The 114,045-nt window shown below is 73.4% G+C and carries 96 protein-coding genes, 2 pseudogenes and 1 riboswitch (1 of these 99 only partly in view); of the genes and pseudogenes, 48 read left to right on the forward strand and 50 right to left on the reverse strand.

From position 1 onward, the window contains the following. Positions 1–168: 168 nt before the first annotated feature. The 5 genes from ACFC1R_RS13435 to ACFC1R_RS13455 all read left to right on the forward strand — a co-directional run bounded on the left by ACFC1R_RS13435 (position 169) and on the right by ACFC1R_RS13455 (position 4,561). On the forward strand, positions 169–441 hold the full coding sequence (locus ACFC1R_RS13435) for a phosphoribosyl-ATP diphosphatase (protein ID WP_375937531.1): 273 nt from the start codon (positions 169–171) through the stop codon (positions 439–441). 71 nt (positions 442–512) lie between these two features. Further along, positions 513–1,361: an ATP phosphoribosyltransferase gene (gene hisG / locus ACFC1R_RS13440; RefSeq protein WP_375937533.1), complete on the forward strand. Its 849-nt coding sequence runs from the start codon at positions 513–515 to the stop codon at positions 1,359–1,361. A 55-nt stretch (positions 1,362–1,416) separates the two neighbouring features. Then, the gene (locus ACFC1R_RS13445; RefSeq protein WP_375937536.1) at positions 1,417–1,884 is read left to right on the forward strand and encodes a PH domain-containing protein; all 468 of its coding nucleotides are present in this window, start codon (positions 1,417–1,419) and stop codon (positions 1,882–1,884) included. Positions 1,885–2,189: 305 nt separating this feature from the next. Then, on the forward strand, positions 2,190–3,521 hold the full coding sequence (locus ACFC1R_RS13450; protein ID WP_375937539.1) for a hemolysin family protein: 1,332 nt from the start codon (positions 2,190–2,192) through the stop codon (positions 3,519–3,521). After that, positions 3,518–4,561: a hemolysin family protein gene (locus tag ACFC1R_RS13455; protein WP_375937542.1), complete on the forward strand. Its 1,044-nt coding sequence runs from the start codon at positions 3,518–3,520 to the stop codon at positions 4,559–4,561. Before ACFC1R_RS13450 ends, ACFC1R_RS13455 begins: the two co-directional genes overlap by 4 nt. Before the next feature lie 149 nt (positions 4,562–4,710). On the opposite strand, the gene ACFC1R_RS13460 is transcribed toward ACFC1R_RS13455, so the two are convergent. Next, positions 4,711–6,780, reverse strand: a complete 2,070-nt coding sequence (locus ACFC1R_RS13460) for an AAA family ATPase (protein ID WP_375937791.1) — start codon at positions 6,778–6,780, stop codon at positions 4,711–4,713. Positions 6,781–7,198: 418 nt separating this feature from the next. Beyond that, on the reverse strand, positions 7,199–7,804 hold the full coding sequence (locus ACFC1R_RS13465) for a uridine kinase (protein WP_375937794.1): 606 nt from the start codon (positions 7,802–7,804) through the stop codon (positions 7,199–7,201). Between the two features lie 339 nt (positions 7,805–8,143). Between ACFC1R_RS13465 and ACFC1R_RS13470 the strand changes: the two genes are divergently transcribed. Next, positions 8,144–9,307 (forward strand): acyl-CoA dehydrogenase family protein, encoded by a 1,164-nt coding sequence (locus tag ACFC1R_RS13470; RefSeq protein ID WP_375937545.1) that lies wholly within the window; start codon positions 8,144–8,146, stop codon positions 9,305–9,307. 249 nt (positions 9,308–9,556) lie between these two features. On the opposite strand, the gene ACFC1R_RS13475 is transcribed toward ACFC1R_RS13470, so the two are convergent. Then, positions 9,557–10,003 carry a hypothetical protein gene (locus ACFC1R_RS13475; RefSeq protein ID WP_375937548.1) on the reverse strand — a complete coding sequence of 149 codons (447 nt, stop codon included), beginning with the start codon at positions 10,001–10,003 and terminating at the stop codon, positions 9,557–9,559. A gap of 324 nt (positions 10,004–10,327) precedes the next feature. Here ACFC1R_RS13475 and ACFC1R_RS13480 point away from each other — a divergent pair, with 324 nt between their 5' ends. The 4 genes from ACFC1R_RS13480 to fxsA all read left to right on the forward strand — a co-directional run bounded on the left by ACFC1R_RS13480 (position 10,328) and on the right by fxsA (position 15,154). After that, positions 10,328–10,768: an Lrp/AsnC family transcriptional regulator gene (locus ACFC1R_RS13480; RefSeq protein WP_375937551.1), complete on the forward strand. Its 441-nt coding sequence runs from the start codon at positions 10,328–10,330 to the stop codon at positions 10,766–10,768. 30 nt (positions 10,769–10,798) lie between these two features. Continuing rightward, a complete protein-coding gene (locus ACFC1R_RS13485; RefSeq protein WP_375937554.1) occupies positions 10,799–12,436 on the forward strand; it encodes an amidohydrolase in 1,638 nt (545 codons plus the stop codon). Positions 12,437–12,695: 259 nt separating this feature from the next. Next, positions 12,696–14,546, forward strand: a complete 1,851-nt coding sequence (gene lnt / locus ACFC1R_RS13490) for an apolipoprotein N-acyltransferase (RefSeq protein ID WP_375937557.1) — start codon at positions 12,696–12,698, stop codon at positions 14,544–14,546. A gap of 38 nt (positions 14,547–14,584) precedes the next feature. Then, positions 14,585–15,154 carry an FxsA family membrane protein gene (gene fxsA / locus ACFC1R_RS13495; protein ID WP_375937560.1) on the forward strand — a complete coding sequence of 190 codons (570 nt, stop codon included), beginning with the start codon at positions 14,585–14,587 and terminating at the stop codon, positions 15,152–15,154. A gap of 366 nt (positions 15,155–15,520) precedes the next feature. Here the strand turns inward: fxsA and ACFC1R_RS13500 are convergent, their stop codons facing one another. The 3 genes from ACFC1R_RS13500 to ACFC1R_RS13510 all read right to left on the reverse strand — a co-directional run bounded on the left by ACFC1R_RS13500 (position 15,521) and on the right by ACFC1R_RS13510 (position 18,064). Beyond that, a complete protein-coding gene (locus ACFC1R_RS13500) occupies positions 15,521–15,895 on the reverse strand; it encodes an RNA polymerase-binding protein RbpA (protein WP_045300891.1) in 375 nt (124 codons plus the stop codon). A 248-nt stretch (positions 15,896–16,143) separates the two neighbouring features. Next, positions 16,144–17,775, reverse strand: a complete 1,632-nt coding sequence (locus ACFC1R_RS13505; RefSeq protein WP_375937563.1) for a hypothetical protein — start codon at positions 17,773–17,775, stop codon at positions 16,144–16,146. A gap of 94 nt (positions 17,776–17,869) precedes the next feature. Next, a complete protein-coding gene (locus ACFC1R_RS13510; RefSeq protein WP_045300894.1) occupies positions 17,870–18,064 on the reverse strand; it encodes a hypothetical protein in 195 nt (64 codons plus the stop codon). 309 nt (positions 18,065–18,373) lie between these two features. Between ACFC1R_RS13510 and ACFC1R_RS13515 the strand changes: the two genes are divergently transcribed. Then, a complete protein-coding gene (locus ACFC1R_RS13515) occupies positions 18,374–18,805 on the forward strand; it encodes an ankyrin repeat domain-containing protein (RefSeq protein WP_375937567.1) in 432 nt (143 codons plus the stop codon). 82 nt (positions 18,806–18,887) lie between these two features. Then, positions 18,888–19,373, forward strand: coding sequence for a GNAT family N-acetyltransferase (locus tag ACFC1R_RS13520; protein WP_375937570.1), 486 nt, complete (start codon positions 18,888–18,890; stop codon positions 19,371–19,373). An 83-nt stretch (positions 19,374–19,456) separates the two neighbouring features. On the opposite strand, the gene aspS is transcribed toward ACFC1R_RS13520, so the two are convergent. The 4 genes from aspS to ACFC1R_RS13540 form a co-directional block, all read right to left on the reverse strand. Next, a complete protein-coding gene (aspS, locus tag ACFC1R_RS13525) occupies positions 19,457–20,731 on the reverse strand; it encodes an aspartate--tRNA(Asn) ligase (RefSeq protein ID WP_375937573.1) in 1,275 nt (424 codons plus the stop codon). 399 nt (positions 20,732–21,130) lie between these two features. Further along, positions 21,131–21,700, reverse strand: coding sequence for a vitamin K epoxide reductase family protein (locus tag ACFC1R_RS13530; RefSeq protein WP_375937576.1), 570 nt, complete (start codon positions 21,698–21,700; stop codon positions 21,131–21,133). Positions 21,701–21,704: 4 nt separating this feature from the next. Beyond that, positions 21,705–22,514, reverse strand: a complete 810-nt coding sequence (locus ACFC1R_RS13535; protein ID WP_375937579.1) for a DsbA family protein — start codon at positions 22,512–22,514, stop codon at positions 21,705–21,707. 225 nt (positions 22,515–22,739) lie between these two features. Beyond that, entirely contained in the window at positions 22,740–23,375 is a 636-nt protein-coding gene (locus ACFC1R_RS13540) for a hypothetical protein (protein WP_375937581.1), read from the reverse strand. A 351-nt stretch (positions 23,376–23,726) separates the two neighbouring features. On the opposite strand from ACFC1R_RS13540, the gene ACFC1R_RS13545 reads away from it, so the two are divergent. From ACFC1R_RS13545 to ACFC1R_RS13555, 3 genes are all read left to right on the forward strand, one after another. Then, a complete protein-coding gene (locus tag ACFC1R_RS13545; RefSeq protein WP_375937584.1) occupies positions 23,727–24,239 on the forward strand; it encodes a hypothetical protein in 513 nt (170 codons plus the stop codon). Further along, entirely contained in the window at positions 24,236–24,622 is a 387-nt protein-coding gene (locus tag ACFC1R_RS13550; protein WP_375937587.1) for a hypothetical protein, read from the forward strand. The genes ACFC1R_RS13545 and ACFC1R_RS13550 overlap by 4 nt, the downstream gene beginning before the upstream one ends. Positions 24,623–24,816: 194 nt before the next feature. Then, positions 24,817–25,659, forward strand: a complete 843-nt coding sequence (locus tag ACFC1R_RS13555) for a CHAD domain-containing protein (RefSeq protein ID WP_375937590.1) — start codon at positions 24,817–24,819, stop codon at positions 25,657–25,659. A 67-nt stretch (positions 25,660–25,726) separates the two neighbouring features. On the opposite strand, the gene ACFC1R_RS13560 is transcribed toward ACFC1R_RS13555, so the two are convergent. Beyond that, positions 25,727–26,509, reverse strand: coding sequence for a uracil-DNA glycosylase (locus ACFC1R_RS13560; protein ID WP_375937593.1), 783 nt, complete (start codon positions 26,507–26,509; stop codon positions 25,727–25,729). A 97-nt stretch (positions 26,510–26,606) separates the two neighbouring features. On the opposite strand from ACFC1R_RS13560, the gene ACFC1R_RS13565 reads away from it, so the two are divergent. Both ACFC1R_RS13565 and ACFC1R_RS13570 read left to right on the forward strand, forming a co-directional pair. Then, positions 26,607–27,656 (forward strand): slipin family protein, encoded by a 1,050-nt coding sequence (locus ACFC1R_RS13565; RefSeq protein WP_375937596.1) that lies wholly within the window; start codon positions 26,607–26,609, stop codon positions 27,654–27,656. Continuing rightward, positions 27,653–28,081, forward strand: a complete 429-nt coding sequence (locus tag ACFC1R_RS13570) for a CBS domain-containing protein (protein WP_375937599.1) — start codon at positions 27,653–27,655, stop codon at positions 28,079–28,081. The genes ACFC1R_RS13565 and ACFC1R_RS13570 overlap by 4 nt, the downstream gene beginning before the upstream one ends. Before the next feature lie 120 nt (positions 28,082–28,201). Here the strand turns inward: ACFC1R_RS13570 and ACFC1R_RS13575 are convergent, their stop codons facing one another. Together ACFC1R_RS13575 and ACFC1R_RS13580 are read right to left on the reverse strand one after the other, a co-directional pair. Further along, positions 28,202–29,110: an SGNH/GDSL hydrolase family protein gene (locus tag ACFC1R_RS13575; protein ID WP_375937602.1), complete on the reverse strand. Its 909-nt coding sequence runs from the start codon at positions 29,108–29,110 to the stop codon at positions 28,202–28,204. 481 nt (positions 29,111–29,591) lie between these two features. Continuing rightward, positions 29,592–30,587 (reverse strand): DUF2278 family protein, encoded by a 996-nt coding sequence (locus ACFC1R_RS13580; protein WP_375937605.1) that lies wholly within the window; start codon positions 30,585–30,587, stop codon positions 29,592–29,594. A 611-nt stretch (positions 30,588–31,198) separates the two neighbouring features. Between ACFC1R_RS13580 and ACFC1R_RS13585 the strand changes: the two genes are divergently transcribed. Next, positions 31,199–32,512, forward strand: a complete 1,314-nt coding sequence (locus tag ACFC1R_RS13585) for a cytochrome P450 (RefSeq protein WP_375937608.1) — start codon at positions 31,199–31,201, stop codon at positions 32,510–32,512. A 53-nt stretch (positions 32,513–32,565) separates the two neighbouring features. Here the strand turns inward: ACFC1R_RS13585 and ACFC1R_RS13590 are convergent, their stop codons facing one another. The 15 genes and pseudogenes from ACFC1R_RS13590 to ribB form a co-directional block, all read right to left on the reverse strand. Further along, positions 32,566–33,723, reverse strand: coding sequence for an iron-containing alcohol dehydrogenase (locus ACFC1R_RS13590; RefSeq protein WP_375937611.1), 1,158 nt, complete (start codon positions 33,721–33,723; stop codon positions 32,566–32,568). Further along, positions 33,713–34,894 carry a phosphoglycerate kinase gene (gene pgk, locus ACFC1R_RS13595; protein ID WP_375937797.1) on the reverse strand — a complete coding sequence of 394 codons (1,182 nt, stop codon included), beginning with the start codon at positions 34,892–34,894 and terminating at the stop codon, positions 33,713–33,715. The genes ACFC1R_RS13590 and pgk overlap by 11 nt, the downstream gene beginning before the upstream one ends. A gap of 5 nt (positions 34,895–34,899) precedes the next feature. Then, a complete protein-coding gene (gene argC / locus ACFC1R_RS13600) occupies positions 34,900–35,979 on the reverse strand; it encodes an N-acetyl-gamma-glutamyl-phosphate reductase (protein WP_375937614.1) in 1,080 nt (359 codons plus the stop codon). Beyond that, a complete protein-coding gene (locus tag ACFC1R_RS13605; RefSeq protein ID WP_375937617.1) occupies positions 35,976–36,995 on the reverse strand; it encodes a zinc-binding dehydrogenase in 1,020 nt (339 codons plus the stop codon). Before ACFC1R_RS13605 ends, argC begins: the two co-directional genes overlap by 4 nt. Then, positions 36,989–39,457: an amino acid adenylation domain-containing protein gene (locus ACFC1R_RS13610; RefSeq protein ID WP_375937620.1), complete on the reverse strand. Its 2,469-nt coding sequence runs from the start codon at positions 39,455–39,457 to the stop codon at positions 36,989–36,991. Before ACFC1R_RS13610 ends, ACFC1R_RS13605 begins: the two co-directional genes overlap by 7 nt. Next, the gene (locus ACFC1R_RS13615) at positions 39,450–40,358 is read right to left on the reverse strand and encodes a phytanoyl-CoA dioxygenase family protein (protein ID WP_375937623.1); all 909 of its coding nucleotides are present in this window, start codon (positions 40,356–40,358) and stop codon (positions 39,450–39,452) included. Before ACFC1R_RS13615 ends, ACFC1R_RS13610 begins: the two co-directional genes overlap by 8 nt. A gap of 47 nt (positions 40,359–40,405) precedes the next feature. Further along, positions 40,406–41,710: a condensation domain-containing protein gene (locus ACFC1R_RS13620; protein ID WP_375937626.1), complete on the reverse strand. Its 1,305-nt coding sequence runs from the start codon at positions 41,708–41,710 to the stop codon at positions 40,406–40,408. Beyond that, a complete protein-coding gene (locus tag ACFC1R_RS13625) occupies positions 41,703–43,442 on the reverse strand; it encodes a thiamine pyrophosphate-binding protein (protein ID WP_375937629.1) in 1,740 nt (579 codons plus the stop codon). The genes ACFC1R_RS13620 and ACFC1R_RS13625 overlap by 8 nt, the downstream gene beginning before the upstream one ends. After that, positions 43,439–44,371 carry a transketolase family protein gene (locus tag ACFC1R_RS13630; RefSeq protein WP_375937631.1) on the reverse strand — a complete coding sequence of 311 codons (933 nt, stop codon included), beginning with the start codon at positions 44,369–44,371 and terminating at the stop codon, positions 43,439–43,441. The genes ACFC1R_RS13625 and ACFC1R_RS13630 overlap by 4 nt, the downstream gene beginning before the upstream one ends. Beyond that, complete coding sequence (locus ACFC1R_RS13635) at positions 44,355–45,176, reverse strand: transketolase (protein WP_375937634.1); 822 nt, start codon at positions 45,174–45,176, stop codon at positions 44,355–44,357. Before ACFC1R_RS13635 ends, ACFC1R_RS13630 begins: the two co-directional genes overlap by 17 nt. 41 nt (positions 45,177–45,217) lie before the next feature. Then, on the reverse strand, positions 45,218–46,087 hold the full coding sequence (locus ACFC1R_RS13640) for an isocitrate lyase/phosphoenolpyruvate mutase family protein (RefSeq protein ID WP_375937637.1): 870 nt from the start codon (positions 46,085–46,087) through the stop codon (positions 45,218–45,220). A 9-nt stretch (positions 46,088–46,096) separates the two neighbouring features. Further along, positions 46,097–47,362, reverse strand: a complete 1,266-nt coding sequence (locus tag ACFC1R_RS13645; protein WP_375937640.1) for an MFS transporter — start codon at positions 47,360–47,362, stop codon at positions 46,097–46,099. A gap of 67 nt (positions 47,363–47,429) precedes the next feature. Further along, entirely contained in the window at positions 47,430–48,686 is a 1,257-nt protein-coding gene (locus ACFC1R_RS13650; protein WP_375937643.1) for a hypothetical protein, read from the reverse strand. Positions 48,687–48,689: 3 nt separating this feature from the next. Further along, positions 48,690–48,932 (reverse strand): phosphopantetheine-binding protein, encoded by a 243-nt coding sequence (locus ACFC1R_RS13655; RefSeq protein WP_045300947.1) that lies wholly within the window; start codon positions 48,930–48,932, stop codon positions 48,690–48,692. A 232-nt stretch (positions 48,933–49,164) separates the two neighbouring features. Next, positions 49,165–49,818 (reverse strand): annotated as a pseudogene (gene ribB / locus ACFC1R_RS13660) (3,4-dihydroxy-2-butanone-4-phosphate synthase); the annotation flags it as partial. A gap of 285 nt (positions 49,819–50,103) precedes the next feature. Further along, positions 50,104–50,234, reverse strand: a riboswitch (FMN riboswitch). 313 nt (positions 50,235–50,547) lie between these two features. On the opposite strand from ribB, the gene ACFC1R_RS13665 reads away from it, so the two are divergent. The 6 genes from ACFC1R_RS13665 (at position 50,548) to ACFC1R_RS13690 (ending at position 56,907) form a co-directional block, all read left to right on the forward strand. Then, positions 50,548–51,231, forward strand: coding sequence for a DUF402 domain-containing protein (locus ACFC1R_RS13665; RefSeq protein WP_375937647.1), 684 nt, complete (start codon positions 50,548–50,550; stop codon positions 51,229–51,231). A 161-nt stretch (positions 51,232–51,392) separates the two neighbouring features. Next, positions 51,393–52,412, forward strand: a complete 1,020-nt coding sequence (locus ACFC1R_RS13670; protein WP_375937650.1) for a zinc-binding dehydrogenase — start codon at positions 51,393–51,395, stop codon at positions 52,410–52,412. Between the two features lie 107 nt (positions 52,413–52,519). Continuing rightward, on the forward strand, positions 52,520–53,329 hold the full coding sequence (locus ACFC1R_RS13675) for an LLM class F420-dependent oxidoreductase (RefSeq protein WP_375937653.1): 810 nt from the start codon (positions 52,520–52,522) through the stop codon (positions 53,327–53,329). Continuing rightward, on the forward strand, positions 53,326–54,627 hold the full coding sequence (locus tag ACFC1R_RS13680; protein ID WP_375937656.1) for an MFS transporter: 1,302 nt from the start codon (positions 53,326–53,328) through the stop codon (positions 54,625–54,627). The genes ACFC1R_RS13675 and ACFC1R_RS13680 overlap by 4 nt, the downstream gene beginning before the upstream one ends. 484 nt (positions 54,628–55,111) lie before the next feature. Continuing rightward, complete coding sequence (locus ACFC1R_RS13685) at positions 55,112–55,669, forward strand: ABC transporter permease (RefSeq protein ID WP_375937800.1); 558 nt, start codon at positions 55,112–55,114, stop codon at positions 55,667–55,669. 146 nt (positions 55,670–55,815) lie between these two features. Next, the gene (locus tag ACFC1R_RS13690; protein ID WP_375937659.1) at positions 55,816–56,907 is read left to right on the forward strand and encodes an ABC transporter substrate-binding protein; all 1,092 of its coding nucleotides are present in this window, start codon (positions 55,816–55,818) and stop codon (positions 56,905–56,907) included. A gap of 84 nt (positions 56,908–56,991) precedes the next feature. Here the strand turns inward: ACFC1R_RS13690 and ACFC1R_RS13695 are convergent, their stop codons facing one another. Both ACFC1R_RS13695 and ACFC1R_RS13700 read right to left on the reverse strand, forming a co-directional pair. Continuing rightward, positions 56,992–57,240: a ribosomal protein L7/L12 gene (locus ACFC1R_RS13695; protein WP_375937662.1), complete on the reverse strand. Its 249-nt coding sequence runs from the start codon at positions 57,238–57,240 to the stop codon at positions 56,992–56,994. 138 nt (positions 57,241–57,378) lie between these two features. Next, positions 57,379–57,930, reverse strand: a complete 552-nt coding sequence (locus tag ACFC1R_RS13700) for a GNAT family N-acetyltransferase (protein ID WP_375937665.1) — start codon at positions 57,928–57,930, stop codon at positions 57,379–57,381. A gap of 475 nt (positions 57,931–58,405) precedes the next feature. Here ACFC1R_RS13700 and ACFC1R_RS13705 point away from each other — a divergent pair, with 475 nt between their 5' ends. Further along, complete coding sequence (locus tag ACFC1R_RS13705; protein WP_375937803.1) at positions 58,406–59,863, forward strand: short-chain fatty acyl-CoA regulator family protein; 1,458 nt, start codon at positions 58,406–58,408, stop codon at positions 59,861–59,863. 126 nt (positions 59,864–59,989) lie between these two features. Here ACFC1R_RS13705 and ACFC1R_RS13710 read toward each other — a convergent pair whose 3' ends face one another. Further along, the gene (locus ACFC1R_RS13710; RefSeq protein ID WP_375937668.1) at positions 59,990–63,325 is read right to left on the reverse strand and encodes a bifunctional cytochrome P450/NADPH--P450 reductase; all 3,336 of its coding nucleotides are present in this window, start codon (positions 63,323–63,325) and stop codon (positions 59,990–59,992) included. Between the two features lie 269 nt (positions 63,326–63,594). Here ACFC1R_RS13710 and ACFC1R_RS13715 point away from each other — a divergent pair, with 269 nt between their 5' ends. Continuing rightward, complete coding sequence (locus ACFC1R_RS13715) at positions 63,595–64,395, forward strand: helix-turn-helix transcriptional regulator (protein WP_375937671.1); 801 nt, start codon at positions 63,595–63,597, stop codon at positions 64,393–64,395. 327 nt (positions 64,396–64,722) lie between these two features. On the opposite strand, the gene ACFC1R_RS13720 is transcribed toward ACFC1R_RS13715, so the two are convergent. Next, positions 64,723–65,910, reverse strand: a complete 1,188-nt coding sequence (locus ACFC1R_RS13720; RefSeq protein ID WP_375937673.1) for an FAD-dependent monooxygenase — start codon at positions 65,908–65,910, stop codon at positions 64,723–64,725. Positions 65,911–66,049: 139 nt separating this feature from the next. Between ACFC1R_RS13720 and ACFC1R_RS13725 the strand changes: the two genes are divergently transcribed. Continuing rightward, positions 66,050–66,655, forward strand: coding sequence for a TetR family transcriptional regulator (locus tag ACFC1R_RS13725; RefSeq protein WP_375937676.1), 606 nt, complete (start codon positions 66,050–66,052; stop codon positions 66,653–66,655). Positions 66,656–66,868: 213 nt separating this feature from the next. On the opposite strand, the gene ACFC1R_RS13730 is transcribed toward ACFC1R_RS13725, so the two are convergent. Next, positions 66,869–69,748: an FAD-binding and (Fe-S)-binding domain-containing protein gene (locus ACFC1R_RS13730; protein WP_375937679.1), complete on the reverse strand. Its 2,880-nt coding sequence runs from the start codon at positions 69,746–69,748 to the stop codon at positions 66,869–66,871. A gap of 86 nt (positions 69,749–69,834) precedes the next feature. Between ACFC1R_RS13730 and ACFC1R_RS13735 the strand changes: the two genes are divergently transcribed. After that, positions 69,835–70,449: an HIT family protein gene (locus tag ACFC1R_RS13735; RefSeq protein WP_375937682.1), complete on the forward strand. Its 615-nt coding sequence runs from the start codon at positions 69,835–69,837 to the stop codon at positions 70,447–70,449. Between the two features lie 243 nt (positions 70,450–70,692). On the opposite strand, the gene ACFC1R_RS13740 is transcribed toward ACFC1R_RS13735, so the two are convergent. Both ACFC1R_RS13740 and ACFC1R_RS13745 read right to left on the reverse strand, forming a co-directional pair. Continuing rightward, a complete protein-coding gene (locus ACFC1R_RS13740; RefSeq protein ID WP_375937685.1) occupies positions 70,693–71,682 on the reverse strand; it encodes a glycosyltransferase family 2 protein in 990 nt (329 codons plus the stop codon). A gap of 315 nt (positions 71,683–71,997) precedes the next feature. Next, positions 71,998–72,747 (reverse strand): transglycosylase SLT domain-containing protein, encoded by a 750-nt coding sequence (locus ACFC1R_RS13745; protein ID WP_375937688.1) that lies wholly within the window; start codon positions 72,745–72,747, stop codon positions 71,998–72,000. Positions 72,748–73,623: 876 nt separating this feature from the next. On the opposite strand from ACFC1R_RS13745, the gene ACFC1R_RS13750 reads away from it, so the two are divergent. The 4 genes from ACFC1R_RS13750 (at position 73,624) to ACFC1R_RS13765 (ending at position 78,664) form a co-directional block, all read left to right on the forward strand. Further along, positions 73,624–74,880 (forward strand): metallophosphoesterase, encoded by a 1,257-nt coding sequence (locus ACFC1R_RS13750; RefSeq protein WP_375937806.1) that lies wholly within the window; start codon positions 73,624–73,626, stop codon positions 74,878–74,880. A 153-nt stretch (positions 74,881–75,033) separates the two neighbouring features. Then, positions 75,034–76,554 carry a phosphoribosyltransferase family protein gene (locus ACFC1R_RS13755; RefSeq protein ID WP_375937809.1) on the forward strand — a complete coding sequence of 507 codons (1,521 nt, stop codon included), beginning with the start codon at positions 75,034–75,036 and terminating at the stop codon, positions 76,552–76,554. A 370-nt stretch (positions 76,555–76,924) separates the two neighbouring features. After that, a complete protein-coding gene (locus ACFC1R_RS13760) occupies positions 76,925–77,779 on the forward strand; it encodes an SAM-dependent methyltransferase (RefSeq protein WP_375937691.1) in 855 nt (284 codons plus the stop codon). Positions 77,780–77,917: 138 nt separating this feature from the next. After that, the gene (locus tag ACFC1R_RS13765) at positions 77,918–78,664 is read left to right on the forward strand and encodes a Mut7-C RNAse domain-containing protein (RefSeq protein WP_375937694.1); all 747 of its coding nucleotides are present in this window, start codon (positions 77,918–77,920) and stop codon (positions 78,662–78,664) included. A gap of 6 nt (positions 78,665–78,670) precedes the next feature. Here ACFC1R_RS13765 and ACFC1R_RS13770 read toward each other — a convergent pair whose 3' ends face one another. Both ACFC1R_RS13770 and ACFC1R_RS13775 read right to left on the reverse strand, forming a co-directional pair. Further along, positions 78,671–80,119: an amino acid permease gene (locus ACFC1R_RS13770; RefSeq protein ID WP_375937697.1), complete on the reverse strand. Its 1,449-nt coding sequence runs from the start codon at positions 80,117–80,119 to the stop codon at positions 78,671–78,673. A gap of 173 nt (positions 80,120–80,292) precedes the next feature. Next, entirely contained in the window at positions 80,293–80,793 is a 501-nt protein-coding gene (locus ACFC1R_RS13775) for a hypothetical protein (protein ID WP_375937701.1), read from the reverse strand. A 105-nt stretch (positions 80,794–80,898) separates the two neighbouring features. On the opposite strand from ACFC1R_RS13775, the gene ACFC1R_RS13780 reads away from it, so the two are divergent. Continuing rightward, complete coding sequence (locus ACFC1R_RS13780; protein ID WP_375937704.1) at positions 80,899–81,825, forward strand: pseudouridine-5'-phosphate glycosidase; 927 nt, start codon at positions 80,899–80,901, stop codon at positions 81,823–81,825. After that, positions 81,822–82,730 carry a carbohydrate kinase family protein gene (locus ACFC1R_RS13785; RefSeq protein WP_375937707.1) on the forward strand — a complete coding sequence of 303 codons (909 nt, stop codon included), beginning with the start codon at positions 81,822–81,824 and terminating at the stop codon, positions 82,728–82,730. Before ACFC1R_RS13780 ends, ACFC1R_RS13785 begins: the two co-directional genes overlap by 4 nt. A gap of 98 nt (positions 82,731–82,828) precedes the next feature. Here the strand turns inward: ACFC1R_RS13785 and ACFC1R_RS13790 are convergent, their stop codons facing one another. Both ACFC1R_RS13790 and ACFC1R_RS13795 read right to left on the reverse strand, forming a co-directional pair. Continuing rightward, the gene (locus tag ACFC1R_RS13790) at positions 82,829–83,494 is read right to left on the reverse strand and encodes a transcriptional regulator (RefSeq protein ID WP_375937710.1); all 666 of its coding nucleotides are present in this window, start codon (positions 83,492–83,494) and stop codon (positions 82,829–82,831) included. A gap of 112 nt (positions 83,495–83,606) precedes the next feature. Then, positions 83,607–84,374: an IclR family transcriptional regulator gene (locus ACFC1R_RS13795; RefSeq protein WP_375937713.1), complete on the reverse strand. Its 768-nt coding sequence runs from the start codon at positions 84,372–84,374 to the stop codon at positions 83,607–83,609. Positions 84,375–84,581: 207 nt separating this feature from the next. Here ACFC1R_RS13795 and ACFC1R_RS13800 point away from each other — a divergent pair, with 207 nt between their 5' ends. Continuing rightward, positions 84,582–86,171: an amidohydrolase family protein gene (locus ACFC1R_RS13800; RefSeq protein WP_375937716.1), complete on the forward strand. Its 1,590-nt coding sequence runs from the start codon at positions 84,582–84,584 to the stop codon at positions 86,169–86,171. Between the two features lie 115 nt (positions 86,172–86,286). Here ACFC1R_RS13800 and ACFC1R_RS13805 read toward each other — a convergent pair whose 3' ends face one another. Both ACFC1R_RS13805 and ACFC1R_RS13810 read right to left on the reverse strand, forming a co-directional pair. Then, on the reverse strand, positions 86,287–86,607 hold the full coding sequence (locus ACFC1R_RS13805; RefSeq protein WP_375937719.1) for a hypothetical protein: 321 nt from the start codon (positions 86,605–86,607) through the stop codon (positions 86,287–86,289). Positions 86,608–86,820: 213 nt separating this feature from the next. After that, a complete protein-coding gene (locus ACFC1R_RS13810) occupies positions 86,821–88,140 on the reverse strand; it encodes an IS21 family transposase (RefSeq protein ID WP_375937722.1) in 1,320 nt (439 codons plus the stop codon). 461 nt (positions 88,141–88,601) lie between these two features. Here ACFC1R_RS13810 and ACFC1R_RS13815 point away from each other — a divergent pair, with 461 nt between their 5' ends. Continuing rightward, positions 88,602–88,844 (forward strand): hypothetical protein, encoded by a 243-nt coding sequence (locus tag ACFC1R_RS13815; RefSeq protein ID WP_375937725.1) that lies wholly within the window; start codon positions 88,602–88,604, stop codon positions 88,842–88,844. A gap of 322 nt (positions 88,845–89,166) precedes the next feature. Beyond that, on the forward strand, positions 89,167–89,541 hold the full coding sequence (locus ACFC1R_RS13820; protein ID WP_375937812.1) for a DUF2637 domain-containing protein: 375 nt from the start codon (positions 89,167–89,169) through the stop codon (positions 89,539–89,541). 6 nt (positions 89,542–89,547) lie between these two features. Here the strand turns inward: ACFC1R_RS13820 and ACFC1R_RS13825 are convergent. Further along, positions 89,548–91,233, reverse strand: a pseudogene (locus ACFC1R_RS13825) (TIGR03767 family metallophosphoesterase); the annotation flags it as partial. 354 nt (positions 91,234–91,587) lie between these two features. Then, positions 91,588–92,220: a TetR/AcrR family transcriptional regulator gene (locus tag ACFC1R_RS13830; protein ID WP_375937728.1), complete on the reverse strand. Its 633-nt coding sequence runs from the start codon at positions 92,218–92,220 to the stop codon at positions 91,588–91,590. A 183-nt stretch (positions 92,221–92,403) separates the two neighbouring features. Here ACFC1R_RS13830 and ACFC1R_RS13835 point away from each other — a divergent pair, with 183 nt between their 5' ends. Further along, positions 92,404–94,062: an MFS transporter gene (locus ACFC1R_RS13835; protein WP_375937731.1), complete on the forward strand. Its 1,659-nt coding sequence runs from the start codon at positions 92,404–92,406 to the stop codon at positions 94,060–94,062. 76 nt (positions 94,063–94,138) lie between these two features. Here the strand turns inward: ACFC1R_RS13835 and ACFC1R_RS13840 are convergent, their stop codons facing one another. Together ACFC1R_RS13840 and ACFC1R_RS13845 are read right to left on the reverse strand one after the other, a co-directional pair. Next, positions 94,139–95,860, reverse strand: coding sequence for a M16 family metallopeptidase (locus ACFC1R_RS13840; RefSeq protein WP_375937734.1), 1,722 nt, complete (start codon positions 95,858–95,860; stop codon positions 94,139–94,141). A gap of 3 nt (positions 95,861–95,863) precedes the next feature. Further along, positions 95,864–96,814 (reverse strand): hypothetical protein, encoded by a 951-nt coding sequence (locus ACFC1R_RS13845; RefSeq protein WP_375937737.1) that lies wholly within the window; start codon positions 96,812–96,814, stop codon positions 95,864–95,866. Positions 96,815–97,023: 209 nt separating this feature from the next. On the opposite strand from ACFC1R_RS13845, the gene ACFC1R_RS13850 reads away from it, so the two are divergent. Both ACFC1R_RS13850 and ACFC1R_RS13855 read left to right on the forward strand, forming a co-directional pair. After that, the gene (locus ACFC1R_RS13850) at positions 97,024–97,464 is read left to right on the forward strand and encodes a hypothetical protein (protein ID WP_375937740.1); all 441 of its coding nucleotides are present in this window, start codon (positions 97,024–97,026) and stop codon (positions 97,462–97,464) included. A gap of 471 nt (positions 97,465–97,935) precedes the next feature. Beyond that, the gene (locus ACFC1R_RS13855) at positions 97,936–98,700 is read left to right on the forward strand and encodes a serine/threonine protein kinase (RefSeq protein ID WP_375937743.1); all 765 of its coding nucleotides are present in this window, start codon (positions 97,936–97,938) and stop codon (positions 98,698–98,700) included. 84 nt (positions 98,701–98,784) lie between these two features. Here the strand turns inward: ACFC1R_RS13855 and ACFC1R_RS13860 are convergent, their stop codons facing one another. The 5 genes from ACFC1R_RS13860 to ACFC1R_RS13880 all read right to left on the reverse strand — a co-directional run bounded on the left by ACFC1R_RS13860 (position 98,785) and on the right by ACFC1R_RS13880 (position 104,474). Then, complete coding sequence (locus ACFC1R_RS13860; protein WP_375937746.1) at positions 98,785–99,378, reverse strand: GNAT family N-acetyltransferase; 594 nt, start codon at positions 99,376–99,378, stop codon at positions 98,785–98,787. Further along, positions 99,375–101,474: a penicillin acylase family protein gene (locus ACFC1R_RS13865; RefSeq protein WP_375937749.1), complete on the reverse strand. Its 2,100-nt coding sequence runs from the start codon at positions 101,472–101,474 to the stop codon at positions 99,375–99,377. Before ACFC1R_RS13865 ends, ACFC1R_RS13860 begins: the two co-directional genes overlap by 4 nt. A gap of 89 nt (positions 101,475–101,563) precedes the next feature. After that, on the reverse strand, positions 101,564–102,391 hold the full coding sequence (locus tag ACFC1R_RS13870; RefSeq protein ID WP_375937752.1) for an ABC transporter ATP-binding protein: 828 nt from the start codon (positions 102,389–102,391) through the stop codon (positions 101,564–101,566). Positions 102,392–102,426: 35 nt separating this feature from the next. Further along, complete coding sequence (locus ACFC1R_RS13875; RefSeq protein ID WP_375937755.1) at positions 102,427–103,455, reverse strand: FecCD family ABC transporter permease; 1,029 nt, start codon at positions 103,453–103,455, stop codon at positions 102,427–102,429. Continuing rightward, entirely contained in the window at positions 103,452–104,474 is a 1,023-nt protein-coding gene (locus tag ACFC1R_RS13880; protein ID WP_375937815.1) for a FecCD family ABC transporter permease, read from the reverse strand. Before ACFC1R_RS13880 ends, ACFC1R_RS13875 begins: the two co-directional genes overlap by 4 nt. Positions 104,475–104,641: 167 nt before the next feature. Between ACFC1R_RS13880 and ACFC1R_RS13885 the strand changes: the two genes are divergently transcribed. The 8 genes from ACFC1R_RS13885 to ACFC1R_RS13920 form a co-directional block, all read left to right on the forward strand. Continuing rightward, positions 104,642–105,694, forward strand: coding sequence for an ABC transporter substrate-binding protein (locus tag ACFC1R_RS13885; RefSeq protein ID WP_375937758.1), 1,053 nt, complete (start codon positions 104,642–104,644; stop codon positions 105,692–105,694). Positions 105,695–105,698: 4 nt separating this feature from the next. Next, complete coding sequence (locus tag ACFC1R_RS13890) at positions 105,699–106,547, forward strand: siderophore-interacting protein (RefSeq protein ID WP_375937761.1); 849 nt, start codon at positions 105,699–105,701, stop codon at positions 106,545–106,547. 191 nt (positions 106,548–106,738) lie between these two features. Further along, a complete protein-coding gene (locus ACFC1R_RS13895) occupies positions 106,739–108,277 on the forward strand; it encodes a pyridoxal phosphate-dependent decarboxylase family protein (protein ID WP_375937764.1) in 1,539 nt (512 codons plus the stop codon). Positions 108,278–108,313: 36 nt separating this feature from the next. Then, the gene (locus tag ACFC1R_RS13900) at positions 108,314–109,612 is read left to right on the forward strand and encodes a lysine N(6)-hydroxylase/L-ornithine N(5)-oxygenase family protein (protein WP_375937767.1); all 1,299 of its coding nucleotides are present in this window, start codon (positions 108,314–108,316) and stop codon (positions 109,610–109,612) included. Next, on the forward strand, positions 109,609–110,181 hold the full coding sequence (locus ACFC1R_RS13905; RefSeq protein WP_375937770.1) for a GNAT family N-acetyltransferase: 573 nt from the start codon (positions 109,609–109,611) through the stop codon (positions 110,179–110,181). Before ACFC1R_RS13900 ends, ACFC1R_RS13905 begins: the two co-directional genes overlap by 4 nt. Then, positions 110,178–111,965, forward strand: a complete 1,788-nt coding sequence (locus tag ACFC1R_RS13910) for an IucA/IucC family protein (RefSeq protein WP_375937773.1) — start codon at positions 110,178–110,180, stop codon at positions 111,963–111,965. The genes ACFC1R_RS13905 and ACFC1R_RS13910 overlap by 4 nt, the downstream gene beginning before the upstream one ends. Before the next feature lie 161 nt (positions 111,966–112,126). Continuing rightward, positions 112,127–113,590, forward strand: coding sequence for an MFS transporter (locus ACFC1R_RS13915; protein WP_375937818.1), 1,464 nt, complete (start codon positions 112,127–112,129; stop codon positions 113,588–113,590). Positions 113,591–113,781: 191 nt separating this feature from the next. Further along, on the forward strand, positions 113,782–114,045 hold the 5' portion of the coding sequence (locus ACFC1R_RS13920) for a hypothetical protein (RefSeq protein ID WP_375937776.1). The gene runs 54 nt beyond the window's last position; only the first 264 of its 318 coding nucleotides appear in the window; it begins with the start codon at positions 113,782–113,784; its stop codon lies off the right edge, out of view.

The following is a 114,045-nucleotide window of genomic DNA, read 5'->3' on the forward strand; positions in this document are numbered from 1 at the left end:
GCGTGGACGACCGGGCACACAGCCGCACGGTCGTCCACGCGGATCCCCGCGTCCTTGCGTGCTGCGACCGCCCCCGCCTGGGATAGTTCGACCGTGCGTCCATCGGGGTGTCCACGGTCCGGGACCGTTTACCGTCCGTCAGCCCGCAAGCCGTAAGGTGAGCTCATCATGGCTTCCAAGACATTCGAGGAGCTCTTCACCGAGCTCCAAAAGAAGGCCGCCACCGGCGACCCCTCGTCCTCCCGTACCGCGCAGCTCGTCCAGCAGGGCGTCCATGCGATCGGCAAGAAGGTCGTCGAGGAGGCCGCCGAGGTCTGGATGGCCGCCGAGTACGAGACCGACGAGCGGACCGCCGAGGAGATCTCGCAGCTCCTCTACCACCTTCAGGTGATGATGGTCGCCCGCGGACTGACCCTCGACGACGTCTACGCCCACCTCTGATCCGACCGGCCCCATCGCACCGCAGTCCGCACCGCACCACAGCCCCCTCCACAGCGAAGGATTCCTCTCTCATGCTGCGCATCGCCCTCCCCAACAAGGGTTCGCTCTCGGGTCCCGCGGCGGAGATGCTCCATGAGGCCGGCTACCGGCAGCGCAAGGACCCCAAGGAGCTGGTGCTGGTCGACCCGGAGAACCAGGTCGAGTTCTTCTTCCTGCGCCCGCGCGACATCGCCGTCTACGTCGGCTCCGGCCGCCTCGACGTCGGCATCACCGGTCGCGACCTGCTGCTGGACTCGGGTGCGGACGCGGAGGAGGTGCTCGCGCTCGGCTTCGCCGGCTCGACCTTCCGCTTCGCCAAGCCGGTCGGTGTCGAGGTGGAGGACGTCCAGGGCCTGGAGGGCCTGCGGATCGCCACCTCCTACACCGGACTGGTCGAGCAGCACCTGGCCGAGCAGGGCGTCAAGGCGACCGTCACCAAGCTGGACGGCGCGGTCGAGACCGCCGTGCAGCTGGGTGTCGCCGATGTGATCGCCGACGTGGTGGAGACCGGCACCAGCCTGCGCAACGCCGGCCTGGAGGTCTTCGGCGAGCCGATCCTGATCTCGGACTCCGTGGTGATCCGTCCCAAGGGCGCCGGCGAGGACGCGCGGGTCGAGCAGTTCCTGCGCCGCCTCCAGGGCGTGCTGGTGGCCCGCCGCTACGTGCTGATGGACTACGACATCCGCGCCGAGAAGGTCGGGGCCGCCGTTGCGCTCACCCCCGGCCTGGAGTCGCCGACGGTCTCCCCGCTGCACACCGAGGGCTGGGTGGCGGTCCGTTCGATGGTGCTCCGCAAGGAGGCCCAGCGGATCATGGACGACCTCTGGGGGATCGGCGCCCGCGCCATCCTGGTCACCAACATCCACGCCTGCCGCCTCTGACGATCGATCGGGCGGGGGCCGGACCGGGCCCCCGCCCGTGCTTGGGAGAACCACCGTGACCACGTCCGCCCAGTCCACCAAGCCCGTCGAGTCCGTGGCGCTCCCGGTCAGCTGGGTGCCGCGCCGCAACCGGGCCGTGCTGCTGACGCTCTGCACCGTGCTGCTGGTGCTGTTCACCACGATCGCCTTCGCACTGCCCGACAACTGGCAGCTCAACGACCGGGTGGCGATGGTCTGCAGCGGCCTGCTCTTCGCCGGGGTCGGCCTGATGCTGGCCCGGCCCAGGGTGAGCGCCGACGAACAGGGCGTCACGGTGGTCAACTTCGTCCGCAGCCGCCGCCTCGCCTGGGCCGAGATCGTCCGGGTCAACCTGCGCCAGGGCGACCCGTGGGTCACCCTCGACCTCGCCGACGGCACCGCGCTGGCCGCGGTCGGCATCCAGCCCGCCGGCGGCCGCGATCAGGCCGTTGCCGCCGCCCGCGCACTGCGCGACCTGGTCGAGGAGCGCGGCACCTCCCACTGAGCGGATCCGCCCGCCCACCGGGCCGCGCATCCACCGGACCGCGCACCGAGCGGACCGCGCACCGAGCGGACCCGTGCACCGAGTGGACCGGCGCGGGGATCCGGAGGAACCCCACCCGGCCGGTGGCTGGCACCGCCCTACAAGATCCTTACCTCCGGGCGGCTATCGTCTACGCTGGTAAAGCCGGGGCAAAGGCCCCGCCAGTCGAGCCCACGACCTGAGGAGTGACACCTCCCCTCGATGGACGATCCGTCCGGTAGTACCCGCGCCGCCTCACTTCCGACGCCCGGAAGGCAGGCGGCACTGTGATCACCGCCTGGCTGCTGCTGTTCGCGGCCCTCGTGCTCATCCTCGCCAACGGCCTCTTCGTGGCCGCCGAGTTCGCCCTCGTCACCGTGGAGCGCGGCAGTGTCGAACGCGCCGCCGCCGCCGGTGACCGACGGGCCGCGAGTGTCGCCAAGGCCCTGCGCAAGCTCTCCTTCCAGCTCTCCGGCGCCCAACTCGGCATCACCGTCACCTCCCTGGTGGTCGGCATGCTCGCCGCGCCCGCACTCTCCACCCTGCTCACCCCCGTGCTCACCGGCCTCGGCCTGCCTGCGGCCGCCGCGGCCGGCGCCGCCGTGACCGTCGGCATGGTGCTGGCCACCGTGGTGCAGATGGTGATCGGGGAACTGGTCCCCAAGAACTGGGCGATCTCCAGGCCGCTCCAGGTCGCCTACGCCGTGGTCGGACCGCAGCGCGTCTTCTCGGCCGTCTGCCGCCCGCTGATCAGCCTGCTGAACGGCTCCGCCGACCGCATCGTGCGGGCCCTCGGCATCGAGCCGCAGGAGGAGCTCGGCCACGCCCGCACCCCGGCCGAACTGGTCTCGCTCGCCCGGCACTCCGCCAGGGCCGGCGTGATGGACGAGGAGTCGGCCCGGCTCTTCGTGCGCACCCTGGGCCTCGGCGAACTCACCGCGGAGAGCGTGATGACCCCGCGCGTGGACGTCGTCGCCCTGCAGCACGACGCCAGCGCCGCCGACGTCCTCAACCTCACCCGGGCCACCGGCCTCTCCCGCTTCCCGGTCTACGGGCACAGCGTGGACGAGGTCACCGGCACCGTCACGCTCAAGGACGCCCTCGGCGTCCCCGCCGAACTGCGCGCCGCGACCCGCGTCGCCGCACTGGCCTCGGCACCGCTTCTGGTCCCCGAGACGCTGCCCGCCGAGCGCCTGCTCGACCAGCTGCGCCGCCAGCAGCCGATGGCCATCGTGGTCGACGAGTACGGCGGCACGGCCGGCGTGGTCACCATCGAGGACATCGTCGAGGAGATCGTCGGCGAGGTGCAGGACGAACACGACCCCGAGGACATCCCCGAACTGCGCCAGCTGCCGCCCGTCGACGGGCAACCGGTCTGGGAGGCCGACGGCCGGGCCCGGCTCGACCAGCTGGAGACCATCGGCCTGCAGGCTCCGGACGGACCGTACGAGACGCTCGGCGGACTGCTCGCGGACCTGCTCGGCAAGCTCCCCGCCCCCGGTGAGACGGCCGGCCTGCCCGGCTGGCGGTTCACCGTGCTCGGCGTGGAGCGGCACCGCACCAGCCGGGTGCTGATCGAGTACCGCCCCGACGCCGGAGCCGAGGAGACGGACCGATGAGCGCCCTGTACCTGTTCGCCTCGCTGCTGCTCCTGCTCGGCAACGGCTTCTTCGTCGGTGCCGAGTTCGCCGTGATCTCGGTGCGCCGCAGCCAGATCGAACCGCTCGCCGAGGCGGGCAACAAGCGCGCCCGCACCGTCCTGCACGCGCTCTCCAACGTCTCCGCGATGCTGGCCGCCGCCCAACTGGGCATCACCGTCTGCTCGCTGCTGCTCGGCGCACTCGCCGAGCCGACCATCGCCGGACTGCTGGAAGGCCCCTTCCACGCCGTCGGCATGCCCGAGTCGCTGATCCACCCGGTCGGCTACGCCCTGGCACTGGCCCTGGTGGTCTTCCTGCACATGGTGATCGGCGAGATGGTCCCCAAGAACATCTCGATCGCCGGTCCGGAGAAGGCCGCGCTCTGGCTCGGCCCGCCGCTGGACCGGCTGGCCCGCTGGCTCGGCCCGGTCATCCGGCTGCTGAACGCTCTTGCCAACGGCGTGCTGCGGCTGGCCAAGGTCGAGCCCAAGGACGAGGTCGAGTCGGTCTACACCGACGAACAGCTGCTCCACCTGCTGGCCGACTCCCGCGCGGCCGGCCTGCTGGACGAACGCCGCCAGGAGCGGCTGGAGGACGCCCTGGAGCTCGGTCACCGGCCGGTCACCGACGTCCTGCTGCCGGCCGAGCAGCTGGTCACCGTGGGCCCTTCGGTCACCGCCCTGGAGATAGAGGAGCTGGCCGTCCGCACCGGGTTCTCCCGCTTCCCGGTGGTCGACGAGGCCGACGCGCTGCGCGGCTACCTGCACGTCAAGGACATCCTGGACGTCGAGGACCCGTCGGCGCCCCTCCCGGCCCGGCTCTGGCGCCCGGTCACCGTCCTGCGCGGCACCACGCCGATGGACGACGCGCTCGGCGCGATGCGCAGGGCAGCCGCCCACCTGGCCGCCGTGGTCGACCAGGACGGCCGCAAGCTCGGCCTGGTCGCCCTGGAGGACGTCCTGGAGGAGCTGGTCGGCGAGATGCACGACCCCGATCACCGTCAGGTGGCCCGGGCCTGAGCCCGGAGGTTCCTCCGGCAGGGGTGAACCACCAGGGGCGCGGGGAGCGCGCGGGAGGCCGTGTGCTTCCCGAGGCGGCCCGATCGCGCGGTTCCCCGCGCCCCTGTCGTGCCCGCCCGATCCTGCGGGGATCCGCAGGCCCCGGCGGTCTACCGCCGGCCGTCGATCAGTTCGCCGTACGCCTGGAGCAGGTCCGGCAGCCGGAGGGTGGCCAGGTCCTCGCGGGTGGGGACGGCCCGGAGGGCGGACAGGCGCAGGTCGCGGTAAGCGCAGGACTTCTCGTAGAGGGTCCGGATGAAGCGGCCGTTGCCGAGGTCGTCGATCCAGCCCTCGTGGACCACGTGGCCGCAGATGCTGGCGAGCTCCTCGGCGGCGTCCTCGTCCCAGCCGTCGCCGCCGGACGCGGCCAGGGTGCGGCCGATGGCGGTGAGCTCGGCGGGACGGTAGCTGGGGAAGTCCACCCGGGTGGTGAAGCGGGAGTTGAGGCCCGGGTTGGTGGCCAGCAGGCGGTTCATGCCCTCGGGGTAGCCGGCCAGGATGACCACCAGCCGGTCGCGGTTGTCCTCGGCCCGCTTCAGCAGCACCTGGAGCGCCTCGTCCCCGTAGGCGTCGCCCTTGCTGTAGCCGGAGTTGGAGAGGCTGTACGCCTCGTCGATGAAGAGCACGCCGTCCAGCGCGGAGTCGATCAGCTCGTTGGCCTTGACCGCCGTCTGGCCGAGGAACTCGCCCACCAGGTCCGCCCGTTGGGCCTCCACCAGGTGGTCCCCGGAGAGCAGGCCGAGCGCGTGGAAGACCTGCCCGAGGATCCGCGCGACGGTGGTCTTCCCGGTGCCCGAGGGGCCGGAGAAGACGAAGTGCCGCTTCGGCGGCTGCACCGGCAGGCCCTGCTCGGTGCGCAGCCGCGACATCCGCAACTGCGCCGACAGCGCCCGGACCTGACGTTTCACCGGATCGAGGCCGACCATCTGCTCCAGTGCGGCCATCGCCGCGTCGAGCCCCTGCTGGCCGCGGAGTCCGCCGTGCTGCGTCGATCCGGCCGGTGGTGCGGCGCGTTCACCGCCGTCGCCTCTGGGCGGCGGCCCCGGGACGGGGTCGGCGGAGCCGCCCGACCGCTCGGCGGCCGGCCGGGGTACGGGTACCCCGGTGCCGGCGGGACCGGCGTAGGACTCGCCCATCCGGTAGTCCGTCTCCGCCCCGAAGCCGCCGCCCCCGGCGCACTCGTCCTCGCTGCCGAACCCGCCGTCCGGGCCGTAGGACTCGTCACCGTAGGCCTCGTCGCCGTCGTACCCGCTCCCGGCGTCGTACCCGCCGCCCGTCGGGTAGCCGGCCCCGGCGTCGAAGCCGTCGCCGTCCGGGGTGTCGTAGCCGGGCTGGTACTCCACGTCCGGGCCGAACCCGCCCACGGGCTCGCCGCCCGCCAGTTCGGCTGGTTCGAAGTCCGCCTCCGCGAGGGCGAGTTCACCCGGCGCCTGGGCGTCACTCCGGCCGTCCCCGAGCAGGCCCTCGATCACCCCGTCCTCGGTGGTGATCGCGGCCAGCCGGGCCGCCGTGTCCATGAAGGCCGGGTCGGCCCGGTGCACCGCCCGGTACAGCGGCAGGGCCGCGGCGCTGCGCCCGGCCCCCTCGTACGCGCGGGCCAGCCAGTACCGCAGCTCCTTGCGCTGCGGCTGCTCCGAGCGGCAGCGGGCCAACGAGGCGGCCAGCGGGCGCTGCGCCTGGGCGCACATGTCGAGCCGGACCCTGGCCATGCCGCCGAACAGTCCGGCCTCGATGCCGAGCAGCGGATCGTCCAGCAACTGGTCGGTTTCGCGGATGAGTTGCTCCCAGTCCTTCAGCAGGTAGGAGCGGCAGGCGTGCAGGAACCGCACCGAAGGGTCCCCCTCCGGCGGCGGGCAGGCCGCGAGGGCCCGGTCGAGCTCGGCCAGGTGGCGGCCGTCCAGCCAGTGCGAGGCGTGTGCCAGGGTCAGGTCGCGGGCGTCCTCCAGGACCGGCTGGACCCACCACCCGAGCCAGTACCAGGAACTGAGCGGCCGTTGGTGCCGGAGGCGCTGCTCGCCGAACCGCTGCCGGTGGCGGTGCATGGCCAGCAGCGCGCCGGAGGTGTCGCAGCGCAGGGCGTGCAGGCCGAGCCAGGCGTCCGCCATGCCGGGGTCGAGCCGCACGGCCGTGCGGAACTCCTCCTCCGCCCTGGCGTACGCGCCCGCGGCATAGGCGTCCATCGCCCGCAGCCAGGCGCGGTCGGCGAGCCGGTCCGGCCCGGTCGTACTGGAACTCTCCACCGTCACTCACGCCCCCCGCTCGGTGCATCGAGGCTCGGCGGCCGAGGGGTGAGGCCAGGGTGGTGCCCGCCCACACCGACGCCCCCGGCACGCAACCGTGCCTGTCAGGAATCGTACCGGCGCGGGGCTGATCCGGAAGAGTGTCGCACCCTGTCAAATCGCCTTGCCCGCCGAGTTGTTGGAGTCCGTCCGGAACACGACGGTCGCGCCGGATCGCGGCAGGTGAGGAGAGCGGCGCGGCGGATGCGGAACGCGACAGCTCCGACCCACGGGGGAACGAATCGGAGTTGCCGCGCACGCTGTCACGAGATCAACTGGCTCGCGACGGGGAGAACCTACGGGCCGAGGGCACCCCAGGTCAAGGATTGGCCAAGGAATTGCCAAGGATTGGAAAAAGAATCCGGCCGGTGAGGCCGTCCACCCGCAGGTCCGCATACGGACGGCTGGGGTCCGCCGCGAAGTGCTCCTGCTCGGCCGCTGCCCAGCCGACCCAGAATTCGGCCAACTCCGGTCCGTCGCGCCGTTCCCCGCGAGCGCGGGCGGCCGCCGCGTCCAGCTCCATCCAGATCAACCCGGCCAGCCACGGCCGCAGCCCGCTCCGTCCGGCGCCGACCCCCTCGATCAACACCACCGGCGCGGGCGGCACCGCCCGGCGGTCCGCGAAGCGGCGCAACGTCCAGTCGTAGACGCGGTGTTCACCGGCCCGACCCGCTGCCAGCGGCTCCAGTACCTCGGTGCGCAGGCGCTCCACCCAGCCGAACGGCTCGGCGTGGGTGGCGAGATCGTCCAGGTGCACCACCGGTGCTCCCCCCAGGGCCGCGGCCAGCCGGGCGGCGAAGGTGGTCTTCCCCGCCCCGGCGTGCCCGTCCACGGCCACCAGCCGGACCGGGCCGCAGGACGGCGGCAGGGCGAGCAGCCGCCGGGCGAGCCGCGCCGGGACGTCCGTCGCCTCCGCCGGCTCCACGGTCTCCGCCGCCTCCGGTACTGCCACCGGTACTTCCACCGCACCCGCCGCTTCGGCCGACCGGCCCGGCCCGACCCGTCGCACGGCAGCACCGGTCCCGGCTCCGGCCCCTGCCGAGCCGTCGCCGAGCCTTGCGCAGTCGTCCCGATCAGCCACGGGCCCACTCTACGGGCGGTGCGTTCCAGCAGGTCGTGACGGACCGGCCGGTATCGGGCATACTCACTTCGCCACGCCCGTGAACGACCGTTCACCGCAACCCGGTGCCGGTCGGACACGCCTGTCGTGCCGCGTCTCGTCACCCCAAGACCCGGCACCCCGATCGAGGAGGCCCGTTCCGCCATGAGCCCCGCCCCTGCCAAGCCTGTCGACCGCCAGCTGCCCAGTGACGAGGCCCGCGAACTGCTGAGCCTCACCAGGGACCTGGTCCAGCGCGAGCTCCGGCCGCGTGCCGCCGAGGACGAGGCGGTCGCCCGGTTCCCCCGTGAGACCTTCCGCACGCTCGGCGACGCCGGGCTGCTCTCCCTCCCGTACGGCGAGCAGTACGGCGGCGGCGAGCAGCCGTACGAGGTCTACCTCCAGGTCCTGGAGGAGCTGGCCGCCGGGTGGCTCGCGGTCGGCCTCGGGGTCAGCGTGCACACCCTCTCGTGCCACGCGCTGGCCACCTTCGGCACCGAGGAGCAGCGCGACCGCTGGCTGCCCGCGATGCTGAGCGGCGAGCAGCTCGGCGCGTACTGCCTCTCCGAGCCGCAGTCCGGATCCGACGCCGCCGCCCTGCGCACCCGCGCCGACCTGGACGGCGACGAGTACGTGGTGAACGGCACGAAGGCGTGGATCACGCACGGCGGCCGCGCCGACTTCTACAGCACCATGGTGCGGACCGGCGAGGACGGTGCCCGGGGCATCAGCTGCCTGCTCGTCCCGGCCGACAGCCAGGGGCTCTCGGCCGCGCCGCCGGAGCACAAGATGGGCATGAGCAGCTCGCCCACCGCACAGCTGCACTTCGACGGTGTCCGGGTGGACCGCGAGCGGCGGATCGGCGACGAGGGCCAGGGCTTCCAGATCGCGCTCTCCGCCCTGGACTCCGGCCGGCTCGGCATCGCCGCCTGCGCGATCGGCGTGGCCCAGGCCGCCCTCGACCTCGCGGTGGAGTACGCGGGCACCCGCGAGCAGTTCGGCCGCCCGATCGCCGACTTCCAGGGGCTGTCCTTTATGCTGGCCGACATGGCCACCCAGGTCGAGGCCGGCCGTGCGCTCTACCTGTCCGCGGCCCGCCGCCGCGACAGCGGACTGGCCTTCTCCAAGGAGGCGGCGATGGCGAAGCTCTTCTGCACCGACGCCGCGATGCGGGTCACCACGGACGCGGTGCAGGTGCTCGGCGGGTACGGCTACACCCAGGACTACCCGGCCGAGCGCTACATGCGCGAGGCCAAGGTGCTGCAGATCGTGGAGGGCACCAACCAGATCCAGCGGCTGGTCATCGGCCGCCACCTCACCGGCAAGTAGCCGTCACCTCGCCGGCAGGCGACCGGGCCCCCGGGCGCGGGGCGGCGAGGCGGTAGGGGCGCGGGGAGCGCCGCGAGAGACCGGGCACCTCCGCAGAGGGCCGGTCGCTCGGCTCCCCGCGCCCCTACCGGTTCCGCCTTCGCGGGGTTCCGCTCTCGCCCGGCCCCGTTCTCGCCCGGTGCGGCTTTCGCCCGGCCCCGTTCTCGCCCGGCTCGCGCTTCCGCGAATCCGGAAGCGGAGCGGGCGGGATCAGCGCCGGACGAGGCGGCCGCGCTGCGCCGGAACCCGCACCCGGCTCACCGGGACCGCGTCGGGGCCGCCGACGTGCGAGAACGGCTGGGTGCGCCAGTCCAGTTCGGCGGGGAGGGCGAGCAGCGCCTCCGCACCCGGCCCGGCCTGGTCGCCGAGGTCGTCGTCGCACTCGGCCAGGTCGTCGGTGGCCGCACCGGAACCGGGGCAGAGCGCGGGGGAGAAGGGGTGCCAGGCGGTCGGCAGGACGGCGTGCTGCGGCAGCCGCTCCTCGTCGCCGACCAGGGCGATCGGGCGGTCGCACGCGGGGCAGTGGACCCGGACGATCTCCCAGGTGTCCATGTCGCCCGGGTCCACCCCCGGGAACCCGGTGAAGTCGAAGTCGGCGTCGCGGTCGAGGCGTTCGTCATCCTCCGCGGCGCGGGAACGCTGATCAGTAGCAGACATGTGATGATCCCCCTCGGATCGGACCGGGCTCGCTTCGGCCCTGGCCACAACCAGCACTTCCCGCCCACGGAGTGTCATAACCCTGCACTGCGGTGCACTGTGATGCACGAGGTGTGTCGTTCGCCACATTCCAGCGGCACATGCCCCGTTCATGCGCCGTTTCTGCTGGGGGCTCGCACTCCGGGCGCGCGGTGGTGGTGCGCACCGGCGGCGACCGGACGTTCGGCACAGCGCGCCCCGGGTGAGCGGGCGGTCACCGTCCGGAACCGGAGGAGTGCGCACCGGGTCGGCAAACGGGTCCCGGGGGCAGTAGGTTTGCGCCTTGTGGAGGATCTCGATCAGCACATCGTCCAGTTGCTTCTCCAGGACGGCCGGATGAGCTACACGGACCTGGGCAAGGCCACCGGCCTGTCCACCTCGGCGGTGCACCAGCGCGTGCGCCGGCTCGAGCAGCGCGGCGTCATCCGCGGTTACACGGCGATCATCGACCCGGACGCGGTCGACCTGGCGCTGACGGCCTTCATCTCGGTGAAACCGTTCGACCCGAGCTCGCCCGACGACACCCCGGAGCGGCTGGCCCCGCTGCCCGAGATCGAGGCCTGCCACAGCGTGGCGGGTGACGAGAACTACATCCTCAAGGTCCGGGTCGGCGCCCCCGGCGACCTGGAGGACCTGCTGGCGCGCATCCGCAGCGCCGCCGGCGTCTCCACCCGCACCACGGTGGTGCTCTCCACCCCCTACGAGGCGCGCCCCCCGAAGCTCTGACCCGACTCGGTCGGGTGCAGACTTGGGCCCATGACCGAACGCACCAACCGGACCGTGCTCCTCCGCGGCGGCGCCGTCTACAGCCCCGCCGACCCCTTCGCCACCGCGATGCTGGTCGAGGGCGAACACATCGCCTGGGTCGGCAGCGACGGCGCCGCGCAGGCGTACGCCGAGAGCGCCGACGAGGTGGTGGAGCTGGCCGGTGCGCTGGTCACCCCCGCCTTCGTGGACGCCCACGTCCACGCCACCTCGACGGGCCTGGCCCTGACCGGTCTGGACCTCACCGGCTGCCCCTCGCTCGTCGAGGCGCTGGAGCGGATCTCCGCCTTCACCCGCTCCGCCTTGACCCGCTCCGCCGACGGCCCCGGGGCGGCCGGCAGCGGCGGCGTGCTGATCGGTCACGGCTGGGACGAGAGCGGCTGGCCCGAAGGCCGTCCGCCGACGCTCGCCGAGCTGGACGCCGCCGCCGGCGGCACCGCCCTCTACCTCTCGCGGACCGACGTGCACTCGGCGCTCGCCAGCACCGCCCTGCGCGAGCTGACCCCGGGCCTGGCCGGGCTTCCCGGCCACCACCCCACCCGGCCGCTCACCCGCGACGCCCACCACGCCGTCCGGCAGGCCGCCCTGGCCCACCTGACGCCGGATCAGCGCCGCGCCGCCCAGCAGGCCGCCCTGCGGCGGGCCGCCGAACTGGGCATCGGCTCGGTCCACGAGTGCGCCGGACCCGAGATCTCCTCCGCCGAGGACCTCACCGCCCTGCTGGCCCTGGCCGCCGAGGGAGAGGGCCCCGAGGTCTTCGGCTACTGGGGCGAACTCGGCGGCGTCGAGACCGCCCGCAGCCTGGGCGCCGTCGGCGCCGGCGGCGACCTCTTCGTGGACGGCGCGCTCGGCTCGCACACCGCCTGCCTGCACGCCCCCTACGCCGACGCCGAGCACACCGGCACCGCCTACCTGACGGCCGACGAGGTGGCCGACCACGTCACCGCCTGCACCGAGGCCGGTCTCCAGGCCGGGTTCCACGCGATCGGGGACGCCGCACTGTCGGCAGTCCTGGACGGTGTGCGGGCGGCGGCCGACCGGCTCGGGCTGGCCCGGGTCCGTTCGCTGCGGCACCGGGTCGAGCACGCCGAGGCGCTGGACGACAAGACCATCGCCGCCTTCGCCGAGCTCGGCCTGACCGCCTCCGTCCAGCCCGCTTTCGACGCCAGCTGGGGCGGCCCGGACGGCATGTACGTCCAGCGGCTCGGTGCAGAGCGGGCCGCCGCGCTCAACCCGTTCGCGGCCCTGCTGCGCGCCGGAGTGCCGCTCGCCTTCGGTTCGGACGCCCCGGTCACCCCGCTCGACCCCTGGGGCACCGTCCGGGCGGCGGCGTTCCACCGGACCCCCGAGCACCGGATCTCGGTCCGCGCGGCGTTCACGGCGCACACCCGGGGCGGCTGGCGCGCGCTCGGCCGGGACCAGGACGGCGTGCTGGTCCCGGGTGCCGTCGCCAGCTTCGCCGTCTGGGACGTGGCCGACCTCGTCGTCCAGGCCCCGGACGACCGCGTCGCGGGCTGGTCCACCGACCCCCGCTCCGGCACCCCGGGCCTGCCCGACCTCACCCCGGGCGTCGCGCTCCCGACCTGCCTGCGCACGGTCGTCCGGGGCCGCACGGTGCACCGGCGCTGACCCGCCGCGGCCGCCGGCCCGGCACGGTCCGGCGGCGCCCGGAACCGCAGGGGCGCCCCGGGAGGAGGGGCACGTTCCTCGGGGCAGTCGCCGCGCCCCGGGCCGCCGGCCGGCGAACCGTTCCGATCAGGCACCCTTGAGGGCAGGTCGGTACCGCTCCGGGGTACCTTTCTCCGACGGCTCTCGGTGACGAGCGGCCGGTCGATCAGACGGCACTCGCAGCGCGAGCGGACGGCACAGCCAGAGAGGTGGTGCGCAGGTGGCACTGCCCGGGAACGAGGAGCAGCCGACGGCGGAGTCGGGGGCGGCCGAGTCCGTCCCCGAGCCGCGGCCAGGAAGGCTCCGGCGGCGCTGGACCAAGGTCGGGGCCGGGCTGCCCAGGACCGGGCTGGCCGTCGCCGCCGGTCTGTTGCTGGCTCTGGCCTTCCCGCCGTACGACCTGTGGCCGCTGTCGATCCTCGGAGTGGCGGCCCTCTCCCTGCTGACCCGGGGGCGGACGGCCCGCCAGGGGGCGTGGACCGGCTTCGCGTTCGGCGTCCCGTTCTTCCTCCTGCTGCTCGACTGGATCCGGGTGATCGGGCCGGACGCACTGGTCGGGCTCTCGGTGCTGGAGGCGCTGTTCGTCGCCGCGCTCGGCGCCGGTCTCGCCGCCACCTCCCGGCTGCGCACCTGGCCGCTCTGGGGGGCCTGCCTCTGGGTCGCGCAGGAGTGGGCCCGCGACCGGCTGCCGCTGGGCGGCTTCCCGTGGGGCCGGCTGGCCTTCGCCAACACGGCCAGCCCGTTCACACCGCTGGCCGCCCTCGGCGGCGCGCCCCTGGTGACCTTCGCGGTCGCCCTCGCAGGCACCCTGCTGGGGTACACCGCCCTCCGTCTGCGCCGGAGTCCCGCCCCGGGCACCGCGATGATCACCGAGGCCACCGAGGCCACCGAGGCCACCGAGGCCACCGAGGCCACCGAGGCCGCTGAGGCCGTTGACGCTGCTGCCGTCACCGATGCCGCCGAGGCCGCCCCCGGCACCCGCAGCCTCCCCCGAGCCCCCCGTGCCGCCGTACTGGCCGCTGCCGGGGCCGTGGCGACGATCCTCGCCGGGTACCTCGTCCCGGTTCCGACCGGCGCCGGTGCCGCCGACACCGTCAAGGTGGCGGTCATCCAGGGGAACGTGCCGCACCCCGGAATGGACTTCCTCGGCCGCCCGTTCATGGTGCTCGACAACCACGCCTCGGCCACCGAACGGCTGGCCGCCGCGGTGGCGGCGGGCAAGGCCGAGCGCCCGGACGTGGTGATCTGGCCGGAGAACTCCTCCGACCTCAACCCGTTCGCCGTCCAGGAGGCCTACCAGCGGATCGACCAGGCCGTGAAGGCGATCGGGGTGCCCACCCTGGTCGGCACCCTGGTGGACGGCCCGGACGACCAGCACGTGCAGAACGAAGGCATCGTCTGGGACCCGCAGAGCGGCCCCGGCGACTTCTACATCAAGCAGCACCCGGTGCCCTTCGGCGAGTACGTGCCGTTCCGCGCCGAGCTCTCCAAGGTGATCACCCGCCTCCAGCGGGTCGCCCGCGACTTCTACCCGGGCACCCACGACGGCGTGATGCAGCTCGGTCCGGCCCGGATCGGCGACGTGATCTGCTTCGAGGTGGCGTACGACGAGATCGTCCGCGACACCGTCAACGACGGCGGCCGGGTGCTCGTGGTGCAGACCAACAACGCGACCTACGCCAAGAGCGGCCAGCCGGACCAGCAGCTGGCGATGTCCCGGCTGCGTGCGGTCGAGCACGGCCGGGCCGTCCTGATCGCCGCGACCAGCGGGATCAGCGCGATCATCGCCCCGGACGGGTCGGTGGTGAGCCGCACCCAGGAGCTCACCCCGGCCGAGCTCAGCGCCACGGTGCCGCTGCTCAATGCGAAGACGGTGGCCGACCGGGTCGGTGCCGCGCCCGAGTGGGCGCTCTCCATCGCCGGCCTGCTGGCCTGCGGTGCGGTGGCGGTCGGCGGGATCCGGCGCCGACGCAACGGTGCCGGAACCGCCGGAACACCGGCCGAGGCCGAACCGTTGTCCCAGGTGGGTGCAGCAGCCGCAGTCGCCCCCGCTCGGATTGCCCGTCGCTGATCTGCGCGGAGAGCACCGGGATGGAGTGGATTCGTACCGTGACCCAGCAAGCTACCCCGGTCCGTCCGGCCCCGCGCAGTCGCCTGCGACGGGTGCTGCCGTTGCTGATCACCGCCTGGCTGGTGCTGGAGATCTGGCTGCTGACCGTCGTAGCGGGCGCGGCAGGCTGGTTCACTGTGCTGCTCCTGCTGGTGGCAGGGGTCTTCGCGGGCGGATCGCTGATCAAGCGGGCGGGCCTGAAGGCCCTGTCCGCAGCCATCGAGCAGAGCCGCGACCCGCAGTCGCAGCAGGCGCAGACCGGCACCAGCCTGACCGTGCTGGCGGGCCTGCTGCTGATCATGCCGGGTTTCCTCTCCGACCTGCTCGGGCTGACCCTGCTGCTCCCGCCGACCAGGGCGCTGTGGCGGGCGCTGGGCCGCCGGTTCACCCGGACCGCGCTGCGCTCCACCGCCCGGCCCGGATCCGACGCGTTCGCGGACGCCATGCGGCTCCAGGAGCAGATGCGCATCCACCGGCCGGACGGCAAGGTGATCCAGGGCGAGGTGGTCGACCCCCCGGCCGGCCGCACCGGACCCGACACCGACTACCGCCCGCCGATCACCGGCTGAGCACCGCCGGCACCCGGCTCGCGAGGTCACCCGGCTCACGAGGCGTCACCCGACTCACGCGGTGCCCGAGGGGCGCGGTGAGCTGATCGCGCGCCCCCTGCAGCCCACGGCAGGGGGCGTCACGGTTCCCGCGCCGCGGCAGAACGGTCCACGGCAGAACGGTCCACCACGACCGGCCCCCGAGCCGCCGCTGCGGCGCAGCCCGGACGTCCCCGCGCCCGGAAGTCCCGCCCGCCCGAGCCTCAAGCCCGGCGGAGCCCCTGCCGCCCGCGCCGCTGCCCGTCCGAGCCATCCGGGCAACCCGAAGGGGCCCCGGGCGGTTGCCCGGGGCCCCTTCGGTCTCCTCCGCCTAGGCGGAGGGGGTGGTCACGCGCTCTTGCGGGTGTCGCGTGGGTGAACCGCGAGGTTCATCCCGCCGGAGCGAAGCACCGCCAGCCGCTCGGCCAGCACCTCCTCCAGCTCCTCGCGCGTACGACGCTCCATCAGCATGTCCCAATGGGTGCGCGTCGGCTTGGTCTTCTTCTCCTCCGGCTCGTCACCGTCGAGCAGGACTGCCTCCTGGCCGCAGAAACGGCATTCCCAGATCGAGGGAATCTCCGCCTCAACGGAGAAAGGCACCTCGAATCGGTGTCCGTTCTGACATGCGTACTCAACGGTCTGGCGGGGAGCCAGATCGATTCCACGGTCGGTCTCGTAGCTAGTGGCCCCGAGTCGCGTGCCGCGGAGAGCTCGCTCGCTCATGAATCGTGCCTCCCGGGCTTATGGCCCACAGGACTAGTGGTCGCTGTCATCGTCGTTCGGTCAACGCTCGGCCGTCGACGAAGATTCCCGTCCCGGGACATGCGTCGCCTGTCGTGCCGCCCCTGTTTGTACCCATCCCCGCCCGATTTGTCACATCTGAGCTCGAATATCACCCAGAGTGTCACTAATTGTGCACACAGCTACCAATTTGGGTCCAGTGACGGCCGTCCAAGTTTATCCGCGCCCGGTCACCAGACCGGACGCGGGCGCACCGGGGAGGGGTCTTTCGTCAGCTCGACTCCCGGCCCGCCACCCGGCCCCGAGACCGAGCTCCCCACCGGCTCCCCGGTCGGGGCCTGGGCCTGGGCCGGCGGCTGCGCCGGGGCGGCGGCCTCGGTCCTGGTGTCCCGGTGCGGCAGCAGGGCGATCACCGCGTCCCGCAGCAGGGCCGGTGCCTCCTCGTCCAGCGGATCCACGGTGACCGGGACCTGGAGCCGGACGGGGGCCGCGGTGCCGATCCTGGCGTAGCCGCGGCCGGCGGGGGTCTGTGCGGCCGGGGCGATGTCCAGCGGGGCGCCCAGTGCCAGCTGGGCCACCTCGGGGCCGGTGGGGCCGAGCACCACGCGAGCCCTGGTGGTGGCCCGGACGGTGGGGGAGAGCCGGTCCCGGGCCTCCAGGTCGTCGGCGACCACCACCGTCACGCGCGCCGCCCGGCCCTGCCGCAGTGGGGTCTCCAGCAGTTCCTGCGGGTCGAGGCGGCCCTCGGCGTGGGCCAGCTCGGTCAGCTCGGTGGGGTGGTCGAGCAGCAGCCAGAGAGGGCGGGTGACGTCCTCCGGCGGGGTGAGGCCGTGGTGACGGGCGGCGTTGAGGGCCACGATCCGGCGCTCGGTCTCCTTGGCGGCCCACTCCAGCGCGGCCAGTGCGCCGTGCAGGCTGGTCTCCACGGTGTGCACGCCGGGCCGGTTCACCAGGCAGGCGTGCTCGCCGGTGCCCGCACCGTCGATCACCACCAGGTCGCCGTAGCGGAGCGCCTGGAGTGCGATCGAGCGGATCAGCGTGGACGTCCCGTGTCCCGCCGCGCCGAGAGCCAGCAGGTGCGGCTCGGCGGAGCGGGCGCCCGTCCGCCAGATCACCGGCGGCTGCTGGACGGTGCCGCCGTCCCGGTGCACCGGGATGGTCCGATGGCTGCCGAGCGCGTCGGTGAAGCCGAGCACGATCTCGCCCGGCGTGGTGACGAAGGGCTGGGCGGTGATGTCGGCGGGCAGCGGGGCCAGGGCGGTGACCCGCAGCCTGTTGGACTCCTCCTCCCAGTCGAACCGGTACTCGCGGGCGCGGCCCGCCTTGCCCTGGACGACCTGCTCGATCCTGGCCCGGGCGCCCGGCTCGGTGTCGGTGAAGTAGGCGGGGTAGGCCAGGTCGAGGGAGGTGAGCCGGCCGTCGCCGTCGAACTCCCAGGCGCTGAAGGCGGACTTGTAGCTGCCGTCGAGGCTGTAGAGCGGCGAGAGCTCGTCCACTCCGCCCAGGTAGGGGGTCAGGGCGGCGTGGAGGGCGGTCAGCTTGACGTCGGCGACGTCCGCCTCGGGCTGCGCGGGGGCGGACTTGAGGGTCCGGCCGACCCAGGTGGCGCTGGCCATCAGGGCGACCAGGGCGAGCAGCGGGCCGTGCGGCAGCAGGTAGATCCCGAGCAGCACCGCCGCGGTGAGGAAGGCGGTGGGGCCCCGGTGGTCCTTCGGGGTGGCCGCCCAGCGGACCTTGGCCCAATCGGCGTGGGCGCGCAGGCCGCGCCCGATCACCGTCAGCGGGGCGACCATGTCGGAGGCGTGGTCGCCCGCCGTACGGGCGAGGTCGCGGCCGCGGTTGAAGTGGCGGGTGAGGGACATTCCTGACTCCCCGGGCGGATGGGACGAGCGGGACGGTGACGACAAGGCCCGGGGCGGTGGGATCCGCACCCGGGCCGTGACCGAGCGGGACCGGTCAGAACTTGATGCCGCTCAGCAGGCTGGCCAGGCTCGCGCCGCCTGCCGTGATGCTCGGGGCGATCGAGGAACCCGCGATGTAGAAGCCGAAGAGGGCGCAGACCAGGGCATGCGAGACCTTGAGTCCGTCCCGCCGGAAGAAGAGGAATGCGATGGTGCCGAACAGGACGATGCCGGAAATCGAGAGGATCACGTGCTCTGCTCCTCGGTGAGGGGGGACAGGGGACGGAGAAGAGGGAGTTACCGAAAGCGACCTAATCGTGACAAAAAGTAATAGATGATGGAACGGGGCAAATGGGTGTTCTTGTTGCCGGGGTGAACATCGGAGGTATACGTGCGGATCGCCGCTCACGGCGGAATTCCGCTCTCTCAGGTCCCCCGCGCACCGTGCTCCGGGCGCACCCGCCGGGAAAAGTTCGCTCGAACGGATGCCTTGCCTCCGGACGAACGTGTCATCCGCTACGGTGCCGTACGACACCGCACCGGATCCGAAAGGGCCGTCATGACCGACTCAGCTCCGCAGACCCCGCAGAACCCGCCGGCGGGGCAGGCGCCGGACGCCGAGGTGATCGAGCTCGCGGGCCGGCTCTTCGACGCCGCCCGTACCGGCGACACGGTGCTGCTCGCCGGGTACCTCGACGCCGGAGCCCCCGCCGACCTCACCAACGACCGGGGCGACACCCTGATCATGCTCGCCGCCTACCACGGCCACGCGGACACGGTCGAGGCCCTGCTGGCGCACGGCGGCGACCCGAACCTGATCAACGACCGGGGCCAGACGCCGCTCGCCGGGGCGGTGTTCAAGGGTGAGGAGAAGGTGATCGCCGCCCTGCTGGCCGGCGGCGCCGACCCGCAGGCCGGTACCCCCTCCGCCGTCGACACCGCGCGGATGTTCGGCAAGGAGGAGCTGGTCGCCCGTTTCGAGGGCCGCTGACCGAGGCCGTCCCGCTGCCCCGGCCGCCCGGCCCGGGGACGGCGGGCCAGGGGCGGCCGGTCGCGACGTAGGCTTGCCGACCATGGAGATACGCACCACCGGTTACGGCCACCCGGACGCCGTACGGCTGTCCGCCGAGGTCCAGCAGGAGTACGTCCGCCGCTACGGCGATGTGGACGTGACCGTCATGCACCCGGAGCACTTCGACCCGCCGGCCGGGATCTTCGTGGTCGGCTACCTCGACGGCCGGCCGGTGGCCTGCGGCGGTTGGCGGGCCAAGGAGGCGGACGGCGCGGGGCTGCGCGACGGCGACGCGGAGCTCAAGCGGATGTACGTCTCGCCCTCGGCCCGGGGCCGGGGACTGGCCCGTGCGGTGCTGCGCCACCTGGAGCGGAGTGCCGCCGAGGCCGGACGGACCCGGGTGGTGCTGGAGAGCGGCACCGAACAGCCCGAGGCGCTGGCGCTGTACGCCTCCGAGGGGTACGAGGCGATCACCAAGTTCGGCGTCTACAAGGACCACCCGCAGAGTGTCTGCATGGGCAAGTCGCTGGTGGCCGCGGCGGCCTGACCGCCCTCGGCTGCCGGCCGCTGTCGGGCGGCCCTCGGGCGGCTGCCCGCCGGTGCACTCCGACGGACAGCCGCCCGGTGCCGTCAGGGCGCGAGGCGGTGCAGGTCGCGGGGGAAGAGCGTGGTGCGCCGCACGTTGTCGGCCCCGGTGAGTCGGGCCGTCCAGCGTTCCAGGCCGAGCGCGAACCCGCCGTGCGGCGGCATCCCGTGCGCGAACGCCCTGAGGTACCCCGCGTACGGCTCGACGGGCTCGCCGCGTGCCGCGAGTGCGGCCAGGTAGTCCTCGTGGCGGTGCAGCCGCTGGCCGCCGGTGACCAGTTCCAGACCCCGGAACAGCAGGTCGAAGCTGTTGGAGTAGGCGGGTCTGGCCGGGTCCGGGTGGGTGTAGAAGGGCCGCTTGCACATGGGGTAGCCGACGACGAAGAGGAACTCGCTTCCGTACTCCCGCAGCGCCCACTCGCCGAGCCGGCGCTCGTGCGCGGGGGCGAGGTCCGGCTCGTCGGTGCCGAGCATCCGCATGGCCTCGGAGAAGTGCACCTGGGGGATCTCGGCGGGCACCTCCGGAAGTTGCAGCGACAGCAGGTCCAGCGCGCCGGCGGCCCGTTCGGCGACCGAGGCCAGCATCCCGGCGATCGCCTCGCGGAGCACCGCCTGCACGTCGCGGTGGTCGGTGACGAAGCCCAACTCGGCGTCCAGGCTGGTGTACTGGGCCAGGTGACGGGCGGTGTCGTGCGGCTCGGCCCGGAACACCGGGCCGGTCTCGTAGACCCGTTCGAAGACACCGACCATGGTCTGCTTGAAGAACTGCGGTGACTGCGCCAGGTACGCGGTGCCGCCGAACCAGTCGAGGGCGAAGACGTTCGCGCCGGACTCGGTGGCCGAGGAGACCACCTTCGGGGTCTGGATCTCGGTGAACCCGAAGCCGTCCAGGGTGCTCCGGAAACCGGCCAGCGAGGCGGCGGAGATCCGGTGGACGGCAGCGAGCCGGGGATGCCGCAGCGTGACGGGGGCGCTGTCCAGGATCACCGGCAGTGCGGCCGGGACGGTCGGCCGGAACAGGCTGACCGGCGGTGGCTCGGCGAGGCCGGACAGCACGGTGATCTCGGGTCCGGTCAGCTCGACACCGCCCGGCGCCTGGGAGTTGGCGGTGACGGTGGCCCGGACCCGCAGGACGGTCTCCTCGGGGAAGTCCAGACCGCTCTCGGCGACCACCTGGGCCAGCCCGGAGCGGTCCCGGATCACCAGGAAGGTGACGGACTTGAGTCCCCGGCGGCGGTGCAGCCAGCCGGAGACTTCGACGGTTTCGCCCACGTGGCCGTGCAGTTCGGAGGCCAGTACGCGGGTCGTCGGGTGGATCATCGCAGCCCTCCAAGGGCGTCGTCATGATCCCTTCGGAGTGCGGGCGAGAAGGGGCAACTCGCGGTGCCACCGCACTTCTGCCGCCGCCCGGGGGCGGCGGCCTCATTGCGGCCCGATGACGGGGGCCGGCCGGCGAGGCATTTCCTCCTCGCACTCAGGAGTGTCTTCCCCCGGGACGTGGGACCGCCTTCCCAGCTGCCGGCGGCTCTCTCTGCTCACGTGATCCCGGTGGTACTCGTCTCCCTCGACGTGTTGCAGGTGACGCTACGGCCGGGGTCCGGCAGACCGCAACGCGATTTGCCGGACCCTCCGCGCCGAAGGACCCCGTGCGCCGAAGGACCCTCCGCGCCCAAGGACCCTGCGGACCGCCGGATCCTCCGTGCAGCACGACGGATCGGGTCAGAGCAGGGTCCGCCAGTAGTACCAGAAGCGGTTGAGCACCAGCAGGGCGATGCCCACGTACCAGAGAGCCGGCAGGACCCAGTGGTAGCGGGCCGCGGTCCGCCAGTTCGGACGGTTGTGCAGCAGGGTGTACCAGCCCAGCGGGAGGACCACGGCCCACACCACCATGCAGTACGGGCACAGCGCCCCGATCTCGTACAGGGCCTGGTTGATCAGCCAGAGGACGAAGCCCAGGCCGACGACCGTGCCGGCCTGGAGCGTCCACCAGAACCAGGGCCGGTACGTGGCGCCGGCGAGCAGGCCGACCCCGGCCGCCAGGACGGCAGCGAAGGCGGCGAGGCCGATGAGGGAGTTGGGGAAGCCGAAGACCTCGGCCTGCGGGGTGCGCATGACCGAGCCGCAGCTGATGATCGGGTTGATGTTGCAGCTGGGGACGTAGCCCGGGTTCTCCAGCAGCCGGATCTTGTCGGCGGTGAGCACGGCCGAGGCGGCCAGGCCCAGTGCACCGCAGACCGTCAGCAGGACGGCCTGGGCGCGGCTTGCCCCGATCGGGGTCGCTGTGGCCATGACGTCAGCTCCCGGTGGCCTGGCGGACCACGGCGGTGAACTGCTCGGCGGTCATCGGGGTGCCCTTGGAGTCGAAGAGCTCCAGCGCCTTGCCGTCGAGCTTGATGGTCGGAGTGCCCGTCACACCGCTGCTGTTGAAGGCGGCGGCGACCTTGCCCGCCCAGGGACGGTAGGTGCCCTCGGTGACGGCCTTGGTGAACGCCTCGGTCTTCAGCCCCGGCACCTTGTCGGCCAGCGCGAGGATGTGGTTCACGTCGCCGAAGCCGTCCACCCGCTCCTCGGGCTGGTTGGCGTACAGCACGTCGTGGAACTGCTTGAACTTCGCGGCACCGCCCTCGTTGAGCGCCGCGCCGACGGCGGCCAGCGCGGTCTTCGAGCCCTGTCCGCCGAGGTTGTCGTCGAGGAAGGCCGCCAGGTGGTACTCGATCTTGTACGTGCCGTCGTCGGCGAGCTGCTGGACCGCCTTCCCGGCGGAACCCTCGAAGACCTTGCAGATCGGGCAGCGGAAGTCCTCGAACACCTGCAGGGTGTGCGGGGCGTCGGCGCGGCCGTAGACGATCACCGTGCCGTTCTGGCCCGAGGAGTTGGCCGGGGTCACCAGCGTGCTGGACACCGAGACCGTGTCGGAGCCGCCGCTGCTGCCGTCGCTCGCGGTGCTGATGGCGAGCGTGGTCGCGGCGGCCAGGGCGAGGACGCCGAGTATCGAGGCGCCGACGACGGTCCGGCGGCGGACGGCGGCGCTGCGGGCCTCGCGCAGCTGCGCCTCGCGCAGACGCTCGCGGGGGCTGGGCTTGGGGGACTGGGGGGTGCTCATGGTGAAGGTCAACTCCTGGGAGCCGGGGCGGACCGCGGAGCCGGCGCGTTCGGCACGGCGGGACCGGCACGGGGCCGCGCGGGCGCGGGCGCGGGCGTGTGTCGGAGGCGGTGCTGCGGGCCGGGGTGGGGTCCACCCGGTGACGGGGAAGTGGCGGGACGAGGCCGACGGATCGTCAGGTCGGCTCGCGCCGGGCCGTGCAGGACCCGGAGGCGGCGGACGTCGTCAGCAGGCGGGCGCGAACGCCCGGGCCGGCGGTCCGCGCCGGGGCGCGGGGGTGAGCACCACGTCCGCGCGGCGTGGGAGGGAGTCCTCGGCCGCCGGCGTCGGCATCAGGGCGGCCGGGCAGTTCGGCAGCGGGGCGAGCAGCAGGAGCGCCCGCAGTGGGACGGCGAGCAGCTCGCCGAGCGCGCGTTTGGCCTCGGCCAGGTCGTGGAGTGCGGCCTCGCCCAGGCGCAGCCAGAGCGCGGCGGCGAACGCGAGCAGCAGGTGCACCATCAGGACCAGCGCCTGCGCCGTGCCGGGGGCGCTCGTGGTCAGGAACGACTCCTTGACCGAACTCCCGCCGCAGACCAGCAGATCGACGCCGTGCGAGGGTGCGGCACAGGCGTCCTGGCCGAGGTTGAAGGCGGTGTTCAGCAGCAGTTCGACCGGTACCAGGACCGCCGAGATGTGCAGGAAGCGCCGCTGACCGCCGCAGGCGGGCAGGGCGGCCAGGAACACGGCCGCCGTCGCGACGGCCACCAGGCTCAGCGGCAACGGCCGCCCGGTGACCACGACTTGGCCGAGTGCGGACAGCGGAACGGCGAGCGCGGTGAACACCGCTGCTCGCAGAGCCCTGGTCGCCTGGCTGTCAGTCATGGTGCTCGGAGTATGACACGGGCCCACAGCCGCGCACGAGGGCGCCTCGGTGGCAGCGCGGGCGCCGTGCCGGCGGAGCGGGTCGGGGAGTGAGGCGGGGAACGGGTCGGGGGATCCGGCTGGGGAGCGGGTCGGCGGAGTGGGGCGGGAGGTGGGCTGCGGAGTGCGGCGGCGGCAGCCGAGGGCCGTGGTCCGCCGGTTGTGGTGCGGCCGGTCCGGTCGAACATCCCTGCTGTGCCGAGTGCCCGGAATCGCAAGCCGGTCCGGATGACGTCACCCGCCGGGGCGATCACCGGGCGGTGGACGGGTGATCCGCCGCCACCCCGCTCCGGCCGGATGGACAATCGGCCGATGGACGATCCTCCCGGCTGCCCGCCCGACGTCCCGGCGCCGCCCCTGCCCACGCCCTGGACGCCGCCCGAACCTCCCTATCCTCCGCACCCGCCGCATCCCCCGCACCCTCCGCTGCCGCCGGTACCGACGCCGCCGATTCCCGAGCCGCCCTCGCCGCCCGACGTGCCGCCGCCCCCGGCGCCGTCCGCGCCGCCGAGCCCGCAGCCGCACCCTTCGCCCACGTTCACGCCCGCACCGACGCCCGCCAAGTCCGTGGCGGCGGTCGTCCCGCACCCGCAGAAGCCCTCCGCACCGCCCGCACCGGAACCGACCCCCACCTACAGCGCCCTGCCGGTACCGGCCACGGCGGTGACCACCGCCGTGGCCGTGCCGCCACCACCGACGCCACCGGCGGCCGCGCCGAGCCTCGACCCGGTGGTGTGGGCGGCGGTCGTACTCGTCACCGTCCTGCTGCCGGCCGCACTGGCGGCCGTCGGCCACTCGTTCCCCGTCACCCGGAGCCGCAGTTGAACCCCGTCCCGATCATCGGCGCTGCCACGGCCGTCACCATCGCACTCGGCAGCCTCGCCGTCGCCCAGCGTCTGCGTCCCGCACCGTCCCCGGACGCGGGGGACGACTCGCCGCACCCGGCCCTCTCCAGCATCGGCGCGGGCCTGCTCTCCGGTTTCGTGCTGCTCACCGGATTCCTGGTGGCCACGGGCTGGGCGGCACGCACTACCGCCGTCGTCCCGCCGGCCGGCCTGTACTTCGCCGACGGTGCCGCCGCCATCGCGGTGCTGCTCTACCCGTCGCTCGCCGCACTGCCGTTCACCGCCCGGCACGCCACCGCGGTGGCCTTCTTCGGGGCACTCGTGGGCTACACCCTCTCGCTGGCGATCCAGCTGCGGCCGTAGCACCTCGACGGTGCAGCCCGGCCGTGCCCGACCGTGCCCGTCGTACCGAGCCCGTCGACCGGGCTCGGTACGACGGGCCGGGTACGGGTGTCCGACCGCGTCCGGTAGCCGCACGGCCGACACGCCTGCGGCTGCCGGCCCGGCCGAGGAGCCGGCGGCGGCATAGCCTGGAAGCCCGGGAGAGGGCGGACGGTATGCCGCAGAAGGAAGTTCCGGCGGCGGGTGCGCTGCTGCACGCCCGGATCGTCGAGCAGACCGAGGTGCTGGCCGGCCTGGAACCGGAGGTGCGGGCGGACGCGCCGGACGCCGTCCACCGGATGCGCGTCGCCTGTCGGCGGCTGCGCGCCGCGCTGCGCCCGTACGGTTCGCCGCTCGCCGGGACGGGGCGCGAACTGCGCTGGCTCGGCGGCTGTCTCGGACAGGCCAGGGACACCGAGGTGCTCGGTGAGCTGCTGGTCGCCCAGGCGCGCGGACTCCCGGCCGAGTGCGAGCCCGAGGCGCTGGCGCAGGTGCTCGCCGCCTGGTCGCGCGAGCGGTACCGCGCCGCCTGGCCCGCGGTGACGGCCGCCCTGGACAGCCCGCGCCACGCGGCACTGCTCGCCGACCTGCGGGAGCTGGCGCAGCGGCCGCCGTCCGCCGCCGGCCTGCCCGCGCTCGGTGAGCTGGCCCGGCGGGAGCAGCGCCGTACCACCGCCAGGCTCAAGGCGGCCCGGCGGGCGGCCCCCGGCGAGGAGACCGACCGGGCGCTGCACGAGGCGCGGAAGGCCGCGAAGTGGGCCAGGTACGCGGGGGAGACGGCCGGCGGGCCGGGGGCGGCCTTCACCGCCCGGATGAAGGCGTTGCAGGAGCTGCTCGGCGCGCACCAGGACAGTGTGGTGGCGCGCGCCGCGCTGCGGGAGCTGGCCGTCGGGGCCGACGCCTGGCGGGCGTTCGGCTACGGGGTGCTGTACGGCGGTCAGCTGGTGGTGGCCGAACGGGCGCGGGAGCGGCTGCCGGAGGTCTGGAAGCAGGCCCGCAGGCCGCCGGGGTTCGAGTAGGCCCGGCCCCCGCAGGAGACGTGCTGCCGGGCCGGTCGCGGAGCTGCGCGGTGGTCCGCGCCGCTGCTCAGGGGGTGGGCGGGATGGTGGTGAGGCCGGCGGAGTGGGCGGCGTCGGCGAGCAGCCGGCGCAGCATGGCCGTGGTCAGCCGGCCGGTGTTGGTGTTGCGGGGGCTGACGTGGTAGCAGCCGAAGAGTTCCAGCGGCGCGCCCCCGTCGGCGGCCGGGAGCAGTACCCGTGCCCCGTGCCCGAACACGGGGCGTGGCCGGGGCGGCTGCCACCCGGCGCCGGCGAGCGCGGGCAGCAGTGCCTGCCAGGCGAAGCCGCCGAGTGCGACCACGGACCGCACGGTCGGCCGCAGGTAGCCCAGTTCGCGCTCCAGCCACGGACGGCAGGTGTCCCGCTCGGTGACGGACGGCTTGTTGTCGGGCGGTGCGCAGCGCACCGGGTCGGTGATCCGGACGCCGTACAGTTCCAGGCCGTCGTCGCGGCTGACGGCGGTCGGCCGGGAGGCCAGGCCGAGGTCGTACAGGGCCGCGTAGAGCAGGTCGCCGGAGGGGTCGCCGGTGAAGATCCGGCCGGTCCGGTTGGCGCCGTGTGCGGCCGGGGCGAGACCGACCAGGACGAGTGCGGCGTCCGGCGGGCCGAAGCCGGGGATCGGCCGGGCCCAGTAGTCCCAGTCCCGGTACGAGCGGCGCTTGGTCCGTGCCGCCTCCTCGCGCCAGTCGACCAGGCGCGGGCAGGCCCGGCAGTGGGTGACCGCCGAGTCCAGCTCGGCGAGGCTGCGCACGGTGTCCGCCGGGTGGCAGGGGGGCGGCGGGGGTGGCGGCGGGGGTGCGGCGGCGCTCATGCGGCGAATCCTAGGCGGACCGCGGTGATCGCGGAGGGCCTTGGCGGAGTAGCGTGGAATGGGGTCGGCGCGGAGTCGGGTGGCCGAGGTGACGGCGATGCTCATTGTTGACGCGATTCTGGGTGCGGCCGGTCTGTTGGGCGTGTGGGCGGGGCTCAGTGTCCGGGTCGTGCAGCAGTTCCAGCGCGGTGTGGTGTTCCGGTTCGGCCGGGTGCGCGAGCAGATCAGGCAGCCCGGTCTGGTGGTGCTGATGCCGGTGGCGGACCGGATGAGCAAGGTGAACGTGCAGATCGTCACCATGCCGATCCCGGCCCAGGAGGGCATCACCCGGGACAACGTCACGGTGCGGGTGGACGCCGTCGTCTACTTCAAGGTCGTCGACCCGGTGCGGGCGGCCGTCAACGTGCAGGACTACCAGTTCGCGATCTCCCAGGTCGCCCAGACCTCACTGCGTTCGATCATCGGCAAGAGCGAGCTGGACGACCTGCTGGCCAACCGCGAGCCGATCAACCAGGGGCTGGAACTGATGCTCGACAGCCCGGCGCTGGGCTGGGGCATCCAGATCGACCGGGTGGAGATCAAGGATGTCGCCCTGCCCGAGTCGATGAAGCGCTCGATGTCCCGGCAGGCGGAGGCCGAGCGCGAGCGGCGGGCCCGGATCATCACGGCGGACGGCGAGTACCAGGCCTCCGCCCGGCTCTCCGAGGCCGCCACGATCATGAGCAGGGCACCGGCCGCGCTGCAACTGCGGCTGTTGCAGACGGTGGTGGAGGTCGCGGCGGAGAAGAACTCGACTCTCGTCCTGCCCTTCCCGGTGGAACTGCTGCGTTTCCTGGACAACGCGAGCAGGACCGGTGGCGGGACCGCAGCAGGGGGCGGGGAGGAGAAGGGCGGCGGCACGGCGGCCGCTGGGCCCGAGCCGTCGGCGCCGCTGCCCGGGGTGCGCGGGGTGGAACAGCTGGAACTGCCGTCGCTGGACGAGGTCCTCGCGCACGCTCCGGTGCCGGACGTGGCGCCGGAGGTGGCGCCGGACGGTCCGTCGAAGGAGCTGCCGAAGGACGGCGCCGATCCCGGTGGCGGCGCCGGACGGCCCGGACCAGGATGGAGTAACGGGGCTGTGCACTCACGGCAGGAGGCCGGACAATGACCACCGCAAAAGACATCATGCACTCCGGTGCGGAATGCGTCCGGGAGCACGAGACCCTCGCCGAGGCGGCCCGGATCATGAAGGAACGCGACGTCGGCGCGTTGCCGATCTGCGGGGAGAACCAGAAGCTGCTGGGCATCCTCACCGATCGCGACATCGTCCTGCGGTGTGTCGCCGCCGGCCTGGACCCGGCCGGCACCACCGCAGGTCAACTCGCCCTGGGACGGCCCCTGGTGGTGGAGGCGGACGAGGACGTCGAACAGGTGCTGGAGATGATGGAGGAGCACCGGGTCCGCCGCCTGCCGGTGATCAACCACCCCGAGCACAAGCTGGTCGGCATGATCAGTGAGGCCGACATCGCCCGGGGGCTGCCGCAGGAGCGGGTGGCCGAGTTCGTCTCGGCGGTCTGCGGCGAGAAGGTCTGACCACGACGGAGAAGGTCTCGCTGCAGCCGGGCAGGTACGACCGCGGCGGAGCGGGGGAGAGGGTGCGACCGGTGCGGAGCGGGTGTCCGTGTGGTCGGGCACCCGTTCCGCGTGCGGGGGTCAGATCCTGGCGAGGAAGGCGTCCGCGATCGCCTGGTATCCCGTGTCGTCGGCGTGGATGTCGCCCCGCGCCATGTTGGTCCACTGCATGACCCGCGCCACGTTCAACGGCAGTCGCCGGCCGTTCCACGGCACCAGCGGGAGGAACGAGTCGGTGGCGAAGGCACCCGCCACGTCGACGGTCGGTACCCCGTGGGCGGCGTCGGTGGCGCCGATCGCCGCGTTCAGGACGTTCACCAGCGCCACCGAGAGGGCCGCCTGCGCGCGGCCCTGACTGTCCGTCAGCCAGGCTGCCAGGAACGGGTCGTAGAGGTTCATGCCGAGTATCCGGGTGTGCGGGCCGGCGGCCTCCTTGAGCCGGTCGAGGATGACGTCGAGGCCCCGGGCGGCCGTGCCGACACCGGTCAGCGCGCAGGGCACGTCGACCTTGCCGCCGGTGAGGCAGCCGTCCACGTCGTTGGCGCCGATGTCCAGGGTCACCAGCACCCGGTCGCCGTGATGCCCGCGCAGGAAGTCCACCGCGGCCGAGAGCTGCGGGTCGGCGTAGGGGTGCGGGTACGGGCAGCCGCCGTCGATCATCGTCCCGGTAGTCTCGCCGGGGCAGCCGAGGTCGACGAAGTCGAAGGGCAGGCCCGAGGCGGACGCCCGGGCGCCGAGGGTGCGGGCGATGTCCTGGGCGTAGCCGCGGCCGGTGACGTGGCCGCCGTCCGGCAGCGACTGGTAGCCGGCCGCCAGCGAGTCGCCAAGTGCCAGGTAGTAGGTCGGAGTTGCGGAGCGGGACGGAGCCGCTCCGGTTGCCGCGGAGGCCGGTCCACCGGCCCCGAACAGCGTGGCGGCGGCCAGGGCGGCGGCCGGCAGGGCGAGTCGAAGGCGGTGCGAGAGGTGGCGGGGGAGCAGGTGTCTGCGCATGGACAACCCTCCAGCGGGGCCCGGTGATTGGGTCCCGTGAGGCTACTGCGTGGCACTCGCGCCTGTGTAGGGCCCCGACCGAACCGGGGCCGCCGCGCCGTCCTGCTCGGTGAGCCGGGCGGGGCCCGGTAGGCGCGGCCGAGCAGGGCCGACCGGACGGCCGGCAGCGGTGCGGCCGGGGGATCCGGGTCCGGGGGGACCCCGAGTCGGCCGACCTCCCGCAGCAGGGCCTCGATCTGCTCGGCCGGGCGTCGGGAAGCGCGAGCCGGGTGATCACCTGAAGGCCCTGGAGCTCGGCCGAGCGCGCCGGTCGGTCGGCGGTGAGCAGGGCCCGCAGGCCGCGAGCTCGAACGACCGACCGGGCTGCCCGGCCTGGACGGTCACCCTCAGCAGTCCGGCGCGGTGCGGGCGGATTGCGGTGCGGTGCCCGGTGCGGGCGTCGGTGATGTGCAACGGCGGGCTCCCAGGCCGGGGCAGGACCTCAGAAGGTGAGGGTCTGGCCCGGGACGGACGCCTGCTTCCTGGTGTAGGCGACGCCGTGCACCTTGAGGCCGGCCGGGTCGAGGAGGGTGATCATCCCGCCGTCCCCGCCCAGCCGGAAGCCGTTCATGGCCGGGAGGGTGGTGGAGGTGCCCGGTTGGAGCTCGGTGCCGGACAGCGGCAGCAGGTTCTTCTGCTGGTCGCTGAGGTGCCATCCCTGGAGGTTGACCGGCGCGGCCGAGGTGTTGACCAGGGTGACCGTCTCGGCGGCCGGGGCGAGCGGGTTGACCAGTGCGGCCGAGATCCGCACCGGCTCCTGGTGCGGGGCGGTGGGACGGGCGGGGGCGAGGGCATGGCCGGTGGTGTCGTCGGTGTGCCAGGACTGGGACTGGAAGGCCAGGAAGATTGCGACCCAGCGGTTCTCCGAGGCCACGTGCAGCAGCAGACCGCCGTCCTGCCAGACGCCGTCGTCGTTGGCGTGCGCCGCGTCGTTGCCCTGGTTCATGTGGATGTCGTGGACGCCGTTTCCGGGCTGGAAGTCGAACACCTTGTCGCCGGCGTCGGTGGGCCAGCGCTGGCCGAAAACGTAGAGGCCGATGGTCTGGTCGGCGATGGCACGCTGGATGTAGTGGTCGAGCAGGTCCTCCAGGTCGTTGTTGAGGCCGGGGACGTCGGGCGGGAGGACGCGCATGGCGGCCGGGTCGAAGAGGTTCCCGCGGATGAAGTCGACGCAGGCCGTGCCCGGCCGGGACGGCTCAGGGTGCCAGCCACTGCCGGCCGGAGGAAGCAGCTGCGTCAGCGGGTGGTGGAAGTCGTCGATGGTGACGTACAGCAGGTTCGGCGGCGTGTCCTGGGACCTGACGTTCACGGCGATCCGGTAGTCGGTGCCGGCGTCGTCGCGTACGTGGATCTGGTAGTGCGGCGTCGAAACCTTCGCTGCCTCGCGCGTGCTCTCGACGGCTCTGGCGGCGAGCACGCCGTAGTTGATCAGGGGCATCTCTCGTCCTCTCGGCTGGGTGTGCGGGTGACGGTGACCCGGATTGCCTCCCGTTATCGCCGATCGGCGGCTGGGCGGGGCGGAGGACCACGCGGTGTTCACCCACATGCCGTCCGACGGCGAGTCATGAGCGCCTGGGTTGCGCCGTCCCGGCGACGGGGCCTCCCGGCGACCCGGCCCGGCGGGCAGCGCGCCGCCGCGCGTGCGTGAACGAGTCGTCCGCGCTCGGAACTCTGTTCAAAGTTCAAAGTTCAAAGGGAAGCGTGATGGCACGGACGAAGAAGGCGCGGCCGGTGGAACCTGTGGTGATCGTGGTTCAGGGGAACCACACCACCGGCAACCACTTCCGCTCCGGGCGGGCGTACGGGGCCAACGTCGCGACCGGCCAGCCGTCCCCGCTGTCCGGGGACAACCCGCCGCGCGACCAGCCGCCACCGGTGTGGGATCTGCCCTCGCTACCGGGCCGCGCCGAGGACCGTGGGCTGAGCTGGAAGGCGTACACCGGTCCGGGGCGCGGTTCCCGGTCCGGGACCGGGCGTACGGTCCCGGCGGACGGGTTCTGGTGTGCGGGTTCTGGCGTGCGGCGCCGTGCTGTCGTACGGTCGGTCGTTGTGATCCTCGATCAGGCGCAGGTGAACCGGCTCTTCCTGCCCGAGACCTATGCCGAGGGTGTGCCGTACGGGCTCTTCCGGGAGCTGCGCTCCACCGCGCCGGTCTGCCGGGTCGAGGAGCCGCCCGTCGGCAACTGGCCCGCCGGGCCCGGCTACTGGGCCGTGCTGCGGCATGCCGACGTCAAGTACGTGCTGCGCACCCCGGAGCTGTTCTCCTCGCACCTGGGTGCGACCCAGATCCGCGACCCCGACTCCGCGGCGGACCTGGACTTCGCCCGGACGATGATGCTCAACCAGGACCCGCCCGACCACTCCCGGCTGCGCCGGATCGTCGCCGGGGCCTTCACACCGCGTGCCGTCCGCGAGCTGACCACCGCGATCGAGCGCCGGGCCGGGGAACTGGTCGACGCCGTGCGGCCGTTGGGCGAGGCGGACTTCGTGCAGCTGGCGGCCGACCTGCCGGTGTGGACGCTGGCCCGGATGATGGGCGTGCCCGAGCAGGACCGGCAGTTGCTGGTGGACTGGGCGAACCGGGTGATCGGCTACCAGGACGCCGAGTACGCCCACTCCAGCACCGCGGACCCCGCCCGGCTGTCCGAGGCGGGTCGTGCGGCACTCGCCCACCGCCCCGCCACCCTGACCTCCCCGGACGGCCGGCCGGTCAACCCGCGCTCGCGGGCCGCTCTCGCCGACATGTTCGCCTACGCCCACGCCCTGGCCGAACGGCCCGCCCCCGGCAGCGTGTTGGCCCGGATGAGGGAGGGCGGGCTGGGCGTCGAGGAGTTCGAGACGATGTTCTTCCTCTTCGCGGTGGCCGGCAACGAGACCTTGCGCAACGGCCTGCCCGGCGGCCTGGCGACCCTGCTCGCCCACCCCGACCAGTACCGGCTGCTGTGCGGCCGGCCGGAGCTCACCGCCTCAGCGGTCGAGGAGATGCTGCGGTTCTGGCCGCCCGTGCTGGACTTCCGGCGCACCGCCACCCGGGACGTGGAGCTGGCCGGGCGGCTGATCCGGCGCGGCGACAAGGTGGTGGTCCACCACGCCTCCGCCAACCGCGACGAGGCGGTCTTCCCGGACCCGGACCGCTTCGACATCACGCGTACGCCGAACGACCACCTCGGGTTCGGCGACGGTCCGCACTTCTGCCTCGGGGCGCAACTCGCCAGGATGCAGATGAGAGTGATGATCCGTCATGTGGTCGAAGGACTGCCCGGGTTGGAGGTCGCCGTCGGTGGACCGCTGCCGCGACTGGTCTCCAACTTCCAGAACGGGCTCAAGACTCTGCCGATCCGCTGGAGGCCGGGAGGCGGGTAGGAGGGGAGGGACGGGGTCAGGGCGGGAGGGACGGGGTCAGGAGGCGGAGCCTCCTACCCGAGGGAGTCCTGGTAGAGGTTCCTGGCGAGGTCGGTGTCGACTGCCGGGTGTGGATCGTTGTCGAGGTTCCCGCTGATGCCCGCCACGAAGGTGTCGATGTCGCGGCCGGTGAAGCCGCGGTCGGCGAGGGTGCCACCGAGGCCGCCCGTCTCGATGACCGACTGGACGGCCCGGCCGACGTCCCGGTGGCCGAGCGCGTCGGCGACCGCGTCGAACGCGTCCTGTGCGTGGGGGTAGGCGCTGCGCAGCCAGGCGGGGTACAGCAGTGCCAGGCCCTGGCCGTGGGAGACCTCGATCCGCGGCACCGCGCCCATCGCCTGCTGGAGGCGGTGCGGCAGGCAGGTGCTGACGGTCGCCACGTTGACCCCGCCGAGCAGGGCCGCCAGGGCCATGTCCTCGCGCACCTGCGGATCGGCCGTCCCGCCGGCGATGCGCGGGAAGTTGTCCCTGATCAGGGTGAGGGCACGGCGGGAGTACGCCCTGCTCTGCTCGGTCGCGCGGACCGCGACGGCGCCCTCGACGGCGTGCGCGAGGGCGTCGAACCCGCTCTCCACCGCGAGCGCGGTCGGCAGCGGCTCGGTGAGGTCGGGATCGACGACGGCGATCCGGGGTGCCACGTCGTCACCGCGGATCCCGGACTTGAAGTTGCGGACCACGTCGGTGACGATCGCCCCCTTGGTGACCTCGGAGCCGCTGCCCGAGGTCGTCGGCACGGCGACGATCGGCAGGGCGGCGCCGGAGACCGGCAGCGTCAGCCCGATCAGGTCGCGCACGGTGTCGGCGCCGGCGGTCACCGCGACGGCCTTCGCCGCGTCGATGGCGCTGCCGCCGCCCAGGCCGACCACCAGGTCGCAGGAGTTCGACCGGGCCAGCGCCACCGCCTCGTCGATCTCGTCGGAGCGGGGGTTGGCACTGGCCCGGTCGAAGACCGTGACCGCGACGCCCGCCGCCGTCAGCGCGGCCACCGCCCGGTCCAGGTAGCCGTGGCGCCGCATCGCGGAGCGTCCGCAGACCAGCAGGGCGTGCCCGCCCAGCGGCGCGGCCAGCCGGCCGAGCCGGTCGAGGGTGCCGCGTCCGAAGACCACCCGGGTGGAGACCGGGAGGTCGAGGTCGGTGCCGACGTCCGGGCCGGTGGTCGGGTCAGAGGTCATGGTGTCCGGCTCCTCGCCGCTCGTTGTCCTTCAGGGCCTCGAACACCGCGCAGGTGCCCTCGGCCAGGTACTGGAGTGCCGAACCGCCGCCGGTGGACCGCGGCCCGTTCCAGGGCAGTTCGGCCACGGTGTCCCCGCCCAGCAGGAGGGTGCCCGCCTCGCGGCCCGAGCGTGCCCCGAGGACGGCCGCGGCGGCGTGGTGGTTGCCCTCCGCGTACCGTCCAGGGGTCCCCGCGACCACCACGCGGTCGGCGCGGCTGAGCAGGTCGAGCGCCCAGGGCTCGACCTCGAAGTCGACCACCGCGCAGTCGTCCGGGACACCCTGCTCGACCGTGACCCGCCGCAGGGTGCCGTCCGGGCCGGCCACCACGAGGGTGCTCGGGAGGTGGATCCTGGCCCCGCCGTCCTGCGCCAGCACGGTGCGGGCGACCTCGGCGCACCGCTCGGGCGCGCTGCCCAGCTCGGACCGGCCGATCCGGTGGCCGGCCGCCGCCAGCAGGGTGTTGAGCACCACCCCGCCGGGGATCACCAGGTCGTAGCTGCGGCTCAGACTGGCGAGGCCGATGACGGTCTTCTCCGGCTTCACCCCGCCGAGCACCGCCGCTGAGTACCCGGCGGCCCCGGCGGCCCGGCCCGGCCCGGCCGCCCAGGGGTCGAGCGCGGCCGCCTCCTCGACCAGGCCGGCGGTCGCGTACCCGGGCAGGTGGTTGAGCAGGCCGGTGTTGGAGGCGTGCCGCCGGTGCGCCTTGGAGAAGCCGCCGATGGCCACCCGGTCGCCCAAGCCGCTGAGCGCACGGGAGAGTTCGCCGTCCTCGCGCTCCTCGCCCGGGTTCAGCCGGGTGTTCCCGAACAGGGCGATCTCGCCGTCCTGGAGACCCTCGGACCGGGCCCGCGCCCAGGCCGAGGCGTTCTCCGGCAGGTAGCGGACCCGCTGCCCGAGCTGTCGGCCGAGGTACTCGGCGATGTACTCGAGGTGGCGGGCGGTGCCGTCCTTGGCGCTGCCCTGGTGGCTGAGCAGCGCGACCCGGGCCCCGGCGGCGGACAGCCGCCGCAGGTCCGCCAGTTCGGTGTCGATCCGGCCGGTGTCGGCCAGCGCCGGACCGACGTTGAACCCGGCCGAGTAGATCCAGCGCTCGCCGGGCGCGGGCCGGTGCTCGGAGAGCAGCCGCATCGCTCTCACAGCCCGTAGTGGCCCAGGCCGGCCCGCTCGTCCAGCCCGAACATCACGTTCATGTTCTGGATCGCCGAACCGGCGGCCCCCTTCACCAGGTTGTCGCTCACCGCCACCACCTTGGCGAAGCCCCGGACCGGGTCGTAGTCCACCCCGAGGTGGCAGAAGTTGGAGCCGACCACCGCGTTCAGGCTCGGGTAGACGCCGTACTCCTTGGCGTTGATCTTGCCCTTCTTGGCGAAGGAGTTGACCCGGACGAAGTGCTCACCGGCGTAGTGGCGTTCGTAGAGGTCCAGCAGCCGCGACCGGTCGACCTCGGCCCGGGCCTCGGGCCGCACCGCCACGCTGGCCTGGACGTAGATGCCGCGGACGAAGTTGCCGTGGGCGGTGGTCATGTCGACGCACAGCTCCCGCCCGGCCAGCGGCGCCAGGTGGGTCTCCAGCTCCGGGCCGTGCCGGTGCCCCTCCAGGCTGTACGGCAGCATGGAGCCGAACGCCTCGGCGTGCATCACCTCGGTGACCGGCTTGCTGCCCGCGCCGGAGGTGCCGTTGACCGCCGCGAGGTGGATCGCGGTGTCCAGGTCCGCCAGCCCGGAGGCCAGCAGGGGCGCGAGTCCGAGCACGGCGGTGATCGCGTAGCAGCCCGGGTTGGCCACCAGCCGCGCGGCGGCGACCTGTTCGCGGTGCAGCTCGGTGATCCCGTACACCGCCTCGGGCAGCAGCTGCGGGCTGGCGTGCGGCTCGCCGTACACCGCCGCGTACCGCTCGGGGTCGTTGAACCGGAAGTCGGCGCTGACGTCGATCACCTTCACGCCGCGCTCCAGGAAGAACGGCGCCGACCGCATCGCCTCACCGGACGGGGTGCAGAAGAACACCACGTCGAGCTCGTCGGCGCGCTCCTGGAGCTGTTCCACCGTCACGAACCGCAGCCCGCTGCCGAGCAGGTTCGGGTGGACCCGTTCGAGCTCCTCGCCGTTGCGGGCGGTCGGGACGATGGTGTCGACGGCGGGGTGGTTCAGCAGGAGCCGGCACAGCTCGCCCCCTGCGTGGCCGGTGCCCCCGACGATTCCGATGTGGAGAGTCATGCGTCACCTCGCGGAGTAATGATGATCTTGCCGGTGGCCGGTTCGCCCGCCGCCATCAGGCGCATGGCGGCGTCGGCGTCGGACAGGTCGAAACGGTGGGTGACCATGGGCATCGGGTCGATCGTGCCCTCGGCCAGCCAGGAGATCACGGCGCGGAAGTCCTCGGCGGTGGACAGCGAGGAGCCGACCACCTGGACCTCCTTGCCCACCAGGGCGTTCACCGCCACCGTGGGCGGACGGTCGAAGAAGCTCACCACCACCACGGTGCCGCCGGGCCGGACCGCCCGCACCGCCTCGTCGACCGCGCCCGGGTGGCTCGACGCGACCATCACCACGTCGGCCTCGGATGCCGCCCCGGCCGCCCCGGCGCCGTCGGCCAGTACGTCCAGGTAGCCGTCCGCACCCAGCGCCGTCGCCCGCAGGCCCTTCTCCGGCCCGAGGTCGGAGCAGATCACCCGGCCGTACCCGAGCCGGCGGGCCGCGATCAGGCAGCCGAGACCGATGTTCCCCGCGCCGATGACGCGCAGCGTCCGGCCCTGCGCGGGGCCGGCCAGGTTGACCGCGTGGACGGCGATCGACAGCGGCTCCACCAGCGCCCCGAGCACCGGCTCGGTGCCGGCGGGCAGCTTGAAGGCCATGTTCGGCCGGAGCGTCACGTACTCCGCGAAGGAGCCGTCCCACCCGAGGTGGCACAGGTTCCGCTTGTCACCGCAGAGGTTGGTGCGCCCCTGACGGCACATCGCACAGCTCCCGCAGTGCGAGTAGGCCGCGGCACACACCAGGTCCCCGGCCGCGAACCCGCCGGCCGCCCGTTCGACCGTCCCGCACAGCTCGTGTCCGAGCACGGTCGGCGCGGTCTTGTACGGGTGGGCCCCCCGGAAGGTCGCCAGGTCCGAGCCGCAGATCCCGGTGGCCAGCACCCGGACCAGGAGCTCGTCCTCGGCGACCGCCGGAAGCGGGGTGCGCCGGGACTCGATGCGGCCGTAGTCGGCCAGCACCGCGCTGTTCATCAACATGTGTTCGCGACCTCCCGGCCGGCCAGGGCGGCGTTCACCGAGTCGACCAGGATCCGTCCGATCCGGGCCTGCGAGTCCGCCGACATCGCCCCGATGTGCGGGGTGATCACTACGTTGTCCAGCTCGCTCAGCCGGTTCGGCTGCCCCTCGCGGGCGACCACGTCCAGGCCCGCGCCGGCGATCCCGCCGCCCGCGAGCGCCTCGTAGAGCGCGTCCTCGTCGACCACCAGGCCCCGGGAGACGTTGACCAGGAGGCTGGTCGGCTTCATCACGGCCAGGGCCGCGGCGTCGATCAGGTGGTGCGTCTGCTCGGTCAGCGGCACGGCCAGGCACACCACGTCGGCGGCCGGCAGCAGCTGGTCCAGGGTGACCATCTCGTAGCCGTGCAGTTCCAGCTCCCGGCGCCGCTCCTCGGTGGCCCGGTCGACGTCGACCAGGACCCGCATGCCGAGGGCCCGGCCCAGCGCCGCGATCCGCGATCCGATCCGGCCGAGACCGACCAGTCCGAGGGTCTTGCCGGCCAGCTCCGCGCCGGACAGCGCGGACTTGTTCCATACGCCCTGCCGGACCTGGCGGTCGGCCAGGGCGATGTGCCGCCCGACCGTGAGCATCAGCCCGAGCGCCAGCTCGGCGACCGCCGGGGCGGACACCGCGGGGATGTTGAAGGTGGTCACGCCGGCCGCCTTGGCCGCCGCCAGGTCGATGTTGTCCACGCCGGAGCCGGCCCGGGCGATCACCTTGAGCCGGTTCGCCGCGGCGATCACCTCGGCGTCGAGCCGCACCCCGCTGCGCAGCACGACCACCTCCTTGTCGCGCACCAGCCGGACCAGCTCCTCGGCCGGCGGGCGCAGCGCGACGGTCACCTCGTGCCGCCGCTGGAGCTCCTCCAGCGCCCCCTGGTGGATCGGGTCGACCACCAGGATCCGGGCGCGCGGGGCGGCGGCCTCGGCGGCGAGCTCGGCCAGCGCGCGCCGGTCGAGCTTCCCGGACGAGGTCAGCGGGAGCGCGTCCACCCGGTGGAACCGGTTGGGCACCAGCTGGCCGGGCATCGTCGTGCGGGCGTGCCGGCGCAGCGCGGCGACGTCGAGGGTGCCGGCGACGGCCGGTACCACCAGGGCGGTCAGCAGGTCGTTGCCGGCGCTGTCCCGGGTGACCAGTGCGGCCGCGTCCGAGACCTGCGCGGCGGCCCGCAGGCCGGCCTCCACCTCGCCGAGCTCGACCCGGTGGCCGCGCAGCTTGACCTGCTGGTCGTTGCGGCCGAGGTAGGCGAGCTGCCCGTCGGGCAGCCGGCGGGCCAGGTCGCCGGTGCGGTACAGCCGGCGCCCGTCGAGCGTGCGGAACCGGTCGGCGCTGAGCTCGGGCCGGTTCAGGTAGCCGGTGGCGACCCCCTCGCCCGCCACCCACATCTCGCCGACCGCACCGTCCTCGACCAGCCGCAGCTCGTCGTCGCGCAGTTCGACGGACAGGTGCGGCAGCGGGTGGCCGATCGGCGACCGGACCTCCCCTGCCAGGTCCTCGGGCGTGAGCCGCTTGTACGTGGCGTGCACGGTGATCTCGGTGATGCCGTACATGTTGACCATCTCGGGCGCGGCCCCGGGGACCGCGGCGAGGAAGGCGCGCACCACGTCGAGGTCGACGCTCTCGCCGCCGAAGACCACGTACCGCAGCGGCAGCGCCGCGGCGCCGGAGTCGGCGTACTCGCGGGCCAGGTAGCGGAACGCGGAGGGCACCTGGTTGAGCACCGTGACGCGCTCGTCGCGCAGCAGCCGCAGGAACTCCTCGGGCGCCTGGGCGGTCTCGGCGGGCACCACGACCGCAGTCGCGCCGCACGCCCAGGCACCCCAGAGCTCCCAGACCGAGAAGTCGAACGCGGCCGAGTGGAACAGGGTCCAGCGGTCGCTGTCGTCGACGTCGAACAACGGCAGGGTGGCCCGCAGCAGCGCGAGCACGTTGCCGTGGGTGACCACGCAGCCCTTGGGCAGGCCGGTGGACCCGGAGGTGTAGATCACGTAGGCCGGGTCGTCCGGTCCCGGCGCTGCCGGTGCCTGGACCTTGGCGGGCGGCGTGGCGGCCGGGTCGATCACCGGGAGCGAGTCCAGCCCGCAGGCCGCCGCCCGCTCGGGGGCGGCGACCAGGGCCGCGAGGCCGGCGTCCTCGGCCATGTAGGCGAGTCGCTCCGCCGGGTAGGACGGGTCGAGCGGTACGTAGGCCGCCCCGGCCTTCAGCACGCCGAGGATCCAGGCCGGCGCCTGGTGGGAGCGCTCCAGCAGCACTCCCACCAGGTCGCCGCGGCCGATGCCGGCCGCGCCGAGCAGCGCGGCGACGGCCTCGGCGGACCGGTCGAGCTCGGCGTAGCCGACCTCGTGGCCGCCGCCGGCGACCGCGGGCGCGTCCCCGCGGTCACCGGCCACCCGGGCGAACAGCTCGGGCAGCGAACCGACGTCCATCGGCAGTTCACTCACCGCCATAGTTGCCACCGACCGCCATCACGTCGCCCTGGTCGACGGGCTTGTAGTAGTCCGTGGGGTGGGCCTTGGGGCCGAAGTCGCCGAACATCCGCCGCAGGCGCGGGGACATCCGGTCCAGCACCTCGGCGGGCTGCTGGAGGTAGTCGTGCGGGCGGTGCCACAGGTGCCCGTAGCGCAGGATGAAGGTCTTGCGCTCCTGGGTCTTGTTCGGAGCCACGGCGTGCCACAGCGAGTACGGGAACAGCAGCACGTCGCCGGGGGCCGCCTTGACCTCGACGGCCTCCTCGGGGAGCTCGCCGCGGCGCAGCGGCTCGTCCAGCTCCTCGATGTAGCAGAGCGCGGTCTGGTCGGTCGGCACCCGGCGGTGGCTGCCGGGGACGAGCAGGAAGTTGCCGCTGTCGGACTGGGTGACGTCGGTGAAGAAGACCTGCGCCTTGATCTGGAGGCTGGGGCTGCCGTGGGCGAGCCGGACCCGCTGGAGGTACTCGCCGCCGTCGGTGTGCCAGTACTCCAGCGCCTCGTCCTGGAGCGAGCGGACGAATATCTCGGTGCCCAGGATCTGCACGCTGTTGGTCAGCAGCGTCATCAGCGGGCCGACCAGCTTGGGGTGGTCGAGGAAGTAGTCCATGCCGGCCGTGCGGGACACCGCGTCGCGCACCCGCACGGTGTGGCTGCGGTCGGTGAAGCTGGCGTGGTTCTCGATGGTGGGCGCGCCCTTGCCGACCACCTCGTCGATGACGGCGAGGCCGCGCTGCACCTCCTCGGGCGTGAACAGGCCCTTGAGGTGCAGGTACCCGTTCTGCTCGTAGCTCTCGAACTGCTCGTCGGTGAGCGGGGTCCAGTCCTGCTCCTGGTCGGTCTTCATGGTCGATTCGCGGATGGTCGCGATGTGCATGCCAGTGCCTTTCGTCAGCGGTGGGAGGCCGGGGCCGGGTTCGCCGTTCACGGGCGCAGCTCCGCGGCCCACCGGTGCAGCAGGGTGTCGACGGTGTTCCACAGCGCCAGCACGTCGGCGGCGGAGTACCAGTCGGTCTTGAACATGACCGACACGGTGATCCCGTCCTCGTCCTCGTCCCAGAAGGTGGCGATGGCGGCGTCGTGCCAGCCCACCGAGACCCGCAGCGGTGAGGTCCTGACCCCCGGGATGGCGATCTCGCCGACCGTCCGGCGCATGCCGATCGGGCGGGCGTTGAAGGTGACGTACGGGACCTTGGCCTGCCGGCCCACCGACTCCGGGTCCATCCGGTCGATCAGCGCCGGCCAGGGCAGGTCGCTGTCGTCCAGGGTGGTCAGGACCCGCTCGCGGAAGTGGTGCAGGTAGTCGCGCGCCACGGGGAACCGGCCGGGCTCGCTGGCCAGCACCGTCTTGCTGGCGAACCAGCCGGCGGTGTGGTGCAGGCCGGGCAGCTCCCGGTTGGCGGTGGACAGCGTGGTGGCGACCGTGGGCCGGTCGGAGAGCTGGAACAGCGCCTGGTGGAGCGCGGCGTGCATGAGGTTCAGCCCGGTCATCCGCAGCGGGCGGGCTGCCGCGGTCAGGTCACGGCAGAGCTGCTGCGGCAGCCGGCGGGTGAACTCCCCGTACTCCTCGTAGCGGATGTCCGAGGCGCCGGTGAACCCGTCGATCGGCATGGCCGGGATCGCGCCGATGCCCTCCAGCCGGGCGGCCACCCGGGTGAGCGCGGCCTGACCGGCCGCCGACTCGACGGCGAGGTTCTGCCGCCGCACGTACTCCTGGAACGGCAGCTCGATCGCCGGCAGGTCCGGCACCCGGGCGCCGGACTCCCGGCCGTAGAGCGCGGCGAGGTCCCGGATCAGGACGTTCAGCGACCAGCCGTCGCTGACCAGGTGCTCGGTGACCATGGCGAAGTAGGTCTCCTCCGGCGAACGGGGGAGCACCACCAGCCGGGACACCGGCCCGCTTTCCAGGTCGAACGGCTCGATCACGGCCGCGCGGACCGCCGCCAGGTCGTCGTCCTCGCTCGCGCCGGCCGCCAGCCGCACGATGTCCTGCGGCTCGGCCGATCCGACGTGCCACAGGGCCGCGTCGGTGTCGAACCCGCTCAGCAGCACCGGGTGGCGCTGCTGCATGGCGTGCCAGGCGCGGTTCAGCGCGTCGAGGTCCAGCGGTCCGTGGAGCTTCAGCGGCAGGGTGCTGTGGTGCGGGTTGAACACCCCGCGCTCGGCGTCCTCCCGGGTCTGGCCCAGCCGGTGGCGGTGGTTCCAGGAGGCCTGCAGGGTCTCACGCATGGTTCAACTCCCTCTCCGGGGCGAGCCGGACGACCGACGCCCCGTCATGGGCGCGGACTCCGCCGTCGGCCCGCAGCGGGCGCAGCAGCTGCTGGTCGGGGTCGCAGATGACCTCGACCAGTGCGGGCCCGGGTTCGGCCAGCACCGCGGCGATGTCGCCGTCGAGCGTGTCGACCCGGGTCAGCGTGCGGTAGGGGAGCCGGAACGCGGTGGCGACCGCCCGGAAGTCCAGGGTCTCGGGCTCCGGCAGCTCCGGGCCCTCGCACAGCGCGGCCGCCGACTCGCGGATGGAGGCGTAGCCGCCGTTGTTGAGGACGAACACCTTGATGTCCAGCCCGTACTGGCTGATGGTCGCCAGCTCCTGGATGTTCAGCTCGATCGCGCCGTCGCCGACGATCACCAGCACCTGGGCGTCGGGCTGCGCGAAGGCGGCGCCGACCGCCATCGGGACCGCCGCGCCCATGTTCAGGAACGCCGCCGAGGTGATCTCCCGCTGGGAGGCGGTGAACTCCAGGGTCTGGCCGGTCACGTAGTAGGCGCTGCCGGTGTCCACCACGAACACGTGGTCCGGTCCGGTCTGGGCCTCCAGCCGGTCGATGAACCGGTAGGAGTTGATGGGCGCGCCCGGCCGGCTCTCGCCGACCGTCGGGTGGGCCTCCTTGAGCCGGGTGCAGTCGGCCAGCCACTCCTGGTGGGTACCGGGGACGACCGCCGACGCGGCCTCCGCCTGCAGGGCCTCCACCAGCTGGCCGACGTCCATGCAGACCGGGAAGTCCACCCGGACGCCCTTCTTGGTCAGCTGCGAGGGGTCGATGTCGACCGCGACGACGGTGGCCTCCGGGTCGAAGGCATCGGCGTCCTCACCGACGAAGGCGGTGGACAGGCTGGAGCCGAGCGAGATCACCAGGTCCGAGCGGCCCATGATCAGCCCGGGGTAGAGCCGCCCGCGGATGCCGCCCTGGCCGAAGCAGTACGGCGAGTCGTAGGGCAGCAGGTCGGTGCCCAGCCTGGAGGTCACCACCGGGACCCCCAGCCGCTCGACCAGCTCGCGGAACGGCTTCACCGCGTCGGCCTGGCGGATGCCCTGTCCGGCCACGATCAGCGGCCGCTCGGCGGAGCGCAGCATGGTCATCAGCTGCCGGGCGGTCTGCCGGGCGCCGGCCCCGCGCGGCTCCCCGGTCGCGGGGAGGGCGCTCTGCAGGGTGTCCGGGTCGATCGCCGCGGCCTGCACGTCGAGCGGGATGTCCAGCCAGACCGGTCCCGGGCGGCCCTCCAGGGCGTGCCGGACCGCCTCGTCCAGGTGCACCTTGATGTCGGCGGCGCGCTCCACCACGGCGGAGTACTTGGTCATGCTGCGGGCGCTGTTCACCACGCCGAAGCCCTGGACGCCGAACGAGCGGGCGCCGTCGTCCATGTGCCGGGTCTCGACCTGGCCGGAGACGACCAGCACCGGGACGCCGTCGGCGTAGGCGTCGACCAGCCCGGCCAGCGCGTTCACCGCGCCGGGGCCGCTGGTCACCAGTGCCACCCCGAGACTGCCGGTCAGCTTCGCCGCGCCGGTCGCCATCAGTGCGGCCGCCGTCTCGTGCCGGGCGCAGATGCTCACCAGACCGGGCTGCTGGGTGAAGGCCTGGTCGAGGTGGATCGAGCCGGTCCCGGAGAGGCTGTAGCAGGTGCGGACTCCGAGGGCATGCAGGTAGGAGGCCACGTAGTCGGCCACGCGCACCGTCATGCCAGCCACTCCCTTACCCGCTTGGCGATGCCCTGGGCGGTCAGACCGAAGTGCTCGTAGAGGAACTCGGCCGGGCCGATGGGCGCGTACTCGTTCGGAACACCGATCTGGAGCACCGGCACCGGGTGGGTGCGCACCACGGTCTCGGCGACCGCGCCGCCGAGACCGCCGTTGAGCACGTGGTCCTCGGCCACCACGAGCCTGCCGGTCCGGGCGGCGGCCCGGCCGATCGCCTCCGCGTCGATCGGCTGGACGGAGCCCAGGTGCAGGACGCCGGCGCTCACGCCGTCGGCCGCGAGCAGGTCGGCGGCCTCCACCAGGCGGCCCGTGAGCAGGCCGGTGCCGACCAGGGTGACGTCGTCGCCCTCCCGCAGCTGCACCGAGCCGCCGTAGGCGAAGCCGTGGTCGGCGGGGAACAGCTCGGGCGTGTCCAGCTTGCTGACGATCCGGATGTAGACCGGCCCGTCGTGGGTCAGGGCCTCGCGCAGTGCGGCCACGGTGTCCACCGGGGTGGCCGGTGCCAGCACCGTCATCCGGGGGATGGCCCGCATCCAGGCGAGGTCCTCGACCGCGTGGTGGGTGCCGCCGAGCGCCCCGTACGCCAGGCCGCTGACGAAGCCGCAGAACACCACGTTGGCGTTGGTGTAGGCGGCGTTCTTGATCTGCTCCAGGGCCCGCGAGGTCATGAAGCAGGAGGCCGAGTAGACGAACGGGCGCAGGCCCGCGTTGGCCATGCCGATCGCGACGCCGACCAGGTTCTGCTCGGCGATGCCGACGTCCACGAAGCGGTCGGGCAGCTCGGACTGGAAGCCGAGGGCCGAGTGGGTCTCGGCCGAGTCGTTGTTGACGATGCAGATCCGCTCGTCGGTACGCGCCAGTTCGAGCAGCGCGGCCGAGAAGGCGGTGGCGCAGTCAGGCGTCGATGCCATGCTCAAGCTCCCGGAGTGCCTGGTCGAGAAGGTCGGGGGTCAGCCGGCGGCTGTGCCATTCGAGGTTGCGCTCCATGAAGGAGACGCCCTTGCCCTTGACGGTCGAGGCGATCACGCAGGTCGGCTTGGACTCCTCCAGCGGTGCCCCGTGGAAGACGTCCAGCAGCGCCTCGACGTCGTGGCCGTCGACGGTCCGCACGCCCCAGCCGAAGGAGCGCCACTTGTCCTCCAGCGGCTCCAGCGCGTTGATGTCCTCGGTGCTGGCGCCCTTCTGGGCGAGGTTGCGGTCGACGACCACCACCAGGCTGCTCAGCTTGCGGGACGCCGCCAGCATCGCGGCCTCCCAGTTGCTGCCCTCCTGGAGCTCGCCGTCACCGGTGAGCACGAAGGTGCGGCGCCCGGAGCCCTGCACCCGGGCGGCGAGCGCGGCGCCCGCGCCCAGCGACAGGCCGTGACCGAGCGAGCCGGTGTTGAACTCGATGCCCGGCACCCGGGTGGAGACCACCGTGCTCAGCCGGGAGTCGGCGCCGCCGTAGGTCGACAGCTCGGCCTCGGGCAGGATGCCCTTGAGGGCGAGCACGCTGTACATGGCGGCCGACGCATGGGCCTTGCTGAGGATGAAGCGGTCCCGGTCCGGGTCCTCGGGCCCGCCGCGCAGCACGCTGAAGTGCAGTGCGCAGAGGATGTCCATGGCGGAGAGGTCGGCTCCGATGTGGCCGGTACCGGCCGTGCTGACGGTGGTCAGCGCGAGTGCCCGGGCCCGTGCCGCCTGACGGCGCACCAGCGCCACGTCTTGCGACGACAAGAGTTGGTCCTTTCGGTGGGGAGGTGGGGGAACGCAGGCCGTCAGGCCGTGAACTCCTGCCACTGGTTGAGCCGCTGGAGCGCGAAGACGTCCTTGACCTCGGAGATGCTGTCCTCCAGGTGGGCCGAGTGGCCGGTCTGGTAGATCGAGCCGAGGGTGGTCCGCAGCGAGGTGATGGTGGCGCGCAGCCCCTGGTTGGCGTAGATGACGGCCGAGACGCCCGCGGCGTGGGCCTCGTCGGCGTGCCAGTCGGGGTACGTGGTGGGCACGACCACCACCGGGAGCCGGTTGTCCCACTGGTCGAGGAACTCGAGGACCTCGTCCTTGGTCGCCTTCTTCGAGTGCACCAGCACGGCGTCCGCGCCGGCGTCGGCGTAGGTGGCGCAGCGCTTGAGCGCCTCCTCGACGCCGAGTCCGCTGATCATGGCCTCGGTGCGGGCGATGACGAAGAAGTCCTCGCTGCGCTGGGCCTTCTTGGCGGTCTCGATCTTGTGGGCGAAGTCGCCCGCGTCGAGCAGGGTGTGGGCGGCCGCGGCGAAGCTGTTCATCTTCGGGAAGATCTTGTCTTCCATGCAGACCGCGGTGATGCCGGCCCGCTCGTACTCGGCGACCATGTAGGCGACGTTCATGCTGTTGCCGAAGCCGGTGTCGCAGTCGGCGACCACCGGGACGGTCAGCGCCTTCTGTATGTTGGCCGCCGCCTCCAGGTAGTCGGTCATGCTGAGGAGGCTGGCGTCCGGGAGGCACCGGGCGGCGGAGATCTCGAAGCTCGACGCCCAGACGGCCTGGAAGCCGACCTGTTCGGCGATCAGGCCGCCGAGCGCGGAGTGCGCTCCGGCGATCCGGGTGAGGGGGTGCTCCGCCATGACGCTGCGGAACGACGGGTAGCTGGGGTGAATGTTCAGACTCAACTGGCGTTCCTACGGTGAAGGAGTGGGGGTTGGGTGGGCCGGTAGCTCCGACGGAGTGTCACGGGCGAAGGCCCAGTGGGCGGTGAGGCCGGCGAGCAGGAACACGGTGGCCAGGATCAGCCAGCCGAAGGTGCCCATGCCGAGCGGGAGCATGATGACGAGCGCGGGTCCGAAGAACTGCTGGAGACCCCGGCCGAGGCCGAACACGCCCTGGTACTCGCCCATCCGGCCCTCGGGCGGGAGGGTGAAGGACAGTCCCCAGCCGCCGGCCGACTGGGCGAGCTCGCCCAGGGTCATCACGGCCGTCCCGGTGATGAGCAGTACGACGGCCCAGGTGGTGCCGGTGCCGTTGCCCGAGGCGGCGAACATGCCGCAGGCGAGCGCCATCAGCAGGCCGGACCGCAACAGCAGCCGGCCGGAGCCGGACACGGTGTCCGAGCCCTTGCTGGCGGCGACCTGGAGCAGCACCACCAGCACGGTGTTGACGATGGTCAGTGCCGCCACCAGGGCAACCGGCGCATGGGTCCGGTTGACGACCCACAGCGGCACGCCGACGGCGAGCACCGGCTGGAAGAGCTCCAGGACCCCGCTGACCACGGTGGCCAGCAGGAACCTGCCGTCCCTGAACGCCGCCCAGGACCTCCCGGCCCCGGATCCGGCCACCTCGGGGCCGGCCGGCCGGAGCCGTACGGTGATGACGGCGCAGAGCAGTTGGAGCACCGCGTTGCCGGTGAGGACCAGGAGGAAGGCGCTCCGCGAGCCGGTGGCGAGCGCGGCGCCGGCCAGCGCCGCACCGCCGGTGAAGCCCAGGTTGTACAGACTGCGCATCCTGGCCCGCACACCTGCGGAGCGTGCGGAACCGAACAGGGCGTGGGTCAGGGCCGCGCGCAGCGGGCTCCCGACAGTCTCGCACACCGCGATGGCGCACGCGACGATCGTGAACTCGCCGATCTCGTCGATGAATCCGTACGCCACGAAGAGCGCGGCGAGCAGTGCGTAGCTCGCCGCCAGCGGCCTGCGCGCGCCGAGCCGGTCCGCGACCCGGCCACCCGGGATGGTGGCGAGGAAGCCGCACAGACCGGCGATCGACATGGCCACCGAGACGCTGTCGGCGGACAGGCCGACCGTCCTGGTGAAGAAGACGGCGCTGGAGGTCAGGAAGAGGCCGGTGCCGAGTGACTGGGCGAGCGTGAGCACGCCCATCCGGCGCTCGGCGCCGGGCGCCGGGATCAGGTCTCGCAGAAGGCCGGTGGCGGCCGTGCGGAGGGTAGGCATGGGTCTTCCCGGGGTAGTGGCACGCAGAGGTGACTGATCGTCAGAAAGACGGACGGGCCGGGCGGGCCTAGGGGTTGAGGAGCAGGTCCCGGGCGGTCCGCAGGACACGCCGCCCGTCGATGGTGAACTCGAACGCCAGTTGGTCGACCGCCTGTTCCAGCAGTGCGATCATCTCCTCGTGGTCGGCGGCCGAGCCGCACAGCAGGTCGAGCAGGGTGGTGCTGGTCCCGCCCGCCAGCTCGGCGCCGGGCCGTACGGCCGGCCGGTAGCTGGTGACGCCGGGCAGGGCCCGGACGGCGGGCGCGCCGTCGACGCGTTCGACCCTGGCCGGGGCGGTCGGGCCCGGTGTGTAGTGCTGGAAGTGGACCCGGTCCGGCCGGACGGGGCTCAGGCTGACACTCCGCCCGAGGGCGATCTCGCCCGCCAGCGCGACGAGGTCGAGTCCCACCGCGCGCCTGGCCAGCTCGGCCTGCTCCCCGCCGAGCCGCCCGTTGACCTCGATCAGGCGCGGTCCCGCGGGGGTCAGCTTGATCTCGGTGTGGGTCAGGCCGTGGGTGACGCCCAGTGCCCGCAGTGCGCGGTCGGTCAGCGACACCACCTCGGCCAGTTGCTCCGGCGGCAGTTGGGACGGCCAGAACTGCCCCGACTCGCGGAACGGCGGTGCCAGCGGGAGCTTCCCGGAGACGGCGTAGTGGCAGACGCCCTCCGGGGTGACGGCGCTCTCCACCGAGACGTAGTCCCCGAACGGCGCGCAGTCGGCGCCCTGGAGGAACTCCTCGACGATCAGGGCCGGTTCGGTCCGCAGGAACTCCTCGATCACGGCGGCACCGTGCCCGGCGTCGGTCACCCGGACGGTGTTCCGGCTGCCCTCGCCGCGCACCGGCTTGACCACGGCGGGCAGTCCGGTCAGGGCCAGCGCGGCCGGCCCGCCCCCGGGGGTGGTGACCACCGCGCTCCGTACGGAGTCCACCCCCGCCTCCCGCAGGCACCGGCGCTGGGCCGCCTTGTCCGTCAACACCCGGACCGTCTCTGGTGAGTTGTACGGCAGGCCGAGCAGTTCCGCGAGCCTGGCGGTGTCGGGGAGCATGCGCTCGCTGAAGGTCAGGATGCCCTTGACCGGGTACCGGCGGAGCAGGGCCACGACCGCCTCGTCGGTGTCCGCCAGGGACACCACGCCGGCGCAGTTCTCCTCGAACAACGGCCCGACCTGCTGGGCGTGTTCGGACGGTGCGAGTGCGACGACCACGGGTTCCGAGCCGCCCAGCCGACCTATGATCTCGCGCGGCGAGGCCGCGCCCTGGTCGTAAACGACGACGATCGCCATGGGTCAGACGCGATCGAACAGCTGAGGGTCCTCGACCGCCTCGGCGAGCTGCCTGAGCGTGCTGCGGCGCAGGACCGCCGACCGCGGCATGGTCAGGCCGGACTCGATGGCGCGGGTGGAAATCGCGAGCGCCAGCAGTGAATCCCCGCCGAGATCGAAGAAATCGGCATCGACATCGTCGACGGGAATGCCGAGGACCTCTTCCCAGATCTCCCTGAGAGTTTCGGTGACGTCCTTGTCGGACATTATCTGATCATCCCCCTTCGGCTTGTGACCGCATATCAGTATTAGATGTTCGCTGTCGTACTGTCAAAGCTTTTTCGAACTTCTGGTGAATTCGTCCGAGCGCGTGTCAATGCGCGGGCACGGCGGCCGGAGGGCCCGGCCCGCGCCCCGCCGTGGGGCGGTTCGGGCCGGGTCCCCGCTCGGTCGCCGGTGGTCCGGCCCGGGGTCAGACCATGCCTGCGCCGGCGAATCCCTCGGCGTGCTTCAGGTGGGTGATCAGGTCGGCGATGGAGATCAGCGCCAGGCCGTGCCGGCGGGCGAAGTGGCGCAGCTCCGGAAGCCTGGCCATGGTCCCGTCGGCGTTGGCGATCTCGCACACCGCCGCGGCCGGGCGCAGGCCCGCGAGCCGGCACAGGTCGGCTCCGGCCTCGGTGTGGCCGGCCCGGGCGAGCACGCCGCCCTCGCGCACCCGCAGCGGGAACACGTGGCCGGGCCGGACGAAGTCGTCCGGGGTGGCGGCCGGATCGGCCAGCAGGCGGATGGTCAGGGCCCGGTCGGCGGCCGAGATGCCGGTGCTGATGCCTGCTCTGGCGTCGACCGAGACGGTGAAGGCGGTGCGGTGGCTCTCGCTGTTGTGACGGACCATCTGCTCCAGCTCCAGCCGGTCGAGGTCCTCGCCGAGCATGGGGGCGCAGAGCAGGCCCCGGCATTCGTTCATGGCGAAGGCGACCAGTTCGGTGGTGGCCAGCTCGGCCGCGAACACGATGTCGCCCTCGTTCTCGCGGTCCTCGTCGTCGACGACGACGACCGCACGGCCCGCGGCGATCTCCGCGACCGCGTACTCGATGGAATCGAGAGGCGACTCGTCCGAGGCGGTCGGGTGCGTGATCGGATCGGCAGTGGTCATGCCCGTGGTCCTTCGGTTCGTTGGGAGGGACTCGTCGCGGAGCGCGAACCCAACGGGTGCCACGCCTGGCCCGGGCCGTCGACCGGGCCAGGCCGGTCGGGCGGGGCACAAGGGCCGGCAGCGGTACTGCCGGGCGGGCGGCCCATCGGTCTCCTCGCGCTCGGGGCGCGGACTGCCGGGACACGGGAGGAAGGGCGTGCAGGGGGAGTTGGCGACCGTGCTGGTCGGGACGGCGCGGTTCGAGAGGACCGGCGGCACGCTCGCACAGATCGGAAACCCTGCCCGCCGCGCACTGCCTCCCTTCCGGACTTTCACCGTCGGTCCAGGAGTTTCACCTGGTCAACCGGCCGCTGGCTGCGGTCGGGTCGCGGACTGTAACCGCCGGTTCGGAATTGCACCGACCCCGGAGTGCGCAAACGTCGTAATAACTCTGGTTAACCTTGCATACACGTCACGATGTTGACAAGCCATCAGCAAATCCCGGGTGGTGTGGCCTGTGTCACGCGCCGATCGGTGGGGGTGTCAACTCCGCCGTTCGGGGGGCTTGCCCGCGCCGTGCGGCTGTGACTACGATCCGAATCATCGCCGCCTACCCGTCAGTAAGACCTCGAATCAGCGGATCGTTGAGATCGGGGAAGGGGGTTGACGGGCAAAGGGCGGTACTTCCGGCGAGTCGGCACTCCACTGCCGAGTGTCAGCCGGGTGCGACACGGGGGAGCAGTCACACCGATGCCTGAGAACGTCCGAGCCACACTGGGCGAAGCCATGCCCGCCGACGGCGGCCGCGCTCGCGCCGACGCCCGCGAACCCGGCCGGTTCGCATCCGGAGAGGTCGTCCTCCGTCGCGAAGTCCTCGACGGCAGGACCTGGTTGAGCTACCCCGTCCGGGTGGTCGCCGACCGCTCCGACCTGCTCGCGGTGTACCTGGCCCGCGGCACGCCGCTCACCTTCGGCGAGGGCCCCTTCCGCTGGGGGCCGCACCCCTGGCGCGACGTCGCCGCCCACTGGCGCAGCCACGGCGTCCTCCAGCTCCAGCGCCCCGGCGACGCCTACGCCGTCTGGGTGTTCCGCGACGACGCGACCGGTGAGTTCTCCGGATGGTACGTCAACTTCCAGGACCCGTACCGGCGTACGCCGGACGGCTTCGACACCCTCGACCACGAGCTCGACCTCTGGGTGCCCGCCGACGGCGGTCCGTACCGCTGGAAGGACGTCGAGGAGTTCGAGGAGCGTGCCCGCAGCGGCGGTTTCACGCCCGAGGAGGCCGCCGCCGTCCGCGCCGAGGGGGCCAAGGTCGCCGAGCTGCTCGACCGGGGCGAGCCCTGGTGGGACCAGGACTGGTCACGCTGGAGCCCGCCGGCCGCCTGGGCGGTGCCCCGGGCGGCGCCCGCCGCCGACGCGCCCGCCCACTGACCGGGGACTGCCGCGCCGACTCCGGGCGGCCCTGCGCACCGCTCGACCGCACCGGCCGGCCGCGCGGGCCCCGGGACCGGCGTGCGGCGGCCCCCCACGCCGCCAGGGCGGTCCCCGGACCGCTCGCACCGCACTGCACAGCACCACGAAAGGAACGACCGATGCGCGTAGCACTGGTGACCTCCCCCGGTACCGTGGAGATCCGCGAGACCCCGCTGCCCGAGATGGGCGAGGACGACGTCCTGGTCCGGATCTCCGCCTGCGGCCTGTGCACCATGGAGGCCAAGCTCTACACCGGGACCATGCCGGTCTACCCGGTGGCCGCCGGACACGAGGTCTCCGGCCGGATCGAGCGGGTCGGGGCCAGGGCGGCCGCCCTGGAGGACGCGCCCGTCGTCGGCGACCTGGTCACCCTGGACCTGCTCACCCGGTGCGGGGCCTGCCGCAGCTGCCGCGGCGGCAACAGCGCCGTCTGCGCCTCGCCGCAGGGCGGCCTGCTGCCCGACGGCAGCATCACCATGGGCGCCGGCCTGGCGGAGTACGTCAAGGTCCCGGCCGCGCACGCCTGGCGGGTCGGCGACGCCGACCCGCTGCACGCCGCGATGGGCGAGCCCCTCGCCTGCGTGGTGCACTCCTTCGGGCGGGCCGCCTTCCGCCCGGACGACCGGGTCACCGTGGTCGGCGGCGGTTTCATGGGCCGGCTCCACCAACTGCTCGCCCAGCACCACCAGGCCCGGACGGTCACCGTCGTGGAGACCGACGCCGCACGCCGGGAAGCCGCCCTCGCGGCCGGTGCCGACCACGCGGTGACGCCCGACGAGGTCACCGAACTTCCGCGCGCCGACGTGGTGTTCGTCACCATAGCGTCCGCGGAGGCGATCGCCACCGCCTTCGAGGCGGCCGCTGACGGTGCCCGCCTCGTGCTGTTCGGCGGCTCCCACGACGCCCCCGAGGCCGCGCTGCCGGGCTACGAGGTGCACCGCCGCCAGCTCACCGTCACCGGCTCCTACAGCCAGGAGCCGGCCGACTGGCGGACCGCCGCCGCCCTGCTGCGCAGCGGAGTGCTCGCCGAGGGGCTGGCCCAGCTGGTCACCTCGCGCCACGAACTGGCCGACGTCGAGAAGGCGTTGGCCGAGAGCTCCGGGTCGCCGGCCTACCGGGTCTTCGTCGAGCCGCGCTGACCGCACCCCGCCGGCCCGCGCCGCGGATCCCGCCGGCCCACCCGCCGCAGAGTCCGACCGCAGGCCCCGAGCCAACTTTTCCGCACGGCCGCACCAGGAGACCACGGATGACCACCACCCCCGCGACCCGACCCGCCCTCCGGATCGGTGCCCAACTCCACCCGCAGCACTGCGAACTCGCCGACCTGCGGGCCGCCTGGCGCGAGGCCGACGCCCTCGGCGTCGACTCGCTGTGGACCTGGGACCACTTCATCCCGCAGACCGGTGACCCCAAGGGCGCCCACTACGAGTGCTGGTCGCTGCTGGCCGCGATGGCGGTGGAGACCCGGCAGGCGACCATCGGCTCGCTGGTGACCTGCACCGCCTACCGCAACCCGCACCTGCTCGCCGACCAGGCGCGGACGGTCGACCTGCTCAGCGGCGGCCGGCTGGTACTCGGCGTCGGTGCCGGCTGGTTCGAGCAGGAGCACCAGGAGTACGGCTACCCCTTCCCCGGCCCCGGCGCCCGGATCGACGCCTTCGAGGCGGCGGTGACGGCGATCCGCGACCGGCTGGGCCGCCTCAACCCGCCGCCGGTCGGCCCGCTGCCGCTGCTGATCGGCGGCGGCGGCGAGAAGCGGACCCTGGCGGCCGTCGCCCGGTACGCCGACATGTGGAACTGGTACGGCTGGAACTCCGAGGACCCGGTGGCCGAGTTCAGCTGGCGCAGCGGGCTGCTCGACGAGTGGTGCGAGCGGGTCGGCCGCGACCCCCGTGAGATCGCCAGGACCGTCATGATCGACGTCCCGCAGACCGGTCTGGCCGGCGACTTCGCGGCGGCCGGTGCCACCGAGATCATCGTCTCCGTCCCCGGCCCCTTCGACCTCGGTCCCGTCCGCGAACTCCTCGACCTGCGCGACGCGTTGGCGGCGAAGTGAGCCGTACCCGGCGAACCGGCCGGGAGCGCGGCACGACCCCGGGCGGCGAGGTGCGGCCCGGGGGCGGGCCGGCGGCGGACCGCCTCGGCGGCCTGTTCCACGCCCTGATGGCCGGTCTGCTGGTGTCCAGCGCCGGTATCGGCCTGATCTTCCCGCTGACCAGCATCTACATCAGCGACCAGCTGGGACTGGGCGGTTCGGGCGCCGGACGGTACTTCGTCGCGATGGCCGTGGCCGGGTGCGCCGCCGCAGTGATCGGCGGCCCCAGGGCCGACCGGGGCGGCGCGGCCCCGGTCGGCGCCGTCGGCACGTCCGCCCTGGTGCTCGCCTACGCGCTGCTCGGCGCGGCGCACGGCAGCGTCCCGGTGCTGGCCTCGGGCGTGCTCGCGGGCATCGGCTACGGCCTGCAGTACGCGGCGATCACCGGGGTGGTCACCGCCCTGGTCCCGGCCGCCCGGCAGCGCCGCGCCTTCGTGCTGCGCCACGTCATGACCAACGTGGGCATGGGACTCGGGGCCGCCGCCGGCGGCCTGCTGGTCGCCGACGCCGCCCGCTCCGCGGCGACGCTGCGGGTGCTGTACGAGGTGAGCGCCGCCGCCTCGCTGCCGCTGGCCGCGGTCTTCCTCGTGGTGCACCGGCGACGCCGCGCGGGACCCGCCGACGATCCCGGGGCCGAGGCGGCACCGCAGGGCGGCGACCGCTACCGCGAACTCCTGCGCAGCCGCCCGCTCGCCCTGCTGCTGCTCAGTCAGGCCCTGCTGGCAGCAGTCGGATTCACCCAGATCGAGGCCACCGTCCCGCTGCTGCTGCACCACGGCATGGGCATCGGGCTGACCGGGGTCAGCGCGGTGACGGCCTGCAACGCCTTCGCGCTGCTCGTCCTGCAGCACCCGGTCGGCGCGCGCCTGGAACGGCTGGTGGAGGCGACCGCGCTGGTCGCGGCACCGGTCCTGTGGTGCGCGGCGTTCGGCGCCGGGGCACTGGCGACGGCCGCCGGCACCGGCCCGGTCCGCACCGCGCTGCTGGTCGTCTTCGCGGCGCTCTTCGCGCTCGGCGAGATCGCCTACTCCTCGGCGTTCTTCCCGCTGCTGGTGCGGCTGTCCGGCCCGGCCTCGCTCGGCCGGGGCAGCGCCCTGTCCTCGCTCGCCTGGAGTGCCGGAACGGCCGCCGGTCCGCCGGTGGGCATCGCGGTGGTCACCGCCACCGGCACCAGCGCGGGCTGGCTGGCCCTCGCCGCGGGAGCCGTGCTGGTCTGTGCCGTCACACTCCTGCTGCGGCGCTCGGCCAAGGCGACATGACACCGCGCACCCGGTCCGCCGCCACCGGCGGCCCGGCCCGACGGGTCGCCCGGATCAACCGCACCGCACGGGGAATCCCCACAGCACGGGGAATCCCCACAGCACGGGGAATCCCCACCGCACGGGGAATCCCCACCGCACGGGAAGACCCCACCGCACGGGGAATCCCCACCACACCGCACGGGAAACGAACGGAGCAGCTGTGCCACAGCCGGAGAGCATGACACGCATCCCGCGGGCGACGGCGGTCGCGTCCGGGACCGGTCGGCCCGCGAGAGCGGCGGCGGACCGGCGCCCGGCCGGGCGGGCGGCCGCCGTGCTGCCGCCGCTGGTGTTCGGCCTGCTGCTGCTGGGCAGTTGGGAGGCGGTGACGGCGACCGGGGCCGTCTCGGCGTTCTTCCTGCCGGCGCCGGGCACCGTGGCACAGGCGTTCGTCGACGCGGTGGCCCACGGATCGCTGCTCGACTACACCTGGCAGACGGTCCTGGAGAGCCTGGCCGGCAGCGCGCTGGGCATCGCGGCGGCCGTTCCGCTGGGCTACCTGATGGCCCGCAGCACGATCGCGGCCCGCGCCCTCCAGCCGTACCTGGCGGCCTCGCAGGCGGTCCCGGCGGTGGCCCTCGCGCCGCTGCTCGCCATCTGGGTGGGGTACGGGCTGCTGCCCATCGCGATCCTCTGCGCGCTGCTGGTGTTCTTCCCGATGCTGGTGAACACCATGCTCGGGCTGCGGGAGCTCGACCCCGAGGTGCTGAACGCGGCCCGGGTCGACGGCGTGGGCCACTGGGGGATGCTGCGCCACATCGAGTTCCCGCTGGCGCTGCCGAGCGTGCTGGCCGGGGTCCGCACCGGCTGCACCCTGTCGATCACCGGAGCGGTGGTGGGCGAGTTCGTGATGGGCGGCGAGGGGCTGGGACAGCTGCTGGCGGTGCAGCGCGGCCAGGCGGACTCCACCGGGCTCTTCGTCTCGCTGCTGACTCTCACGCTGCTGGCCGCCGGCACCTACGGCGCGGTTCGCCTGGTCGAGCTGCGGGTGGACCGCTGACGGTCCGTCGGGCCCCGGCCCGACGGACGTGCGCCGGCCCCGGGCCCCGGGGCCGGCGCGGATCACCGGAGGGCGGCCGTGCGGCCCCGTCCCTCCGGTCCTTTCGAAGAATGCACGGCACCTAGAGGAACAGGACGCGAATGCGCATGCGAAAGATCAGCGGACGGTCGTCGGGCGCGGGCTCGGAGCCGCGCCCCGGGTCGGTCTCACCGGCTGCCCGGGCCCGGGTGGGAGCGGTCGCCCTCGCCCTGGTGGGCAGCGCGGTGCTCTCGGCCTGCGCCTCCGACCCCACCGCGGCGAAGTCGTCGGACGACAAGGGCGGCGGCCAGAGCCTCACGGTGGGGCTCACCTACATCCCGAACATCCAGTTCGCGCCCTTCTACGTGGCCGAGAGCAAGGGCTTCTACAAGGACGCCGGACTGAAGGTGACCCTCCGTCACCACAGCTTCACGGACGACCTCTTCGGCGGTCTGACCGCCGGCAAGGAGGATATCGTCTACGCCGGTGGCGACGAGATGCTCCAGGGCCGGGCCAAGGGCGTGCCGGTGGTGGACATCGCCTCGCTCTACCACACCTACCCGGTGGCGATGCTGGTGCCGCAGGACTCCCCGATCCACAAGGTCGAGGACCTGCGCGGCCACAGCGTCGGCACCCCCGGCCCGTACGGCGAGACCTACTTCGGCCTGCTCGCGATGCTGAAGTCCGCCGGGCTCACCACCAAGGACGTCAACGTCCAGAACATCGGCTTCACCCAGCAGGCCGCGCTGGCCGGCCACAAGGTGGACGCGGTGATGGGCTACCTCAACAACGACGCGGTCCAGTTCGAGCAGGCCGGCGTGGCGGTGCGACCGGTGGAGGGCACCGGCGGCGCGGCGGCGCTCCCGCTGGCGGCGGCCGGACTGGGGGCGACCAAGACCACCCTGGACCAGCACGGCGACGACGTGAAGAAGTTCGTCGCGGCCACCCTGCGCGGCGTGCAGTACACCGTGGAGCACCCCGACGAGGCGGTGTCGATCAGCAAGACCTACATCCCCGGCATGAACGACCAGAAGCAGCAGGCCTCCGCGCTCGCCGTGCTGAAGGCCACCGTGCCGCTGATGCAGACCCCGGCCTCCGGCAAGCCGGGGCTCAACGACGCGGCGACCTGGGACAAGATGGCGTCCTTCATGAAGGAGCAGGGCCTGCTGGACAAGCCGGTGACCGCCACCGACGCGTACAGCAACAGCTACCTGCCCTGATCCGCCGCTCCGGCACAGAGCGGCCGAGACCGTTCCCAGGACGCCCCGCGCCCCCGGAACGGTCTCGGCCGCGCCGTGCGGCCGTCAGCGGCGCGCGGACGCCGCGTCGATGGCCTCCTTCGCCGCCTTCAGGCCGAAGCCGGTGCGCTCGCGGTAGACCTTGATGGCCTGGATCTTCTTGCCGGCCTTGACGTACTGCATCACCTCGGGCATCTGCCGCGGGTCCGTGGCCGGCAGGGGGTGGGTGAGGCCGAGGCAGCTCAGGATCGTGTCGAGCTTCGACTCGATCGAGGCCAGCCGCCGGGAGAGTTCCGCATCGTCCATGGGTTCCATGCCCAGCACCCTAGCGGCCGTCGTCGGACGTCCGCCCGCCGGGCGGCGCCGGAGTGGGACGAGGGCACCGGCAGCGCCGGCGTTAGGCCCTCGACGGCACCCCGGCCGGCACGACCCCGGCGGCCCGAGGGGCGAGTGTCAGCTCCTCGGGACGGCGAGCTCGAAATCCCGCAGGTCGGGCTGGGCCGGGTCGGACTCGAAGGCCCCGGTCCGCTCGAAGCCGACCTTGCGGTACAGCGCCTCCGCGCGGGAGTTGTCCTGGTGCACATAGAGGCGTACCCGCTCCACCCGGGGCTCGGGCAGCGCCCAGGACCAGGCGAGGGCGGCCCGGACGAGGTCCTCGGCGATGCCGGTGCCGCGGGCCTCGGGCCGGACGAAGACCCCCACGACGTGCGTCTGCGCCGCATCCGGAGCCGGTCCGAACACGGCCTGTTCACCCGGTCGTTCGACGAGCACGGAGACGGTGCCGAGCCACCGGCCGTCCGCCGCCTCCGCGACGAACTGCCGGGCCGAGATGCCTGCCGCAGCGCCCGCCACCCGGTCCTGCCAGAAGTCGTCGGGCCTGGCGGCGGCCTGCTCGGCCGTCTCGATGAAGGCCAGGTGCGCGAGCGGATCGCGCAGCGCGGCCAGCCGGATCTCCTTGGCCTTGGGCCAGTCCTCGTCCCGTACGGCTCTGATGATGTGCTCCATACGATGATCCTCGCACCCGCCACGGTGCGGCCCGCAACCTGATTACCGCTGGCCGCCAGGGCGGCCGGGGGGCGGCCGCCGCCGCAGGCCCGGGGGTGTGCCGTGGGGGAGAGCCCCGGCCGTTGCGAAGGATGTGATGCCACTCACCCCGTAGGGCGGGCGCGCGGCCGGGCGACGCAGGACCGTGGTGCGACACTGCCGGACGCCGTGCCCCGGTCGACCGTCCACCGGGCCTGCCGTGCCTGCCGGTTGGGGCCGACCGGTGGCTACGGCCCGGCCTCGGCACCGCGTCGGGCAGCATCCTGACGCATCGTCACCGAAGGCCGGATGCCAAGTTCTGCGAACCGTTCGCGGTGAATCCGCGAAGGTTGCGAAGACGCGGCCCGGCGGTGCCTCGCTATGCTGCCGGACAGCGCATCGGGGAGCCGTGGGCGGGGCCGCCCCGGGGCTCCGGGTGGAACGGGGGCGGTTGTCGTTGGGAAGGACCTTCGCCGGGGCGCGGCTGCGGCGACTTCGGGAGGAACGCGGGCTCAGCCAGGCCGCGCTGGCCCGCCTGATCGGGCTGTCGCCGAGCTACCTCAACCAACTGGAGCACGACGCCAGGCCGTTGACCGTCCCCGTGCTGCTGAGGCTCACCGAGACCTTCGGCGTGGACGCCGGCTACTTCGCCCCGCCGGACACCGCACGGCTCACCGCCGAACTGCGCGAGTCCCTGGGCGAGGAACTGGCCGCGGGTCGGCTCACCCCCGGTGACCTGGACGACCTCGCCGCCCGGCTGCCCGCCGTCGCGGACGTGCTGCTCGATGTCAACCGCCGTCGGCGCTCCACCGCCGAGCAGCTCGCGGTGCTGGCCGAGGACCGGGGCGCCTTCCCTGCCCCGGTCGACGCCCGCACCCCGCACGAGGAGGTCCGCGAGTTCTTCTACCGGCGGCAGAACTACGTCGCCGAACTCGACCACCCGGCAGAGGAGTTGGCGGCGGGTATCGGCCTGAGGCGCGGCGAGGTCCGGACCGCGCTGGCCGAACGGCTGTCCTCGCGGCACGGCGTGCGGGTGTCGACCGGCGACCCCGGCAGCGGCCCGGGCGGCGCGGCGGCGGACGACCCGGGGGACGACCGGCTGCACCGCTACCACCCCGCAGCCCGGGAGCTGCGGCTCTCCGCACGGCTGCGCCCCGGCCAGCAGGCCTTCCGGATGGCCGTCCAGCTCGGCTACCTGGAGCACGACGCGCTGCTGTCCGAACTCGCCGCCCGGGACAGCCGTCAGGACTCCACCGCCCGCTCGCTCACCCGGATCGGACTGGCCAACTACTTCGCCGCCGCCCTGGTCCTGCCGTACCGGGTGTTCCACGCGCAGGCCGAGGCGACCCGGTACGACATCGAGCGCCTCGCCGACCACTTCGGCGTCGGCTACGAGACCGTCTGCCACCGCCTGAGCACCCTGCAGCGACCCGGGCTGCGCGGGGTGCCGTTCTCCTTCGTCCGGGTCGACCGGGCCGGGAACGTCTCCAAGCGGCAGTCCGCCACCGGCTTCCACTTCTCCCGGACCGGCGGCACCTGCCCGCTGTGGAACGTCTACGAGGCCTTCGCCGCCCCGGGCCGGGTGCACGTCCAGGTGGCCGCCATGCCGGACGGACAGCGCTACCTGTGGACCGCCCGTGCCGTCACCCGCTCCCCGGGCGGCTGGGGCCGGCCCGGCAAGACCTTCGCCATCGGCCTCGGCTGCGAACTGCGGCACGCCGCACGGCTGGTGTACTCCGCCGGGCTCGACCTCGCCGACGAGTCGGCGGCCACCCCGATCGGCCTCGGCTGCAAGGTCTGCGAACGCCCGGCCTGCCCCCAGCGGGCCGCGCCGCAGCTCGGCCGCCCGCTGCTGGTCGACGAGCACGCCGGTACCTTCGTCCCGTACCCGGTCCATCCGGAGGCGGGGCGCTGACGGGCGGCCGCCCGGGTTCGCCCGGGTTTGAGCGGGGGAGCACCGTCCGGCCGGCCCTTGCGGCCGGCGGGCCCGCCGGGTGGCCCGCCCGCAGTGCGTCGGGGGCGGGCCGTGCGGGGCGGTGGGTCAGCCGCCGTAGACGTCCTCCACGTACCGGCCCTGCGCGATCAGGTTCTGCAGCCAGTCGTGGGCGCCCGTGTGGTCGGCGCCGGGGGTGCGCTCCAGGTACAGCGTCCGGAACGCGTCGCGGACGCCGGGTGCCATCCGGGCGCCGTCGCCGCAGACGTAGACCTGGGCACCGGCGTTCAACAGGTCCCAGACCCGGTCGGCGTCGGCGGCGACGCGGTCCTGCACGAAGCGCCGTCCCTCGACGGGGGCCGCGCTGAAGGCGGGACGCATCGAGACCGCCCCGGCCCGCTCGGCTTCCCGCAGTTCGGCGGAGTACAGGTAGTCGGCGCCGGGAGCGTCGCAGCCGAAGTAGCAGAGGGCCGGGGCGAGTCGGGAGCTGCCGGCCGCGTCCGCCAGACGGGCGCGGCGGTCGGCGATGGCGCCGCGGAAGGGGGCCAGCCCGGTTCCTGCGGCGATCATGATCACCGGGGTGTCGGCGTCGTGGTCGATCCGGAAGGCTTCGCGGCACGGCTGGACGCGGGCCAGCACGGTGTCGCCGGGCCGCACGGTGCTCAGGTAGTTGGAGCCGGTGCCGCGGTAGTCGCCGAGGCCGGAGCGCGCCGGAGCCCGGAGCACCGAGACCATGAGGTCGACGTGGTGCGGGTCGGTGGCCGGGGAGGACGACACCGAGTAGTGCCGGGGCCTGATCGACGGCAGCAGGTCCAGCAGGACGGGCCAGGTCAGGGCGGTGCGCAGGGCCGGGTGGTCCTCGATCACATCCAGCAGGCCGCGGTGGTCGGCGCGCAGCGCCCCGGCGTCCCCGGCGAGGGCGCGCAGGGCGGCCTGTTCGGGCGGGCAGGGGTTGAGGGCCGCCAGGGTGTTCAGCTGGTCGGGGGTCGGACGGTCCTGCAGTTCGACGTGGTGGGTGAGCAGCTCGCGGACGGTCAGCGGCCGGTCGACGGCGAGACCGTCGCGGCGCGGGCGGCCGGGGACGATGCTGAGGACGGTGTCGAGGTCGGCGGCCAGCACCCGGGCGGCCCGTTCGACCAGGGCGGGGTCGTTGGCGGGGAGCACGGTGAGATGGTCCCCGGTACGGTAGGCCGTCCCCTCGGGCAGCGCGAGGCGGACCAGGCGCTTGACCCGCGGATGGTCCGGGTGGGTGAGGGCGCCGGTCTCGGTGACGGTCATCGCCGTCAGGCCGTGCCGGGCGGCCAGGGCGTCGAGCGGGTGGCCGCCGACCTCGGTGACGGTGTATCCGGGGCCCGCCGGCTCGGGCCGGACCGGGGCACCCGCGGTGGCCGGGTCGCCGTACTGCGTCAGCAGCGCGGCGCGCAGCGCGGCGGTGAAGGCTCTGACGCCGCCCGCCAGGTCGCCGGAGGCGTCGGCCTCGGCCCGGTCCAGCAGGCGGGTGGCGCCGAGCGCGGCGAGCCGCTCGTCGATGAGGGCGGGGACGCGCTGGTAGGTGGCCGACCAGTTGCGGTCGCCGACGCCGAGGACGGCGTAGCGGACGCCCCGCGCGGCGCCGGGCCCGGCCGTCTCCAGCCACCGGACGAAGGCGGCGGCGTCGTCGGTCGGCTGCCCGTTGTACGAGGCGGCGGTGATGACGACGGGCCGGTCGGTGGGCAGCGCGGCGCGGTGGGCGTCGAGCGGGGCGGAGGCGGTTTCGCATCCCAACTCGGCTGCGGTGTCGGCGAGTCGGGCGGAGAACTCGCGGCAGGTGCCGTAGTTGGAGCCGTGCAGCAGCAGCAGGCCGGTGCCCTGCCGGACGCGGGTGGGCAGCGCGGCGGCCTCGTTCGGTGCGGTTTCACCCGGTGTGCCGTCGGCCGGTGCGGGGCCGGCGGGCAGGGCGGTGCGGCTCGCGGCGCGGTCGGCGGGGCTGCGCGGAACCAGGGTGAGGGTGAACCCGTCCGGCTTGATGGTCAGCGACTGCTTCAGCGTCAGCCGGTAGTCGGCGTGGTCGATCAGCCGGTACCGGTGGACGATCATGCCGAGCAGCATGGTGGCCTCGTGCAGGGCGAACTGGCGGCCGATGCAGGCGCGTTCACCGGTGCCGAACGGCTTGAAGGCGTGCGGGGAACGGGCCGCCTCCGCCTCCGGGGTGAACCGGGACGGGTCGAACAGTTCGGGGTTGTCGCCCCAGGCGGGGTCGCGGTGCAGCATCGTGGTCATCACGGCGACGGTCTGCCCGGCCCGCAACGGGATGCGGCCGCCCAGCACGGTGTCCTGCCGCGCCTGGCGCCCGAACCCGGGAGCGGCCGGCCACAGCCGCAGGGTCTCGTTCAGCACCTGCCGGGTGTGTCGCAGGCGGCCGATGTCCTCGAACGCGGGCTCCGGATCGTTGCCTACGCCCCAGACCCGGTCCACCTCGCACTGCACCTGGTGCAGCACGGTCGGGTGCTTGACCAGGTGGTGCAGGGCGAACGCCAGGGTGCCGGAGGTGGTCTCGTGCCCGGCGATCAGGAAGGTGATCACCTGGTTGCGGACGTTCTCCAGGTCCAGGGTGGTGCCGTCGCCGGGGTGGGCCGCGCTGAGCATCAGGCCGAGCAGATCCTGTGCCCGGCCTTCGACGGCCCCGGTGGCGGTGCGGGCGGCGATCACCTCGTCGACCACCGAGCTGAGGTAGGCCGCGTCGGCCCGCATCGCCGCGTCGCGCCCGCTCTGGTCGAGGCCGGGGGCACGGCCGAGCCGGGTCATCGCCCACTCCAGGCAGCGCACCATCGCGCTGACGAAGGGGTGCGGCCGGTCGCGGTCGAACGAGCCGAAGTCGAACCCGAAGCCGGCCAGCCCGATGGTGTCCAGGGTCATCCGGGTCATGTCCTCGGACACGTCCACGGGAGCCCCGGTCGCGGCCCGGCGGTCCCAGGAGTCCAGCAGCCGGCGGGCGACCGTCAGCATCACCGGGTGGTAGGTGCCCATGGATCCCAGGGCGAAGGCCGGCATCAGGATGTCGTGCGCCTTGGCCCAGTTCGGCTCGTCGTTGTAGGCGGTGAACAGGCCGTCGCCGGTGAACTCCCTGACGTTCACGAGCGCAGGGCCGACCGCCTTGGTGAACCGTTGCTCGTCGGCCAGCTCGGTGACCAGGTCCAGACTGCTGACGAACAGGGTGTCGCGGCCGTGCAGGCGTTGCACGAAGGCCGGACCGTGGCGCCGGGCCAGTTCCATGTGCCGCAGTACCGGCGTGTTGGTCGGGCCATCGGCGGAGATGTCGACGACGGGAACACCGAGGTCGGGGGAGTCGACGACGGGAGTGCCGAGGTCGGGGGAGTCGACGACGGGAGTGCCGAGGTCGGGGGCGCCGGTGACGGGGTCGCCGTCGCCGCTGCCGGTCCGCAGGGGGAGCAGGGTCTCGGTCATGGGTGGACCGCCCTCCGAAGTCAGGGATTCCGGACTACCGCCGCCACGGTGCGGGCGACTGCCTCCACCCTGGCGCAGCAGGGGTTCCACGTGGTCCACTCGTCCTACACGATCGTGTAGTGACCTCCGGAGTGTCGGGCTTGTGGTGCCCGGCTTCGCGGGTGTAGCGACCCGGAGTCGTACGGCGGCGGGCAGTAGCAGCAGGCAGTGGCACCTGACAGGGACGACGGGCCGGATCGGCGAGCGGTGGGGACGGGCAGGGAGGCGGCATGAATCAGGGCGCGGGCCCCCAGGGACAGGAGCCGGACGACGGGGCCACGACACCGGCTCGCGACCCGGCGGTCGTCTGGCGGAACTGGGCGCTGCTCCTGTTCGACCACCTGCCGGTGCCGACCGCGCTGTGCGACGCCTACGGCACCGTCCTGCTGGCGAACCCCGCGATGGCCGCGGAGTGGGGCACTCTGCCCGGCCGCCTGGCCGGGCGCAACGCCCTGGACCTGTTCCGTCCGGACGCCCCGACCCGACTCCACCCGATCGCCGAGGCGGTACGACTGCGCCGCCGATCGCGCTATCCGATCGAGGTGTCCTGGTCCACCGGTACGGGCGTCGAGCGGCACGGCGAGCTGACGGTCGACCTGGTCAGCGAGGCGCCGGACGCCCTGCCGCACCTGCTCCTGCTGCTGCGGGTCCTGGACGAACCCGACCCGCCCGCTCCCGCCACCGGCGCGCCGACCCGGGTGAGCCCCGTGGAGGCGCGGATCCTCGCCCTGGCCGCGGGCGGCTCCACCACCGCGCAGATCGCCACGGCCGTGGGCCTGACCGTCGACGGGGTCAACTACCACCTGGGACGGCTCTCCCGGCGCTGGGGAACGGCGAACCGGACGGCACTGGTCGCACACGCCTATGTGACGGGTGTGCTCGCGCCCGGCGTCTGGCCGCCGGAACCCGCCGCCGGTACGTCCGCCGCCGGGACATCTGCCGCCGGTACGTCCGCCGCCGGGGCTCCCGGCGGCGGGGCATCCTGCGGCGCGGCGCCCGACACCGGCGCGGGCGGCGTCAGCGGTCGGTGAGCAGCGGCGGGACCGCCGGCACCTCCGGGGCCCGGTCGAGGTCCGCCCGGGTCGGCCGGAACCCGGCGGGGTACGCCTAGGGTCGGGTGGAGGGCCCGGCAGCCGAGGACGGGACGGATCTCCAGCTCGGGAAGTCCGGCCGGCCGCTCCGGCAGGCGCACTCCGAAGACTGCACCGGCGGCGCCGGTCACTCCCAGGAGCAGCCGCACCCTGCCCCCGTCATCGGTCCACAGCGTACGGCCGGGGTCCTTGGCGCGCTCCTACGGTCGTGAGCGAGGTGGAGGTCCACTGACGGGCAGAGGAGCCGGAGCGTGGTGTGATGGCGCGTCAGTAGTGCAGTTCGGCCAGCTCGGTGGCCATCCTGCGGCGGAAGGTGGGGATGCTGCCGAGCGCCCGCAGCGCGGTGTCGCGGACGGCGCGCGGTGCGGCGCCCCGGAGGGTGGCCATCCGGGTGATCCGGTCGGTGAGGGCGACCACCTGGCGGGCGACCGGCCGGCGGGTGGCCTCGTAGGCGTCCAGCCGTGAGTCCGGTGCGCCGCCCCCGAGGACCTCGGTGAGAGCCCGGCCGAGTGCGACGGCGTCCTGGATTCCGGTGTTCATGCCCTGGCCGCCGGCCGGGCTGTGGACGTGGGCGGCGTCGCCGGCGAGCAGCAGGCGGCCCGCGCGGTAGCGGTCGGCGACCCGGTGGTGCACCCGGAACCGGGAGCTCCAGCGGACCTCCGCCACCCGGGCGCCGGTGGGCCACCGGGTGTCCAGCAGGCGCTGGACGTAGGCCGCGTCGGGCTCGGCCGGCGCCTCGTCGACGACGGCGACCACCCGGAACCGCTCGCCCGTCCGCCGGTCCCCGCCCCGGCCGTCCGGCAGCGGTGCGACGAAGACCAGCCCGGCGGGGTCGAGCAGCAGCCCGGCCTGCGCGCGGCCGAGCGGCCAGGACATCCGGATGTCGGCGAGGACGAAGGACTGTCGGTAGGTGCCGCCGGTGAATCCGATCCCGGCCTGCTCCCGGACGGTGCTGTGCATGCCGTCGGTGCCCACGACGTACCGGGCGCGGATCCGGGCCGGGGTGCCGTCCGGGCCCTGGACGGTGACGTCGACGCCGTCGCCGTCCTGGTCCAGCCCGGTGACCCGGTACGGGCGGCGGACGGTGCCGCCGAGTTCGCGCAGGCGGGTCGCCAGGATCTCCTCGGAGTCGTTCTGGGGGAGCATCAGGATGTACGGGTGGGCGGTCGGCAGGCCGGCGAAGGAGAGCTCGACCAGGGGCCGGCGGGGGCCGTGCAGTGCGAAGCCCTTCAGGGCCAGGCCGCGCGAGACGAGCCGCTCGGTGACCCCGAACTCCTCCAGTACCTCAAGGGTGCGGGCGTGCAGCATCGAGGCGCGCGAGGTGTTGGCGCCCTCGGCCTGCCGGTCCAGCAGGACGAAGTCGACCTGCTGGTCAGCCAGCGCGACGGCCAGTGCGAGACCGGCCGGGCCGGCACCGACGATCACCACGTCGGTCGACTCGGGAAGTGCGTTCACGGGTGCTGCCTCCATCCACTGCACGGGTCGGCGGAGGGTCCGCCAACCCTGCTTCGGTCAACGCTTGTTGGCAACGCTATTCCGTGACGGACAGTCAGTCAACAAGTGTTGGCCAACACTTGTTGGCTATGCTGGTGGCATGACTTCGAACAGCCTGGACGCCCCCCGCCGGTCGGATGCCCCCCGCCGGTCGGACACGACCCGCGCCGCGATCCTCGCCGCCGCCCGCGTCCGCTTCGCCACCGACGGCTACCAGCGCGCCACCATCCGGGCCATCGCCGCGAGCGCCGGGATCGACCCCTCGATGGTGATCCGCTACTTCGGCAGCAAGGAGCAGCTCTTCGCCGCGGCCACCGACCTCGACCTGAGGCTGCCCGACCTCGCCGCCGTCCCGGCCGAGGAGTTGCCGGCCGTACTCGTCCGGCACTTCCTGGACCGCTGGGAGGGCGACCCGGCCGACGACGGCCTGCTGATGCTGCTGCGCTCGGCCGTCACCACCGAACAGGCCGCGGAGCAGCTGCGCGACATCCTCGCCCGCCAGGTCGCCCCCGCGCTCGCGACCGCGATCGGCGCCGAACGTGCCGCCGCCTGCGGCGGGTTGGTGTCCGCGCAACTGCTCGGCCTCGCCCTGTGCCGGCATCTGCTGCGGCTACCGGGGGTCGCGGCGATGACCCGGGAGGCGCTCGTCGAACGCTTCGCCCCCGCCGTCCGTGCGGTGCTGTTCCCTCCGGAGGCCGCGCGCTGACGCACCGGCCCCCGAGCGGTCGGGGCACCCCGGACGTGATCCGGTCCGGCGCCGCCGCAGCATCGGCGGCGCCGGCACCGCCGGCTCGCGGCGCTGCCGCTCCCGGCCCCCACGGTCGCACGGCTCCACGGCCGCACGGCCGCACGGCCGCACGGCCGCGCACCCGCCGCGGCGCGCCGTCTTCCCGGGTGCGGTGGAGCGCGCAGCGGCCGGTCAGCCGGAGCCGTGCTCGCGGATGGCCCGGCGGAGGAGTTCGGCGAGGTGGATCGCCCGGCGGCCGTCGGCGAGTTGGGCGATCTGGGTGCGGCAGCTGAAGCCGTCGGCGAGCAGCACGGTGTCGGGCGCGGCCGCCCGTACGGCGGGGAGCAGGACGCGTTCGGCGGCCGCGACGGAGACCTCGTAGTGACCGCGCTCGAAGCCGAAGTTCCCGGCCAGGCCGCAGCAGCCGGAGTCCGGGACCTGGTTGGCGAGGCCGATCCGGGCCTCGATCCGGCGGTCGGCGGCCGTGCCGAGGACGGCGTGCTGGTGGCAGTGCACCTGGGTCAGGCCGTGCACCTGCGGGCCCGTCAGACGGGGGAGCCCGACCCCGGTCCCGTCCAGGAACTCGGCGAGCGTGCGGACCCGTCCGGGGACGTCACCGGCCGCCGGGCCGAGCAGTCTGGGCAGTTCCTCGCGCAGCGCCGCCGTGCAGCTGGGCTCCAGGCCGACCACGGGCAGGCCGGACGGGAGGGCGCGCAGGCTGCGCCGCAGCACCCGGCGGGCGACGTCGATCTGGCCGGTGGAGATCCAGGTGAGCCCGCAGCAGACCGGCCCCTGTGGGAGCCGGACCGCGAAGCCGAGGTGCTCCAGGACCTCGACGGCCGCCTTGGCGGGTTCGGGCTCCAGCAGGTTGCTGAAGGTGTCCGGCCAGAGCAGGACCGGGGTGGCGCCGCGCCGGGTGCGGCGCTCGCGGTGGCGGAACCACTGCTCGAAGGTCTCACCCGGCAGGCCGGGCAGCCGGCGCCGAGGGTCGATGCCGCCGAGCCGCTTGAGGGCGGCGGCCGTCCGGGGCGAGCCGAGCAGGCGGTTGGCCAGCGCGGGTGCGAGCCCGGCGACGCGCAGGGTGAGCGGCAGCCAGCCCATAGAGTAGTGCGAGGCGGGGCGCAGCCGGCGGCGGTAGTGCTGGTGCAGGAACTCCGTCCGGTAGGTCGCCAGGTCGACCTGGACCGGGCAGTCGGCGGCGCAGCCCTTGCAGCCCAGACAGAGGTCGAGCGCCTCCCTGACCTCCTCCGAGCGCCAGCCGTCGGTCACCACGCCGCCCTCCTCGGCGCCGCGCAGCATCTCGGCGAGCAGCCGCGCCCGGCCCCGGGTGGAGTGCCGCTCCTCCTCGGTGACCATGTAGCTCGGGCACATCACGCCGCTCCTGGTGTCCACGCACCTGGCCACGCCGACGCAGCGGTGGACGGCCTTCAGCAGACTGCCGCCGTCCTTCTCGTAGGGGAGGGCGAGCGGCAGGTCGCGGCCGGTGAAGCGCAGGTCGGCGTCGAGCGGGCGCGGGTCGACCAAGACCCCGGGGTTGAGCAGCAGTTCGGGATCCCAGACCCGTTTGACCTGCCCGAACAGGTCGACGACCTCGGCCGGGTACATCCGGGACAGCAGCTCCGAGCGGGCCTGCCCGTCGCCGTGCTCGCCGGAGAGCGAACCGCCGTGCGCCACCACCAGGTCGGCCGCCTCCGTCATGAACACCCGGAACTCCGGCAGCCGGTGGGGCTCGGTGAGCGGAAAGTCCAGCCGCATGTGGATGCAGCCCTCGCCGAAGTGCCCGTAGGGGACGCCGCGCAGACCGTGCCGCCGGAGCAGGGCGCGCAGGTCGCGCAGGTACCCGCCGAGCCGCTCGACCGGGACCGCCGAGTCCTCCCACCCCGGCCAGGCCTCGGTGCCGTCGGGCAGCCGGGTGACGATCCCGGCCCCCGCCTCCCGGACGCCCCAGAGCTGGCGCTGCTCGCCCGGGTCGACCACCACGGCGACCGCGGCGGACCGCTCGCGGCGTACGGCGTGGGCCAACTCCCGTGCCGCGTCGAGGGCTTCGGCTCCGGTCGCGCCGCCGGTCTCCAGGAACAGCCAGCACTCGCCCTCGGGCAGCCGGTCCAGCGCGGGCGGCCGGGGCCCGGCGGCGAGCAGTGCGGCGATCAGGTCGGCGGCCATGCCCTCGACGGTGAGCGGCCGCAGCGGCAGCAGGGCGGGTACGGCGTCGGCGGCCGCCGTCTCGTCCGGGTAGCCGGCGATGACCAGTGCGCGGACGGCGGGAGCCCGGACCAGCCGTACGGTGGCGCCGAGCAGCAGGGCCCAGCTGCCCTCGCTGCCGGTGAAGGCGCGGGCGACGTCGTAGCCGCGCTCGGGCAGCAGGGCGTCGAGGGCGTAGCCCGAGGTGCGCCGGGGCAGGTCGGGCATGCCCTGGCGGAGTGCGGGCAGGTTGGCGGCGGTGAGGTCCTGCAGGGCCCGGTGCAGTGCGCCCTCGCGGCCGGGGCGTTCGCGCAGCCGGGCGCGTTCGGCTGGTGGCAGTGGTCCGGTGACGGTGAGTTCGGTTCCGTCGGCGAGCAGCAGGTCGAGGGCGTGCAGGTTGTCGGCGGTCCGTCCCCAGGCGACCGAGTGGGCGCCGCAGGAGTCGTTGCCGATCATGCCGCCGATCGTGCAGCGGCTGTGGGTGGACGGATCGGGGCCGAAGCGCAGCCCGTACCGGAGGGCCGCCGTCTGGAGGTCGTCCAGTACGGCGCCCGGCTCGACCCGGGCGGTGCGGGCGTCCGGGTCGACGGCGAGCACCCGGTTGAGGTACCGCCGGAAGTCCAGGACCACCGCTCCCGGTCCGATCGCCTGGCCGCCGATGCTGGTGCCCGCACCGCGCGGCACCACCGGGACGCCGTACTCGCGGCAGAGCGCCAGCGTGGCCCGGACGTCGTCGGTGTCGGCGGGTTTGACCACCCCCAGCGGGAGCTGGCGGTAGTTGGAGGCGTCGTGGCTGTAGACCGTGCGCTCGGCGGCGCCGAACCGCACGTCCCCGCGGACGGCGGCGTCGAGCGCACGGGCGAGCCCGTGGGGGGCAGGAGTGGTCGCCATACCGCGATCATCGCAGCGGCGGCCCCGAACGGGCAGGGGGCACCCCGGCACACCGCTGACTTGCCGTCATCTGGGAGCCTGTGCGCATGAGTGATCAACTTGGCGTCACGCCCGGCCCCTTCCTCGGCCATCTGCCGATCGGCGAGCCGACCACCCCGCCCGAGGGCTCCATCGTCGGCTGGGAGATCTTCCCGTTCGAGGGCGACCTCAAGGTGAAGGCACTCGACCGGCCGGAACTGCCCGAACCGGCCCGCGAGGGCGAGAGCGGCCCCGACGACTGCGAGCAGTGCGCCCGCCCCGACGAGAGCTTCCTGTGGACGGACAGCCACTGGCGGCTGAGCGGCCGCAACGGCCCGACCGCCGTGCCCTCGATGCTGCTGCTGATGCCCCGCGCCCATCACGACCTCGCCGACCTGCCGCCCGAGCGGGCCGCCGAGATCGGCTCGATGCTCCAGCGGGTGGAGCGGGCCGTGATGTCGCTCGGCGGGATCGGCCGGGTGCACGTCTACAAGTGGGGCGACGGCTCCGCCCACCTGCACATCTGGCTGGTGGCCAGGCCCGAGGGGCTGATGCAGTTGCGCGGTTCCTGCCTGCCGCTCTGGGAGAACGTGCTGCCCAAGCTCCCCGAGGCCGACTGGCGCGAGGCCAACCGCCGGATCGCCGCGGCGATGGCGGCGGACGGCGGCACGGCACGCGTCTGACCCGAGCCGTGCGGGCGTGCGGCCGTGGAGTACGCCCTCGACTCGCCGGCCGGGTGTGCCACAGCCGCAGCGCGGTTTCGTCGCCGCCCCGGAGCGGCACCACCCGCCGACGGCAGGCGGCGACCCTTGACGGCGTCGGCGCGGACGGCCCCGTGCACGGCCCCGCGCCCACCCGCTCGGTGGTCCGGCCGCCCGATGCCCCCGTGGGGCGGCCGGAACCGAGGTGGACGGGCGCGGCGGGCGTCAGGAGCGGCCTACGGCGTTGCGGGCGATCTGGGAGAGCTTGGCCACCTCGAAGGCTGCGTAGGCGCCGCTCGCCAGCAGGGAGAACTTGATGCCCTCGCGCCCGTCCGGGCGGCGGAAGTCGGTGGGGAGGTACGAGCGGTAGTACTCGTTGGCGCGGTGGAAGAACTGCGGGCGCTCGGCGCGCGGAACGCAGCCGCCGAGGTCGAAGACGAACAGGAAGTTGCGGATCATCCGGGTGAAGAGGAACGGTCGCGCGGCGGTGAACTCCTGGTGCTCGTCGAGGAGTTCGAAGCTGCGGCCGTACTGGTCGAAGATGTCGAAGTGGCTGCTGCCGGGCGAGCCGGTCGGGTGCACGGTGTGCCGGCGGCGGATGCGCACGCACTCCTGATCCAGGACCGCGACCCGCCGGGCGGCGAGCAGCGACTCGTGGACCACCGGGATCTCCTCGTAGTGGCCGTCGGGGAAGGACGGAACCCCGTCCCGGCGGAGCAGGCGGTCCCAGATCAGCGGGGGCGCGCCGAAGATCTCGGGGCGCTCCTGCGGCGCGAAGGCCTCGGACCCGGCCGAGGCCAGGATCCTGGCCGCACCGCCGGGCCAGACCCGGTCCCGGTGCTCGCGCGAGTGCCCGAACAGCAGGACGTCCACCTCGCCGGTCTCCGCCAGGCGGTCGGCCATCGCCTGGATCGCCTCGGGCTCCACCACGTGGTCGCTGTCCAGGAAGAGCAGGTACTCGCCCTTGGCGTGCGCCGCCCCTGCGTTGCGGCTGCGTCCGACGCCGACGGCGGCGTCCAGCCGCAGCACGCTCACTCGGGAGTCGCGCATCTCGTACGCCTCGGTGAGGCGCTCGGGGGCGTCCGGGGAGCGGTCCACGACCAGAACGACCTCGAAGTCGCGGAAGGACTGCGCGAGGAGCGAGTCCAGGCAGTCCTTCAGCTGTTTCTGTTGGTCGTAGGCGGGCAGCACGACGGAGATCAGTGGGGAGGGCATGGGCGGGAGGCTAAAGGCGTGTACACGTCCGAGCAAGGGTCAAAATGACCTCGAACCCGGCCAATACCGGTCATATCACGGCGGGTGTGCGCGATATCTTCACCAGGCTGCCACGGAGAACTGCGAACCTGAGAGCCCGTCAGCGGCGTCCGCGCGCCCGCGCGGGGAGATACGGGGAGACAGGTGGAGGCCGGACGGGGTCGTCCCTTCCGGTCGGAGGCCGGGGAGTCCCGCGCACCCTCCCGAAGGCGGGGCCCGCCGGGGCTGCGGTGCGCGGGACGGGTGGATCAGTGGGCCTGGACCGGTACGCGTGGCTCAGTACGCGTGGTGGACCTGCCAGAAGGACCAGGCGCCACAGGGGCTGCCGTAGACCTCGTTCATGTAGCCCAGGCCCCACTTGATCTGGGTGGCCGGGTTGGTCCGCCAGTCGGCGCCCGCCGAGGCCATCTTGGACGCGGGCAGGGCCTGGACCAGGCCGTACGCGCCCGAGCTCGGGTTGGTGGCGGTGACGTTCCAGCTGCTCTCGCGGGTCACGATGTTGGTGAAGCACTGGAGCTGGCTCGCCGGGACGATCTGGGCGGCGATCTGCTGCGGGGTGCCGGAGTAGCCGGTGCTCAGGCTGCTGCGCTGCTCCGAGCGCGAGGCGGCGTCGGCCTTGGCCTGGGCGTCCGCCCGTGCCTTCGCGTCGGCCTGTGCCTGTGCCTGTGCCTGCGCCTGGGCGTCGGCCTGCGCCTTCGCGTCCGCGTCGGCCTTCGCCTGGGCGTCCGCCTGCGCCTTCGCGTCCGCGTCGGCCTGTGCCTTCGCGTCGGCCGCCGCCTTGGCCTGGGCGTCCGTCTGGGCCTTGGCCTGGGCCTCGGCGAGCTGCTGGGCCTCGGCGGACCCGGTGGTGGCGGCGGTCGGTGCGGTGGCGGTCGGCGCGGTGGCCGAGGCGGTCGAGGTGTCCTGCGGCAGGGCGAGAGCGATGGTGGCGGAGCCCGCGACGGCGAAGGTGGCGACGCCGGTGATGATGGCGTTGCGGCGGTTCTTGGTGAGCTGCGAGAGCTGCGGGAGCTTCGGGAGCTGCATGGAGGAACTGACCTCTTCCGTCGGTGGAGCCGTGCGCGGGCACACGGGTGTCGCGAAGCGTGCTCGGGGGGAGAACAGCCCGCGTGCCGTGTCGGACGGCCTCGCACCCGGCCGGAGGGCGGGGTGGGCGGGACGGCGTGGCGGATCGGCTCGGGGAGCCGGACCGGCGGCGCCGCGTTGCGACCGGGACATTCTTTGCAGAGGCTTCCGGCCGTTTCAATGCGCGCTCGTACTACCGACGGTCGTAGGACGGCAGAACGCCCGGCCGAGGGCCGGGCGCGAGTGTCCGATATGCCCGCTACGGCCGCCGGTGAAACCTGGAAGTCGTGACGGTCCGTGATTGCAGCTCTGACCAGGGGCGTTCCCGGAGCCGGGGCGACGGGCCGGGGCCTGGAGGGGGCGGCGGAGCGGCCTGCCGCCGGCGCGACGACTATCGGGAGCAGTAGACGCCGGAACGGGTGTGGGCGGCCTCACAGCCGCCGCGCCGCCGCGCTGGCGCAGCGTGAACGGCCGGGTGCGGATCGTGGGGCGGGTGCCTGCTCGTGCGGCTGGTCGTGACGGCATCGCGGATCCCGACGGTCACCGTGCCCGTCGACAGTGGACCCGCCATGCCGTCGCCGTCGCCGTCGCCGTCGCTGACGTCGGCGAAGTGCGCGAAGGTCCCTGATGCCGGCAGGACCGCCGACGCGGTGCAGCCGGCCGCCGCGTCGGCCGGGGGCCGCGCCCCGGCGGGTGACCGTCCGTCAGTCCGACTTCCGTTCGGATGAGCGACGAGGACGCGGTGGATACCCTGTCGGGTCGTCAGGCCGGGCCGTGGTCAGCCTCGTTGGACGCAGTCCGGACGGCGTGTGCTCCGATACTGGGCCGGTGACTCATGTGCTGTCGATCGGGATCCTCGCCCTCGCGGTGCTCGGCGGGGCCGGGCTGGTGCAGTGGTACCTCTGGCGCAGGCTGGTCCGGGACGTCTCCGCGCCCGGTGGCCGGTACCGCAGGGCGGGGACGGTCCTGGCCGTGCTGTTGCCGCTGCTCAGCCTCGGCGCGCTGGTCGGTGGCCAGGCGCTGCCGCTGGCCGCCGAGCGGTGGCTGGCCTGGCCCGGGTACCTCTGGCTGGCCGTGATGCTGTACCTGACGCTCGCGGTGCTGGCGGGTGAGCTCGTACGGCCGCTGCTGCGGCGCAGGTGGCGGCGGCCCGGCCGGGGCGCCGGGCAGTCCCGGCCGACGGCGGGGCCGACGGCTGGGGCCCCGGGGAAAGACGGTCCGCAGGTGGTGGGGGACACGGGGAAGGCGGCGGCGCGGGCCGTACCGGACCCCGCGCGGCGGCTCTTCGTCGCGCGGACGGTCGCGATCGGTGCGGGCGGGGCGGCGGTGGCGGTCGTCGGAGCCGGCACGTACGGGGTCCTGCGCGGGCCGGGGGTGAAGCGGGTCACCGTACCGCTGGCGAAGCTGCCCCGGCGGGCGCACGGGTACCGGATCGCGGTGGTGAGCGACATCCACCTCGGCCCGATCCTCGGCCGGGCCAGCACCGAGCGCATCGTGGACACCGTCAACCGAGTGCAGCCCGACCTGATCGCGATCGTCGGCGACCTGGTCGACGGCACCGTGCCCGACCTCGGACCGGCCGCCGAACCGCTCGCCCGGCTGCGGGCGCGCGACGGGGCCTTCTTCGTGACCGGCAACCACGAGTACTACTCGGGCGCCGCGCCCTGGGTCGAGTTCGTCCGCAGGCTCGGTGTCCGTCCGCTGGAGAACGCCCGGGTGGAGCTGCCCTGGTTCGACCTCGCCGGGGTCAACGACATCGCGGGCACCGCGGAGGGCGAGGGGCCCGACTACGGGCGGGCGCTCGGCGACCGCGACCGCACCCGGACCGCTGTCCTGCTCGCCCACCAGCCGGTGGCCGTCCACGAGGCGGTGCGCCGGGGCGTCGACCTCCAGCTCTCCGGGCACACCCACGGTGGCCAGCTCTGGCCCGGCAACCACCTCGCCGCGCTGGTCAACCCGACGGTCGCCGGGCTGGAGCGCTACGGCGACACCCAGCTCTACGTCACCCGGGGTGCGGGCGCCTGGGGGCCGCCGGTCCGGGTCGGCGCGCCCTCGGACATCACCGTCGTCACGCTGGCGTCGCTCCGGGCCTGAACCCGTGCGCGTGCTCCCCGCCCGCCCGTCCGTCCGTCCGCCCGTCCGCCGCCCGCTCGCCCGAAAGCGCGGCTCGCCGGCCTGCGGCACGCCGACGGGGGCCCGAGGGCGCAGGCTGGAAGGGGATGGGTGAGCGGAACGGAGGTCGGGCCCGTGTACTTCACCGATCGACGGGATGCCGGTCGGCAGCTGGCCGCCCGGCTGGAGCAGTTGCGCGGCCAGGACGTCGTGGTGGTCGGCCTGCCGCGCGGGGGCGTGCCGGTGGCGGCCGAGGTCGCCGAGGCCCTGGGGGTGCCGCTGGACATCTGCGTGATCAGGAAGCTGGGTGCACCGTTCCAGCCCGAACTCGGGCTCGGCGCGATCGGCGAGGGCGGCGTACGGGTGCTCAACCGGGAGGTGATGCGGCTCGCCGGGGTCTCGGAACAGCAGCTTGCGCCGGTCGAGGAGCGCGAGCGTGCCGAGCTCGCCCGTCGGGTGGCCCGTTACCGGGACGGCCGCCCCGGTGTCGCCCTCACCGGGCGGACGGTGGTGGTGGTCGACGACGGCGTGGCCACCGGGTCCTCCGCGCGGGCCGCGTGCCAGATCGTCCGGCACCTGGGCGCGGCGCGGGTGGTGCTCGCGGTGCCGGTGGCGCCGAGGGACTGGGTGTCCCGGCTGGGCGAGGACGCCGACGAGCTGGTGTGCGTCCGTACGCCGCTGTCGTTCTACGCGATCGGGCAGTTCTACCAGGACTTCGATCAGACCTCGGACCAGGAGGTGGCGGTCTGCCTCGACCACGCGGCCCGGCGGATGGCGGCCGCAGCCGGTGCGGCTGAGCCGGGCGACGACGAGGACCATCCGGACCGGGGGCCGGACGGGACAGCGGGCACCCCGGCCGCCGAGGGCGAGCCGGGGGGCCGGGGCGCCCCGGGCAGCGGCGAGGGCGGATCGGACGGGGACCCCCGAGGTGCCCACCGCGGCCTGTTCGGACGGGGGTTCCGCCGGAGTCCGGGCGGACGGGCGGCCGACCTCGCCGTTGCCCGGGAGGTCGAGCTCCCGGTGGGCGGCGGCCGGTCGGGCGGCACGCTGACGCTGCCGGCCGACGGCGCGGCGGGCGTGGTGCTGTTCGCGCACGGCAGCGGCAGCAGCCGGCACAGCCCGCGCAACCGCTTCGTCGCCGAGCGGCTGAACCGGGCCGGACTGGCGACACTGCTGTTCGACCTGCTCACCGAGGCCGAGGCCGCCGACCGGACCAGGGTGTTCGACATCGCGCTGCTCGCCGAGCGCCTGGGCGAGGCCACCCGTCGGCTGCGGGAGCAGCCGACGGCGGGACGGCTGCCGATCGGGTACTTCGGGGCCAGTACCGGAGCGGCCGCCGCGCTGTACGCCGCGGCCGAGCCCGGGGCGTCGGTCGGCGCGGTGGTCTCCCGGGGCGGACGGCCCGACCTGGCCGCCGGGCGGCTGCCCGAGGTGACGGCTCCCACGCTGTTCATCGTCGGCGGCGACGACCACCCGGTGCTGGAGCTGAACCGGCAGGCGCAGGAGCGGTTGCGCTGCGAGAGCCGGTTGTCCGTGGTCCCCGGCGCGACCCATCTCTTCGAGGAGCCGGGCACCCTGGCCGTCGCGGCCGACCTGGCCGCCGACTGGTTCGCCGAACACCTGACGGCGGCGGACGAGGAGGACGAGGAGCAGTAGGGCCCTTCCTCGGACTCCCGTCCGCCGGGCGGACGGCGGGGCACGCCGCTCGTCGCGTTGCCGTCCCTCGCCGACGGCCCCCGGCCGTCGGCCGGGAGGTGCCCCCACCACATGGAATCTCCCCGGCCTGCGGCCGGGAGGCGCCCCCGTCCGCCGCCTCGCGGTGCACGCACCCCGACGCCGCCCGGGCCGCCCGCCAGGCGGACGGCGGGCGGACGGCGGGAGTTCGAAGGCGATTCCGGGGTCCTTGACCCGGACCTTCCGTGCGGATACGAACTGATCTTGATCGGGGCCGACCGCCTCGGACGGCTGTTCGGGCCGTTAGGCTGTGCCCCCGGCTGATGGTGAAGTCCACTGGAGGTGGGTCGATTTGTCGGATCGTCAGAACGAGCAGCGCGACCTGATCGCGATCGGGCGCGGGTTCGACACCTGGGAGCCGCCGGAGATCGACACCTCCGTGCCGCACTCGGCGCGGATGTACGACTACTGGCTCGGCGGCAAGACGCACTTCGCGCCGGACCGCGCCCTCGGCGAGGCCATCGAACAGGCCATCCCCGACATCAAGACCATGGCCAGGGAGAACCGGACCTTCCTCGGCCGGGCCGTGCGCCACCTGGTGCGCGAGGCCGGGATCAGGCAGTTCCTGGACATCGGCACCGGCATCCCGACCGGCGGCAACACCCACGAGGTCGCCCAGGCCGAGGCGCCCGGCAGCCGGGTCGTGTACGTGGACAACGACCCGATCGTGCTCGCCCACGCCCGCGCCCTGATGGTCAGCGGCGGCCAGGGCGAGACCGCCTACATCCACGCCGACCTGCGCCGGCCCGAGGCGATCCTCGCCCACCCGGCGCTGACCGGGACCCTGGACCTCACCGAGCCGGTCGGCCTGATGCTGGTCGCCATCCTGATGCTGCTGCGCGACGACGAGGACCCCAGGGGCAAGGTGGCCACCCTGCTGGACGCGCTGCCCTCCGGCAGCCACGTGGTGATCACCCACCCGACCGGCGACTTCGACCCCGAGGCGATGGAGGCGGTGGCCGCCAAGGCGGCGCAGGGCCGGATGACGATCGTCCCGCGGACCCGCGCCCAGGTCGAGGAGTTCTTCGCGGGCTGGGAGCTGGTGGAACCCGGGGTCGCCCCCGTGATGGCCTGGCGCCCGGACGGCGAGCCGCCCGTCGACCCGCACGCCGCGTACTACTGGGCGGGTGTCGCCCGCAAGCCGTGACCCCGAGCGCTGGGCCGAGCCCTGAGTCGACCGCTGAGCCGAGCTCTGAGTCGACCCCCGCGCGCCGCCCTGCCGCCGCCCGGTGACCCCGCAGGCGGGGCCGGGCAGCGGCGGCGGCCGGTGTGCTGGACTTGGAGCGTGACCGAGTCGCCGACGCCCGAGGTGTCCCTGCGCTTCGCTCCCGAGCTGTGGCTGTTCCTCCGCAGCCGGGACCGGCACGAGTCGGTGCGGACGGCCCAGGACGGCACGGCTTCGCTGGGGCACCTGGTGGAGTCGCTCGGAGTACCGCTGACCGAGGTCGGTCCGCTGGAGACGGCGGGCCGCCGGGTGGGGCCGGCGTACCGCCCGGGCGGTGGCGAGGTGGTCCGGGTGGCGGCGGTCGGCAGGCCGCAGCAGGTGCCGGGCGGCCCGGCGGCGGGCTTCCTGCTGGACGTCCACCTCGGTGCACTCGCCCGGCGGCTGCGCCTGCTCGGGGTGGACACCGCCTACCGCAACGACCTGGACGACGACGAACTGGTCCGCCGGGCCAACGCGGAGCGGCGGATCCTGCTCACCCAGGACCGCGGGCTGCTGCGCCGCCGCGCGCTCTGGCTCGGCGGCTACGTCCGGGGCTCCGCGCCGGACGCCCAGCTCGCCGACGTCCTGGACCGGTTCGCTCCGCCGGCCGCGCCCTGGAGCCGCTGCACCGCCTGCAACGGAGTGCTGGCGCAGGTGGCCAAGGCCGAGGTCGAGGCGCTGCTGCGCCCCGGCACCCGGCGGACGTACGACAGCTTCGCCCGCTGCCGGGACTGCGGCCACGTCTACTGGCACGGTGCTCATCACCGGCGGCTGGAGTCGATCGTGGCCGCAGCACTGGGCGGCAGCGGGCGAAGCGGTGGGGGCTGACGGAGGTCAGGCCTGGGCCAGTGCCTCCCTGGCGGCGGCGGCCTTGCGGCGGCTGCCGACGACGGCCGAGGCGGCGAGCACCACGGCGGCGGCGACCAGCGAGAGGACCATCTGGGTCAGCCCGTCGGGGTCGGTGCACATGTAGACCATGACGAAGGTGATCATGCCGATGGTCGCCCAGGTCAGGTAGGGGAAGAGCCACATCCGCACGGTCAGCTTCTCGGGCGACTCGCGCTCCAGGATCCGGCGCATCCGCAGCTGGGAGACGGCGATCGCCAGCCAGACGAAGAGCGCCACCGCACCGGAGGAGTTCAGCAGGAACTGGAAGACGGTGGCCGGCCACATGTAGTTGAAGAAGACCGCGAGGAAGCCGAAGACCACGGAGGCGAGGATCGCGGTGCGGGGCACACCGTTCCCGCTGACCTTGCCGAAGGAGCTCGGGGCGTCACCGCGGCGGCTGAGCGAGAAGGCCATCCGGGAGGCGGTGTAGAGGCCGGAGTTCAGGCAGGAGAGCACGGCGGTCAGGACAATGAGGTCCATCACGCGGCCGGCGCCGGGGATGCCCACGTGGTCGAGGACGGCGACGTACGGGCTGCCCTTGACGGCGGCGGAGTTCCAGGGGAGGAGCGTGACGACGATGGCGATCGAGCCCAGGTAGAAGACGCCGATGCGCCAGATCACGCTGTTGGTGGCCTTGCGGACGGCGGTCTTCGGGTCGGCGGTCTCGCCCGCCGCGAGGGTGACGATCTCGCTGCCCATGAAGGCGAAGACCACGGTGAGCATGCCGGTGAAGACCGCGCCGATGCCGTGCGGGAGGAAGCCGCCGTTACCGGTCAGGTTGGTCATGCCGGGCGAGTGGGTCCCCGGCAGGACACCGAAGACCGCCAGGGCACCGATCACGATGAAGGCCGCGATCGCCACCACCTTGATGCCCGCGAACCAGAACTCGAACTCGCCGTAGGAGGAGACCGAGAAGAGATTGGTCGCGGTGAGCACAGCCATCACGATCAGGGCGAACGTCCACTGGGGCACCCCCGGCATCCAACTGTTGAGGATCTTCGCGCCGGCGGTGGCTTCCACGGCCAGGACCACGACCCAGAAGAACCAGTACAGCCAGCCGATCGAGAATCCGGCCCATCGGCCGAGTGCGCGGTCCGCGTAGGCGGAGAACGAGCCGCTCTGCGGGTCGGCGGCGGACATCTCGCCGAGCATCCGCATGACCATGACGACGAGCGCGCCGGCCAGCGCGTAGGAGAGGAGGATGCCGGGGCCGGTGGACGCGATCCCGGCGCCCGAGCCGACGAACAGCCCGGCGCCGATCACTCCGCCGATCGCGATCATCGAGAGGTGCCGGTTCTTCAGGCCTGCCTGGAGGTGGCCGTGGCCGCCCGGGGTCTCCGGGCCCTGGCCGGTGGCGCCCGGCTGCTGGGGCGCCTTGGTGGATTCCATGCTCATCAGGTGTGACTGCCTTCCCAACGCGCGGGCACTCGGTCTGCGATCACAGAGGTGGGGACAGGACCACGCGTTGGGTCGAAACGTAGCTACTAAAACGGGACAACGGAACCTTTGGGCACAAATCGTTGCCCTCTCGAACACAAAAACTTTACGTAATTGAGCGTGACGAGAGGTTACCGACGAGTCCTGGGCGGAGCTGCGGAGAGGCAGTCGTCGCAGGTGGCGAGGCCCGGGCGCGGTGGTGGCGGCAGCAGGTGGCGCGACCGTACGACGCTCGCTGGGGCGGGACGGTTCCGTCCCGGGGCCGACCGCCCTGGCCCGCCCGCCGCGGCCAGGTGGTGCACCCCGTACAGCGGGACGCCGAGCGAGAAGGCGTAGCCCTTGGCGGCGGCCACGCCGACCTGGAGGGCGCCGAAGAGCCCCGGGCCGGTGGTCACCGCGACCGCTCCGACGTCGCCGAGGGTCGGCCCCGCCCGGTCGAGGGCCTCCCGTACCACCGGTGCGACGGCGTGCACGTGGGCCCGCGCGGCGATCTCGGGCACCATGCCGCCGAACCGGGCGTGCTCGTCCATGCTGGACGCCACGCCGAGCAGCACCCCGTCCCGGACCAGTCCGGTGCCGGTCTCGTCGCAGGACGACTCGATCCCCAGCGCCACGGGCTTCGACCCGACCATCGCGTACTCAATTGCCCAGTATTCGCAACTGCAAACTATGTGCAATAAAGTACCCGACGGCGTCCGGCGGGTTTGAACCGGCCGGTGGCACGCCAGGATTCGGGAATGACGGAATCTCCGCTGCCAGTGGCCCGGGTCTCCGACGAAGTGCGGGAGGCGCTGGAGCGCCGCGCGCCGGTGGTCGCGCTGGAGTCCACGATCATCGCCCACGGTCTGCCGAGGCCCCGGAACCTGCGGGTGGCGGCCGAGCTGGAGGAGCTGGTCAGGTCGGCGGGTGCGGTGCCCGCGACCGTCGCCGTCCTGGACGGGGTGCCGCACATCGGGCTGGCGAAGGACGGTCTCGAGCGCGTCGCCGGTGACCGCTCGCTGCGCAAGCTGGGCTTCCGCGACCTCGCCCCGGCCCTGGCGGGCGGAGCGAGCGGGGCCACCACGGTCTCCGCGACCGCGTTCCTGGCGGCCCGCGCGGGCATCCGGGTCTTCGCCACCGGCGGGCTCGGCGGAGTGCACCGCCGGTGGACGGCCACCCAGGACGAGTCCGCCGACCTCGCGCTGCTGGCGCGGACCAGGATCACCGTGGTCTGCGCCGGGGTGAAGTCGGTGCTGGACGTGCCGGCCACCCTGGAGCGCCTGGAGACGCTGGGCGTGACCGTGCTCGGCTACCGCACGGCCGAGTTCCCCGGCTTCTACCTGACGAGTTCGGGCCGGCCGGTGGACTGGACGGTGCACGAGCCGTCCGAGGTCGCGGCCGTGATGCGGGCCCAGGACGCGCTCGGCGGCCTCGACTCGGCCGTGGTCGTGGCCAATCCGGTGCCGGTGGCCGAACAGCTCGACCCGCGCCTGCACGACCGGGTGCTGGCCGACGGGCTGGCGGCGGCCGACCGGGCGGGTGTCGACGGGCAGGCGATCACGCCGTTCCTGCTCTCCTACCTGGTCGAGCACACCGGCGGCGCCTCACTGGAGGCCAACCTGGCGGCCGTGCGCGGCAACGTCCGGCTCGGTGCGGCGATCGCCGTCCGGTGGGCCGGGCGATGAGCCGACGCACAGCGGGCAACGCCCTGGTGGTGATCGGCGACGTCGTCACCGACATCGTCGCACTGCACGCCAACGCCCTGGCCCCGGACACCGACACCGCCGCGAGGATCGCCTTCCGGCCCGGTGGCTCGGGGGCCAACACGGCTGCCTGGGCGGCCTGTTCCGGCGCCGAGGTGAGGTTGCTGGCCCGGGTCGGCGCCAACTCGGCCGACTGGCACCGGGAGGAGCTGTGCGCCGCCGGAGTCGACCCGCACCTGGTGGTGGACCGGCAGGCCCCGACGGCGGTGGTGATCTCACTGGTGGACGCCGGGGCCGAGCGCACCCTGGTCACCGACAGCGGCGCGGCCACCCGGCTCTGCAGCGCCGACTGGGACGCCGCGCTGCTGGCCGGATCGGCCCGGGTCCACCTGTCCGGGTACCTCTACTTCACCGAAGCCGGGCGGCAGTTGGCGGCCACGGTCCATGCGGCCGCCCGTGCGGCGGGCATCCCGGTGAGCGTCGATCCGGCGTCCACCGGTTTCATCGAGCTGCTCGGCCTGCCCGCCTTCCTGGCCGCGGTCGGCGGTACCGGGCTCGTCCTGCCCAACCTGGCGGAGGCGCGGCTGCTCGCCGGGACGGCCGACCCGGTGGCCGCCGCCGAGCGGCTCAGCGCGGTCCACGGCGAGGCCGTGGTCAAGCTCGGCGCGGCCGGCGCGCTGGCAGCCCGGCAGGGTGAACTGCTCGCCCGGGTGCCCGGGGTGGCCGCCCTGGCCGTGGACAGCACCGGCGCGGGCGACGCCTTCACCGGAGGCTTCCTCGCCGCCCGGCTCTTTGGCGCGGACCTGGTCGAGGCCACCGTGGCCGGCTGCCGGACCGGTGCCGCCGCCGTCGAGGTGCTCGGGGGCCGGCCGCCGGTCCGGAGCTGAGAATTCCGTTTCAGCGGCCAGGAGTTGTCGCATTCGGTCGAACGGTGGGCCGAACATGCACGGCCGGGTGCCCGGCGGTCACCGGCCGGGGGAGGCGCTCAGCCGGTTGGGCGGGTGTCCGCGAGGGTGTTCCAGAACATCAGCTCGTAGCACCGCAGCTGCTGTCCGTAGCGGCGCCCGCCGTCGATCCGCTCGGCGGTGAGGCCGGCCGAGGCGAGGACCCGGACGGTCTGCTCCTCCAGCTCCGGCGCGGGCTCGGCGAAGAAGTCGAAGAACGCGCAGGCCGCGTCCGGGAAGCCGTAGTGGCTCCGCAGTGCGCGGGCGACACTCGCGCAGTATCCGCCCCAGGCTGCGAAGTTGGCGGCGAGCGCCAGGATCGTCCCGGTCGGTTCGCCGTTGAGGGCGAGCCAGGCGAGGTAGGCGGGGTAGGCCTGGCAGCCGGCGAGCGGTTCGCGGGCGGCGGCCTCGGCGGGAGTCAGGCCGCAGCCCTCGGCGAAGCCGGTCAGTGCGCGCAGTGCCTGGCTCTCGCCCTCGGCGAGAGCGGCGAACCAGCCGCCCGCCGGGACGTCCGCGCACCGGGCGGCCAGCACGAGCAGGCTGCGCCGGTCACTGGTGATGATCCGGTGCTGCTGCGCGGCGAGTTCGGCCAGCACGGCGACCGGCGCCCGCCCGTCGGCGATCAGCGGGAGCAGCCGGTTCTCCCGTTCGCCGGGTGCGAGCTCCCGGCGGACGCTCCGCAACACCTCACGTGCCTGTGCGCTCATCGGCTCTCCCCGGGATGACGGTGCCGGCAGGTCCTGCGGACCGGGCTGAGGACCAGGCTAGGCGGGGTCGGCCCCGGTGTCCGGCAGGCCGCGCCAGCGGGTGCCGCGGCTGTCAGGCGCCGCCGGCCGGGCCGTTCACGGGGTGGTGGCCGCAGTCGGCGGAGACGTCCAGTGCCGTGCGGCGCAGTTCGGGCAGCAGGGCCCGGACCTGGTCGCGGCCGAGCACCACGTCGGGAACGGAGAGCGAGATCCCGGCCACCACCGCGCCGCTCGCGTCGCGCACGGGGGCGGCGATGCAGTTGATGAAGGTCTCGTGCTCGGCGTCGTCCACGGCGTACCCCTGGGCGGCGACCCGGCGCAGCTCCGCCAGCAGGGTGGCGGCGTCGGTGATCGTACGGTCGGTGAACCGGGTGTAGTCGAGGCGGGCCGCGACCCGTTCGCGCTCCGCCGCCGGGAGGTCGGCCAGCAGCACCTTGGCGATCGCGGTGGCGTGCAGCGGCATCGGGGCACCGATCCGCGAGTACATCCGGATCGGCTGGCGGGACTCGAACTTGTCCAGGTAGACGACGTCGCCGCCCTCGTACACCCCCAGGTGCACGGTCTGGCCGGTGGACCGGTTGAGGCCGGCCAGGTGAGGTGCGGCGATGTCGCGGATGCCGCGCTGCGCCAGTGCCGCGTGGGACAGCTCGAAGGTCCGGGAGCCGATGTGGAAGCCGTGCGCGCGGTCCCGGTAGACGAAGCGCTCCTCCTCCAGGGTCCGCACCAGCCGGAGCACCGTGGTCTTGTGGACGCCCAGTTCCTCCGCGAGCTGGTCCATCGTGCGGGGACCCTCGCCGAGCCGGATCAGAATCGTCAGCGCCCGGGAGAGGCTCTGGCTCACTGCTGCACTCCTGTTGCCGTCATGGTGGTCTTCCCCCGTTCGCCCGGGGTGACCGCCCGGGGTGACCGCCCGGGGTGACTGTCCGGGGTGATTGACCGTCGCGCCGGGGTGGTGCTAGAACGAGTCTCGCATATTGCGCAATGAACGTTGCACATAGTGCAATCCACGGGTGACCCCGGGGCGGCGCACGAGCGGGGCGGGGGGCCGATGGCAGAGCTGGTGATCCGCGGCGCGACGGTCGTCGACGGCACCGGCGCTCCCGGGCGGCGCGCCGACGTGGCCGTCCGCGACGGCCGCATCACCGGGATCGGCCGACGGCTGCCCGGGCGCAGCGTGCTCGACGCCACCGGCCTGGTCCTGTGTCCCGGCTTCGTCGACATGCACGCGCACTCCGACCTCGCCCTGCTCACCGCTCCCGACCACGCCGCCAAGGTCAGCCAGGGCGTCACCTGCGAGGTCCTCGGCCAGGACGGCCTCTCCTACGCCCCCGTGGACGACGGCACCCTCGACCAGATCCGGCACGCCATCGCCGGGTGGAACGGCAACCCGCCCGACTTCGACTGGAGTTGGCGCAGCGTCGGCGAGTACCTCGACCGCCTCGACCGGGGCATCGCGGTCAACGCCTGCTACCTGGTGCCACAGGGCTCGGTACGGATGCTCGCCATGGGCTGGGACCGGCGCCCGGCCACCGGGGCCGAACTCGACCGCCAGCGCGAGCTGGTGGCCACCGCCCTGCGGGAGGGCGCCGTCGGCATGTCCAGCGGCCTCACCTACGCACCCGGGATGTACGCCGACACCGCCGAACTCGCGGCCCTGTGCGAGGTGGTGGCCGCACACGGCGGCTACTACTCCCCGCACCAGCGCTCCTACGGCGTCGGCGCACTGGAGGCCTACGCCGAGATGATCGAGGTCTCGCTGCGCTCCGGCTGTCCGCTGCACCTCGCGCACGCCACCATGAACTTCGGTGTCAACCAGGGCCGTGCCGGGGACTTCCTGGCCCTCCTCGACCGGGCCGTCGCCGCGGGCTGCGACCTCACCCTGGACACCTACCCCTACCTCCCCGGCTCCACCACCCTGGTCGCCCTGCTGCCCAGCTGGGCCTCCCGCGGCGGGCCCGCCGCGATCCTCCGACGGCTCGACGACCCGACCGAACTCGCCCTGATCCGGCACGACGTGGAGCGGCGCGGCTCCGACGGCTGCCATGGAGTCCCGGTGGACTGGCAGGCCGTCGAGATCTCCGGCTCGCACTCCCCGGACGCCATCGGGCGCACCGTCGCCGAACTCGCCGAGGCCCGCGGACGGCGCCCGTTCGACGTCTACCGGGACCTGCTGGTCGCGGACGGGCTGAGCACCACGATCATCCAGCACGTCGGGCACGAGGAGAACGTCCGGGCGATCATGCGCCACCCGGCGCACACCGGCGGCAGCGACGGACTGCTCGCCGCCGCCAAACCGCACCCCAGGGCCTGGGGCACCTTCCCCCGCTACCTCGGTCACTACGTCCGCGAACTCGGCGTCCTCGGGCTGGAGGAGTGCGTCGCCCACCTGACCGGCCGCCCGGCCCGCCGGCTGCGCCTCGCCGATCGTGGCCTGATCAGGCCGGGACACCACGCCGACCTGGTCCTCTTCGACCCCGCCACGGTCGCCGACACCGCCACCTTCGCCGACCCGTGCCGACCGGCCACCGGCATACCCCACGTGTTCGTCGGCGGCACCCGGGTCATCGCCGACGGCCGGCCCACCGGCGCGCTCCCCGGCCGGGCGCTGCGCCGCACCGCCGACGGATCCACCCGGTGACCGCCGGTACCCCCGCAGCCGTCCTCGTCCCCGCCGTCGACGGGGGACGCGGTACCGCCCTTCGACCCGTCCGGCCGCCCGGACCCCGCTGACCTCGGCCGAGGCCGGGCCGAGGTCAGCGCGCGGCGGCGCGGCTCGGCTCGGGGTGGGCGACCTGGTCGGGCATCGGCAGGGCGCGGCCCTCCAGCTCCAGGACACAGGTCGGCAGGTGCAGGCCGGGCGCCGGGCGGTCGAGCCGGACGGTGAAGGGGCGGGCGGGGTGGTCGGGCAGCTCTCCGGTCAGCCTGCGCGGCAGGTGGCCGGTACCGCGTTCGCGCAGGAACCCGACCTCCTTGCCGTCCACGAGCAACTCGGTCTCGGTGAGCAGACCGGAGCGGACGTTCACGGTGATCGAGTGGCCGTACTGATCCCGGTGGAAACTGTGGCGTCGACGCATGGCGCGCTCCCTCACAGACCTTCTGCGCCCCCTTGGTCCAGTCTAGGAGCGCACCGCCGCGCGGACGCGCCGGTACCCTCGCGGTCGCGCACACCCGGAGGCGGCGAAGGTCCCGGCCCGATCGGGCCGCGATCGGCGAGGCGCAGCCGGCGGGCCGCCTCGGCCCTGCGAGTCGCTGCGCCGCCCGTCCGGTGCGGTTCGCGGTACCCCGGCTCAGCTGTGCGGTTCTGCCCCGGATCGGCCGCGCGGATCGCGGTGCTCCGCCGCCACGCCCGGCCCGCGCAGGGCCCGGGCTTCGGCCAGCGCCTCCCGGGACAGCGGCCGGGGCACCCTCTCGAGCCGGCAGGGCGGCGGGGCGTCGGTGCGGGACGTACGGGTGGTGCGGTCCAGGACGATGGCCCGGCCGCGGCCGGTCAGGGTCAACCCCGCGCCCTGCGGGGCCAGCGCGTGGCGGGCGATGACCGCTCCGCTCGCGGTGGTGATCGACAGGAACGGTTCGTCAAGGCGCCGGCAGACCCGTACCACGGCGCCCGACAGGTCGGCGGGGACCGGGTAGTAGTTGCCGCGGTAGGACACCTGGCCCTGAGAAGTGACGGTTCTGCTGGCGTGGATCCGAACCGGGAACGGAGCGTCGGGCAGGTCGGCCAGCGCCGGCGCGCGGGCTGCCGCGGCCGGGTCGCCGGCCGGCCGGCGGCGGCCGTCCATCCGGCCGGCGAGGCGGTCGAGGCGGTCCTGTGCCGCCCAGAGGCCGATCTCGCCCGGCAGCGCGCGCCACCAGCGCCGAACGGCACGGCGACCGGCCTCGCCCGTCTCGTCCTCCGCGTCGGACCGGCCGGTTCGCCCGGCGCGGCCGGCCGGGCGGATGTCGACCTCGGCGCCGTAGTACCTGGCCGCGTCGGCGAAGGCCGGCGTCACCCGGCCGGTCGTCGGACAGCACACGGCCGGTGTCCGGTCGAACTGCCAGCGCCCGGTGGTGCCGCCGATGCGCCGGATCACCTGGTCCACGGCCTCCAGCAGTTCGGGGAAGTCCGTGCTCTCCGCCAGTACTCCGCGCCAGCGGCCGCGGCCGGCCAGCGAGGCCGTCAGCAGGAGGGCGTGGTCCCCGTAGCCCCAGTGCGCGGGCGGGTCCGGCAGTCTCAGCCACTCGAACCGGACCGCCTCGTCCGCCAGGTGGAGGCCGGTGCCGTGGCCCCGGTACCGGTCGGGCCGGCAGAGCTCGCACGGCGGCCGGACCCGGTGCCTGCGCAGTGCACGGGTGAAGGTCGAGTAGCCACCCGGATAGCCCAGCGCGACCGCCTCGTCGTACAGCACGGAGGCCGGCAGGTGCGGATCGTCGATGAGGCGCTGCCGGGTGTACGGCAGGAACCGCGAGTACTCGTCCTGGACGGGGCTGCGGACCCCCGCGATCCGATCCCCGTCGAGGTAGGCCCTCACCGTCTTGCGGTCACGCCCCAGGTGCCGGGCGATCGCCGAGATGGACCACCCCTGACGACGAAGTTCCCGTACATCCGAGTATTCCTCCTTGGTGAGCATCCGTTGCCCCTCGCAGCCCTGACCGAAACCACATGCGGGTTCTCAATTGATGACGAAACCCCAAGCGGCGGCAAATGTTACACGATGTCGGAAAGATCGAATGGAAGAATGGGCGCACCCGCCAGGGCGCGCACCTCTGGGGAATTTCGGTGAGCGGTGCGGCCGTGGCAGGCTTTGCGCCACCCCCCGCGCCACTGGGGAGATTCAGCGAGCACCGCCGGAAATTAATACGTAAGGGTCGGCAATCCGGAAATCGACCCCGGTGACCCCCTGGGCAGGTGCCCCGCCGGTCGGCCGCGCGCCCGGGAAATTTCCGGACCGGGCGGCATCGGCCGTTCATGTCATTGCGGGTAATTTCGACGAGCATCCGGGATATCGAATATGGAAGGACGCCCGTCTGCCGCACATGCGCGGGCCGGTCGCCGTTCGTTGACGGGGGCATGAGTTCAATGCGCCAGCCAATGGCTTCACCGCCGTCGCAGCACGATCCGGTCGCCAGTCTCGGAAAGTGGCTCTTCGTCCCGGACCGGCGGAATTTCGCGGGCGACGTACGGACCGGCTACCTGTCGTGCAACGGTGAACGGGTCGTCCTGCAGCACTGCTCGCGCCTGCTGGCGGACTTCGTGCGGACGATCCGTCAGCTGGAGGAGGACTTCGCCGCCCGCTGCGGGGTCGATTCCGTCAAGGTCAGGTGCCATGTATGACCCCGCGGGGGAGTTCTTCCCCTCCTACGGGGCCACTGTCTACTACGGCCCCGAGGACTACCCGCGGGCCGCCCCCTACGAACACGCTCCCTACGAACACGCCGCCTACGAGCACGCCCCCTACGAACAGGGCAGCTGGGAGACCGAAGCCCTCTTCGTCCCCCATCCCCGGGGCGCCGCCGACGACTTCGCGACGGTCGGCGCCAACCAGGTGGCCGCGCCGGTGCCCCGGCACCGGCGGCGGGAACATCCGCGCACGGCGCCGTGGTCGGAGATCTTCAGCTCGCTGTTCGGGGTGCTCACCGCCGTCACGGTCACCGCCATGTGCCTGCTGGGGTGGACCCTCTCCTACCACCCGTTGCAGGACCTGGCGTTCTCCCGGGTGCCGCACGGACTGTCGCGGCTGTGGCCGCTCATCGTCTACGGGCCGTGGATCGTGGGCTGCCTGTCGGTGCTGCGCGCCGCGCTGGACGGGCGACGGCTGCTGCACTCCTGGGTCGTGGTGGTGCTGTTCTCCAGCGTCGCGACCGGGCTGTGCATCGCCGACGTGTCGTGGACGGTGCCGGACGTGATCGTCGCCGGGCTCCCGCCGGTCACCGCGGTCGTCTCCCTGCACCAACTGGTCCGCCAGCTCACGTCGGGCAAGGGCGCGCACCGGCCCGCGTACCGGCAGGCCGCACACAAGTCCTCCCGCTGAGAGGAGTACGGAGGCGGCCGGGGTCGCGTACGGGTCGTTGTACGAGAGCTCTCGGTACAGGGACGCGAGACCGGCGTCCGAGGTGTCGTCGAAGTCGGTCGCGTACGGGGCGGCGGACTCGATCAGGGTGGTGAAGAGCGAGACGGTGCCGTCGCCGTTGTCGGCGATCTCGATGATGCGGGCGTGCTGGGGGAAGTCGACGTGCGAGGCGGTGTTGATCTCCCAGAAGGAGCGCTCGGGCACCGCGTGGCCGTGCGGGGTGATCCGGTTCTCGTGGGTGTGGCCGTTCACCCAGGCGAGGACGTTCGGGTAGCGCTGGAGCAGGGCGACCAGCTCGTTGCCGTCGTGCCGCTTCTCGAAGATGTTGCGCGGGTCGGGTCGCAGGTTGCCCATGCTGGTGCTGGTGTGGTGGCTGAAGATCACGACCAGGTCGTTGCCCTTGCCGCCGCGCACCGGGTGCCCGTCGCCGTCGTACCAGTGGCCGCTGTGCGCCTGCAACGTCCGCTCCAGCCACTGCAGTTGGGCGGTGCCGAGGGAGCCGTCCGCGAAGCCGGCCTCGTTGGTGGTGTCCAGGCTGATGCCGAGGACCCCGTCGGCGATGCGGAAGGTGTAGTAGAGCTTTCCGCTGTCGGCGGCGTCCGCCGTGAAGCCGTGGCCGACCGGGCCGGGGCCGGTGACGGCCGGGTCCAGATGGGCCTTGGCGAACTCCTTGAGGGTGAACGGCCGGCGGCGCTCGTCGGGGGTGATCCGGCGGACCGCGTTGCCGTCGGCCAGCAGCCTGCCCAGCAGCAGGGCGGCACCGGCCGGGTCGCGCCGCAGCGCCTCCATGATCTTCGCCGCGTCGGCGTCGTTGCAGCCCTCGAGCTTGCGGTCGCCCGCGTACAGGGCGCCGAGCAGCCCGAGGTCGGGCAGCGTGCCCTCCAGGCTGTCGTCGTGGTTGCCGACCGTGCTGTACCACGGGACGTCGAGCCCGGGGGCGTCGAACGGACGGCCCGCAGCACCGAGGAAGCCCGGCACCTGGGGGAAGCCCTTGGCCTTGTAGTCGTCGCGGAAGGAGATCTCGGGGTTCCAGTACGCGCTGCTGCCCGAGTTCTGCACGCCCTCGTAGCGGGTCGGGTCACCGGTGTTCGGGGTGATCCGGCCACCGCTCAGGACGTTCAGGTACCAGTCGAGCTCGATCCGCTCGTGGTTGTCGGTGTTGTCGCCGGTGGTCATCACCAGGTCGAACGGCTTGCCCGTGTACGGGCCCGCGGCCAGCGAGTTGACCCGCTCGACCAGCGAGGAGGCGCCGCGCACGGTCAGCGTCTCCTGGGGGCGGTGCGCGCTGTCGTTCCACCGGGCCAGGTACTCGAACCGCACCGGGGACTCGGTGTCCATCAGGTGCAGGTCGGTGAACTGGACGAACCCGGCGAGCGCGGTGCGCCGGTCGTCGCGCCCCGGCTGCGGGCCGGCCAGCTCACCGCGGACCACCAGCGGCCAGCCGGGCCCGGCGGCGAGGCGCCGGTAGCCGGACGTGCCGGTGGGCGTGGCCACCTGTTCGAGCGTCGTCCCCTCGACCCGTACGGCGCGGGCCGCCGTCGCCGCCAGCGCGCGGTCGCGCTCGGCCGCCGAGGCGAACGTCCCACCGGCCAGGGACAGCGCGGCTCCGGCAGCGGTGGCGGAGACGCCGCCGACGAAGGTCCGTCTGGTCATTGCACGCATGGAAACCCCTCCTGACGGCCCGGCAGCAGCCCGGAGGCCTGCCCGGGACCTCTCGAACGACTGACCGACCCGGGTCGGTCCGGGCGGATATTACCGGCTGGTATGTCAGGACTGAAGCCCTGTGCGCGAACGGGACGGAAACAGTCGGCGACGAGCACCGGTCGTTACGGCGGTCGCCGGACGGCGCGTTCTGCCGACTCGTCAGATGGATCCGGTGGCTTCGACGGCGGTGCGGTGACGCCGGATCAGTGGACTCGAACGGACGGTGACGGCCGTCGGGGCCGGCTCCTGACCGGCCGTGGGACGGGCGCGGCGGCTCGGGTGCGGCGTCCGGAGGTGCTCGGCTCAGGCCGGACGGGAGGCGGCCCGGAGCTCGTGGACCACGGCGGCGGCGCGGGTGGGGGACACGCCCGCGGCGATGAGGGTGACGATGGTGGCCTCGGTCCCGTCGTCCTGCCACTCCCCGAGGTTGACGCTCTCCAGCAGCGAGAAGGTCAGGCCCTGGAGGGCGGTGGCGAGGACCGGGGCGGGCAGGTGGCGGTGGAAGGCGCCGGTGGTCTGACCGTGCGCCAGGACGGCGGTGCAGTGCGCGGAGGCCGGGGCCAGCAGCTCGGCGAACCGCTCCTCGCCCAGGTCGCGGCGCGCGAGTGCGAACAGCATCCGGTAGCGGTCACCGACCGGCCACAGCCGCAGCAGGAACCGCGCGAACGCCTCCTCGGCGCTCGCCGCCGGCAGGTCGGCGGCGGCGAGCGCGTCCCGCAGTGCGGCCGAGGCCTCCTCGCCGAGCGCGTCCAGCAGGGCGGCGCGGCCGGGGAAGTGACCGTAGACGGTACGGCGGACGACCCCCGCGGCGCGGGCGATCTCGTCCAGCGTCGCATCCGGCCGGGCACCGAGCTCGCGCCGGGCGACCTCGAGGATGCGGGCCCGGTTGGAGCGGGCGTGGCTCCGCCGGGGAGCGCCGTCGGCGGGATCCGGCATGCCTGGAACCTCTCTGGAAACGCGGTGGACGCGGTCGTCCGGGCGCGGTCGTCGGGGCCTCAGCCTATGCGATCGGAGCCCGGGCCGGAGCCGTGTTTGCTCACTGATGTGCAAGTAGCTAATCTGCACATCAGTGTGCAAGAAACTCGTCTCGGAGCTCTCCCCTCCCGAAGGACCTGACCCATGTCTTTCTTCGCCTCCACACCCGTCGACCGGATGAGCGGCCCCTATCCACGGCGCTGGTGGGCCCTGCTGGTGCTCTGCCTGAGCCTGCTGATCGTGGTGATGGCCAACACCTCGCTGATCGTCGCCGCCCCCGACATGACCCGTGACCTGGGGCTGGACAGCAGTCAGTTGCAGTGGGTGATCGACGGCTACACGGTGCCGTACGCCGCGCTGATGCTGCTGCTGGGCGCGGTCGGCGACCGCTACAGCCGGCGGGGCGGGCTGATCGCCGGGCTGGTGGTCTTCGCCGCGGGCGCGGTGCTGGGCAGTACGGCGCACAGCGCGAACGCGGTGATCGCCGCCCGCGCGGTGATGGGCGTCGGCGCGGCCACCATCATGCCCGCCACGCTCTCCCTGCTGGTCGCGACCTTCCCGCGGGCCGAGCGGGTCCGCGCGATCACCGCCTGGACCGCCACCTCGGGACTCGCGGTCGCCGTCGGCCCGCTGGTCGCCGGCTGGCTGCTGGAGCACCACGCCTGGGGCTCCACCTTCCTGATCAACATCCCGATCGCGCTCGTCGCGCTCGTCGCGGCCCTCGTCCTGGTGCCGCCGTCCCGGGCCGGGCGGCGCGGCCGGCTCGACCTGGTCGGCGGACTGCTGTCGATCGTCACCGTCGGCTCGCTGGTCTACGCGATCATCGAGGGCCCGCACTTCGGCTGGGGCGCCGGCCCGGTCACCGGGGCCGTGACCGCCGCGATCGGCCTGCTGCTGTTCGTCGGCTGGGAGTTGAGGCACCCCCAGCCGCTGGTGAACGTCCGGATGTTCCGGGTCCGGTCGTTCAGCGGCTCGATGCTCGCCGTGCTGATGTTCTTCCTCGGGACCTTCGGAGCGCTCTACTACGCCACCCAGCACCTGCAGTTCGTCCTCGGCTACGGTCCGCTCGCCACCGGTGCCCGGCTGCTGCCGCTGGCCGGTGCCGTCTTCGTCGGTGCGGCACTCACCGGCCTGGCCACTCCCCGGCTCGGCATGAAGCCGATGGTGGTGGCGGGCATGGCGATCGGTACGGCGGGGGTGCTGCTGCTCACCCGGATCGACGCAGGCTCCGGCTACACCGACTTCCTCCCCTCCTTCCTGCTGCTCGGCTTCGCGATCGGGCTCAGCGTCGCCCCCTGCACCGACACCATCATGGGCCTGTTCCCGGAGGACGAACTCGGCGTCGGCGGCGGCCTCAACGACACCGCCCTCGAACTCGGCGGCTCACTCGGCATCGCCGTGCTCGGCTCGATCCTCGCGACCACCTACCGCGGCAACCTCACCGGCGCCGTCGGCGGCCACCTGCCGCCCGAGGCCCTGCACATCGCCCAGGACTCGGTCGGCGGCGCCCTCGCGGTGGCGCAGCGGGTCGCGGCCGACCCGGCCGGCGGACCGCAGCGGGCCGGTCAGCTGGTCGCGGCCGCCCACCGCTCCTTCGCGGACGCCGTCGCCCACACCAGCCTGGTCGGCGGCACCGTGATGGCCGTCGGCGCGGTACTGGTCCTGCTGATCCTTCCCGGGAGCGGCGCGGGCCGCCGACCGGTCGCGGGCGCTGAAGCGCACGCCGGCGGCGCGGACGTTGCGGCGCCCGCCGGGGGAGAGCCCGCCGGGCAGGTGCCTGCCGGTCAGGGCCGGGCGTACTGACCCGAAGCGCTGTCGACGAGTGACCGGGCGCCGTCCGGGAACCGTTGCGGCCGGTCGGCCCCCGGCGCCCGGTCCGTCACCGCGGCGACGGTGCCGCCGCACGGCTGCGGCGCCGTCGCCGCTTGACCACGGACCACACCAGCGCGGCCTCGACCACCCAGGTGAACCCGACCACGGCCCAGTCCGCCGCTCCGAGCCCGGGCTGGCCGGCCTCCCCCAGGACCATGAACACCGCGAGGGTTCCCCAGAGCCAGGCGGCGGTGGTCATGGCCGCCAGGGCGAACCGTTGGCCGCGGCCGAACGGCGGCGCGGCGGTGGCGGGCCCGGCGTCGGCAGGTCCGGCCGCAGCACCGGCCTTCGGAACCGGCCGGGCACCGCGGGCCGGCATCCGCACCACGGCGGCGGCCGGCACGGCCGCGTCGACGGTGGCGAGCGACTGGACGTCGACGGTGAAGCAGGCCGGCTCCAGTTCCAGTGAGATGCCGTCGGTGCCGATCAGCCTGCGCCCGCCGTCCGGCCAGCTCAGCACGGCGGCACAACTGTCGTAGCGCACCGTGAGGGCCCCCTCGGCGTCGACCAGGCTGACACCCTCACTGCTGATCACCAGGTCAGGACCGTCCTTCGCCCGCGAGCGGTGCCGCCTGCCCGCGACGGCCGAGGTCGAGGCGGTCGGTGCGGCGGTGTAACCCGCCCAGTCGGCCCGCCGTCCGAGCGGGACACGGAGCAGTCCGGCGGCCGGGGCCTGTCGGGCGATCGTGTGGACGTCCTGCGCGGTCACCGCCCAGAGTTCGGCGCGCAGTTCCTCGACCGGGCGCAGCGGCAGACCGCTGAGCAGGTCCGCCGCGTAGTGGGGCAGCCGTTCGGCGTCGGCCTCCGGCAGCAGGTACGCCTCGTCGGCCCTGCTCCGTATCGCGTCGAGGTCGTGCTGCGCGATGCCGACCGCCTCCAACCGGGCGAGCACGTCGAGGAACCCGCCGAGCACCGCGTCCTGCTGCTCCGGCAGCGCGTCGGCGAGGGCGGTGACGACGGACCATCCGTCCCCGCGGTGCGCACAGCCCGCGGTGGCGGTGTAGGAGTAACCCCCCTCCTGCCGCAGCGCCTGGAAGAGCTCGCGCTCCAGGCCGGACGCGTACAGCGAGGTCGCCGCGCCGCGCGGGAGCACGGCGTCGAACAGCACCTGACCGGTACCGCCGTTGAAGTACGCGGGAGTCGCGGGCAGCACCGAGGGCACCGCCGGCACCGGCATCCGCGGGCCCGGGCGCAGCGGCAGCCGCAGGCCGGCCGGCACCCGCTCGCCGGCCACCCACAGTGCGGCGTTGCCGCGGGTGAACCAGGTGTCCGCCCACTGCTGGACGTCCTGCGGGCCGAGGCCGGTGATCCCCCACTCCGGATAGCTGACCAGGCCGTGCCCCTGTGCGCCGTACCGCCACAGACCCATGGCCTCGGCCGGACCGGTGGAGCGGCCGGCCTCCTCGGTCCGCAGGATGGCCTTCTCGGTCTCCAGCCGGTCCATCGGAAGTCGGGCGAGGGACTGGCAGACGCCCAGCAGGAAGGAGCTGACGTCCTGTTCGGAGCCGTCCAGGTGGAAGTGGGTGTGCAGGTTCCCGGTCGCGCCGTTGAAGTGGTAGTCGGCGACGCCCTGGCGGTGCAGGGCCAGGTGCTCGACGAGGTGGGTGACACCGGTGCGGGCCAGCGTCTCGTCGGCCTGGCCGACCCGGAAGACCAGACCGGCGGAGAGCCGACCGGGGCGCTGGGTGAAGACGGCGGGAACCCCGTCGACCTCGAAGTGGTGGATCACGGCTCAGCCCTTCGCCAGTGCGCGTTCGCGGTGCTCGATGAAGTTCGCTCGGGCGTCGCCGGGCAGGTAGTCCCAGGGGAAGCGGCTCGCGAAGCCCCCGGTCGCACCGAAGTGCCGTGCGGCCTGGGCGAGTTCGCCGGCCAGCGAGGTGGCCATGGCGAACTCGCCGTGCACGCCGACGATCCCGTAGCGGGCCCGGCAGGCGGGGTGCAGCACCGACCGGTGGGCGGCGTCGGCCAGTTCCGCGCGGACGTGCGGCTGTCGCAGGTACTCCGCGCCCTTGTCGCCCCGCCCGAGGTCCAGCCAGCGTTCGATGTGGTACTCGGCCAGCAGCGCACCGCTGAGCGCGCCGTCGGGTGCGCCGGCCAGGCATTCGAGGGCGAAGGCGTGCGCGTCCTCCCACTTCCCGCCCCACTTGGGCAGCAGCTGTTGGAGCCGACGGCTCTGCGCCACGAAGTGGTGCGGGTGGTACGCGGTGAGCCGCTGGTACCGGCGCCGGGATTCGCTCAGGCCGAGGGACAGCCCCATGGCGACGGTCAGCCTGGCGGCCCAGGCGAGCGCGAAGTCGGGCCGGTGTGCGGTGACCCTGATGAGCAACTGCTCGGCGTGGTTGAGATGTTCGCGGAACCGCACCCACTGGTCCGCGGTCACGTCCTTGGCCCGGGAGTCGGTGCGGGCCTGCCAGCCGAGGACGATCCGGCGGTTCGCCAGCAGGGTGGCGGCCAGCGGATCGGCGTCCTGCCGGACGACGTGGGCGAGGAACTGCTCCACGTCCGGGACCTCGCCGACGATGCCGGCTGCCACGCAGCGGCCGTGTTCGTCGGTCAGCCGTCCGAACAGTTCGCGCAGGCCGGGCCAGTCCCGGGCCTCGGCCAGTTGCCGGACCGAGACGAGTTCGGGCAGGCCGGCGACCGGGTCGAAATCGGGGGCGGGGAGGGCATCGGCTGGGAACATGCCGGAGATCCTAGGTCTGCGACGTCACGGCTGGTCGGCGCCATTGCAGTGCGAGTCCGGCCGAACTGAGACACACTCGGGCAAAGCTGCCGAAGAAATGATCAAAGGTTTCCGGAATGTCAACCTCCGCTTGACTTTCTCCGAGCAGGCCCCCCCTAGACTGCCGATATCTGAACGCACATCAGTGCGAGACAAGCACAAGGAACAACATGCAGAACAGACGTCGGCAGCAGCTGCTCGAATCCGCCACCCCCCTTCTCGTGGAGGGAGAGCGGATCGAACTCACCGACATGGCGAACATCGGCTCGGTCTCGGTCAAGCGCCAGGTGCTCACCACCGCCCTGGTCGGCGCCCTCACCGCCGGTATGGTCGTCGCCACCGTCCAGCCGCGCCCGATGTACTGGGTGCTCACGGACCAGCGCCTGCTGTTCTTCGACGGCAAGACCGCCACCGGCAAGCCCGGAAAGCTGCTGATGGTGCTGCCGCGTGAGATCGTCACCGCAGCGCCGCTGAGCAAGGCGCTGCTCGGCCTGGGACTGAAGACCGTGCTCACCATCCAGGGGCAGGACAAGGGCCTGAAGATGGTCTTCCCGCCTGCCGCCAAGTCCGGCGGACGCGAGTTCATCACCCGTATTCCGCCCACGCTCTGACTTCCATTCCGAATGACGGCCCGTCAGTATTTCTGGCGGGCCGTTCCGTCATTGCCGCGCAGGACGTTCGGGCCCGTACGTACGCCACCCGCCGGGCCGGCGGGCGAAACCTCCGCCGCGCGGCGCCGCGCGGAGCCGATCCGGCCGGAGGCCGTCCGGTCTGCGCTCCAGGTGCCACCGGGCCCGCCTCCCCGTCCGGACGCTCCCGGGCGGCCCGCGGCTGCACGCCGCCCCGGCCCGCGCGCTGTGCGTTCGGCTGCGCCTGGCGGGCGGATCCCTCCGGGGCAGGAGCCCCCGGAAGTGTGGGCCCAGCTCGGAGCCTGGTCCGCGTCGAGGTGCGAGCCTCGATGAACCCGGTGTCCGTCTCCGTCCTGAAGTGGGTACGGGCGGTGCACCGAACGATATTTGACGATCAGTCAACAGACGGGACCGGCCCCAGTACAGTAGGGGTACGCACCAGGGGAGGACCGAGTGGACACCGTGCTCGTGCAGCTGCCCGAGCAGACCGAGCGGCGCACCGACGATTCGGCTGCCGCGCCGAGGCTGCTGCGTCTGGGGCCGGGGGAGAGTGCCGGGTTCGGTCGCGGCGCGCCGCGGGGTGCGGTTCCGATCGTGCTCGACGAGCCCGGAGTGTCCGGCTGCGCCGGGCAGTTGACGGCGGTCGAGGACTACTGGCGGCTCTCCAACTTCAGCCGGACGGCGACCTACGTGGTCGAGAACCTCGAAGGTGCGGGCGAGTGCGTCAAGGTGGCGCCGGGCCGGCTCGGCGCCCCGGTGGCCTTCGAGTTCTCCCGGGTGATCCTGCCCGCCTCCGAGGCGCCGGTCTCCTTCAAGGTCTTCGCACCCCAGCACGCCTACCTGGCCGACGAGCTGTCCGGGGCCCCGGGGGAGCGGGCCACCGGTCCGTTCTCCCTCGATCCGACCTCCACGTACTTCCTCGTGCTGCTGGCGCTCTGCGAACCCCGGCTGCGCGACCCGTCCGGCACCGTCGTCCCCGGGGTCGGCGACGTCCTGCACCGGCTCCGCCTGCTGCCCTCCTGCGCCCACCTGACCCGGTCGGCGGTCGCCTGCCACATCGACTACCTGGCCACGGCGAAGCTGCGGCTGTTCGGGTCCGACGACCCCTGTGGCGGACCACTCGGCGGGAAGCGCGGCGCACTCGTCGCCTTCGCCCTCCGCTTCGACCTGGTTCGGGAGGAGCACCTGCCCGCCCTGCCGCCGTGGCACGGGCCGTGACCGGCGAGGCGGTCCGGCGGGCGTGCGGCTCGGGCGGCGGTGCGGGTACGCGCACGCACCGCCGCCCGCCGCCCTTCGGGCCGGTCAGCTCCGGCGGTCGAAGACCTGCCGGTCGAGGAAGACCAGCCGGGCCCGCTTCTCGGGCAGCCGGATCTCGGGGCCGAGGGTGAAGCCGGTCCGCAGGAGGCGCGCGATGGCCTTGTCGTTGCGGGCGTCGGGCTCGGCCACGATCCGCAGCCGGGTCGGATCCGCCAGGACGTAGCCCAGGAAGACCGAGAGCAGGGTGCCGGTCCAGCCGGACAGCCGGTCCTCGGCGACCGGGCCGATCAGCAGGTGGACGCCGAAGTCGCCCTCCCGGACCCGGTAGCACTCGCCGACCGGGTCGTGCTCGGGTTCGTACGTCTGGAAGAGCGCGACCGGCCGGTCGTCGCGGTGCAGCAGGTAGGCGTGGTGGGTGCTCAGCGAGTCCACGTACTCGTAGATCTCCCGGACCCGTTCGCGGTCGGCGTCGAGCATGCCCCAGAAGCGGGCCCGCTCCTGGGTGACCCAGCTGTGGATCACCTCGGCGTCGGCGGCCGGATCCAGCGGCAGGACGCGGACGGTGCCGAAGCCGTCGACGGACTGCTCGTACACGGCCTCGCGGCGGCGGGCGGAGGGCCCGGTGGTCGGGTCGCTCAAGTTCGTTCCTCGGTCAGCAGGGTCCAGTCGGTGATCACGGGGACGAGTCCGCCGTGCAGCCAGAGCGGCAACTGGTCGCGGTAGTGGGCGCTTCCGGGTCTGCCGGACGCTCCGAGCGGCACCACCCAGAGGCTGTCCTCGCGCCGGGCCAGGTCCCACACGTAGCGGGCGGCGGGCCCGCGGGCGCTGCGGTCGGTGATGCCGGGGACGCTCGACGTGGAGAGCACGCAGTCGTGGTCGCCGGCCAGCCCCGGCCAGCTCCCGTCCGGCCGCCCGTCAGAACCGTCAGGGGTGTCGGGGCCGCCAGGGGTGCCGGGGAGATCGGGAAGGGCCTGCCACGGTGCCAGCCGGTGGAGTTCGCCCCACGGGGTGGCCGGCGCCCCGGCGGCGGCGACCTCCTCGACGGCCTCGCGGACCAGTTCCGCCCGGTCCACGTCGGGCAGCAGCCCGGTGGTCAGCAGGCTCTCCAGCCCGTACGCCACGCGCGGGACCAGGGCGAGCCAGGGCAGGAAGACCTCCGGGTACGGCGTCGGCTCCGCGAGCCCGGACAGCGCGGGATGGGCGGTTAACCTGCGCACAACAACGCTGCGCAGAGCCGCATATGACGTTGCGTCGGTACTATCGGCGGCCATCCTCCGGTCCCAGGAGAGCAGCCGCCCCCGCAGGCGCGCGGCGTCCGGGCCCAGGCCGTCGAGTCCGGCCAGCAGGTCCAGCAGGGGGCGGGCGGAGGCCAGATGGGTGTCGGTGTGGATGTCCGCCATCTCCGCGCCCGACCAGGTCTGCCGCTGCTCCAGCAGGTGGCGGATCCGATCGGCCCGGTGCGGCGGGGCGAACTCGACGCCCAGCGGCCCGGCCGGGCCGCGCTGGTTGGCCATCACCGCGACGCCGTCCACCTGCTCGTGGGGCATCGGCCCGTACCAGCCGCGCCAGTCGTGGCCGGGTTGCCAGGCGGGCACCACGCGCAGGCTGTTGTCGGGGTGCCGCAGCGGGACCGCACCCGCGACCCGGTGCAGCAACCCGCCCTCGGTGTCCGCGGCCTGGACCACGTTGACCGGCTCCGCCCAGTGGTCGAACGCCCGGTCGACGTCGGCCACCGTGGTCGCCCTGAGCAGCGCCGGCAGCGCGGCGAAGCCCAGGTCCTCGCGGACCCGGGGCGGGTAGCGCAGGCTGATCGCCTCGGCGGGCCCGTCCGGCCCGCCGGCGACGACCGGGCCGCGCTCGGTCTCGATCACCTCGACCCGGACCGGGTCGCCGCCCGCCACCTCGACGGTCTCGACCCCGACCGCGGCCGCCCGCCAGCCGTCCGGTCCGAGGGCCTCGACGCCGGAGCCGCTGCGGCGCAGCCGTTCGCGGTAGAGGTCCTGGTAGTCGGCCATGGCGTTGGTGATCGCCCAGGCGACCTTGCCGGTGTGGCCGAAGTGCGCGATGCCGGGCACGCCGGGGACGGCCAGGCCGACCACGTCGAACTCCGGGCAGGCCAGGTGGACCTGCTGGTAGACGCCCGGGGCCTCGATGAAGCGGTGCGGGTCGCCGGCGATCAGGGCGGCGCCGGTGGCGGTGCGCCCGCCGGGCACCAGCCAGCCGTTGCTGCCCGAGGTGGCGGGGCCGTCGGTGGCGAACAGCCCGATCGCCCCGGGGCCGAGCCGGCGGGCCACGGTCTCGCGCCACAGCTTGGCGGGGAAGCCCGCGAAGAGGATGTGGTGCGACAGCCAGACGGCGAGCGGGGTCCAGGGCTGCCACCGGCCCGGGGTGACCGCGGCCGCGGCGAACTCCGGTGCCTGGGCGGCCTGTTCGGGGAGCGCGGCGTTCACGCCGTCGACGTAGCTCTGCACCCAGGCTGCGGTGTCGGCGTCGAGGGCGGCAAAGCAGCGCCGGGCGGTGTCCGCGAGGCGGGCCTGCCGGGCGAAGCGGTCCCAGCCGACGGCTTCGGGGCCGAGGAAGGCGGCGGTGGTGCCCTGCGCGCGGTGCCGCTCGACCTCCAGCTGCCAGCCGCGGTCCGTGGCGGCGTTGTGGCCCTGCGCGCGGGCGAGTTCGAGCGCGCTCCCGGCGCGGAGGTGGGGTATGCCCCAGGGGTCTCGGTAGACCTCGATGCTCACGTTTCTCCTGACGTTCTGCTGGTGGTGCGGCCGCTTCTGGCTGTGCACCCGATCGGCCGCGTCCCGGTCGCCGCGCTCCGGGCTGCGGGTCAGCGGGAGGGTGCGGTGACGCGCCGGCGGGCGGCGGGGACGACCAGCGGGGTGCCGGTCTCGGGGTCGTCGATGACCCGGCAGGGGAGGCGGAAGACCTCCTCGACCAGCTCGGCGGTGACGATCTCGCCCGGGGGCCCGGCGGCGACCACCTCACCGGCACGCATCGCGATCAGGTGGGTGGCGTACCGGGCGGCGTGGTTGAGGTCGTGGAGGACGGCGACCAGGGTCCGGCCCTGCTCCTCGTGCAGGCGTGCGCAGAGGTCGAGGATCTCGATCTGGTGGGCGATGTCCAGGTAGGTGGTCGGTTCGTCGAGGAGCAGCAGCGGGGTCTGCTGGGCGAGCGCCATCGCGATCCAGACGCGCTGGCGCTGGCCGCCGGAGAGCTCGTCGACGGTGCGGTCGGCGAGTTCGGCGACACCGGTCGCGGCCATCGCCTCCGCGACGACCCGCTCGTCCTCCCGGGACCACTGGCGCAGCAGCCCCTGGTGCGGGTAGCGGCCGCGGGCCACCAGGTCGCAGACCGCGATGCCGTCGGGGGCGACGGAGGACTGCGGCAGCAGTCCCAGGGTGCGGGCGACCTGTTTGGCGGGCAGGGCGCTGATGTCCCGCCCGTCCAGCAGGACGGTTCCGGCGGCGGGCCGCAGGGTGCGGGACAGCGCGCGCAGCAGGGTGGACTTGCCGCAGGCGTTGGGGCCGACCACGACGGTGAAGGAGTGGTCCGGGACGGCCACGGTGAGGTTCTCGGCGATGACCCGCTGCTCGTAGCGGAGGGTCAGCTCCCGTCCGGCCAGCCGTGTCGGTTCCTGCGTCAAGTCGCTCTCCATGGTGGGTACCTGCCTCTGGTGCGGGTTCGCGTCGGTCATATCCGGCCCGCCCTGCGCTGGGTGGCGAGCAGCCAGACCAGGTAGCCGCCGCCGAGGACGCCGGTGACCACGCCGACCGGCAGCTGGCGTCCGGTGAACAGCTGCTGGGCGGCCCAGTCGGCGCTGACCAGCAGGGCCGCGCCGACGCACATCGAGGCGAGCAGGTTCGGCCCGGACGTCCTGGTCAGCCGTCGGGCGACCTGGGGGGCGGTGAGTGCGACGAAGGAGACCGGTCCGGCGGCGGCCGCGGCGAGCGAGGCGAGCAGGACGGCCGCTGCCAGCAGAACCAGGCGCAGGCGTTCGACCGGTACGCCGACTCCGCCGGCCGCCTCGTCGCCCATCTCGATCATCCGCAGCGCCCGTCCGCAGCCGAGCAGCACCGCGGGGGTGAGCACCGCGAGGACGGACAGCAGCGGCACGGCGTCCTGCCAGCCGCGGCCGTCCAGGCTGCCGGTGAGCCAGAGCACGGCCCGTGCCGCGTCCATGAGCCGGGCCCGGGTCAGCAGATAGCCGTTGACGCCGGTGAGGATGGCGGCGGTGCCGATGCCGACCAGGACGAGCCGGCCGCCGGGCACCCCGCCGCGCCGGGCGAGGGCGTGGATCGCGGCGCCGGTGATCAGCCCGCCGATCACCGCGCCGGACGCGAGGGCCAGGCTGCTGCCCCCGGCGACCACCACGACCAGCGCTCCGGTGGCGGCGCCCTGGGTGAAGCCGAGGACGTCGGGGCTGCCCAGCGGGTTGCGGACCAGCGACTGGAAGAGCGCTCCGGCCAGTGCCAGCGCGGCGCCGACGGCGAGGGCGGTGACCACGCGGGGCAGCCGGAGCTCGTTGACGATGAAGTCCTGGGCGGGTGAGCCGCCGCCGGCCAGGGTGCGCAGCACCTCGGCCGGGCTCAGCGGGTAGTCGCCGCTGCCGAGGGTGAGCACGCCCACCGCGAGCGCCAGCAGCGCGCAGAGCGTCCCGGCGGCCAGGGCACGGGGGCGGTAGCGCAGCGAGACGGTGTCGCCGATCCGTAGGACGCTCATACCTGCGCCGCCTTTCCGCGTCGGGCGAAGTAGAGGAAGAACGGGCCGCCCAGCACGGCGGTCACGATGCCGACCTGGAGCTCGCCCGGCCTGCCGAGCACGCGGCCGAGCACGTCGGCACCGAGCAGCAGGACGGGGGCCAGCAGCGCACAGTAGGGGAGCAGCCAGCGCAGGTCGGGGCCGGTGAGGGCGCGGACCAGGTGGGGGACCATCAGCCCGACGAAGACGATCGGTCCGCAGGCGGCGGTGGCCGCGCCGCACAGCAGGGTGACGGCCAGGATGGCGGTGGCCTGGACCAGGGCCGGGCGGGCGCCGAGGGCGCGGGCCGAGTCGTCGCCCAGCGCCATGGCGTTGAGCGGCCGGGCCAGCGCCGGCGCGAGCAGCAGTCCGGCCGCGACGAAGGGCAACAGCGCCACCACGGTGGAGGGTTGGGCGCCGGCGAGCGAGCCGGTGGTCCAGAACCGCATCCGCTCCAGCGAGGCGGTGTCGAGCAGCATGGCCGCGCTGACGTACGAGTAGAGCACCGCGTTCAGGGCGGCGCCGGCCAGGGCCAGCCGGGCGGGGGTGGCGCCGCGTCCGCCGCCGACCGCGTACACCAGGACCGAGGCGATTCCGGCGCCGGCCAGCGCGAACCAGACGTAGCCGGTGAAGCTCGCCACGCCGAGGACGGAGGTGGCGGTGGCGACGGCAGCCGAGGCGCCCGCGTTGATGCCGAGCAGCCCGGGGTCGGCGAGCGGATTGCGGGTCAGCGCCTGCATGAGGCCGCCGGCCACGCCGAGCGCGGCGCCGGCCAGCAGACCGAGCAGGGTGCGCGGCAGGCGCATCCGGTGGACGGCGGTGTAACCGGGGGAGCCGCTGTCGAGGAGTCCGTGCCAGACCTCGCCGAACGACAGCTGCCTGGCGCCGAATCCGATGCTGAGCAGTACGACGAGGAGCAGGGCCAGCAGACAGCCGAGCAGGCCGGCGGCCCGCAGGGCGTCGCGTCGGCCCGGTGGCCGTCCGCGCGGTGACTGCAGGATCTCCGGCTCCTCGTGGACCTGCGGTGACTTGGTGGCAGACACAGACGGGCTCCGGGGCGGACGGGGAGCGCCTGCGCACTCCCGCTGGACGGTTACTTAGGTTAGGTTAACCTAATCCAGCTGTCTGCTTCCGACCGCACTTCGACCCCCCTGAGCGAGAGTCAGCCATGCCGCGTTCCAGAACTTCCGTCCGCCTCTCCCGTCGTGGCCTGCTGGCCGCAGGTGGTGCCGCCGCCCTCGGCTCCCTGCTCACCGCCTGTGGCGGGAGCGGGAGTTCGGGATCGTCGGGGAAGGACTCGCCCGTCGCCAAGGGCAGCGCCACTGGGCCCTGGTCGTTCACCGACGACCGGAAGAAGCAGGTCACCGCCAAGAGCACCCCCGCCCGCATCGTGGCCTTCACCGGTACGGCGGCCGCCCTGGTCGACTTCGGCATGGACCGGCAGATCGTCGGCGTCTTCGGCGAGACCAGGGCCAAGGACGGCAAGGCCGACCCGCAGGCGGGCGACCTCGACGTCGACAAGGTGGAGATCCTCGGCAACGTCTGGGGCGAGTTCAGCATCGAGAAGTACGCCGCGCTGCGCCCCGAACTGCTGGTGACCCACATGTACGAGCCGGGCGCGCTCTGGTACGTCCCGGACGAGAGCAAGGACAAGATCCTCCAGCTCGCGCCGAGCGTGGCCGTCTCCACCGCCAAGGTGCCGATGACCGAGCCGATCAAGCGCCACGCCGAGCTCGCCGCCTCGCTCGGCGCCGACCTGACGGCCCGGAAGGTCACCGACGCCAAGGCGAGGTTCGAGGCCGCGTCAGAGAGCCTGCGTCAGGCGGCCAAGGCGAACGGCGGGCTCAAGGTGCTGGCCGCCTCCGGCAGCGCCGACATCTTCTACGCCTCCAACCCGAAGATCAGCACCGACCTGATGTACTTCGCCGAGCTCGGCGTCGAGCTGATCGTCCCGGACAGGCTCGACGCGGGCGACTACTTCGAGAGCCTCAGCTGGGAGAACGCGGGCAAGTACGGTGCGGACCTGATCCTGCTGGACAACCGCAGCACGGCACTCCAGCCCGCCGACCTCGCCGCCAAGCCCGCCTGGTCCCAGCTGCCCGCCGTCAAGGCCGGGCAGGTCACCCCGTGGGACGCCGTGCCCCGGTTCTCCTACGCGGGCGCCGCGCCGCTGCTGGAGAAGCTGGCCGAGGCCGTTCAGAACGCCAGGAAGGTCAGTTGACGCCATGACGACCGAACTCGCTCCAGTGGCAGTACAGTTCCGCCTCTTCGAGGCCCGGGTGGTGCGGAGCCGCCGCCTCGGGCCGACCATGGTGCGGATCACCTTCGGCGGTGAGCAGTTGACCGGCTTCGCCTCCGGCGGACGGGACCAGAGCTTCTCGCTCTTCCTGCCGCACCCCGGTCAGCGTGCGCCGGTGGTGCCGGCGCGGTTCGGTGAGAACTGGTACGCCGACTGGCGTGCCATCGACCCCCGGGAGCGGGCGGTCATGCGCTCGTACACGATCCGCGAGCACCGCCGTGACGCAGCCGAGGTGGACGTGGACTTCGCCCTGCACGACGACGTCGGCCCGGCGTCCCGCTGGGCCGCGCGGGCGGCGGAGGGTGACCGGGTCTGCCTGCTGGGCCCGGCGGTGGCGGACAACCGCAGCGTCGGATTCCGCCCGCCGCCGGGCACCGACTGGGTGCTGCTCGCGGCCGACGAGACCGCCCTGCCCGCGGTCGGCGGGATCCTGGACTGGCTGCCCGCCGGGACCGCGGCCAGGGTCTGGATCGAGGTCCCGCACCCGGAGGACATCCAGGACCTGCCCGCCGCGGCCGGTGTCGAGATCACCTGGCTGGTCCGCGAGCGGGCCGCCCGCAGTGGCCCCGGGCTGCTGCTGGAGGCGGTCAGGGCGGCCGAGCTCCCGGCCGGTTCGCCGTACGCCTGGATCGCCGGGGAGTCCGGCACGGTGAAGGCGCTGCGCCGGCACCTGGTGGGCGAGCGGGCGTTCGACCGGCGGATCGTCAACTTCTCCGGTTACTGGCGCAAGGGGGCCTCCGAGGAGGACCTGCGCGCCGAGGCGCAGTCCGGCTGACACGACTCCCATGGGGGCGCGGGGCTTCTTGGCCCCGCGCCCCTTTGTTCTGCCCGGCCTCGTTCTGCCCGACGGGCCTCCTGTGCTGCCCGGCGGGCCGTCACTTCCGCCGTGGTGGGACGTCATCCCCGGATCATTACTTAGGATAGGCTTGCCTAAGTAGTGACAGCAGCGACTGTTGAGGACTGCCCATGAGTTTCCAGGGACACCCCGTCGAGGTCCGGCCGGCAGGCGCCAGGGAACACCTGTTCAACGACCGTACGGTGGAGGGGTACCGGCGCTCGCTCGTCGCCGGGATCGACCGGGTGGCCTCCCGGGTCGCCCGCACCGAACGCCCCTTCAGCGGGATGACGCCCGACCGGCTCGCACCCGAGATATCGGCCATCGACCTGGAGCAGCCGCTGGACGACCCCGCCGCCGCCCTCGCCGAACTGGAGGACGTGTACCTGCGGGACGCCGTCTACTTCCACCACCCGCGCTACCTGGCGCACCTCAACTGTCCGGTCGTCATCCCGGCCCTGCTCGGCGAGGCGGTCCTCACGGCCGTCAACTCCTCGCTCGACACCTGGGACCAGAGCGCCGGCGGGACGCTGATCGAGCGCCGTCTGATCGACTGGACCGCCGAGCGCATCGGCCTCGGCGCCGCCGCGGACGGCGTGTTCACCAGCGGCGGCAGCCAGTCGAACCTCCAGGCCCTGCTGCTCGCCCGCGAGGAGGCCTGCGCGCGTGCCGCAGCCGCCTCCCCGGCCCCCCTGTCCAGGTCCGAGATCCTGCCCGGACTGCGCATCCTCGCCTCCGAGGCCAGCCACTTCAGCGTCAGGAAGTCGGCCGGACTCCTCGGCCTCGGCATGGACGCCGTGATCGCGATCGGCACCGACCAGGACCGCCGGATGCGCCCCGCGGTCCTCGCCCGCGAACTCGACCGCTGCCGCCGCGAGGGCCTGGTGGTGATGGCCGTGGTCGCCACCGCGGGCACCACCGACTTCGGCTCCATCGACCCGCTGCCGCAGATCGCCGACCTGTGCGTGGCGGCCGGGACCTGGATGCACGTGGACGCGGCGTACGGCTGCGGACTGCTCGCCTCCCGCACCAGGCGGCACCTGCTGGACGGGATCGAACGCGCCGACTCGGTGACCGTCGACTACCACAAGTCCTTCTTCCAGCCGGTCAGTTCCAGCGCCTTCCTGGTGCGCGACGCGACCGTGCTGCGCCACGCGACGTACCACGCCGACTACCTCAACCCGGCCCGGATGGCCGAGCAGCGGATCCCCAACCAGGTCGACAAGAGCCTGCAGACCACCCGCCGCTTCGATGCCCTCAAGCTCTGGCTCACCCTGCGCATCATGGGCGCCGACGCGATCGGCGAGCTCTTCGACGAGGTGGTGGACCGCGCCGAGCAGGCCTGGGAACTGCTGACCGAGGACCCGCGCTTCGAGGTCGTCACCAAGTCCCAGCTGAGCACCGTGGTCTTCCGCTACCTGCCGCAGGACGGCCCGGCGCGCGAACTCGCCGACGACGCCAACCTGTTCGCCCGCGAGGCGCTGGCCGCCTCCGGCGAGGCGGTGGTCGCCGGGACCAAGGTCGACGGCCGGCACTACCTCAAGTTCACCCTGCTCAACCCCGAGACCACGCTGGCGGACATCGCCCACGTCCTCGACCTGCTGGCCGCTCACGCCGAGCGCCACCTGAGCGAGAAGGCCGCCCCCGAGCTCTGCCGCCAGGCCGGCTGACCCCCCTCGACCCCCGTACCCCCAAGGGAGCAACGCATGTCCATCCACGACTTCATCGGAATCGGGCTCGGCCCCTACAACCTGGGCCTGGCCTGCCTGACCGAGCCGCTGGACGAGCTCGACGGCCTGTTCCTGGAGAGCAAGCCGGACTTCGACTGGCACCCCGGCATGCTGCTGGACTCCGCCACCCTCCAGACCCCCTTCATGGCCGACCTGGTCACCCTGGCCGACCCGACCTCGCCGTACTCCTTCCTCAACTACCTGAAGGAGTCCGGGCGGCTGTACCCGTTCTACATCCGCGAGATGTTCTACCCGGTGCGCAGCGAGTACAACGAGTACTGCCGCTGGGCCGCCGCCAAGCTGCGCAGCGTCCGGTTCGGCGAGGAGGTGACCTCGGTCGAGTACGACGGGCGCCAGGGCTGCTACGTCGTGCACGCGGTCAGGCCGGCGACGGGGGAGGCGCTCTCGTACCGGGCCAGGCACCTGGTGCTGGGCACCGGTACCCCGCCGTACATACCCGACGCCCTGCAGGGGATCGGCGGCGACGCCATCCACAACTCCGGCTACCTGGAGGCCAAGGCGGCCCTCCAGGCGAAGGAGAGCATCACCGTGGTCGGCAGCGGGCAGAGCGCGGCGGAGATCTACCACGACCTGCTGGCCGAGAACGACGCCCACGGCTACCGGCTCAACTGGGTCACCCGCTCGCCGCGGTTCTTCCCGCTGGAGTACACCAAGCTCACCCTGGAGATGACCTCCCCCGAGTACGTGGACTACTTCCACGCCCTCCCGGAGGACACCCGCTACCGGATCGAGACCGAGCAGAAGGGCCTCTTCAAGGGCATCGACGCGGAGCTGATCAACGGCATCTTCGACCTGCTCTACCAGAAGAGCGTCAAGGGCCCGGTCGCCACCCGGCTGATGACCAACACCGCTCTGAACAGCGCGAGTTACGACGAGGAGAGCGGCACCTACACCCTCGGGCTGCGGCACGAGGAGCAGGGCAGGGACTTCCGGCTCGCCACCCACGGCCTGGTCCTGGCCACCGGCTACCGCTACCGGACGCCCGCCTTCCTGGAGCCGGTGCGCGACCGCATCCGCTGGGACGGGCACGGCCGCTTCGACGTCGCCCGCAACTACAGCATCGACACCACCGGGCGCGGGATCTTCCTGCAGAACGCCGGAACCCACACCCACAGCATCACCTCCCCCGACCTGGGCATGGGCCCGTACCGCAACTCGTGGATCATCCGCGAACTGCTGGGCCGCGAGGTCTACCCGGTCGAGAAGTCCATCGCCTTCCAGGAGTTCGGTGCACCGGAGGGCCTGGCCGCATGAGTGACATCCTGTTCTCCCGGACCGACGAGCGGCTCGGCACCCTCGCGGTGCGCCCGCTCGACCCGGACGCCGACGCCGAGCTGCTGCACGGCTGGGTGACCCATCCCAAGGCGGCGTTCTGGATGATGCAGGACGCCGGGGTGCCCGAGGTCCGCAACGAGTACCGCAAGATCACCGAACACCCGCACCACGATGCCTTCATCGGCCTGGTCGAGGGCGGTCCGGCCTTCCTGGTCGAGCGCTACGACCCGGCGCGGCTCGAACTCGTCGGCCTGTACGACGCCCGGCCGGGCGACGTCGGCATGCACTTCCTCTGCGCGCCCACCGACACCCCGGTGCACGGCTTCACCCGGGCCGTGATCACCACCGTCATGGCGTTCGTCCTCGCCGACCCGGCCGCCCGCCGGGTCGTGGTCGAACCCGACATCCGCAACACGGCGGTGCACGCGCTCAACGCGGCGGTCGGCTTCGAGGTGGTCGGCCCGGTCACCAAGCCGGAGAAGGAGGCGCTGCTCAGCGTCTGCACCCGCGAGCAGTTCCAGGCCGCCACCCGAGGAGCCAGCCAGTGAGCAGTCCGATCGAAGCCGTCGCCCACCTCTCCCCGGAGCACTGGGAGCAGGCCAACCGGCTGCTGGTCCGCAAGGCGCTCGCCGAGTTCTCCCACGAGCGACTGCTCGCACCCGAGCAGGCACCCGACGGACGGTACGCCGTCCGCAGCGACGACGGCACCGTGGAGTACCGCTTCGGTGCCCGGCTGCTGGCCCTCGACCACTGGCAGATCGACGCCGACAGCATCACCCGCCACCGCGACGGAACCGAACTCCCGCTCGACGCCACCGACTTCTGCATCGAGCTGCGCGAAGCCCTCGGACTGACCGCGCAGATCCTGCCGGTCTACCTGGAGGAGATCGCCTCCACCCTGGCCGGCAGCGCCTTCAAGCTCGGCAAGCCGCGGATCGGCGCCGCCGAGCTCGCCAAGGCCGACTTCCAGGCGATCGAGACCGGAATGACCGAGGGCCACCCCGGCTTCGTCGCCAACAACGGGCGGATCGGGTTCGGTGCGCACGAGTACCGCGCCTACGCCCCCGAGGCCGCCGCCCCGATCCGGCTGATCTGGCTGGCCGCCCACCGGGACCACTCCACCTTCACCTCCTGCACGGACCTCGACTACGACACCCTGATGCGCGAGGAGCTCGGCGAGGAGCAGCTCGGCCGCTTCGCCGGCACCATGACCGGTCTCGGCCTCGACCTCGCCGACTACCACCTGCTGCCCGTCCACCCCTGGCAGTGGTGGAACAAGCTGTCGGTGACCTTCGCCGCCGAGATCGCCCAGCGGCGGCTGGTGTGCCTGGGCCCCGGCGACGACGAGTACCTCGCCCAGCAGTCGATCCGCACCTTCTTCAACACCAGCAACCCGTCCAGGCACTACGTGAAGACCGCCCTCTCGGTGCTCAACATGGGCTTCATGCGGGGCCTTTCGGCCGCCTACATGGAGGCGACCCCGGCCATCAACGACTGGCTCGCCGACCTGGTCGCGACCGACACCGTCCTGCGCGCCACCCGCCTGACGGTGATCCGCGAGCGGGCCGCCATCGGCTACCGCCACCCCCAGTTCGAGGCCGCCACCGACCGGTACTCCCCGTACCGCAAGATGCTCGCCGCACTCTGGCGCGAGAGCCCCGTCCCCGCCCTGGAACCGGGGCGGCGACTGGCCACCATGGCCTCGCTGCTCCACACCGACCACGAGGGCCGCTCGCTGGCCGCCGCGCTCGTCGAACAGTCCGGACTGGCCCCCGAGGTCTGGCTGCGGCGCTACCTCGACGCCTACCTGACACCGCTGCTGCACAGCTTCTACGCCCACGACCTGGCCTTCATGCCGCACGGCGAGAACGTCATCCTGGTGCTCGACGGCGGCACGGTCGAACGGGTGGTCTTCAAGGACATCGCCGAGGAGATCGTGGTGATGAACCCGGAGGCCGACCTGCCCCCGCAGGTCCGGCGGGTCCGGGCCGAGGTCCCCGAGCACATGAAGCTGCTCTCGATCTTCACGGACGTCTTCGACTGCTTCTTCCGCTACCTGAACGCCATCCTGGCGAGCGAGGGCATCCTGGACGAGGAGGCGTTCTGGCGCACCGTCGCCGAGTGCGTCGCCGACTACCGCGACTCCGTCCCGCACCTGGCCGAACGGTTCGCGACGTACGACCCGTTCGTCGAGGAGTTCCCGCTCTCCTGCCTCAACCGGCTGCAGCTGCGCAACAACCGGCAGATGGTCGACCTCGCCGACCCATCCGGCGCCCTCCAACTGGTCGGCACACTGCGGAACCCCATCGCACGATTCGCCCCGCTGCCGTGACACCGGCGGACGAGGCCGAGGCGGGCCGGGCTGCGACCGGCCGGGGTGCGGCGGACCGCTTCGGTGAGAGCCGGGGAGAGACGGACAGGGGAGCGACGGACCGGGGTGCGGCGGAGCGGGCCGGTGAGGGCCGGTCCGCCGCCGGGACGGAGAGCCCGGCAGTGCGGCTTCCGACCCGGTGGCCGATCCTCGGAGTGATCTGCCTCGCCCAGTTCGCGGTGGTGCTGGACAACACCGTGCTGAACGTGGCGATCCCCTCCCTGACCCGGGACCTGGACGCGACCACCGCCGACGTCCAGTGGATCGTCAACGCGTACTCGCTGGTCCAGGCCGGACTGCTGCTCGCCGCAGGCAGCGCCGCCGACCGCTACGGCCGCAAGCGACTGCTGCTCGTCGGGCTCGCGGTGTTCGGGGCGGGCTCACTGGCCGCCGGACTCGCCCAGTCCACCGGCCAGTTGACCGCCGCCCGGGCGGGCATGGGGGTCGGCGGGGCGCTGCTGCTCACCACCACCCTCGCCGTCGTGGTGCAGATCTTCGATGCCGGGGAGCGCCCCCGGGCGATCGGCGTCTGGGGGGCGGTCAACGCCCTCGGCTTCGCCGCGGGTCCGCCGATCGGCGGCCTGCTGCTGGCCCACTTCTGGTGGGGAGCGCTCTTCCTGGTCAACCTCCCGGTCGTCCTCCTCGGCTTCGTCGCGGTCCGCCTGCTGGTCCCCGAGTCCAAGGCACCGGGTGCGGGCCCGCCTGACCTGCTCGGCGTCCTGCTGTCCACCCTCGGCATGGCGGCGGTGGTCCTCGCCATCACGGCCGTGCCCGAACACGGATGGGACGCCGGCCGGGTGCTGCTCCCGGCGGCGGGCGGGGTGCTCCTCCTCGGGAGCTTCGCGTGCTGGGAGCACCGTGTCCCGCACCCCATGCTGGACCTGCACTTCTTCCGGAACCGGCGGTTCGTCGGCGCGGTGGTGGGCGTGGTCCTGATCACCTTCGGCAGCGCCGGGGTGCTCTTCCTGCTCACCCAGCAGCTCCAGTTCGTCCGGGGCTACTCGCCCTTGGCAGCGGGCCTGCACCTGGCCCCGTTCGCGCTCACGGTGGTGGTCCTCAACTTCGCCGGGGTCTCCGCCCGGGTGCTCCGACGGCTGGGGCAGCCGCTCGCCATCGCGTTCGGCATGGGCCTGCTCGCGGGCGGGTTCGTGATCGTCGCGCTGCTCGCCTCCGGCGGCTACGGCCTGCTGCTGCCCGGCCTGGTCCTGATGGGCGCGGGCTGCGCGTTCGCCAACCCGGCCATCGTGGAGGCCGTGATGAGCGCCATCCCGCAGGACAAGGCCGGTGCCGGCGCCGGAATCGACGGCACCATGGCCGAGGTCGGCAACAGCCTCGGCGTCGCCGTCCTGGGCGCCGTCCTGAACGCCCGCTTCACCGCCCTGCTGCCCGCCGCGGCGGCCGGCGCCGCCTCGCTCCCGGCCGCCCGGGCAGCCGCCCCCACCGCCTGGGATCGGACCGCCGTCACGGACGCCTTCGCCGCCGGGATCACCACCAGTCAACTGGTCGGCGCCGCAGCCGTCCTGGCCGGCGGCTGCCTCGCCGCCCTGCTGCTCCGCCGCGCGGAGCGGCGGGAACCGGGCACCTGACGGCGGCTCCCCGCACTGCGGCGCCACCCGGGGCCGGCCACGGACGTCCGTCGTCCGGGCCGGCTCTGGACGTCCGTCGTCCGGTTCGCGTGCGTGCACAATGTCCCCACCTGGAGGCGGTAGCGGTGACAAGGCAATGTCCAGTTAAACTTCCGGTACAGGTGGTCAGGTTTCCAGGGGGAGGGCGCGCTGTGGCTGACGGCCAGTTCGACATCAAGCCGTGGGAACTCCAGGGCGAGGGGCGAGAGTTCGAGAGCATCTCGAACGACTTCGCGCGGGCTTCGATGGCTCTCTCCAGCGGCCTGGAGGCGCTCGGTGAGCCCTGGGGGGACGACCAGATCGGCGAGTACTTCGGCACCGTGTACAAGGGCGCGCGGGACGGGATCGTCGAATCCATGGACCACCTGTCCGAGCAGATCGGCAAGATCGGCGACGGCCTCCAGCAGATGGCGGAC

It is taken from the genome of Kitasatospora sp. NPDC056138, assembly GCF_042264695.1.
In the GTDB taxonomy this organism is placed as follows: Bacteria; Actinomycetota; Actinomycetes; order Streptomycetales; family Streptomycetaceae; genus Kitasatospora.

Coding starts and splice junctions, on each gene's coding strand:
- ACFC1R_RS13835 (WP_375937731.1), top strand. CDS start 92,404: ATGTCTTTCTTCGCCTCCACACCCGTCGACCGGATGAGCGGCCCCTAT.
- ACFC1R_RS13715 (WP_375937671.1), top strand. CDS start 63,595: ATGAATCAGGGCGCGGGCCCCCAGGGACAGGAGCCGGACGACGGGGCC.
- ACFC1R_RS13830 (WP_375937728.1), bottom strand. CDS start 92,220: ATGCCGGATCCCGCCGACGGCGCTCCCCGGCGGAGCCACGCCCGCTCC.
- argC (WP_375937614.1), bottom strand. CDS start 35,979: ATGACTCTCCACATCGGAATCGTCGGGGGCACCGGCCACGCAGGGGGC.
- ACFC1R_RS13580 (WP_375937605.1), bottom strand. CDS start 30,587: ATGCCCCTGATCAACTACGGCGTGCTCGCCGCCAGAGCCGTCGAGAGC.
- ACFC1R_RS13675 (WP_375937653.1), top strand. CDS start 52,520: ATGACCACCACCCCCGCGACCCGACCCGCCCTCCGGATCGGTGCCCAA.
- ACFC1R_RS13875 (WP_375937755.1), bottom strand. CDS start 103,455: ATGAGCGTCCTACGGATCGGCGACACCGTCTCGCTGCGCTACCGCCCC.
- ACFC1R_RS13575 (WP_375937602.1), bottom strand. CDS start 29,110: ATGCGCAGACACCTGCTCCCCCGCCACCTCTCGCACCGCCTTCGACTC.
- ACFC1R_RS13850 (WP_375937740.1), top strand. CDS start 97,024: ATGCAGAACAGACGTCGGCAGCAGCTGCTCGAATCCGCCACCCCCCTT.
- ACFC1R_RS13745 (WP_375937688.1), bottom strand. CDS start 72,747: ATGCAGCTCCCGAAGCTCCCGCAGCTCTCGCAGCTCACCAAGAACCGC.
- ACFC1R_RS13560 (WP_375937593.1), bottom strand. CDS start 26,509: ATGAGCGCCGCCGCACCCCCGCCGCCACCCCCGCCGCCCCCCTGCCAC.
- pgk (WP_375937797.1), bottom strand. CDS start 34,894: ATGCGGCTGCTCTCCGAGCACCGGCCCGCGCCCGGCGAGCGCTGGATC.
- ACFC1R_RS13590 (WP_375937611.1), bottom strand. CDS start 33,723: ATGACCTCTGACCCGACCACCGGCCCGGACGTCGGCACCGACCTCGAC.
- ACFC1R_RS13700 (WP_375937665.1), bottom strand. CDS start 57,930: ATGGAGCACATCATCAGAGCCGTACGGGACGAGGACTGGCCCAAGGCC.
- ACFC1R_RS13770 (WP_375937697.1), bottom strand. CDS start 80,119: ATGAGCATGGAATCCACCAAGGCGCCCCAGCAGCCGGGCGCCACCGGC.
- ACFC1R_RS13475 (WP_375937548.1), bottom strand. CDS start 10,003: ATGTCTGCTACTGATCAGCGTTCCCGCGCCGCGGAGGATGACGAACGC.
- ACFC1R_RS13500 (WP_045300891.1), bottom strand. CDS start 15,895: ATGAGCGAGCGAGCTCTCCGCGGCACGCGACTCGGGGCCACTAGCTAC.
- ACFC1R_RS13470 (WP_375937545.1), top strand. CDS start 8,144: ATGAGCCCCGCCCCTGCCAAGCCTGTCGACCGCCAGCTGCCCAGTGAC.
- ACFC1R_RS13540 (WP_375937581.1), bottom strand. CDS start 23,375: ATGACTGACAGCCAGGCGACCAGGGCTCTGCGAGCAGCGGTGTTCACC.
- ACFC1R_RS13890 (WP_375937761.1), top strand. CDS start 105,699: ATGACGACCGAACTCGCTCCAGTGGCAGTACAGTTCCGCCTCTTCGAG.
- ACFC1R_RS13695 (WP_375937662.1), bottom strand. CDS start 57,240: ATGGAACCCATGGACGATGCGGAACTCTCCCGGCGGCTGGCCTCGATC.
- ACFC1R_RS13565 (WP_375937596.1), top strand. CDS start 26,607: ATGCTCATTGTTGACGCGATTCTGGGTGCGGCCGGTCTGTTGGGCGTG.
- ACFC1R_RS13870 (WP_375937752.1), bottom strand. CDS start 102,391: ATGGAGAGCGACTTGACGCAGGAACCGACACGGCTGGCCGGACGGGAG.
- ACFC1R_RS13605 (WP_375937617.1), bottom strand. CDS start 36,995: ATGTTGATGAACAGCGCGGTGCTGGCCGACTACGGCCGCATCGAGTCC.
- ACFC1R_RS13690 (WP_375937659.1), top strand. CDS start 55,816: ATGCGAAAGATCAGCGGACGGTCGTCGGGCGCGGGCTCGGAGCCGCGC.
- ACFC1R_RS13845 (WP_375937737.1), bottom strand. CDS start 96,814: ATGTTCCCAGCCGATGCCCTCCCCGCCCCCGATTTCGACCCGGTCGCC.
- ACFC1R_RS13895 (WP_375937764.1), top strand. CDS start 106,739: ATGAGTTTCCAGGGACACCCCGTCGAGGTCCGGCCGGCAGGCGCCAGG.
- ACFC1R_RS13665 (WP_375937647.1), top strand. CDS start 50,548: ATGCCTGAGAACGTCCGAGCCACACTGGGCGAAGCCATGCCCGCCGAC.
- ACFC1R_RS13650 (WP_375937643.1), bottom strand. CDS start 48,686: ATGGCGATCGTCGTCGTTTACGACCAGGGCGCGGCCTCGCCGCGCGAG.
- ACFC1R_RS13520 (WP_375937570.1), top strand. CDS start 18,888: ATGGAGATACGCACCACCGGTTACGGCCACCCGGACGCCGTACGGCTG.
- ACFC1R_RS13735 (WP_375937682.1), top strand. CDS start 69,835: ATGAGTGATCAACTTGGCGTCACGCCCGGCCCCTTCCTCGGCCATCTG.
- ACFC1R_RS13740 (WP_375937685.1), bottom strand. CDS start 71,682: ATGCCCTCCCCACTGATCTCCGTCGTGCTGCCCGCCTACGACCAACAG.
- ACFC1R_RS13545 (WP_375937584.1), top strand. CDS start 23,727: ATGGACGATCCTCCCGGCTGCCCGCCCGACGTCCCGGCGCCGCCCCTG.
- ACFC1R_RS13555 (WP_375937590.1), top strand. CDS start 24,817: ATGCCGCAGAAGGAAGTTCCGGCGGCGGGTGCGCTGCTGCACGCCCGG.
- ACFC1R_RS13730 (WP_375937679.1), bottom strand. CDS start 69,748: ATGGCGACCACTCCTGCCCCCCACGGGCTCGCCCGTGCGCTCGACGCC.
- ACFC1R_RS13800 (WP_375937716.1), top strand. CDS start 84,582: ATGGCAGAGCTGGTGATCCGCGGCGCGACGGTCGTCGACGGCACCGGC.
- ACFC1R_RS13670 (WP_375937650.1), top strand. CDS start 51,393: ATGCGCGTAGCACTGGTGACCTCCCCCGGTACCGTGGAGATCCGCGAG.
- ACFC1R_RS13630 (WP_375937631.1), bottom strand. CDS start 44,371: ATGGCATCGACGCCTGACTGCGCCACCGCCTTCTCGGCCGCGCTGCTC.
- ACFC1R_RS13810 (WP_375937722.1), bottom strand. CDS start 88,140: ATGCTCACCAAGGAGGAATACTCGGATGTACGGGAACTTCGTCGTCAG.
- ACFC1R_RS13905 (WP_375937770.1), top strand. CDS start 109,609: ATGAGTGACATCCTGTTCTCCCGGACCGACGAGCGGCTCGGCACCCTC.
- ACFC1R_RS13790 (WP_375937710.1), bottom strand. CDS start 83,494: ATGAGCGCACAGGCACGTGAGGTGTTGCGGAGCGTCCGCCGGGAGCTC.
- ACFC1R_RS13460 (WP_375937791.1), bottom strand. CDS start 6,780: ATGGACGCCTATGCCGCGGGCGCGTACGCCAGGGCGGAGGAGGAGTTC.
- ACFC1R_RS13435 (WP_375937531.1), top strand. CDS start 169: ATGGCTTCCAAGACATTCGAGGAGCTCTTCACCGAGCTCCAAAAGAAG.
- ACFC1R_RS13620 (WP_375937626.1), bottom strand. CDS start 41,710: ATGCGTGAGACCCTGCAGGCCTCCTGGAACCACCGCCACCGGCTGGGC.
- ACFC1R_RS13785 (WP_375937707.1), top strand. CDS start 81,822: ATGAGCCGACGCACAGCGGGCAACGCCCTGGTGGTGATCGGCGACGTC.
- ACFC1R_RS13820 (WP_375937812.1), top strand. CDS start 89,167: ATGTGCCTGCTGGGGTGGACCCTCTCCTACCACCCGTTGCAGGACCTG.
- ACFC1R_RS13535 (WP_375937579.1), bottom strand. CDS start 22,514: ATGAGCACCCCCCAGTCCCCCAAGCCCAGCCCCCGCGAGCGTCTGCGC.
- ACFC1R_RS13515 (WP_375937567.1), top strand. CDS start 18,374: ATGACCGACTCAGCTCCGCAGACCCCGCAGAACCCGCCGGCGGGGCAG.
- ACFC1R_RS13570 (WP_375937599.1), top strand. CDS start 27,653: ATGACCACCGCAAAAGACATCATGCACTCCGGTGCGGAATGCGTCCGG.
- ACFC1R_RS13615 (WP_375937623.1), bottom strand. CDS start 40,358: ATGCACATCGCGACCATCCGCGAATCGACCATGAAGACCGACCAGGAG.
- ACFC1R_RS13805 (WP_375937719.1), bottom strand. CDS start 86,607: ATGCGTCGACGCCACAGTTTCCACCGGGATCAGTACGGCCACTCGATC.
- ACFC1R_RS13455 (WP_375937542.1), top strand. CDS start 3,518: ATGAGCGCCCTGTACCTGTTCGCCTCGCTGCTGCTCCTGCTCGGCAAC.
- ACFC1R_RS13485 (WP_375937554.1), top strand. CDS start 10,799: ATGACCGAACGCACCAACCGGACCGTGCTCCTCCGCGGCGGCGCCGTC.
- ACFC1R_RS13655 (WP_045300947.1), bottom strand. CDS start 48,932: ATGTCCGACAAGGACGTCACCGAAACTCTCAGGGAGATCTGGGAAGAG.
- ACFC1R_RS13505 (WP_375937563.1), bottom strand. CDS start 17,775: ATGTCCCTCACCCGCCACTTCAACCGCGGCCGCGACCTCGCCCGTACG.
- hisG (WP_375937533.1), top strand. CDS start 513: ATGCTGCGCATCGCCCTCCCCAACAAGGGTTCGCTCTCGGGTCCCGCG.
- ACFC1R_RS13815 (WP_375937725.1), top strand. CDS start 88,602: ATGGCTTCACCGCCGTCGCAGCACGATCCGGTCGCCAGTCTCGGAAAG.
- aspS (WP_375937573.1), bottom strand. CDS start 20,731: ATGATCCACCCGACGACCCGCGTACTGGCCTCCGAACTGCACGGCCAC.
- ACFC1R_RS13645 (WP_375937640.1), bottom strand. CDS start 47,362: ATGCCTACCCTCCGCACGGCCGCCACCGGCCTTCTGCGAGACCTGATC.
- ACFC1R_RS13885 (WP_375937758.1), top strand. CDS start 104,642: ATGCCGCGTTCCAGAACTTCCGTCCGCCTCTCCCGTCGTGGCCTGCTG.
- ACFC1R_RS13625 (WP_375937629.1), bottom strand. CDS start 43,442: ATGACGGTGCGCGTGGCCGACTACGTGGCCTCCTACCTGCATGCCCTC.
- ACFC1R_RS13530 (WP_375937576.1), bottom strand. CDS start 21,700: ATGGCCACAGCGACCCCGATCGGGGCAAGCCGCGCCCAGGCCGTCCTG.
- ACFC1R_RS13725 (WP_375937676.1), top strand. CDS start 66,050: ATGACTTCGAACAGCCTGGACGCCCCCCGCCGGTCGGATGCCCCCCGC.
- ACFC1R_RS13780 (WP_375937704.1), top strand. CDS start 80,899: ATGACGGAATCTCCGCTGCCAGTGGCCCGGGTCTCCGACGAAGTGCGG.
- ACFC1R_RS13775 (WP_375937701.1), bottom strand. CDS start 80,793: ATGGTCGGGTCGAAGCCCGTGGCGCTGGGGATCGAGTCGTCCTGCGAC.
- ACFC1R_RS13710 (WP_375937668.1), bottom strand. CDS start 63,325: ATGACCGAGACCCTGCTCCCCCTGCGGACCGGCAGCGGCGACGGCGAC.
- ACFC1R_RS13900 (WP_375937767.1), top strand. CDS start 108,314: ATGTCCATCCACGACTTCATCGGAATCGGGCTCGGCCCCTACAACCTG.